Source organism: Acinetobacter pseudolwoffii (assembly GCF_002803605.1).
GTDB classification, from domain to species: domain Bacteria; phylum Pseudomonadota; class Gammaproteobacteria; order Pseudomonadales; family Moraxellaceae; genus Acinetobacter; species Acinetobacter pseudolwoffii.
Genome location: NZ_PHRG01000001.1, coordinates 288,357 through 403,699, shown reverse-complemented (window position 1 = coordinate 403,699; position 115,343 = coordinate 288,357). Strand labels below are relative to the sequence as shown.

At 42.9% G+C, this 115,343-nt stretch carries 100 protein-coding genes, 6 tRNA genes, 1 other RNA gene and 1 pseudogene (2 of these 108 cut by a window edge); 74 read left to right on the top strand and 34 right to left on the bottom strand.

Features of this window, described 5'->3' with window-relative positions:
• Nucleotides 1-222 carry the 3' portion of a DUF4870 family protein gene (locus tag CWI32_RS01885; protein WP_005095179.1) on the top strand. It extends 174 nt beyond the left edge of the window, so only the last 222 of its 396 coding nucleotides appear in the window; its start codon lies beyond the left edge, outside the window; the stop codon is at nt 220-222.
• Nucleotides 223-579: 357 nt separating this feature from the next.
• On the opposite strand, the gene CWI32_RS01880 is transcribed toward CWI32_RS01885, so the two are convergent.
• A complete protein-coding gene (locus CWI32_RS01880) occupies nt 580-939 on the bottom strand; it encodes a COG3415 family protein (protein WP_005095181.1) in 360 nt (119 codons plus the stop codon).
• A 96-nt stretch (nt 940-1,035) separates the two neighbouring features.
• Between CWI32_RS01880 and CWI32_RS01875 the strand changes: the two genes are divergently transcribed.
• Nucleotides 1,036-2,367: an APC family permease gene (locus CWI32_RS01875; RefSeq protein ID WP_100534506.1), complete on the top strand. Its 1,332-nt coding sequence runs from the start codon at nt 1,036-1,038 to the stop codon at nt 2,365-2,367.
• A 40-nt stretch (nt 2,368-2,407) separates the two neighbouring features.
• Nucleotides 2,408-3,814 carry an NAD(P)/FAD-dependent oxidoreductase gene (locus tag CWI32_RS01870; protein ID WP_100534505.1) on the top strand — a complete coding sequence of 469 codons (1,407 nt, stop codon included), beginning with the start codon at nt 2,408-2,410 and terminating at the stop codon, nt 3,812-3,814.
• A 68-nt stretch (nt 3,815-3,882) separates the two neighbouring features.
• Here the strand turns inward: CWI32_RS01870 and CWI32_RS01865 are convergent, their stop codons facing one another.
• The 6 genes from CWI32_RS01865 to hisB all read right to left on the bottom strand — a co-directional run bounded on the left by CWI32_RS01865 (nt 3,883) and on the right by hisB (nt 9,212).
• Nucleotides 3,883-4,803: a DMT family transporter gene (locus CWI32_RS01865; RefSeq protein ID WP_100534504.1), complete on the bottom strand. Its 921-nt coding sequence runs from the start codon at nt 4,801-4,803 to the stop codon at nt 3,883-3,885.
• A 65-nt stretch (nt 4,804-4,868) separates the two neighbouring features.
• Nucleotides 4,869-5,603: a 1-(5-phosphoribosyl)-5-[(5-phosphoribosylamino)methylideneamino]imidazole-4-carboxamide isomerase gene (hisA, locus tag CWI32_RS01860; RefSeq protein ID WP_074383906.1), complete on the bottom strand. Its 735-nt coding sequence runs from the start codon at nt 5,601-5,603 to the stop codon at nt 4,869-4,871.
• A gap of 199 nt (nt 5,604-5,802) precedes the next feature.
• The gene (locus CWI32_RS01855) at nt 5,803-6,573 is read right to left on the bottom strand and encodes a hypothetical protein (protein ID WP_100534503.1); all 771 of its coding nucleotides are present in this window, start codon (nt 6,571-6,573) and stop codon (nt 5,803-5,805) included.
• Nucleotides 6,574-6,979: 406 nt separating this feature from the next.
• The gene (locus CWI32_RS01850; RefSeq protein WP_100534502.1) at nt 6,980-7,642 is read right to left on the bottom strand and encodes a 3'-5' exonuclease; all 663 of its coding nucleotides are present in this window, start codon (nt 7,640-7,642) and stop codon (nt 6,980-6,982) included.
• A 359-nt stretch (nt 7,643-8,001) separates the two neighbouring features.
• Complete coding sequence (gene hisH / locus CWI32_RS01845) at nt 8,002-8,619, bottom strand: imidazole glycerol phosphate synthase subunit HisH (RefSeq protein ID WP_100534501.1); 618 nt, start codon at nt 8,617-8,619, stop codon at nt 8,002-8,004.
• Complete coding sequence (hisB, locus tag CWI32_RS01840; RefSeq protein ID WP_005095198.1) at nt 8,619-9,212, bottom strand: imidazoleglycerol-phosphate dehydratase HisB; 594 nt, start codon at nt 9,210-9,212, stop codon at nt 8,619-8,621. Before hisB ends, hisH begins: the two co-directional genes overlap by 1 nt.
• 96 nt (nt 9,213-9,308) lie before the next feature.
• On the opposite strand from hisB, the gene CWI32_RS01835 reads away from it, so the two are divergent.
• From CWI32_RS01835 to tehB, 7 genes are all read left to right on the top strand, one after another.
• Nucleotides 9,309-9,686 (top strand): GNAT family N-acetyltransferase, encoded by a 378-nt coding sequence (locus tag CWI32_RS01835; protein ID WP_005095200.1) that lies wholly within the window; start codon nt 9,309-9,311, stop codon nt 9,684-9,686.
• Between the two features lie 201 nt (nt 9,687-9,887).
• Nucleotides 9,888-9,963: transfer RNA gene (locus CWI32_RS01830), tRNA-Phe, on the top strand.
• A gap of 136 nt (nt 9,964-10,099) precedes the next feature.
• Nucleotides 10,100-10,175: transfer RNA gene (locus CWI32_RS01825), tRNA-Phe, on the top strand.
• A 234-nt stretch (nt 10,176-10,409) separates the two neighbouring features.
• The gene (locus CWI32_RS01820; RefSeq protein ID WP_100534500.1) at nt 10,410-10,913 is read left to right on the top strand and encodes a hypothetical protein; all 504 of its coding nucleotides are present in this window, start codon (nt 10,410-10,412) and stop codon (nt 10,911-10,913) included.
• 198 nt (nt 10,914-11,111) lie between these two features.
• On the top strand, nt 11,112-11,861 hold the full coding sequence (locus tag CWI32_RS01815) for a hypothetical protein (protein ID WP_100534499.1): 750 nt from the start codon (nt 11,112-11,114) through the stop codon (nt 11,859-11,861).
• A gap of 110 nt (nt 11,862-11,971) precedes the next feature.
• A complete protein-coding gene (locus tag CWI32_RS01810; protein ID WP_005095207.1) occupies nt 11,972-12,244 on the top strand; it encodes a hypothetical protein in 273 nt (90 codons plus the stop codon).
• 214 nt (nt 12,245-12,458) lie between these two features.
• A complete protein-coding gene (tehB, locus tag CWI32_RS01805) occupies nt 12,459-13,325 on the top strand; it encodes an SAM-dependent methyltransferase TehB (RefSeq protein ID WP_100534498.1) in 867 nt (288 codons plus the stop codon).
• Between the two features lie 96 nt (nt 13,326-13,421).
• Here the strand turns inward: tehB and CWI32_RS01800 are convergent, their stop codons facing one another.
• From CWI32_RS01800 to fadB, 4 genes and pseudogenes are all read right to left on the bottom strand, one after another.
• Nucleotides 13,422-13,847: a hypothetical protein gene (locus CWI32_RS01800; protein WP_005095211.1), complete on the bottom strand. Its 426-nt coding sequence runs from the start codon at nt 13,845-13,847 to the stop codon at nt 13,422-13,424.
• 150 nt (nt 13,848-13,997) lie between these two features.
• Nucleotides 13,998-14,597 (bottom strand): annotated as a pseudogene (locus tag CWI32_RS01795) (ImmA/IrrE family metallo-endopeptidase); the annotation flags it as partial.
• A gap of 59 nt (nt 14,598-14,656) precedes the next feature.
• Nucleotides 14,657-15,829, bottom strand: a complete 1,173-nt coding sequence (gene fadA / locus CWI32_RS01790; RefSeq protein WP_005095215.1) for an acetyl-CoA C-acyltransferase FadA — start codon at nt 15,827-15,829, stop codon at nt 14,657-14,659.
• 12 nt (nt 15,830-15,841) lie between these two features.
• Nucleotides 15,842-17,992, bottom strand: coding sequence for a fatty acid oxidation complex subunit alpha FadB (fadB, locus tag CWI32_RS01785; protein ID WP_100329467.1), 2,151 nt, complete (start codon nt 17,990-17,992; stop codon nt 15,842-15,844).
• Between the two features lie 583 nt (nt 17,993-18,575).
• On the opposite strand from fadB, the gene CWI32_RS01780 reads away from it, so the two are divergent.
• Nucleotides 18,576-19,004 (top strand): PH domain-containing protein, encoded by a 429-nt coding sequence (locus tag CWI32_RS01780; RefSeq protein ID WP_100534748.1) that lies wholly within the window; start codon nt 18,576-18,578, stop codon nt 19,002-19,004.
• A 1-nt stretch (nt 19,005) separates the two neighbouring features.
• Here the strand turns inward: CWI32_RS01780 and CWI32_RS01775 are convergent, their stop codons facing one another.
• Nucleotides 19,006-20,067 (bottom strand): AAA family ATPase, encoded by a 1,062-nt coding sequence (locus CWI32_RS01775; protein WP_100534497.1) that lies wholly within the window; start codon nt 20,065-20,067, stop codon nt 19,006-19,008.
• Nucleotides 20,068-20,291: 224 nt separating this feature from the next.
• On the opposite strand from CWI32_RS01775, the gene uvrC reads away from it, so the two are divergent.
• From uvrC to pgsA, 3 genes are all read left to right on the top strand, one after another.
• Entirely contained in the window at nt 20,292-22,091 is a 1,800-nt protein-coding gene (gene uvrC, locus CWI32_RS01770; RefSeq protein WP_005173083.1) for an excinuclease ABC subunit UvrC, read from the top strand.
• A gap of 115 nt (nt 22,092-22,206) precedes the next feature.
• Nucleotides 22,207-23,001 carry a thioesterase family protein gene (locus CWI32_RS01765; protein ID WP_005095227.1) on the top strand — a complete coding sequence of 265 codons (795 nt, stop codon included), beginning with the start codon at nt 22,207-22,209 and terminating at the stop codon, nt 22,999-23,001.
• A gap of 107 nt (nt 23,002-23,108) precedes the next feature.
• The gene (gene pgsA, locus CWI32_RS01760) at nt 23,109-23,696 is read left to right on the top strand and encodes a CDP-diacylglycerol--glycerol-3-phosphate 3-phosphatidyltransferase (RefSeq protein ID WP_005095228.1); all 588 of its coding nucleotides are present in this window, start codon (nt 23,109-23,111) and stop codon (nt 23,694-23,696) included.
• A 599-nt stretch (nt 23,697-24,295) separates the two neighbouring features.
• Here pgsA and CWI32_RS01750 read toward each other — a convergent pair.
• Together CWI32_RS01750 and argH are read right to left on the bottom strand one after the other, a co-directional pair.
• Nucleotides 24,296-24,565 carry an oxidative damage protection protein gene (locus tag CWI32_RS01750; RefSeq protein WP_005095230.1) on the bottom strand — a complete coding sequence of 90 codons (270 nt, stop codon included), beginning with the start codon at nt 24,563-24,565 and terminating at the stop codon, nt 24,296-24,298.
• Nucleotides 24,566-24,594: 29 nt separating this feature from the next.
• Entirely contained in the window at nt 24,595-26,025 is a 1,431-nt protein-coding gene (gene argH, locus CWI32_RS01745; RefSeq protein ID WP_171304321.1) for an argininosuccinate lyase, read from the bottom strand.
• Here argH and CWI32_RS01740 point away from each other — a divergent pair.
• The 21 genes from CWI32_RS01740 to rimI all read left to right on the top strand — a co-directional run bounded on the left by CWI32_RS01740 (nt 26,016) and on the right by rimI (nt 43,383).
• Nucleotides 26,016-27,170 (top strand): sensor histidine kinase, encoded by a 1,155-nt coding sequence (locus CWI32_RS01740; protein WP_100534494.1) that lies wholly within the window; start codon nt 26,016-26,018, stop codon nt 27,168-27,170. The two genes, argH and CWI32_RS01740, sit on opposite strands and share 10 nt — an antisense overlap.
• Before the next feature lie 69 nt (nt 27,171-27,239).
• The gene (locus CWI32_RS01735) at nt 27,240-27,980 is read left to right on the top strand and encodes a LytR/AlgR family response regulator transcription factor (protein ID WP_004278633.1); all 741 of its coding nucleotides are present in this window, start codon (nt 27,240-27,242) and stop codon (nt 27,978-27,980) included.
• A 108-nt stretch (nt 27,981-28,088) separates the two neighbouring features.
• A complete protein-coding gene (gene hemC, locus CWI32_RS01730; RefSeq protein ID WP_100534493.1) occupies nt 28,089-29,012 on the top strand; it encodes a hydroxymethylbilane synthase in 924 nt (307 codons plus the stop codon).
• Entirely contained in the window at nt 29,012-29,794 is a 783-nt protein-coding gene (locus CWI32_RS01725; RefSeq protein ID WP_100534492.1) for a uroporphyrinogen-III synthase, read from the top strand. Before hemC ends, CWI32_RS01725 begins: the two co-directional genes overlap by 1 nt.
• On the top strand, nt 29,791-30,627 hold the full coding sequence (locus tag CWI32_RS01720; RefSeq protein ID WP_100534491.1) for a hypothetical protein: 837 nt from the start codon (nt 29,791-29,793) through the stop codon (nt 30,625-30,627). Before CWI32_RS01725 ends, CWI32_RS01720 begins: the two co-directional genes overlap by 4 nt.
• A gap of 6 nt (nt 30,628-30,633) precedes the next feature.
• The gene (locus CWI32_RS01715) at nt 30,634-31,827 is read left to right on the top strand and encodes a heme biosynthesis protein HemY (protein ID WP_100534490.1); all 1,194 of its coding nucleotides are present in this window, start codon (nt 30,634-30,636) and stop codon (nt 31,825-31,827) included.
• Nucleotides 31,828-31,835: 8 nt separating this feature from the next.
• On the top strand, nt 31,836-32,264 hold the full coding sequence (locus CWI32_RS01710; RefSeq protein ID WP_100534489.1) for an acyl-CoA thioesterase: 429 nt from the start codon (nt 31,836-31,838) through the stop codon (nt 32,262-32,264).
• Between the two features lie 142 nt (nt 32,265-32,406).
• Nucleotides 32,407-32,733: an H-NS histone family protein gene (locus CWI32_RS01705; protein ID WP_167381258.1), complete on the top strand. Its 327-nt coding sequence runs from the start codon at nt 32,407-32,409 to the stop codon at nt 32,731-32,733.
• A 181-nt stretch (nt 32,734-32,914) separates the two neighbouring features.
• Nucleotides 32,915-33,658 carry a type II secretion system protein N gene (gspN, locus tag CWI32_RS01700; protein ID WP_005095254.1) on the top strand — a complete coding sequence of 248 codons (744 nt, stop codon included), beginning with the start codon at nt 32,915-32,917 and terminating at the stop codon, nt 33,656-33,658.
• Nucleotides 33,658-34,521, top strand: a complete 864-nt coding sequence (locus CWI32_RS01695) for a type II secretion system protein N (protein ID WP_005095256.1) — start codon at nt 33,658-33,660, stop codon at nt 34,519-34,521. Before gspN ends, CWI32_RS01695 begins: the two co-directional genes overlap by 1 nt.
• Nucleotides 34,522-34,559: 38 nt before the next feature.
• The gene (gene gspD, locus CWI32_RS01690; protein ID WP_100534488.1) at nt 34,560-36,812 is read left to right on the top strand and encodes a type II secretion system secretin GspD; all 2,253 of its coding nucleotides are present in this window, start codon (nt 34,560-34,562) and stop codon (nt 36,810-36,812) included.
• 62 nt (nt 36,813-36,874) lie between these two features.
• On the top strand, nt 36,875-37,534 hold the full coding sequence (locus CWI32_RS01685; protein ID WP_100534487.1) for an FHA domain-containing protein: 660 nt from the start codon (nt 36,875-36,877) through the stop codon (nt 37,532-37,534).
• A gap of 78 nt (nt 37,535-37,612) precedes the next feature.
• Nucleotides 37,613-38,281 (top strand): phosphoglycolate phosphatase, encoded by a 669-nt coding sequence (gene gph, locus CWI32_RS01680; RefSeq protein ID WP_100329455.1) that lies wholly within the window; start codon nt 37,613-37,615, stop codon nt 38,279-38,281.
• Between the two features lie 108 nt (nt 38,282-38,389).
• Complete coding sequence (trpE, locus tag CWI32_RS01675) at nt 38,390-39,883, top strand: anthranilate synthase component I (protein ID WP_100534486.1); 1,494 nt, start codon at nt 38,390-38,392, stop codon at nt 39,881-39,883.
• Between the two features lie 98 nt (nt 39,884-39,981).
• Nucleotides 39,982-40,057: transfer RNA gene (locus CWI32_RS01670), tRNA-Thr, on the top strand.
• Nucleotides 40,058-40,111: 54 nt separating this feature from the next.
• A tRNA-Tyr gene (locus CWI32_RS01665) sits at nt 40,112-40,195 on the top strand.
• 38 nt (nt 40,196-40,233) lie between these two features.
• Nucleotides 40,234-40,309: transfer RNA gene (locus CWI32_RS01660), tRNA-Gly, on the top strand.
• Between the two features lie 17 nt (nt 40,310-40,326).
• Nucleotides 40,327-40,401: transfer RNA gene (locus tag CWI32_RS01655), tRNA-Thr, on the top strand.
• 150 nt (nt 40,402-40,551) lie between these two features.
• Nucleotides 40,552-41,742 (top strand): elongation factor Tu, encoded by a 1,191-nt coding sequence (gene tuf / locus CWI32_RS01650; RefSeq protein ID WP_005095265.1) that lies wholly within the window; start codon nt 40,552-40,554, stop codon nt 41,740-41,742.
• A 195-nt stretch (nt 41,743-41,937) separates the two neighbouring features.
• Nucleotides 41,938-42,822, top strand: a complete 885-nt coding sequence (locus tag CWI32_RS01645) for a metal-dependent hydrolase (RefSeq protein ID WP_100534485.1) — start codon at nt 41,938-41,940, stop codon at nt 42,820-42,822.
• Nucleotides 42,823-42,924: 102 nt separating this feature from the next.
• Nucleotides 42,925-43,383, top strand: coding sequence for a ribosomal protein S18-alanine N-acetyltransferase (rimI, locus tag CWI32_RS01640; RefSeq protein WP_100534484.1), 459 nt, complete (start codon nt 42,925-42,927; stop codon nt 43,381-43,383).
• A 12-nt stretch (nt 43,384-43,395) separates the two neighbouring features.
• Here rimI and CWI32_RS01635 read toward each other — a convergent pair whose 3' ends face one another.
• The 3 genes from CWI32_RS01635 to trxB form a co-directional block, all read right to left on the bottom strand.
• Nucleotides 43,396-44,211 carry an arginyltransferase gene (locus CWI32_RS01635; protein WP_100534483.1) on the bottom strand — a complete coding sequence of 272 codons (816 nt, stop codon included), beginning with the start codon at nt 44,209-44,211 and terminating at the stop codon, nt 43,396-43,398.
• Between the two features lie 21 nt (nt 44,212-44,232).
• Nucleotides 44,233-44,964: a leucyl/phenylalanyl-tRNA--protein transferase gene (aat, locus tag CWI32_RS01630; protein ID WP_100534482.1), complete on the bottom strand. Its 732-nt coding sequence runs from the start codon at nt 44,962-44,964 to the stop codon at nt 44,233-44,235.
• A 92-nt stretch (nt 44,965-45,056) separates the two neighbouring features.
• Nucleotides 45,057-46,019 (bottom strand): thioredoxin-disulfide reductase, encoded by a 963-nt coding sequence (trxB, locus tag CWI32_RS01625; protein ID WP_005172342.1) that lies wholly within the window; start codon nt 46,017-46,019, stop codon nt 45,057-45,059.
• A 250-nt stretch (nt 46,020-46,269) separates the two neighbouring features.
• On the opposite strand from trxB, the gene CWI32_RS01620 reads away from it, so the two are divergent.
• Complete coding sequence (locus tag CWI32_RS01620) at nt 46,270-49,329, top strand: DNA translocase FtsK (RefSeq protein ID WP_100534481.1); 3,060 nt, start codon at nt 46,270-46,272, stop codon at nt 49,327-49,329.
• A 64-nt stretch (nt 49,330-49,393) separates the two neighbouring features.
• Here the strand turns inward: CWI32_RS01620 and CWI32_RS01615 are convergent, their stop codons facing one another.
• From CWI32_RS01615 to yihG, 6 genes are all read right to left on the bottom strand, one after another.
• A complete protein-coding gene (locus tag CWI32_RS01615; protein ID WP_005096030.1) occupies nt 49,394-49,681 on the bottom strand; it encodes a PA4642 family protein in 288 nt (95 codons plus the stop codon).
• 329 nt (nt 49,682-50,010) lie between these two features.
• On the bottom strand, nt 50,011-50,283 hold the full coding sequence (gene minE / locus CWI32_RS01610; protein WP_005096032.1) for a cell division topological specificity factor MinE: 273 nt from the start codon (nt 50,281-50,283) through the stop codon (nt 50,011-50,013).
• Nucleotides 50,284-50,285: 2 nt separating this feature from the next.
• Nucleotides 50,286-51,098 carry a septum site-determining protein MinD gene (minD, locus tag CWI32_RS01605; protein WP_005096033.1) on the bottom strand — a complete coding sequence of 271 codons (813 nt, stop codon included), beginning with the start codon at nt 51,096-51,098 and terminating at the stop codon, nt 50,286-50,288.
• Between the two features lie 66 nt (nt 51,099-51,164).
• A complete protein-coding gene (gene minC / locus CWI32_RS01600; RefSeq protein WP_005096035.1) occupies nt 51,165-51,875 on the bottom strand; it encodes a septum site-determining protein MinC in 711 nt (236 codons plus the stop codon).
• Between the two features lie 159 nt (nt 51,876-52,034).
• Nucleotides 52,035-53,099: a hypothetical protein gene (locus CWI32_RS01595; protein ID WP_005172337.1), complete on the bottom strand. Its 1,065-nt coding sequence runs from the start codon at nt 53,097-53,099 to the stop codon at nt 52,035-52,037.
• 18 nt (nt 53,100-53,117) lie between these two features.
• The gene (yihG, locus tag CWI32_RS01590) at nt 53,118-54,044 is read right to left on the bottom strand and encodes a 1-acylglycerol-3-phosphate O-acyltransferase, YihG family (RefSeq protein WP_100534480.1); all 927 of its coding nucleotides are present in this window, start codon (nt 54,042-54,044) and stop codon (nt 53,118-53,120) included.
• Nucleotides 54,045-54,297: 253 nt separating this feature from the next.
• Between yihG and CWI32_RS01585 the strand changes: the two genes are divergently transcribed.
• The 9 genes from CWI32_RS01585 to CWI32_RS01545 all read left to right on the top strand — a co-directional run bounded on the left by CWI32_RS01585 (nt 54,298) and on the right by CWI32_RS01545 (nt 63,618).
• Nucleotides 54,298-54,951: a YiaD family glycine zipper/OmpA-like lipoprotein gene (locus CWI32_RS01585; protein WP_005096041.1), complete on the top strand. Its 654-nt coding sequence runs from the start codon at nt 54,298-54,300 to the stop codon at nt 54,949-54,951.
• A 137-nt stretch (nt 54,952-55,088) separates the two neighbouring features.
• Nucleotides 55,089-57,128, top strand: a complete 2,040-nt coding sequence (locus tag CWI32_RS01580) for a UvrD-helicase domain-containing protein (protein ID WP_005096042.1) — start codon at nt 55,089-55,091, stop codon at nt 57,126-57,128.
• Between the two features lie 47 nt (nt 57,129-57,175).
• A complete protein-coding gene (gene dut, locus CWI32_RS01575; RefSeq protein ID WP_005172331.1) occupies nt 57,176-57,628 on the top strand; it encodes a dUTP diphosphatase in 453 nt (150 codons plus the stop codon).
• 380 nt (nt 57,629-58,008) lie between these two features.
• Nucleotides 58,009-59,427: a phosphomannomutase/phosphoglucomutase gene (locus CWI32_RS01570; RefSeq protein ID WP_074384136.1), complete on the top strand. Its 1,419-nt coding sequence runs from the start codon at nt 58,009-58,011 to the stop codon at nt 59,425-59,427.
• 10 nt (nt 59,428-59,437) lie between these two features.
• Nucleotides 59,438-60,346 (top strand): acetylglutamate kinase, encoded by a 909-nt coding sequence (argB, locus tag CWI32_RS01565; RefSeq protein WP_005096046.1) that lies wholly within the window; start codon nt 59,438-59,440, stop codon nt 60,344-60,346.
• Nucleotides 60,347-60,477: 131 nt separating this feature from the next.
• A complete protein-coding gene (locus CWI32_RS01560; RefSeq protein WP_005096047.1) occupies nt 60,478-61,326 on the top strand; it encodes a class II glutamine amidotransferase in 849 nt (282 codons plus the stop codon).
• Between the two features lie 281 nt (nt 61,327-61,607).
• Nucleotides 61,608-62,063 carry a bacteriohemerythrin gene (locus CWI32_RS01555; RefSeq protein ID WP_005096048.1) on the top strand — a complete coding sequence of 152 codons (456 nt, stop codon included), beginning with the start codon at nt 61,608-61,610 and terminating at the stop codon, nt 62,061-62,063.
• A gap of 143 nt (nt 62,064-62,206) precedes the next feature.
• Nucleotides 62,207-63,286 (top strand): hypothetical protein, encoded by a 1,080-nt coding sequence (locus CWI32_RS01550; RefSeq protein ID WP_005096049.1) that lies wholly within the window; start codon nt 62,207-62,209, stop codon nt 63,284-63,286.
• A complete protein-coding gene (locus CWI32_RS01545; RefSeq protein ID WP_100328916.1) occupies nt 63,286-63,618 on the top strand; it encodes an RnfH family protein in 333 nt (110 codons plus the stop codon). The genes CWI32_RS01550 and CWI32_RS01545 overlap by 1 nt, the downstream gene beginning before the upstream one ends.
• A 100-nt stretch (nt 63,619-63,718) precedes the next feature.
• Here CWI32_RS01545 and CWI32_RS01540 read toward each other — a convergent pair whose 3' ends face one another.
• Nucleotides 63,719-64,117, bottom strand: a complete 399-nt coding sequence (locus CWI32_RS01540) for an outer membrane protein assembly factor BamE (protein ID WP_004279275.1) — start codon at nt 64,115-64,117, stop codon at nt 63,719-63,721.
• 112 nt (nt 64,118-64,229) lie between these two features.
• Between CWI32_RS01540 and fur the strand changes: the two genes are divergently transcribed.
• Complete coding sequence (gene fur, locus CWI32_RS01535; protein ID WP_005096051.1) at nt 64,230-64,667, top strand: ferric iron uptake transcriptional regulator; 438 nt, start codon at nt 64,230-64,232, stop codon at nt 64,665-64,667.
• 70 nt (nt 64,668-64,737) lie between these two features.
• Here the strand turns inward: fur and CWI32_RS01530 are convergent, their stop codons facing one another.
• Together CWI32_RS01530 and CWI32_RS01525 are read right to left on the bottom strand one after the other, a co-directional pair.
• The gene (locus CWI32_RS01530) at nt 64,738-65,859 is read right to left on the bottom strand and encodes a PilT/PilU family type 4a pilus ATPase (RefSeq protein WP_005096052.1); all 1,122 of its coding nucleotides are present in this window, start codon (nt 65,857-65,859) and stop codon (nt 64,738-64,740) included.
• A 30-nt stretch (nt 65,860-65,889) separates the two neighbouring features.
• A complete protein-coding gene (locus CWI32_RS01525) occupies nt 65,890-66,927 on the bottom strand; it encodes a type IV pilus twitching motility protein PilT (RefSeq protein WP_004279279.1) in 1,038 nt (345 codons plus the stop codon).
• A 123-nt stretch (nt 66,928-67,050) separates the two neighbouring features.
• On the opposite strand from CWI32_RS01525, the gene CWI32_RS01520 reads away from it, so the two are divergent.
• Nucleotides 67,051-67,740: a YggS family pyridoxal phosphate-dependent enzyme gene (locus tag CWI32_RS01520; RefSeq protein ID WP_100534479.1), complete on the top strand. Its 690-nt coding sequence runs from the start codon at nt 67,051-67,053 to the stop codon at nt 67,738-67,740.
• 31 nt (nt 67,741-67,771) lie between these two features.
• On the opposite strand, the gene CWI32_RS01515 is transcribed toward CWI32_RS01520, so the two are convergent.
• The 3 genes from CWI32_RS01515 to CWI32_RS01505 are packed head-to-tail and all read right to left on the bottom strand — an operon-like array spanning nt 67,772 to nt 73,743.
• Nucleotides 67,772-68,878 carry an acyltransferase family protein gene (locus tag CWI32_RS01515; RefSeq protein WP_100534747.1) on the bottom strand — a complete coding sequence of 369 codons (1,107 nt, stop codon included), beginning with the start codon at nt 68,876-68,878 and terminating at the stop codon, nt 67,772-67,774.
• 5 nt (nt 68,879-68,883) lie between these two features.
• Nucleotides 68,884-72,480, bottom strand: coding sequence for an AAA family ATPase (locus tag CWI32_RS01510; RefSeq protein WP_100534478.1), 3,597 nt, complete (start codon nt 72,478-72,480; stop codon nt 68,884-68,886).
• Between the two features lie 9 nt (nt 72,481-72,489).
• A complete protein-coding gene (locus CWI32_RS01505; protein WP_100534477.1) occupies nt 72,490-73,743 on the bottom strand; it encodes an exonuclease SbcCD subunit D in 1,254 nt (417 codons plus the stop codon).
• Between the two features lie 469 nt (nt 73,744-74,212).
• On the opposite strand from CWI32_RS01505, the gene CWI32_RS01500 reads away from it, so the two are divergent.
• Together CWI32_RS01500 and CWI32_RS01495 are read left to right on the top strand one after the other, a co-directional pair.
• Entirely contained in the window at nt 74,213-74,674 is a 462-nt protein-coding gene (locus CWI32_RS01500; protein WP_100534476.1) for an ABZJ_00895 family protein, read from the top strand.
• Between the two features lie 153 nt (nt 74,675-74,827).
• Nucleotides 74,828-75,733: a TIGR01777 family oxidoreductase gene (locus CWI32_RS01495; RefSeq protein ID WP_100534475.1), complete on the top strand. Its 906-nt coding sequence runs from the start codon at nt 74,828-74,830 to the stop codon at nt 75,731-75,733.
• Here the strand turns inward: CWI32_RS01495 and thiO are convergent.
• Together thiO and hemB are read right to left on the bottom strand one after the other, a co-directional pair.
• The gene (thiO, locus tag CWI32_RS01490; RefSeq protein WP_100534474.1) at nt 75,722-76,849 is read right to left on the bottom strand and encodes a glycine oxidase ThiO; all 1,128 of its coding nucleotides are present in this window, start codon (nt 76,847-76,849) and stop codon (nt 75,722-75,724) included. The genes CWI32_RS01495 and thiO overlap by 12 nt on opposite strands.
• A gap of 15 nt (nt 76,850-76,864) precedes the next feature.
• Nucleotides 76,865-77,878: a porphobilinogen synthase gene (hemB, locus tag CWI32_RS01485; protein WP_005096061.1), complete on the bottom strand. Its 1,014-nt coding sequence runs from the start codon at nt 77,876-77,878 to the stop codon at nt 76,865-76,867.
• Nucleotides 77,879-77,983: 105 nt separating this feature from the next.
• Here hemB and CWI32_RS01480 point away from each other — a divergent pair, with 105 nt between their 5' ends.
• On the top strand, nt 77,984-78,481 hold the full coding sequence (locus tag CWI32_RS01480; protein ID WP_100328911.1) for a thioesterase family protein: 498 nt from the start codon (nt 77,984-77,986) through the stop codon (nt 78,479-78,481).
• A 73-nt stretch (nt 78,482-78,554) separates the two neighbouring features.
• Here the strand turns inward: CWI32_RS01480 and glpK are convergent, their stop codons facing one another.
• Nucleotides 78,555-80,039 carry a glycerol kinase GlpK gene (gene glpK / locus CWI32_RS01475; protein ID WP_100534473.1) on the bottom strand — a complete coding sequence of 495 codons (1,485 nt, stop codon included), beginning with the start codon at nt 80,037-80,039 and terminating at the stop codon, nt 78,555-78,557.
• 130 nt (nt 80,040-80,169) lie between these two features.
• Between glpK and ssrA the strand changes: the two genes are divergently transcribed.
• The 20 genes from ssrA to CWI32_RS01375 all read left to right on the top strand — a co-directional run bounded on the left by ssrA (nt 80,170) and on the right by CWI32_RS01375 (nt 107,416).
• Nucleotides 80,170-80,528: a transfer-messenger RNA gene (gene ssrA, locus CWI32_RS01470) on the top strand.
• A gap of 183 nt (nt 80,529-80,711) precedes the next feature.
• A complete protein-coding gene (locus CWI32_RS01465) occupies nt 80,712-81,863 on the top strand; it encodes a tyrosine-type recombinase/integrase (RefSeq protein WP_100534746.1) in 1,152 nt (383 codons plus the stop codon).
• Nucleotides 81,864-82,318: 455 nt separating this feature from the next.
• Nucleotides 82,319-85,120 (top strand): hypothetical protein, encoded by a 2,802-nt coding sequence (locus tag CWI32_RS01460; protein WP_100534472.1) that lies wholly within the window; start codon nt 82,319-82,321, stop codon nt 85,118-85,120.
• Nucleotides 85,121-85,403: 283 nt separating this feature from the next.
• Entirely contained in the window at nt 85,404-86,321 is a 918-nt protein-coding gene (locus CWI32_RS01455; protein WP_100534471.1) for an inovirus-type Gp2 protein, read from the top strand.
• A 66-nt stretch (nt 86,322-86,387) separates the two neighbouring features.
• Nucleotides 86,388-86,660, top strand: coding sequence for a hypothetical protein (locus tag CWI32_RS01450; protein ID WP_100534745.1), 273 nt, complete (start codon nt 86,388-86,390; stop codon nt 86,658-86,660).
• Between the two features lie 20 nt (nt 86,661-86,680).
• Nucleotides 86,681-87,715 carry a DUF932 domain-containing protein gene (locus CWI32_RS01445; protein WP_100534470.1) on the top strand — a complete coding sequence of 345 codons (1,035 nt, stop codon included), beginning with the start codon at nt 86,681-86,683 and terminating at the stop codon, nt 87,713-87,715.
• A gap of 148 nt (nt 87,716-87,863) precedes the next feature.
• Nucleotides 87,864-88,928 carry a YqaJ viral recombinase family nuclease gene (locus CWI32_RS01440; protein WP_100534469.1) on the top strand — a complete coding sequence of 355 codons (1,065 nt, stop codon included), beginning with the start codon at nt 87,864-87,866 and terminating at the stop codon, nt 88,926-88,928.
• A 278-nt stretch (nt 88,929-89,206) separates the two neighbouring features.
• The gene (locus tag CWI32_RS01435; protein ID WP_100534468.1) at nt 89,207-90,106 is read left to right on the top strand and encodes a recombination directionality factor; all 900 of its coding nucleotides are present in this window, start codon (nt 89,207-89,209) and stop codon (nt 90,104-90,106) included.
• A gap of 96 nt (nt 90,107-90,202) precedes the next feature.
• A complete protein-coding gene (locus tag CWI32_RS01430; RefSeq protein ID WP_100534467.1) occupies nt 90,203-90,433 on the top strand; it encodes a helix-turn-helix transcriptional regulator in 231 nt (76 codons plus the stop codon).
• Nucleotides 90,434-90,505: 72 nt separating this feature from the next.
• On the top strand, nt 90,506-91,090 hold the full coding sequence (locus tag CWI32_RS01425) for a class I SAM-dependent methyltransferase (RefSeq protein ID WP_100534466.1): 585 nt from the start codon (nt 90,506-90,508) through the stop codon (nt 91,088-91,090).
• Nucleotides 91,083-92,090: an HNH endonuclease gene (locus CWI32_RS01420; protein WP_100534465.1), complete on the top strand. Its 1,008-nt coding sequence runs from the start codon at nt 91,083-91,085 to the stop codon at nt 92,088-92,090. Before CWI32_RS01425 ends, CWI32_RS01420 begins: the two co-directional genes overlap by 8 nt.
• Nucleotides 92,091-92,106: 16 nt before the next feature.
• On the top strand, nt 92,107-93,120 hold the full coding sequence (locus CWI32_RS01415; RefSeq protein WP_100534464.1) for a competence protein CoiA family protein: 1,014 nt from the start codon (nt 92,107-92,109) through the stop codon (nt 93,118-93,120).
• Nucleotides 93,121-93,222: 102 nt separating this feature from the next.
• Nucleotides 93,223-95,676, top strand: a complete 2,454-nt coding sequence (locus CWI32_RS01410) for a type I restriction-modification system subunit M (RefSeq protein WP_100534463.1) — start codon at nt 93,223-93,225, stop codon at nt 95,674-95,676.
• Nucleotides 95,676-97,016, top strand: a complete 1,341-nt coding sequence (locus CWI32_RS01405) for a restriction endonuclease subunit S (protein WP_100534462.1) — start codon at nt 95,676-95,678, stop codon at nt 97,014-97,016. The genes CWI32_RS01410 and CWI32_RS01405 overlap by 1 nt, the downstream gene beginning before the upstream one ends.
• A 31-nt stretch (nt 97,017-97,047) precedes the next feature.
• Nucleotides 97,048-98,904 (top strand): DUF262 domain-containing protein, encoded by a 1,857-nt coding sequence (locus tag CWI32_RS01400; protein WP_100534461.1) that lies wholly within the window; start codon nt 97,048-97,050, stop codon nt 98,902-98,904.
• Nucleotides 98,905-98,927: 23 nt separating this feature from the next.
• Complete coding sequence (locus CWI32_RS01395) at nt 98,928-102,020, top strand: type I restriction endonuclease subunit R (protein WP_100534460.1); 3,093 nt, start codon at nt 98,928-98,930, stop codon at nt 102,018-102,020.
• Complete coding sequence (locus CWI32_RS01390) at nt 102,017-102,721, top strand: M48 family metallopeptidase (RefSeq protein ID WP_100534459.1); 705 nt, start codon at nt 102,017-102,019, stop codon at nt 102,719-102,721. Before CWI32_RS01395 ends, CWI32_RS01390 begins: the two co-directional genes overlap by 4 nt.
• A gap of 556 nt (nt 102,722-103,277) precedes the next feature.
• Nucleotides 103,278-104,672 (top strand): GntP family permease, encoded by a 1,395-nt coding sequence (locus CWI32_RS01385; protein ID WP_005400066.1) that lies wholly within the window; start codon nt 103,278-103,280, stop codon nt 104,670-104,672.
• Between the two features lie 37 nt (nt 104,673-104,709).
• Nucleotides 104,710-105,867: an iron-containing alcohol dehydrogenase gene (locus CWI32_RS01380; protein WP_005400065.1), complete on the top strand. Its 1,158-nt coding sequence runs from the start codon at nt 104,710-104,712 to the stop codon at nt 105,865-105,867.
• Nucleotides 105,868-105,919: 52 nt separating this feature from the next.
• The gene (locus tag CWI32_RS01375) at nt 105,920-107,416 is read left to right on the top strand and encodes a CoA-acylating methylmalonate-semialdehyde dehydrogenase (RefSeq protein WP_005400064.1); all 1,497 of its coding nucleotides are present in this window, start codon (nt 105,920-105,922) and stop codon (nt 107,414-107,416) included.
• A gap of 44 nt (nt 107,417-107,460) precedes the next feature.
• Here the strand turns inward: CWI32_RS01375 and CWI32_RS01370 are convergent, their stop codons facing one another.
• Together CWI32_RS01370 and CWI32_RS01365 are read right to left on the bottom strand one after the other, a co-directional pair.
• Nucleotides 107,461-108,213 carry an IclR family transcriptional regulator gene (locus CWI32_RS01370; RefSeq protein WP_100534458.1) on the bottom strand — a complete coding sequence of 251 codons (753 nt, stop codon included), beginning with the start codon at nt 108,211-108,213 and terminating at the stop codon, nt 107,461-107,463.
• A 174-nt stretch (nt 108,214-108,387) separates the two neighbouring features.
• The gene (locus tag CWI32_RS01365; RefSeq protein ID WP_100534457.1) at nt 108,388-109,119 is read right to left on the bottom strand and encodes a Fic family protein; all 732 of its coding nucleotides are present in this window, start codon (nt 109,117-109,119) and stop codon (nt 108,388-108,390) included.
• A gap of 387 nt (nt 109,120-109,506) precedes the next feature.
• On the opposite strand from CWI32_RS01365, the gene CWI32_RS01360 reads away from it, so the two are divergent.
• The 4 genes in view from CWI32_RS01360 to CWI32_RS01345 are tightly spaced (at most 48 nt apart) and all read left to right on the top strand, a layout consistent with a single transcriptional unit that may run on beyond the window.
• Nucleotides 109,507-109,923 carry a cation efflux protein, CzcI-like gene (locus tag CWI32_RS01360; protein ID WP_227591103.1) on the top strand — a complete coding sequence of 139 codons (417 nt, stop codon included), beginning with the start codon at nt 109,507-109,509 and terminating at the stop codon, nt 109,921-109,923.
• A gap of 48 nt (nt 109,924-109,971) precedes the next feature.
• Nucleotides 109,972-111,297 carry a TolC family protein gene (locus tag CWI32_RS01355; protein WP_005096108.1) on the top strand — a complete coding sequence of 442 codons (1,326 nt, stop codon included), beginning with the start codon at nt 109,972-109,974 and terminating at the stop codon, nt 111,295-111,297.
• 1 nt (nt 111,298) lies between these two features.
• Nucleotides 111,299-112,525, top strand: coding sequence for an efflux RND transporter periplasmic adaptor subunit (locus tag CWI32_RS01350; protein WP_005096109.1), 1,227 nt, complete (start codon nt 111,299-111,301; stop codon nt 112,523-112,525).
• Nucleotides 112,515-115,343, top strand: the 5' portion of a protein-coding gene (locus CWI32_RS01345; RefSeq protein WP_100534456.1) for an efflux RND transporter permease subunit. 336 nt of this gene lie beyond the right edge of the window; the window shows 2,829 of its 3,165 coding nt (coding positions 1-2,829); it begins with the start codon at nt 112,515-112,517; the stop codon falls past the right edge of the window. Before CWI32_RS01350 ends, CWI32_RS01345 begins: the two co-directional genes overlap by 11 nt.

Below are 115,343 nucleotides of genomic sequence, written 5' to 3'. Positions count from 1 at the left end.
ATCCGCAGTTTCTGGTGGTATCTGGTCTGGAATATCATTGCCTTTATTCCATTTTTGTTTCTGTTCTTTACTGGCGAAGATCCGAACCTGTTTGCAGGCGTGGCATTTGGTGCATCCGCTTTCTGTTTGTTGGTGGTCTTTCTGGCCTGGATCTGGATTGTGTATCGGGCGATTCGTGGCATCATGCGCTTGAATGACAATCGACCGATGTATAAATCCTAAATTTTATTGTAGAAAAAGCAGCCAAAGTGCTGCTTTTTTTATGCCTCATGTAATAGAACGGATTCCGGCTGTCCGCATAGGCTGAAAAAAATTACCAACTCGCACCACTTTTATTCAAGCTTGCTCTATTTTAGTGAGCAATTCTTATCATCATTGAACATAATGACGAACATTGCTAAATATTTTTAATTTTATAAATTTACATTTTTAATATTTAGACTTTACTTTTTTGTTTCATAAATTTACTTTTTTAATAAATATAGTTTACGTTTTTAATAAAGAAAACTTACATTAATGTACATTTATTTTTTTAAATTTAACAGGTCGAATTATTTTATTGTCGGGCTCATTTTTAATTTAAGAATAAAAGCGACCACGACGGCGACGCATGCCTAAAACATGAATAGCACGCACCAGAACCGCATAAGAAACTGCATAACCAAAGCGCTGTTCAAATATTGGAACCAAATCACTAATATTTTGAAATTTTAAAGATCTTACAAACACTTGAAATTCATTCCAATCTTTAATATGGCCCGGTGCGCCGCGATTTTTTACAGGTTTCTGGACCAAGTCGCCAGTTTCTTCTTCAAGGCGGATCCATGCATCCAGAGTCACCCGAGAGATGCCAAATTCTTTACAGACAGCCACCTTGTAATCGGTCTTTTTATACATCTGAATGGCTGCAATTCGAGTTTCTAAATTGTACTTTGGCATTTTCTATCCTCACTCAATTTATTTATATTTTTATTATATGGCATAGTCATTGCAATTGAACAAATAACGAAAATAAATAATGTTCAGGTGACATCAATGGAAAAAGCACAAGTTGCTTTCAAAAAAATGTCTTTGTGGCAGGTCGTGATCATTGGTGTGGCATATATGACCCCGATGGTTGTTTTTGATACCTTTGGGATTGTTTCCGGCATCACTGAGGGACGTGTTCCACTCGCGTATATCCTTGCCTTAGGTGCCATGCTGTTAACGGCATTCAGCTATGCGCGATTTAGTCGCCAGACAGAAAAACCGGGCTCGGCTTATACTTATACGGCGGAATCTTGCGGGCCGAAAGCCGGTTTCTTTGTTGGCTGGTGTGCCTTAATGGATTATATATTGCTGCCGCTCGTGAATGCTTTACTGGCCGGGATCTATTTGGAAGCTCTGATTCCAGGCGTGCCATATTGGGTGTGGGTCTGTATCTTTACCGGTTTGGTGACCCTGATTAACTGTTTCCGCATTAATATCTTGGCGAACTTAAGCCTGGTTTTTGTGGTGGCTCCCTTGATTTTAATGCTGCTGTTTATCTATCTGGTGATCAAGGGTATTGGTACGGAGCAAGGTTATCATCACGTCCTGACCATGACGCCATTATTGAACGGCGATAGCAGTATATTGCCGTTAATTACCGAGGCATCAATTTTATGTTTCTCGTTTCTGGGCTTTGATGCCGTGACGACGATGTCACACGAAACTAGAGACCCGAAAAAAAATATTCCACGTGCTGTAATGCTGACCACGTTGACAGGCGGGGTGATTTTCTTCTCGGCATCGTGGTTTATCCAGTTGTATTTCCCCAGCAATGTCCGCTTTAACAACCCCGATGAAGCATTGCCTGAAATTGTGATGTATGTCGGTGGGGCACTGTTTCAGGCGGTGTTCCTCTGCGCGCAAATCATGAATACCTTTGCTTCAGGTTTGGCGACTCATGCCAGTGCCTCGCGTTTAATCCATATCATGGGACGTGACGGAATTTTCCATAAAGGCACATTCGGTCAAGTGCATAACAAGTTGGGTACACCACTTTATGCCGTGCTGTTCATTGGCTTAACTTCACTCCTCGCCATCAGCCTTGATCTTGCGACAGTGGTGAGTATGGTGAGTTTTGGTGCCCTGATTGCCTTTACTGCAGTGAATTTCTCGGTATTTGTAAAATTCTTTGTTCAGGACAAACAGCGTCAAGGCTTAAAAAATATCTTCCTTAACTTGGTTTTGCCCCTGTTTTCGGTGGGCGTGATGTTGGGTTTATGGATCAACCTGGAAATGTCAGCCTTGATCTGTGGCTGTATTTGGCTCGCAGTAGGTGTGCTGCTCTATATGTATAAGCGTTTGCGTAAACAGAATATTGTGATTAGTAGTGCTTACTAAGATCGAATCAATTGTATTGAAGTAATAGTGAGAAGATGAAATGAATAAGCCAAAATTTATTGAAGATGTCGAGTTTAAAGCCAGTATTAATACACAGAGTGGCAAAGAGTGGAACTGGATTAATCCCAAACATGGCAATTTTGAACATCCTGCCAATTACTATGAAAGCTCACTCGAAACTGGGCATGCGTTTCCAGGTTTAAATGCCGATCTTGAATGTGATGTGGTGGTGATTGGTGGTGGGCTACTTGGAGCATCGACAGCACTCCATCTGTCTGAACATGGCATAGATACCATTTTGGTAGAAAAAAATCGCATTGGTGGCGCTGCTTCAGGACGTAATGGTGGACAGCTCACACCAGGGCTAGCGCGTTGGGAAGCGTCAGAAATGATTGAGCATTTCAGCTATGCAGATGCGAAAAAACTCTGGCACTTTAGCTCTACTGAAGCGATGTCTTTAATCGATGACATTGCAGCAAAATACCAACTTGAGCTACAGCGTAAACGTGGACATATTACCGCAGCAGTGCATGAAGGGCACTTGGTTGGTTTAACTCAAGGGGCAGATGCACGTAAATTTTTAGGTGAAGACCACACCAAAATTGTCGGTGAGCATGAGCTGAAACAGCATATTGCTTCAGAGAATTATTGTGGTGGTCTAATTGACTCGCTGGGGGGACATATCCATCCACTCGCACTGAACCGTGGACTGGTTTATGGCTTCTGCCAAAACGGTGGAGAGGTGTTTGAACAAACTGAAGTGGTGTCAGTAGAAGAGCGTGAAGATGGGATTTATGTCACGACCATAAGTGGCGTAATAAAAGCGCGTAAGAGTGTGGTCATGGGCGTACATCATGCTTCGTTTAAACTGCTGCAAAAGAACAATCGAACCACAATTCCATTTTATACTTATGTATGTACCACCGCGCCTTTAGAAGTAAATTTAAAAGAGCTATTGCCAACCGATGCGCCTGTCTACGACACCCAGTTCCAGATTGATTATTACCGGGGTGTGTCTCAAAACCGAATTTTATTTGGTGGGGAAGGGACAGGTTCGTGTTGGAGTTCTGAAAAAACCCATCAGTATTTGTTAGGTCGAATTCAGCATGTATTCCCACAATTAAAACAGGTTGAGCTGGATTTTGTCTGGAGTGGAACCACGGATCTGACCATGAATGGTGCAGCCGACAGCCGTAAATTTGGCCATAAATTCCCGATTTATGCCGTGCAAGGCTGGAGTGGGCATGGTGTGGCGCAAACGGTGCGTATCGGTAAAGCGATTGCAGATGATTTCTGTGGCAAGGCAGATGATTTCAATATGCTGACCACTATTCAGCATCAGGATATGTTGTTTGGTCGCACACTTGCCCCTGTGGTGATTCCAATTGCCAAAACTGCCTATGGACTGGGAGCACTGGTAAATCCGGGCAAGATGGTGTCTTTCTAAAATTAAATACAAATATAAAAAAGTCCCCTTTCTTAAAAGGGGACTTTAGGGGAATTAAAAATAGGAAATTAAGTGATTTGTTCTTTTACTTTCCGCTTTAAAAACTTCGGTTTCCATTCACTGGCAATTACGCCCAGTACCACCATCAATCCGCCCAACAGTGCCAGTGCAGGTAGGCGTTCTCCTGCAAGTCGGCCAAAAAGTGCTGCCCATACCGGTTCACCGGCATAGATAATCGCTGCCTGTGATGCATCTACCCTACGTTGTGCCCAGTTCATGACCAGTTGAATCATCGCACTGGCAATGCCTAAACCGACTAAAATGCCTGCCAGATGCCAGTGAAATTCAGGTAGCTGAGATTCACCTAAAACAGGTGCAATCATAAAGCAGAACAAGGACGCAAAAATCAGTTGTAGCACTGTGACCCGGCGTACATTCACCTGCTCAGCAAAATAACTGATCAAAATAATCTCCAGGGCAATGGCAATGGAGCCAAGTAAAGTCAAAGTTTGTCCAAAACTGAGCTGAATTGCTGCAAAGCCATTACCAGTCAAAAACAGCAGCCCGATAAAGGCAAACAATGCCCCGATCCAGGTCATCACCTGTGGTTTTTGACCAAACAGCAGCCAGAGCAGGATTGGTACCAGTGGAACATACAAGGCGGTTAAAAAAGCAGACTCGCTGCTGCTAATCGTTTGCAATCCCACGGTTTGGGTGCCGTAACCGATGGCGATCATGAGCCCAATCACCGCGCCGGCAATAATCTCCTTGAGGGTCATACCTTTTAAAGATTTTAATGAGATCAGGGTCACGGCAATGGCGGCTGCAGCAAAACGCAGCCCAACAAACATAATCGGACTGCTAAAATTCAGCCCGTATTGTACAGTAATAAAACTGCCGCCCCAGATCAGGGTAATCAGAATTAAAGCAAGCTGCGGAAGTTTGGCTGCCAGAGCGGGAGAGCGAAAGCTGGAAATGAGGGTCGGCATGTCAGGAGATCGGAAAATAACAAATAAAAAAAGAGGTCCGAAGACCTCTTGTGCAGCAGGCTTAATTATAGCGCTTGTTGTTCATCTAACAATAACTGCGCTTCACGCAGGCTTAATGTACCTTCGTAAATGGCACGACCAGTAATAGCACCTAGAATGCCCGGCTGATCTTTCAGGTTACGGACGTCATCCATATTGGTTACGCCGCCTGAAGCAATCACAGGTAAACCTGAATATTGTGCCAGATTTACGGTTTGCTCAATATTCACACCCTGCATCATGCCATCACGGGCAATATCAGTATAGACAATGCTGGATACGCCCGCATCGGCAAAACGCTTGGCCAGATCTGTCGCTTTGACATCCGTCACATTGGCCCAGCCATCGGTTGCCACCATGCCATTCATGGCATCAATGCCGACAATGATATGACCCGCGAATTTTTTGCATGCTTCTTCCACAAATTCAGGATCCTGAACTGCTTTGGTACCAATAATCACAAAAGATACGCCTGCTTGCAGATAATGCTCGATGGTTTCCATCGAACGGATACCGCCACCAATCTGGATCGGTAAATCTGGCTGCGCTCTGGCAATGGCTTCAACCACTGGCTTATGGATAGGCGTACCTGCGAAAGCACCGTTTAAATCCACTAAATGCAAGCGGCGAGCGCCTTCATTTACCCAATGCTGTGCTGTTGCGACCGGATCGTCAGAAAATACGGTATCGTCTTCCATACGACCTTGTTTTAAACGGACACATTTGCCATCTTTCAGGTCAATTGCAGGGATGATCAGCATGCTTTCGCTCCTTGCTTAATCTTTAGAATGAATTTGAGTGAGTTCATCTTAGCAAATAAAGTCGAAATTTCTAACTCTTAAACAGTATCAATAAAGAAAACCTGTCCGAAGACAGGTCGCAGTCAGGTAATTTATTTTTATCCTTTTAATGATTCAGCGACTGCGCATACGATCTGCTTTATTTTCACTGTCACACTGATTAGACATAGCTATAAGTTTGAGACAGATGGTCTAGTGAATTGACTTGGCCCAGCTGCGCTCCCAACTCATAAAGTCCCTGATTGACTGTACTGACAGTTTCACCCACTAAACCGACCACCGTACCTGCAACTGGCAGGCTGGTCGCGACGTCCGTGACCGGAACCAGGTCATTGAGCAGGGCATCCAGTGTGCCCGATACATCCTGAATTACGCCGCCGACACTGGCGACCGGATTTTCTAGGGTATTGTTAATCAGCTCGAGTGGATTGATTGCTGCCACATATTGTCCGGTTTCATCAACCAGACCACTTAGATTGCTGCCAGTCTGCCCAACCGCGGTCACCACATCACCCAGGATCGGTAAGTTAGCCAATGGAGCAGTCAATGAAGCCGTAGCGGCAAGCACACTGTCCAGAATGTCAGATACACCCCCTAGACCCTGACCCAGCAGATCAGTCGTACCATTCAAGGCAGTATTAACACCGCCTGCTAAGTCTCCTACAATCCACTGGTCCGAGATGGCATGTACACCTGCGCTGACGCCACTGACCAGACCAGTGCTGACATTCAGGATGGTCGATAGCAGATCTCCGGCAACGGGCAGTGCACCGAGCTGAGCGCTAAGAGGCGCAGTCAGATCCGATACGGTTGATACCACTTCATCTACCACGGTGATCACCGTTTTAGTCAGCACACCCAGTGCTGTCGTAATCCCTTGCAGTGCCAGACTCAGCACGCCACTGATTTTTTCACTCAATAAACTGAACATGTGTATTAACCCTCGAGAACATGTACATCCTGATCGGATGATGAATAAGATGGCTCATGTTTTAGCAAATTTTTTAATAAAAAACAGAGCGGAGAAACTGCAAATAGATCATGAAAAATAAAGAAATTATAAAAAGTTGAATATATTCAAATTGCTAAGTTTGAAAATTGTTATTGTTTTAAAATGTAAATAAAATCAGTAAATTAATTTGAATTTTATGGTGCTTTTTGAAGTTTTATGCTTCAAGATTGGGCATGATTCTATCTGAAGTTAAGTTCCAAGTTAAAGAGACGCTGAAAGTTGCTAAATTCACTTGGGATGGGCATTTAAGCAGTCTTAATATTGCCAACTTTTGGGGCAGAATCTTATTTACACAAAGTTACATTGTTGCAGTGTGCTGAAGACATTAAAGCCTTGATGAAGGGCGTAGACGTAATTTCAGTGATGTATTCGGAATCTCTTTGGGGAGTAGATTTCGGCGCAGCAATTCTTCAAATACCAACACTGGCGCATAGGCATCTGCAGCTGCATAGTCAATCTGGGCTGCACTTAAGTTTTTACTGGCCCAATTGGAAGTGCTAATCCGTTTCGATTTAGGGAAATTTAGTCCAAATAACAGGGCGATGGCATTTTTCAGTCCGACCGGATTTTTTAGCCCCAAATAACCGAAGCATTTCGACAGCTCAATCACGCTATTCAGTTCTATGCCTCGTTTACGAAACAAATGCGCATCATTTTTCAGGCCAAAACCAACCTTGATCTGATCACGATTGGCAAAAATTGGTACAAGAAAAGCCCAGATGGCCGGGTTCATTTGAAATAAATAGGCTTTGTTTAGAGTGGCCAGCTGAATCAGATGTGGCCCGGTAGAGATTTCACCGACTTTAAAGGTCGGTTTAGATTCAGAATCAAAGCCAAATAATGCGCAGCTTTTCAGCTCCTGTTCAACAGCCAGACATTGTTCCAGACTATGAATAAGTTGAATCTGCGGCATGGGAAGATTTTGAAATACAGGAAAGGCCTGAATCTGTTCTTTGCTCGGCAGTATTGTCGGCTGGAGCGCTTCCATAATTATCAATAGTTCACTGGGCTTGGGCACTCAGCTTAATTACTTTTCTACGTTTAAGCAAAAATAAAGCCTAGATTGACCAGCGGAATGAGGATCAGGAGCCACAAGGTCATCAGCATGTTCCAGCCAGATAAGACAGGCGGTCAAAACATCCATTTGTGTTTAAGGCTGATTCACGAGTGTGAGAGTATTGATACATTATTTTATTCCCATATGCTTTAATTATTATTTAAATATAAGGGCTTGCCTAAGCAGCATAACAATTCTTTTGACTAAAAAATAGTCATTATTCTGGTGGTGGATTAATCTGAACGAATAAAAAAGCCCGCAATCTGCGAGCTTTTTAAGTGAAAGGAAAGTCAGATTTTCCAGTCCACAAAGTTTTTCAGTAATTGCAAACCTGCGGTATGGCTCTTTTCCGGATGGAACTGGGTCGCGAACAGGTTTTCTTGATGAATCGCGGTACAGAACTCGATGCCATAGGTACAGCTGGCAGCCACCAGATCTGAATCTTGTGGCTCGACATAGTAGCTATGTACAAAGTAGAACCGCGCATCCTGTTCAATATTGTTCCACATCGGATGGTCTGGATTGGCCTGATGTACTTGATTCCAGCCCATATGTGGCACTTTTAGACCGGCCATTTCCGGGAAATGCTTGACCGCACCTTTGAAAATACCCAGCGCATTTGTGCCACCATTCTCTTCAGAATGCTGCATCAAGGCCTGCATCCCGACACAGATTGCCAGTACCGGTTTGTTAAACACTGCATTGCGTACCACTTCATCGATACCTGCTTCATGCATACCTTGCATACAGTCACGCATGGCGCCTACACCCGGAAAGACAATTTTGTCTGCTTGAGCAATCAGTTTAGGATCATTGGTCACATCAACCGTGGCGCCGACATGTTCGAGTGCTTTTGCCGCAGAGTGCAAATTTCCCATGCCATAATCAAGAAGGGCAATACGGGTCATTACAGCGTTCCTTTGGTTGAAGCGACCGTGTTCGCAGCACGCGGATCCACTTCACAGGCCATACGCAGCGCACGCGCAAAAGCTTTAAATACGCTTTCGATCTGGTGATGGCTGTTTTTGCCTTTCAGGTTGTCGATATGCACGGTCATCAATGAATGATTGACAAAGCCCTGGAAGAATTCAGAGAATAAATCCACATCAAAACGGCCGATCATGGCACGGGTAAATGGAATATCCATAAACAGGCCTGGACGACCAGACAGATCCACCACAACACGGCTTAAAGATTCATCGAGTGGTGCATAAAAGTGACCGTAGCGTTTCAGGCCTTTTTTATCGCCCAGCGCTTGTGCAAAAGCCTGACCCAAGGTAATACCACAGTCTTCTACGGTATGATGGTCATCAATTTCCAGATCGCCTTCACAATGAATATCAATATCAAACAAACCATGACGCTTGATTTGATCAATCATATGGTCTAAAAATGGAATACCCGTGTTTAAGGTGCCTTGACCAGTACCGTCGAGATTCAAACGAACTCGAATTTTGGTTTCGTTGGTATTTCTTACCACTTCACTGATACGATCTGTCATAGACACGTTCCTCAAATACGTCAAAATGATTGATGTAGAAAATATTTTCGCCGTGACGACGTCACCGCATATTAGATTGCTCAGGAGGGTTTATCAATGCCTATTACCGTACATGCTTATACTTCTTTAGAAAATGATGAAGTGCGCAGCCAGCTTGAGCGACTGTATGACACTAGCCCTGAATTTAGCGATGGGGCAGATGCCATGGAACAACTAGAGCAAAACCTTACACAGTATACCTCAGTTTATAGTGCAGAATTTAATACCAAGATTATCGGGGCAATCTGGTGCACCGGACAGGGAGAAAGCCGGATTCTGGAAAATATCGTGGTGCATCCGGCCAACCGCGGGCGTGGCGTTGCAGAAAGGCTGGTCAGTGAAGTCTGCCGCATGGAAGAAGAAAAAGGGGTCAAGAATTTTGTGCCGGGGTGTGGTGCCATCCATCGTTGTCTGGCCAATCTGGAAAAAATCTAAAAATAGATCAAGCAGTCGCAGCCTTCGGGCTGCTTTTTTGTAAATAAGACCGCAGATTTGTTTTATTAGTGAAGTCTTTGGTAAAAACTGTTTAATTTATGACTCAAATTGATGCGATTTGATGGAAAAGTAAACATTTGATGAAAATTATTCTCTGCGCTCTTGACGATTTAAAGCTGAAACTGTTTAATACGCGACATCGGCGTGATAGCTCAGTAGGTAGAGCAACGGATTGAAAATCCGTGTGTCCCCAGTTCGATCCTGGGTCTCGCCACCATATTTTAAAACATTTTAAAGTTTTCAATCCCTGATCCCATCAGGGATTTTTTTTAGACCAAAATTCAGTCATTCAATTATTTTTTTTATAATTTTGATTGACTAATGCAGCCAGATACGGCTTAATACACCGCATCGGCGTGATAGCTCAGTAGGTAGAGCAACGGATTGAAAATCCGTGTGTCCCCAGTTCGATCCTGGGTCTCGCCACCATATTCAAAAAATCCTCAAACCATGTTTGGGGATTTTTTTTGTCTGTAATGTTTGCCTAAAACAAAATCAGATCAGAATTAAATCTATATTTTCTTATTGTTCCTGCCGTATTTTTTTCTATTTTTTATCCTGTTTATTCATTATTGACCGTTTATCAAACTTAACAATAGGCGCTTGTATTACTTGTAAGCTTTCAATCTGAAGCTTTCCTATTGTCCAAATGAGGGCTAAATCATGAATCTCCTAAAGCCGAGCATACTGGGCCTGATCACGGCCTGTGCTGCCTTTACACTGCCGATATCCAGCCATGCTGCACCTGCCACTGTGTCTGATCCGGTGGTATTGCCGACACTCACTGTCATGGCCGAACCGGAACTGCGCGCCGTGACTGAAAAAATGATGCCTTATCAGGAACAGAACAGCCAACTTAAGGCCCTACAAATGCGTCTGATGAAAATCGAACGTGATATTCAGGCCTATAGCGTAGATGGCGACATTGCTGCGAATATTGATGTAATGCGGTCGCCGGTCGCCCCTGATCTGGATAGTCTGCCTGTGGTATTTCGTGAATATGTACTGGCAATAGCACAGGGCTTACAGTCTTCAGACCCAAGAAATGGTGTGTATGTCTTGCTGCAACCCTTTGGTATTAACCGGGATGCCACCAACGTGCAAATCGTACGTGAACAATTTGACCCAAATCGACTCAGCCTGAGCTTGCCATTTGATTCCAGATAATCGTTGTTGACAGCCTGAAGGCTTGGGTCTGCAGGATCAGCCAGCAGAAGATTTTGGATTAAATTACTTTCCGGGCACGATGATTCTTGCCTGAGCATGCCATATGAGCGGTCAAACCAAATCTCTTGAATTGGGTCTAAAAAATAAGCATAGTGTGTATTATCAATAAGATCTGACCGACAGAGCTGGAGCGTGTACATGCCGCGTGTTTTTATGATATTAGCCGCTGTTACGCTGGCAATTTTTATTGGACTGTTTTATCAAAATTCTGTCCAGCAAAAACATCAGGCCGAGTTGCTCGAGTATGAAACCGTGCTGGAAGAAAAAACCCAGAGCATTGTAAGGCAAGCACAGGACTGGTCTAAACCGATTCAGCTTGAGCTTGAGGATGATCGTCTGGATGGGGACTATGCCATCATGGCCGAATTTATGCTGGGTCAACTACGGGACAGTGCCGAGGAGCGCAATCAGTATCTACGCGACCTGAAAGCGGCCAACTGGCAGAATTTTCTGGATATTGACCGTCTGGCCAAGGATCAGGCACAAGACTATAAAGAAACCGAAGCCATGCTCAAGCAAGTGCATCAAATTGTGAACAGCTATCAGCAGCAAATTCAGCAGCGTGATGCCGAGCTGATCAATAAGGCACAGCAACTGGATATTAAAAACCGTTATCGCCAGCAGCTGATCGCGAACCTGCAAGCCGATCAACAGCAAAGTAATGCTCATGCGATCTTTGAGATTGAGAAACAAAGTCTGGCCAAGGCAGATGCCTTATTTGCCGTATTGAAAAAGCATAAATGGCAAAAGAAAAATAAAACTTTCATGTTTTATGAAGATAAAGCAGTGAAAGAGTTTAATGCGCTGTATAAAGAAATATTAAATCTGAATAAACAGATGCAACAGATTGCGACAGCAAACCAGAAAGCGGTTGAAAACAAGTTATAACCCTGTAGGCGATTACAGGATTGCCACATGACTGTCATCTGCTGTTCAAACTCAGTGCTTAAATTGAATGTGTCGCACAGATCACGACATAACATTTAAGCAGGTGAGTCATGCAAACAATTCAGGTTTTTGCTGATATTCAGCAGGTGTACGGTGAGTTTGTCGCAAATAAAATATGTCCAAAACTACAAAGTCTGAATAATGAGGGCAGGAGCCGATTTTTCTTGAATCAATATTTCAAGCTGATCGAGGACTGGCACTATACCGAACAGATTGTGATTCAGTTTAATCAGCAGTATTTCAGTCTGGATCTGGAAGGCGCGCCGGATTTTATGGATCAGGAAAATTATATGCGCTGGCTACAATCAGAACTACTGCATTAATCCAGTCACCCTATTCATTCTCTGGCTAAACTCAAGCTGTCGATCGAGGCCGCTTTTTTATTTTTCCAGATTTGGTCTGCATCTTGCTGCTGTATTGGCACAGCGTAAATAAGCGCTGATTCCAATTCCGGCCTGAACCAGCTATGCTGAAATGAATAAAACCGTCGCTATAAGCATGACAGGCGGCGCATGCATGAGATGGAGGGCGATATTGATGCAAGAACTGATTTGTTATAAGCAACTTCCGGTCTGGACAGAAAAGAGTATTCCTCAGGGCTTCAAGAATCAGCACAATACCAAAGCAGGGACTTGGGCCAAACTGACGCTACTTAAAGGCGAGCTGCGTTTTGCCATGCTGGAAGCATCCGGTGTGGTGCAATCTGAACATGTATTTACACCAGAACAGCAACCGCCATTTATTGAACCTGAGGCTTGGCACAAGATTGTTTCTGCCAGCGAGGATGTCGAATGCCAGCTGCGTTTTTATTGCCGGCCTGAAGATTACTTCATCAAAAAATATCAGTTGAATCCTACCCATTCTGAAGTACTGGCTGCCATGCCCTATTTAAAGGGTGGCCGTGCGCTGGATGTCGGTTGCGGTACAGGACGTAATGCGCTGTATTTAAGTCAGAATGGTTTTAATGTCGATGCTTGGGATGTCAATGAAAACAGTTTGCAGACCTTAAGACAGATTGTGCAGACGGAGCACATTGACCACTTGCAGATCCAGCGCCGTGATCTCAACACAGATACCAGTATTACAGGCCAGTATGACTTCATTTGCTGCACCGTGGTGATGATGTTCCTCGAGGCCAAAACCATTGCACCCTTGATTGCGCAGATGCAGCAGGCCACCGTGCCGGGTGGTTATAACCTGATTGTCTGTGCGATGGATACGCCAGAGATTCCGGTACAGCCCGATTTTCCATTTAGCTTTAAGCCGGGCGAGTTACGGGCTTATTATGAGGACTGGAAGATTGTGAAATACAATGAAAATATTGGTGAGCTGCATCGGGTGGATGCACAAGGCCAACGGATTAAACAGCATTTTGCGACCATGTTAGCGCAAAAGGTCGAATAAGTGCTTTAAGCTGCTGTTAAACTCTTGAATTAAAATGAGAGTGTTCAAAACAAAAAAAGATGTCGTAATGACATCTTTTTTATGCTTTTAAAAAGCTTAAGCCGCTTTTTTAAACCAAGAGAACCAGCCTTTTTTCTCAGCTTTTACTTCTGCTTGAGCAGCTTCGGCTTTCTCAGTAGTCGCGTCTTTTACTTCAGCAGCAGTTTCAACAGTTGCGTCTTTTGCTTCTGCTACTTCTGTTTTTGCAGCTTCAACTTGTTGTTCTGCGGTTGCTTGTGCAGTTTCTACTTGAGCAGTTGTTTCAGCTTTTACTGTTTCAACTTTCGCTTCAGTTACTTGTTTTACATCTGTAGCAGTGGCTTGAGCAGCTTCAACTTTTGCTTGCACAGGCGCAACCGCTTCTGTAGCAACAGTTTGAACTGTAGTGGTTGTAGCAGCAGGTGCTACTTGAGCTTCAGTTGCCATTGCAGATGCAGAAGTTGCTACGATTGCAGTCGCAAGCATTGTTTTAAGCATGTTCATATAAACCCCTTAAGGAAGTAGGAAAAAAGAGGCTTGATCATACACAGATAAAATTTAAGCGATTCATAATTAAGATTTTAATGGTGGAAAAATAAACCAATTTTACAAAGGGATAACATTCTAGTTTAAATAAAAAAGCTCCGAAGAGCTTTAACTAATGACATAAAGCTTTGGTCGAGGTTTAGATTCTTCATATTTAATTAAAGAATCAAATGTTAGTTCATTAAAGTCTTTTTCAGATATACGAATTTCATCGAGCATTTTCTGCTTACTAAATTTTGGATCTGAAGCTAATGTTAAAATTAATTTAGGAAGCATTACGCTTTCATCACGGTGAGTTTCGTTAGGCTCATTAATGTGATAACCTAAGGTACTAATTTTCATAGAGTTACTTCGATAAAACCAATCTGTTATACGTTGCAATTTATGCGATTTATAATTTATAGCCTTTAAACATGTTCGCCATACTTTCTTATAGTCGATCATATTTTCAATCGTTAAATAAGAAGGAACTGTACTTAAAAAACCTTCAGTAGGCATTAAAAATTCTGAAGCAAACTTATCTGCTTCAGTTTCTAAAATGCGATTGTCTACTTCATTGCGGACATATTTATTATGTGTGTGCATAACGGTGTGGCCTAATTCATGCGCACAATCGAATCTTACCCGTTCGGCAGATTTTGTATCATTCAAAAAAATAAACGGTGAGCCTGATTCATCATCAAAAAAAGAAAGGGCATCAATTTCTTTTTTTTGTATAAAAAAACCCCGCACTAAGCGGGGTTTATTTTTATCTGAGTATTTAAGAATTAAACACGTTCGATAATTGTCGCAATACCTTGACCCAAACCAATACACATGGTCGCAAGACCAATTTGCGTATCTTGCTGTTCCATCACGTTAAGCAAAGACGTGGTAATACGCGCACCAGAACAACCGAGTGGGTGACCCAACGCAATCGCACCACCGTTATGGTTTACGATGTCCTGTTTGTCATAAATGCCTAAGCCTTTAAGAACAGACAGACCTTGTGCAGCAAAGGCTTCGTTCAATTCAAAAGTCTGAATATCAGAAATGGCAAGGCCAGCACGTTTCAAGGCTTTTTGCGTTGCCGGAACCGGGCCATAACCCATGATCGCAGCATCACAACCTGCAACTGCCATAGAGCGGATCACGGCACGTGGCTTAAGACCTAAGGCTTGTGCACGCTCATAAGACATGAGCAACATTGCAGAAGCACCATCAGACAAGGCTGAAGAGGTTGCCGCAGTCACTGTACCGCCTTTCGGATCGAACACTGGACGTAAAGCACGGAATGATTCGATGTTGGCATCCGGACGGATCACTTCATCGATATCACATAGAACTTTATAACCATCAGCGTTGTGACCTTCAATGCCCACAATCTCGTTCTGGAACAGACCATTTTCAGTCGCAGCCCAGGCACGACGATGTGATTCCACACCAAAGGCATCCTGTTCCTCACGGCTAATGCCATTCATACGACCCAGCATTTCAGCGGTTAAGCCCATCATGTTCGATGCTTTGGCATAATGCTTAGACGCTTCCGGGTTCAGGTCGATACCATGCATCATGCCCACATGGCCCATGTGCTCTACACCACCAATGATGAAGATATCACCCTGATTGGTGGCAATTTGCGCAGCCGCAGTATGAATCGCCTGCATAGACGAACCACACAAACGGTTCACGGTTTGACCTGCCACAGTTTTCGGCAAGTCTGCCAGTAATGCGATATTACGGGCAATGTTCATCCCTTGTTCCAGAGTCTGGTTGACACAGCCCCAGATCACGTCTTCAACTTCATTCGGGTCGAATTCGTTACGTACCATCAGGGCACGGACAAGTTCAGCAGACAGGCTGTCCGCACGTACATTGCGGAACATACCGTTTTTGGTTTTACCCATTGCTGAACGTACGCCATCGACGATGACAACGTCACGTGGATTTAAAGTAGCCATTCACGTTGCTCCTTAACCGTAGAATTTTTTGTTGTTAGCAGCCATTTCACGCAACATTTCTGGCGCTTCATAAGCTTTACCAAGGTGCGCATACTTATTGCAAAGCGCAACATACTCAGCTACACCGGTTTGATCGATGTAACGGCATGGACCACCACGGAATGGAGGGAAACCGACACCCATGATCATTGCCATATCTGCTTCAGAAGCAGTCGCGACAATGTTGTCTTCCAGGCAACGAACCGTTTCGTTACAGAAAGCCAGCATCATACGGTCAATGATTTCCTGAGCGTCAAATTCACGTTTTTCCACAGTTGCAACAGAGGCCACAAGCTCATATGCAGTTGGATCAACCACTTTGGCTTTTTTGCCTTTACGGTCAAGTTCATACTTGTAGAAACCCACGTCGTTCTTTTGACCCAGACGTTTGTTCTCATACATGGTTTGAATCGAACCTTTGAAGTCCGGTTTCATACGATCCGGGAAGCCTTCAGCCATCACTTCTGCACCATGCACGCCAGTATCAATACCGACAACGTCCATCAGGTAAGCAGGGCCCATCGGCCAGCCGAATTTTTCCATCACTTTATCGATTTGCTGGAAATCAGCACCATCTTTAAGCAATAGGTCAAATGCACCGAAGTAAGGGAACAATACGCGGTTGACCAGGAAGCCCGGGCAGTCATTCACCACGATTGGTGTTTTACCCATTTTCTGAGCAAGTACCACAGTCGTTGCAATGGCTTCGTCAGAGGTCTTCGCGCCACGGATCACTTCAACCAAAGGCATCATATGTACCGGGTTAAAGAAGTGCATCCCCACGAAGTTCTCAGGACGTTGCAGGCTTTCAGCCAGACGCGTGATCGAAATCGTAGACGTATTTGAAGCAATGATGGTGTTCTCACGTACTGATTTTTCAGTATCAGCAAGTACAGCAGCTTTGATTTTAGGGTTTTCAGTTACCGCTTCAATCACGATATCCACTTCTTTAAACTCTTCCAGGCTTAAAGTCGGACGGATACGTGCAAGCGTTTCACCCATTTTCGCTGGTGTCATTTTTTTGCGTTCAACCTGTTTGGTCAACAGTTTGTTCGCTTCAGACATACCCAATGCAAGCTGTGGATTACCAATATCTTTCATGATGATTGGTGTGCCTTTGCTCGCCGCCTGATAAGCAATACCACCACCCATGATCCCAGCGCCAAGTACCGCCGCCTGGTTCACCGGATGCGCACCTTTTTCATAGCGCTTCGAGGTTTTTTTCACGATCTGGTCGTTCAGGAACAAACCGATCAATGCACCTGCTTGTGGCGTAACTGCAGCTTTGGCAAAGCCTTCAGCTTCAACTTTTAACGCGTCATCACGATGCAAGCTTGCACCGGCCTGTAATGAATCAAGCAGTAATTTTGGCGCCGGATATTGAGTCGGATTGGCCTTGGCCAGAACCATGCCTTTCGATGAATTAAACGCCATCATCTGTTCGATCGGGCTGAGTTTAACCGGATCCAGTTTTTCCTGACGCTTGGTTCTCCAGTCTAAACGGCCATGAATCGCCTGTTTGACCAGATCAAGTGCAGCATCTTTAAGTTTTTCAGCAGCAACCACCGCATCTACAGCACCGTCTTTTAGTGCAGCAGCAGGCTTTTTCGGGTTGGCCATGGCCATCCATTCTACAGCATTGTCGATACCGATCAGACGGCTTAAACGCACTGTACCACCGAAGCCCGGGAAAATGCCCAGCTTGATTTCAGGCAGACCGACTTGCGCCTGTTCTGACATGACACGGTAGTCACACACCAGACACATTTCAAAACCACCACCCAGTGCCATACCATTAATGGCAGCCACTTTAGGAATGTCGAGATCTTCGAAGCTGTTGAAAATTTCATGTACCGGCATCGCCCAGTCAACAATTGCTTGTTCACCCTGAGCAAAGTTATCGCCGAATTCAGTGATATCGGCACCGACAATAAATGTAGATTTGCCTGAAGTGACAATCAGACCTTGAATATCGGCATGGGAGACGGCTTCAATAGCAGCCTTGAAATCTTCAATCGTTGCACGGTTGAATTTGTTAACAGACTCACCTTGTAAGTCAAAGCGGAATTCTGCAATCCCGTCCTCTAGCATTTGGACGGTAATGGCATTGCCAGCGTGGATCATGCCCTGATCTCCTTTATTTTGGAGGACTTCTAAGTTGATGTTGTGAAGCAAATGCGCATATCCCGCGCACTTTTAGACTTCGCTAATCTTACGATAACTATATCCAAAAAGAACATAACAAGTTGTATCAAGCCGTGACGCAAGGGTCATCAATTTTTGCCGAATCGATTCCATCTGCGCTGTATTTTTGTTGCCGTTTTTAACCACAGCCTGAACTAAAGATTCTGTTTCAATTCATTATTTTTTATCGATTAGCCTGATTGATATGGAGCAGGGTGGACAATATTCAAGGGCAGGCTTTGCTGCTATTTGGTCAATTCAGTCAATTATCGGCCTGTGGAACAAGGAAAATCAGGGCTGAATCTCGCTCAGTACATGGCGTGCAGGCATGTATAGATATTTTCGGATCAGCCGCAATAAAACTGCAGTTGATTGTTTTAGTCGAGGGTTTTCTGAGGATTTCAGCCCCAGCATGCCTATGTTGATGCTAGGCCTGAAATAACAGTGCTTCTGTTGAATATGACCTCTGTCATCTGGCACAGAATTGTTTATGATGATCAGGCACATAGATATGGGGATCTCGATGCAGGTATTTCGTTCCAAAAAAGACTGGTGGCTGGTCGCTTTTCTGATCTGTATGAGTGGCCTGTTACTGCAACTGCTGCTGACCATGCAGGCCAAAGGTACCCTGCAGCAATATCCACTGCACACCGCCATCTACATTCTGACCATTATTATTCTGTGGTGGCCGCTGTGGAGTACGCGCTATGTGCTGGAAAATGGAGTGCTGAGTATTAAAAGCCTGTGGTTGAGCTGGCAGATTCCGTTGAGCGCCATCCAGTCCATCCAGCCGACAGATCACTCTATCATTGCACCGGCCTTGTCCTTAAAGCGTCTGCGGATTGACTATAGGGAAGACGGCGTGCAGAAATTTGTATTGGTTTCACCTACAGATCCGACCGCTTTTAGACAGGCAATTCAAGCAAATAAAACGGATAGTGAGTCTGCATGATTTAAGCTTTTGCTTGCTCAGGCAGAACCACAAATTGTCCATCGACACAGTCCAGATGCAGACTGAACTGCTCGGGCTGGCTTAAAAAATACAGCGCCAGAACCGGTTCCAGTTCGGTACGCAGCTTGCGGCCCAAATGCCGGGCGCCGTAACGAATATCATAGCCCTGATAGAAATAGGCTTTGGCTGCATCCGATAAATGTACTTGTCGGTTTTGATGTTGCAGGCGTTTATTGAGTTTTTCCAGTTCAATTTCGACCAGACGTGGCAGGGCATCATGCTGTACCGCCTGATAATGCAGGCTGCGGTCAATCCGGTTTAGAAATTCAGGATCGAATTTACGCTGCATGACTTTTTCAATAATGCGCTGGGTGGGTACATGTTTCAGGCACAGTGCCTGTATTTGCTGTGGCAGGTAGCTGAGTTTTTCCAGATATTGCTGTGCCGCCTGTGCGCCGACATTACTGGTCATAAAGATCATGCAGTTACGGAAATCAATAGTTTTGGTTCCAGCTGTCAGGGTCAATCTGCCAGTATCCAGCACATTCATCAAACCACGAATCACCTCGTTACTGGCTTTTTCCAGCTCATCAAACAGCATGATGCCGGGACGGGTATGACTGCCGGCAATCGCCGTTTCATCAAACAGACTGTGACCTTCTTTAGAACCGACATAACCTGGCGGCGCACCGGTGAGTGCCGCGGCATAATGTTCCTGTGCCAGAGTGTTCATGTCAATCCGGCAGAAAGCATCCGGACGACCATAAATCGCTTCGGCAATCAGACGCACAGTTTCAGTTTTACCCACGCCGGTTGGGCCGAGCATCAAGGTGACCGAGAGTGGACGCTCCGGACTGGAGAAATCGGCCTTGACCACATGCAGCATTTTTTCAATTTCATTCAGTGCGGCATCCTGTCCAATCATCCGTTCACGCAGCAATTGCATCACGTGATTCGGCTCGAAATGAAAACGCGGTTTGCCAATCCGGCGATCACGCTCAGAGGGGTGATGGGTGGAGCTGGATGGTTGAACAATATGGATGCCCGATTGCTGCATGGTCATGCGAATCATCTCAAAACTAGACCCTTCGAGCATAGCAAAGTTAAAGGTTGAAATTTAGAGCTTTTAGCAATCAGATCATGCGCAGAAAGCTATAGATTGCAAAGATGGCTGAGCTATAGTTTTAAATTGGGTGTCAAGTTGAGGGGAATTTTGTGTTTTCGCTTGAAAATAACCGAATAATCATCACATATATCTGCAGATTGCATGTAAAAAATAGGCTTTAGGTGAACGAAAACGCACGTCCTCATATCGAGAAAATTCTGGCCAATATGACCAGCCTGCCCGGGGTCTACCGGATGTATGGCAAAGACGGCGAACTGTTGTATGTGGGGAAAGCCAAAAATCTAAAAAACCGGGTCTCCAGCTATTTTGTCAAAACGCTGGATCATCCCAAAACCCAGGCCTTGGTGGCGCGGATTTATGATATTCAGACCTTGGTGGTGCGCTCTGAAACCGAAGCCTTGTTGCTGGAACAGAACCTGATCAAGCTGCATCATCCGCCGTATAACATCATGCTGCGCGATGATAAATCTTATGTCTATATCTTTGTTTCCGCAGATAAACCTTATCCACGACTGGCCAGTGGGCGCGGCAAGGGCAAGCATCAGGTCGGCAAGTTTTTTGGGCCTTATCCGAGTGCCTATACCGCCCGGGATACCTTGGTGGTGCTGCAAAAACTGTTTAATGTGCGTTCCTGTGAAAACAGCTTTTTTGCCAACCGAACCCGTCCTTGTCTGCAATACCAGATCAAGCGCTGTTCTGCGCCCTGTGTCGGATTTATCTCTCCGGAAGACTACAAAGCAGATGTGGATAACTCGATTCGCTTTTTGCAGGGCGATACCAAGGAGCTGAATCAGGAACTGATCGCAAAAATGGAAGCGGCAGCCGAAGCGCTGGAATTTGAAAAAGCCGTGTTCTATCGCGATCGGATGGCACTGTTAAGAGATGTGCAGTCACAGCAGGCGATTTATAAGCTCAAAGGCGAAGCCGATATCCTGTCGATTGCTTATCAGGCCGGGGTGACCTGTGTGCAGATCATGCATGTGCGCAACGGTAAAATGCTCGGCGGAAAGAGCTATTTCCCGGATATGCTCAGTGATGATCTGGGGCAGATGCTTGCCGATTTTATTGCCAATTTCTATTTTCAGGTGGCGGATGAAATTCCGGCCGAGCTGATTGTCAATGTCGAAGTGGCCGATCGCAAGGAACTGGAAGCTGCCTTGTCGCAGCATTTTGACAAGAAAATCCAGATCAAGTCCAAGGTACGAGAAACCCGCGCGGAATGGCTGGAACTGGCACAAATGAATGTACAGCATGCGATTCAGGGCAAGCTGGCCAATCATTTTGAGCTGAATGACCGTTTCCATCAGCTGGAACAGGTGGTCGGCCGCCCGGTGGACCGGATCGAATGTTTTGATATTTCGCATACCATGGGTGAAGACACTATCGCGTCTTGTGTGGTATTTGATAGTGGTGGGGTACGTAAACGTGATTATCGTCAGTTTTCCATCCATGACATTCAGGCGGGCGATGACTATGCCGCCATGCGTCAGGCTTTGACCCGTCGTTATAAAAAAGCCATGCTGCCAGATTTACTCCTGATTGATGGTGGGAAAGGGCAACTGCATATGGCGATGGAAGTGATGCAGGAACTAGGGCTGGAGGCCTTTATGGTCGGTGTGTCCAAAGGCGAGGGGCGTAAACCCGGTCTGGAAACCCTGCACTTTACCGATGGTCGCAAGATTCAGTTGCCAGAAGATCATAAGGCACTCCATTTGATTCAGCAGGTGCGGGATGAAGCGCATCGCTTTGCGATTACCAAGCACCGCGCCAAACGCGATAAAAAACGCGGTTCATCGGTACTAGAAGTCATTCCGGGCCTTGGGCCAAAACGCCGTCGTGACCTGTTGACCCATTTTGGCGGGATTCAGGGGGTACTGAAAGCCTCAGAAAGAGATCTGCAACTGGTGCCGGGATTGGGTTCAGTCATGGCACGGATGATCTATAAAGTGCTGCATGAATAATTATCAAGCCCAATGCAAGGGCAAAAGAGCACATTGACGCACGGGTCATTGATCATTCACAGCAGAGCAAGCTTGACTCAATATACTGAGGATCAAGACTCACTGAGGGATCAACATGTCTTTGCAGGCGCTTTATGCACAAATTTCCGAACAGGAATGGGTGGAATTTCCATCAGGGTGGTTACAGGGGCGCACCCTGTATGGTGGTCTGGCTGCAGCAATGATGATGCAAAAAGCGGTTATTCAGATCAATGATCCGGCCAAACATCTGCTCAGTTGCAGCGTCACCTTTGTTGGGCCGATCCAACAGGCGAAAGTGCGACTGAGTGCTGAAATTTTGCGGGAAGGTAAGTCGGTCACCACCATCGAAGTACGTCTATGGCAAGACGAGGTAGTACAAAGTATTCTGATTGCCAGTTTTGGTATCTCGCGTGACTCGGAAATTCAGGTGCAGCAAGAAGAACAGGCACCTGACTATGCTGCACCAGAGCAGCTGTTGCAGATTCCTGCGGGTTATGGCCTGCCAGAATGTTATGACCATTTTGAAATCGCCTGGGCGGACGTCAATCTGCCTTGTAGTGCCAGCTCACGTCCGGACTTTGGCGGCTGGTGCCGTTTTCATCCTGAAAAGCATAGCAATCGTGAATTCCTGATCGCTGACCTGATGGCAATTTTCGACATCTGGCCACCTGGTGTACTGCCGATGTTTAAAAGTATGGCACCCGCGAGTAGTCTGACCTGGAGCGTGACCTATGTGCATCCGCTTCAGCATCAACTGCATGATTGGTTTAAATATAAAGTATTTACGGATCATGCTGCGGATGGTTATGCAACCGAGCATGCCTATCTCTGGGATGCAGAAAATCGCCTGATTGCGATGGCAAGACAAACAGTGACGGTGTTTGCCTAGTGACACTGACAGCCAATTCGTATAAAGTGAAGCCTATTAATGATGGATCAAACCTCTAAAAAAGTGTGCATTTTTATCGTACATGAGGGGAACAATTGGCGGTGTCTATGACTACAGGTCGTATCCTGAATATTCCAAATATCTTGACCTTGGCGCGTATCGCTCTTATTCCGGTATTTTTATTGGTGGCTTACTGGCCGCCTGCAATGGGCTTTGAAGCCAACCATTCCGACATGACACGGCATATTATTTTGACCACGATTTTTGTAGTGGCTGCAGTGACGGACTGGTTTGATGGCTATCTGGCTCGAACTTTAAACCAGACCTCTGCTTTTGGCCGTTTTCTCGATCCGGTCGCAGATAAATTGATGGTCGCAGCTGCGCTGATTGTATTGGTGCAATGGCAACCTTCGATGTCGATGGCTTTTGCTGCGATTGTGATTATTTCACGTGAAATTACTGTTTCAGCATTACGTGAATGGATGGCAGAACTGGGTGCACGAACCAATGTTGCAGTATCAACCGTGGGTAAATACAAAACGGCTTTTCAGATGATTGCGATTACCGTGTTTTTGCTGAACTGGCCACCACTGGAAATGCTGGCCTATGCCTTATTGTACACAGCAGTCATCCTGACTTTATGGTCGATGTTTATTTATCTGAAAGCGGCTTGGCCCTATTTGAAACAGCCTTAAGCAAAATTAAAAAATAAGCTCCTTGAAAGGGGCTTTTTTTATGCTCCGAAATTATCAAAGTTTGATAAATCACAGGCAAAAAAATACCCAGCCTTTGGGGGAAGAACTGGGATGAAATCGGGGTATTTGTTGCTTATTGTTATAGTTATTCAAAGATATCTCATCTTCTTAGAGCTCATTATAAAGAGACCATTTTACAAAATCATATGACTTCTTGTAGCAGATTGTTGTGTTTTGTGATCAGTCTGTATGTAAGATTTACAATCTATAATTTTGATACAAATATGAATGTTTTTCAGCAGGATAGTGGCTGACTATTGGCGGGGGATAGGCTAGGTAAAAATGCTTTTTAATCCTTCAGCTTTTGTCTAAAAAGTACAGAATACCGGCCGCCGCCCAATCAAAACCCTGAATTCAAGACATCAATAACTTAGCTTGCTGCTATTACTCTGTTCTTGAAATTTGAAAGCGCTATTGGAAAGAAAGATTTATAATTTCAGAAATGAAAAAGAGCCTCAAAAGAGACTCTTTTAGATTAAAGCCTACGCGCAGCATAGCTGCTTGTCTTGCGTTCGGGTGGAGCAGCGCTCCACTAATCCTCACTCAGGCTTTAGCCCTTCAGCTTTTTCCAAAGTTTCGTCATTGCTAAAGAACTTTTCACGTTGTTCTTCTAGAAACTTTTTCGCGTCCGGTTCAAATACGTTTAAACGCTTTTCATTAATCAGCGTAGTCTGGTGTTTGAGCCATTCCTGCCAAGCCTGTTTAGACACATGGTCAAACAGTTCCTGACCCTTGGGACCTGGGAAGGGTGCAAAGTCCAGGCCTTCCATTTCTTGTTGATACTTACGGCAAAATACTTGTCGAGACATATCAATACTCCGAATTTAAGCTAAAAAAGTTAAGCGTAAAGATTTTCTAAGCGAGTATAAGCACGGGCAATAGCAGCTTCGACTTGCGCAGGTGCAGTTCCACCAATATGGTTACGTGCATTCACAGATGCTTCAAGTGTTAAGGCTTTTTCAAATACATCGGCCTGAATCAGGTCAGAGAACTGTTGAAGTTGCTCAAGTGTCAGCTCAGACAAATCTTTCGACTCTGCAACACCCAGTGCTACAGCTTTGCCGACAATTTCGTGCGCATCACGGAATGCCACGCCATTTTTCACCAGGTAATCTGCCAGATCAGTCGCAGTAGAGAAACCACGTAGCGCTGCTTCGCGCATTTCAGCAATGTTTGGAACCAGTGCAGGAATCATGTCGGCAAATGCCATCAATGAGCCACGTACCGTATCGATCGCATCAAACAAGGGTTCTTTGTCTTCCTGATTGTCTTTGTTGTACGCCAGCGGCTGGCCTTTCATCAGGGTCAGCAGGCTCATCAGGTCGCCATAGACACGGCCGGTTTTACCACGTACCAGTTCAGGCACATCCGGGTTTTTCTTCTGTGGCATGATTGAAGAGCCTGTACAGAAACGATCTGGAATATTCACGAATTTGAACTGCGCTGAAGTCCATAGAATCAGTTCTTCAGACATACGAGACAAGTGCATCATAATTAACGATGCAGCGGCATTAAATTCAATTGCAAAATCACGATCCGATACTGCGTCTAAAGAGTTTTCAGCAACGGCTTCAAAACCTAACAGCTCAGCGGTGTAAGCACGCTCAATCGGGTAGGTGGTTCCTGCAAGTGCAGCAGAACCCAGTGGCATACGGTTGACACGTTTACGGCAATCAATCAGACGCTCAGAGTCGCGTACCAGCATTTCAAACCAGGCCATTAAGTGGTGACCAAAAGTCACCGGCTGAGCGGTTTGTAAATGGGTGAAGCCCGGCATGATGGTATCGGTGTTTTTAGCCGCCAGGCTTAAAATACCTTTTTGTAATTTTTCGAGTAATTTTAAAATCGCATCAATTTCATCACGTACATAAAGACGAATGTCAGTTGCGACCTGATCATTACGGCTACGGCCAGTGTGTAATTTTTTGCCTGTGATGCCAATACGCTGAGTCAGGCGTGACTCAATGTTCATGTGTACATCTTCCAGGTCAATGCGCCATTCAAAGTTGCCTGCTTCAATATCGGCTTGAATCGCAGTCAGACCTTCGATAATGTCATCGCGTTCTTGAGCGGTCAGTACGCCCACTTTGGCCAGCATGGTTGCATGGGCAATCGAGCCTGCAATATCTTGTTTATAAAAACGTTGGTCAAATTGAACAGATGCTGTAAATTCAGCAACAAAAGCATCAGTCGCTTCAGAGAAACGACCGCCCCACATACCCGAAGTCTGGGCTTGTGATGGATTAGAGGAATTAGAAGATGTGGTCATGTCGGCTCAATCAGATTAAAAGCAGTAGAACTAAAAAGAGTATAACAAATTCAAAGCCCGTTGCCGAAGTCACATCTGCTCAATCTTTCACATCGATGAACCAGCACATGCAAAATTCCTATTTTTTTAGCCAGATTGGTAATTTACGTTATTTGCTGGAACTGTTTGTGGGTGGCAATGTGCTGGCCATGATTCTGGCGCTTGCAGAAGCGCAATCCTGGCAGGCTTTAAATGGCATGCATCTGTTGCAATATATCTTGTATATCAACTGGGTACTGTTATGTTTTGCTGCACTGGTGGAACTATTTCATCAGGCCTTTCAGCGTATGGGGATTAAGCTGGCCCTGATTTCCGGATTTTTGCTGTTACAGGCAATTGTACTGATCACCACGATCAGCCTGAATGTTTTGATACATTTCGGGCAGAATTTTAATTTTCAGAATTTAAATCTGGCGATTGCTCTGGATCAGGTCGGGCTGCATTTGAGTCTGGGAATTTTATTGGGAACTTTCTGTTTTCGTTATCTGTACTTGCGTGAGCAATGGGAGCAACAACAAAATAGTGAGCTGAATGCCCGGATTCAGGCCATGCAAGCGCGGATTCAACCGCATTTTCTGTTTAATAGCATGAATAGTGTGATCAGCCTGATCAGTATTGATCCGGATAAAGCCGAGCACATGTTGCTGAATTTATCACGGCTGTTTCGTGCCAGTTTTCAGGAATTAAAACTGGTCAGCCTGCAGGAAGAGATTGATCTGTGCCAGCGTTATCTGGAGATTGAACAGATCCGTTTGGGGGAGCGCTTGCAGGTCGAATGGAAGTTAGAAAACAAAGACTTATACTCGCAAGTTCAAATTCCATTATTAACTTTACAACCCTTGTTAGAAAATAGTATTTTCCATGGAGTTGAAAAAATTCTCACAAAGAGTACCATAAGCATATTGGTTGAAATATTGCAAAATCAAATTAATATCATCATAACGAACCCTTATACGCAGGATAATAAAACTTTAAAAAAGGGACATGGTATTGCAATAGAAAATGTCAGACAGCGTCTGCAAGCTTATTATGGACCCAGTGTGACTTTTCAAACCTTTGCCGGCGAAGGGATGTTTACGACGGTAGTGCGATATCGCTATAAATAAAAATAAATCAAAGCAATCACAGTTGGCTTTATCATTGATTTGATCATGTTAACTGGGAAAGGAGGATAAATGGACATCCTGATTTGTGATGATGAGCCTTTGGCCGTCGAGCGTTTATCACGTTTGGTCTCTCAACTGGGGCATGATGTGGTGGCGACAGCAAGCCATGGCCGTCAGGCTATTGATCTGGCTCACCAATACGAACCCGATGTCATTCTATTAGATATTCAAATGCCCGAAATGAATGGACTGGCTTGTGCGCAACATCTGCGTCAGCTGGATCCAATGCCGGCCATTGTCTTTTGTACGGCCTATGACCAACATGCGCTGGATGCATTTAAATCAAATGCCGAAGGCTATTTGCTTAAACCGGTGATGCAACAGGAATTGGCACAGGTTTTAGAGCACTTAACTAAACTTACCCAAGCTCAAATGAGCCAACTAAAACAAAAAGAAAATATGGACGAAATCAATATCAGCCGCCAGCAGATTGCGGCAAAGACCTATCGTGGTGTCGAATTGGTGCCAGTTGAAAATATCTATTATTTTCTGGCGGATCAGAAATATGTCACTGTACGTCATAAAAACGGCAGTGTACTGATTGATGAAACCTTAAAGGAGTTAGAGCAGGAGTTTGGGAACCAGTTTATCCGCATTCACCGTAATGCCTTGATCTCGGTGCATTATCTGGATGGTCTGGAAGTGGTGAGTTCGGGTCAGTATCAAGTCCGTTGTCGTGAGCTGGACGACCGTTTGGCGGTCAGTCGGCGACATTTACCGTTTCTACGCGACCGGATTCAAAAGCTTTAACAGGAGATGAATGAGAGCATTCAGTTGAAACTTGTATAAATTCACTTGCATTTTCAAGTGAGCAGGTTAAGTTTAGACTATTGTTCTCATTGACTGTTATTGAAATTTATGAAGACCCTAAAAATTGCAACTCGACAAAGTCCACTTGCGCTTTGGCAAGCGGAACATATCCGTGCACGCCTACAGGATTTGCATGCTGGTTTGCAGGTCGAGTTAGTCACTTTTGTTACACAGGGCGATAAAATTCTAGATACACCACTGGCTAAAATTGGTGGAAAAGGACTGTTTGTAAAAGAATTAGAAGCTGCCTTACTGGATGGCCGTGCGGATCTGGCCGTCCATTCGATGAAAGATGTGCCGATGGCCTTGCCGGAAGGTCTCAGCCTAGCGGTGATCTGTGAACGTGAAGATCCACTGGATGCTTTTGTATCGAATACTTATGCCAGCTTTGAAGAATTACCACAAGGTGCCAAAGTCGGAACCTCAAGCTTGCGCCGTAAAACCCAGATTTTAAAACAGCGTCCGGATCTCGACATCATTGATTTGCGCGGTAACGTGGGGACACGTTTATCCAAGCTGGATGCAGGTCAGTATGATGCGATTATTCTGGCCAGTGCCGGTTTAAAACGTTTGGGTCTGGCAGAACGTATTCGTCATACGCTAAGCCCTGACATCAGTTTGCCAGCCGTGGGGCAGGGTGCACTGGGCCTGGAATGCCGTAGTGATGATCAGGCGGTGCTGGACCTGATTCAGCCACTTCTGCATGCAGATACGGATGCCTGCGTGCGCGCCGAACGCGCCTTCAATGCTTATCTGGAAGGGGGGTGTCAGGTGCCGATTGCCGGCTATGCCACGCTCAAAGAGGGAGTGATTTCCATTGAGGGCCGTGTGGGCAGTGTCGATGGAGCAGTTCTGCTTCGTTCACAGCAGACTGGAAATGCTGCAGATGCTGAGCAATTGGGCGTAAAACTGGCAAAAGATTTGCTTGATCAAGGTGCTGGCGAGTTGCTCAAAGCACTGTATTCCCACTAATGTTATTGATTAATACTCGCCCCAGTAATCGTGCTGCGGGCTTGACTCAGCAGTTACAGGCAGAGCAAGTTTCTGTTTTAGAATTGCCCCTGCTTGAACTGCATGCCGAGCCTTATTCGGATGAACTGTCAAGTTTGTATCAGCAGTTGGAGCAGGTACAGATTATTGTGGTGGTCAGTCCGACTGCTGCTCAAATTGGAATGCAATATTTGCAACAGGCGGGAATTTCACTCTCGTCTTTGGCACAGGTGCATTGGGTGGCAGTGGGTAAAGCCACTGAGCAGGCCTTGGCGAGCTATGGCATTCATAGCCATGTGCCTGAGGTTGAAACCTCGGAAGGCATGCTGCAATTGCCGGTGCTGAAGCAACTGGATACTGGTGCAAGTGTGGCATTTTGGCGTGGAGAAGGTGGTCGTCAATTTATGATGGATCACTTGCGTGCCAGCAATATTAAAGTTTTAAACTTTATTTTGTACCGGCGGCAATGTCCTGAAACGGCGGCAAAAATTCTGGCAGAGAACCTGGGATTGCTTGAGGCACAGCAGCATTTTGCAGTGCTGATCACCAGTGAAGCGAGCTGGTTAAACTGGCTGGCACTCATGCAGGGTGGTTATACCGGTTTAATACAGCAAGCCTGTTATCTGGTTTTGGGGCCGCGTTTGGCTACTATTCTTGGGGAATATCAACAGCAGCATCAGGCAAGTTTTCAATTCGTACAGATCGATGATTTAGACACCAATACGATCTTGCCGAAAATGGGGCTGATACTAGGGAACGCATGAAGAAACTATTCATTGTATTGTTCATTTTCATGATGGCGTGGCTGGTCAAGCTCAGCTATGACCTTTATGTTCTCAATGCAGCGCAGACTGGACTTCATCAAGGTGTTAAACAGTTGCAGCAGCAAAATGCCAATCTCAATGATCAGTTTGTGGCATTAAAACGCCAGTTTACCGCCCAGCAGCAAAATGCAGGCACTCCCTCAGCTCAGGCAGCAGCTGCAGTGCTAACTGCTGACATGCAGAATGATATTGCTCTCGTACAACAGCAGCTGGATCTGATTGAATTTGCACTGCAACAGCAACAATATGCCACCGCCATTGAAAAACTAAACCACCTGCAGAATGAGTTGGATGAGTATGTTTTGGCGCCTGCCTTGGTCAGTAGTCTGCAGCAAGTAATTGCGAAAGATCAGGACATGCTGAAAAAATTCGTCAATAGTCGCTTGGTGCAGCAAAATAAATTAAAAGAAGTATTGATGCAGATGGATGCTGAAATTGAAAAAGAAATTCAGGCTCCGCATCTTCAAAGTTTGGAAACTCAACGCTCTTTCTGGCAGCGCTGGATTCAGATCGAAGCTGCAGAGCAGCCGAGTACCGTATTAATGCAACGGCATCTGGTATTGAAAGAAGCTCAGTTGCGCTTGCTCATTGCACAAAATACGTTGCAGCAAGATCAATCTGTCGCCTTTCAGCAAGCGTTGAATGCGGTGATTGATGTCTTGGAACAATTGCCGGATGCACGTAGTCAGCACTGGATTCAGCAGTTGCATCAAATCAAGGTCACACCGGTCACTCCGACGCCTTTATTAAATACACGCACCTTAGTTGGCTAATTGCTTATGAAACAGATTTTGCTGGCCTATTTATTTATCTGCCTACTGGGTATAGCGGGGCTGAGCATCCTGAGTTATGGGCATGGGGCCGGCTATGTCTATTTATATTGGCGTGAGTGGCAGTTACAAACTAGCCTGTGGTTTTTGGTGGCCTCACTGGTCACGTTCAGTTTTCTGATTCATTGCCTCTGGTACGCGATCAAACAGTATCGCAGCCGTGAACAGCGTAAAAATGAAACCGTATTTAGTTTTGCCCATTTACATCCTTATGAACAACTGGCTGTGATCTGGTTATTAAATGCGGCTCAGGATCAACGGGATTTTATTCAGCAGTCTTTTAGCAAGTCGGGCTTACTTAAACATATTATTGATGCACGATTATCTTGGGGGCAACAGCAATATACAGATGCCTTGACTGCTTTAAATCAGTCTAACCCGATGGCATTTGAGTTGGCAGAATTGCAGCGAATTGAAATTTATTTATCGCAACAGCACGGTGAGCAAGCACTGACTCATTTAGAATTTTTAAATCAGCATGAATTATCACCATGGTTAATACAGGTGAAACTAGCCTATGAACAGCGACTCACCACATTATGGGGCGTATTTGCCATACAGTTTCCCTGGTTATATTTACGCTCGACTAAATATGGACATTTAGAACAAGAAGTAAAAAAAATATGGCTTGAACAATTATTATTGGCCTATGATCAAGCCACACAAGATGATTTAATTTATTTACAACAGCGTTATTTAGATTTAAAAAAGCAAGTATTTGATCGTGACTATACAGTCAAGTTATTATGGTTGAAATTATTATTCAGAATACCTGAAATGAGTGCCGAACATGAAACAATGGCAATTCATTTATTAGAGCAACAATTTAATCAGGATGTATTTTATTTGTGGTTTCAACAGCAATTGTTACGGCAGAACCCGGATTATGATCATATTGCACAGCAGATTTCGCATTGGGAAACCAAGTATCCGGCATTACCGATTTTGAGTTTTGCAAAATGGCATGTGTTACAGGCCACCGGTTATACAGAGGAAGCCCAGCATTTGCTTGACTTATATCCTGATGATATTCGTATGAGTTATTTGAGAATTAAAGCGGCCTTACAAGACCGTGAAGACTTGCTCCAGCAGTTAAATGCAGTATTTGAATCCAATGTAAACTTTATCGAAATTAAAATTTGAGAATCATCATGTCAGAATTACAAAAATATCCAGTGGTTTATGCACAGAGCGTGGCATGGGGAGACATGGATGCATTGGGCCATGTGAATAATGCCATGTATTATCGTTACATAGAAAATGCACGTCTGGCTTATCTGAATGCATTGGATTTACTGAATGAATCGGTCTCTACGGTGGTCTCTTCAAATCAGTGCCGTTATTTAAAACCGGTGGTTTTTCCAGATCATTTAAAAATTGCAGCACGTATTGAAGAGATTCGAAATAGTGCATTCCGCATGCATTATTTATTATGGAGTGAAAAACAGCAAAGTATAGTAGCAACTTCTGAAGCGGTTATTATTTGTATTGATCAAAAAACCCTGCAGAAAACTCAAATTCCAGAACATATCCGAAAGAAAATCGAAGCACTTGAATTAACAGCCGGACATGAAATCTAAAAAATGAATTGATTATTTAATTTTGTCATTATTTTTAAACTTTATTGTTATTGATTTAAATATTTATATTGAATGTTTTATTTAATATAAATATGATGGGGTATTATTTAACAAAACAACTAATATTATTTAATCGGAGAGCATTATGCCAGATATTACTCATTTATCAGTAGAAGAGTTAAAGCGTTTACAAGCCGAAGCAGAATCACTGATTGCTTCAAAAAAAGACCAAGAGATCGAAGATGCTTATCAGCAAATCTTGGCCGTTGCTGACAAAGTAGGTATGACGGTTGAACAGTTACTTGAATTTGGCGCGTCTAAACGCAAGAAATCATCACGTAAATCGGTAGAGCCACGTTATCGTAGCAAAAGCAACCCAGATGATACCTGGACGGGTCGTGGCAAGCAGCCGCGCTGGTTGGTGGCAGAGCTGGACAAAGGTGCCAAGCTTGAAGATTTCTTGATCTAAGCCTCGATTTGATCTCGTCATTAGGCTGTCATACAGACAGTCTAAGATTGCTGAACCAAGCATGATTGCTTGGTTTTTTTATATCTATGAATTGGCGTTGGGAAAAAAGTGTGCATAATGTGTCTGTATAAGGAAAACATTATAAATGGGGATTTAGACTTGAGATATTGGTCGTGGTGGGATGAGCAATAAACCTAAAACTTTAAGATGGTTCATCCTTGCTCTTGTGGCGTTTTTTGTCTTTGTGATCCTGCAAGTGCCAGCTGCCTGGTTGATTTCAAAATTTTATAAAAATAATCAGGCCTTGCACAATGTAAACGGGAATATCTGGCAGGGCAGTGCTGACTGGAAAAAAGGTAATTTGCGGGGCAGCCTGAACTGGAAAGTACGGCCATTGGACTTGCTGTTGCTGCGAGTTGGGGCAGATGTTGAATTGCATAGCGGCAATACTCAGCTTTCAGGGGTCATGGGCTATGGGCTGAATAAAGCCTTGATCGTCAAAAATCTTGAGGGTCAGCTCGCGCCGGAAACCTTAAAAAAAGTGGCAGACTGGCAATGGCCAGCGACTGCTATTCAGTTTAAAGAGGTGGATTTTAAATATAAACAGGAACAAGGCTTCAGTCAGGTGACCGGGCAAATGCAATGGGCGGGTGGTGAGCTGATTTATAGCTTTGCCCAGCGTCAGGAACGTATGAATGTACCGGCCATGACCGGACAACTGGCAGATGAGAGCGGACAGCTCTTACTCGACGTTCGGGATAACCGAGAGCAACGTATGCTGAATATCAAGCTTGATCCCAGTCTGATGCTCGATATCCAGCTTACCCAGCGCTTTTTAATGAATGCACCCTCCTATGAAGGTAAAGCTGGCCTGGATACTTATGTGATTAGTACCCGCCAACCCCTAATGGGAGGCTTGAACTAATGGCCATTTCTCTTGGCGATCTAAAAAATATCGATCTGAAACAGGCCAATCGTGTTGCGCCTGTCGTGTTGCTGTTGTTGATTCTATATTTATGCTGGAAACTGGCGGCCATGTTCTGGTTGCTGATTGCGCCACCTCAAGCTATGCAGCTGGATCGGGTAGAACTGGGTTCACAACAGGCGCAAATCCCCAATATCAGTGCATTTTCGCTGTTTCAGGAAAGTGGACAAACAGCAGCAGGAGCAGAAGCTGCCAATATTCTTTTGCAAGGCGTGGTGGTTGCCAGTCCAAGCTATAACTCTTCTGCGGTGCTGAAAGTCAATGATCAGGTGGATCGTTATCGCGTTGGAGAAATGCTGGGCAACAGTGGTTTTGAGCTGGCTGAGGTCTATTGGGATCGGGTCATTCTGCGCAGAGCAACCGGTGCCACTCAGGAAGTGTTATTCAAGGGTCTGGAAAATGGCTTGAATCAGCCGATCGTGCCGGAAACTCCAGCATCTAATACGATGTCTGCTCCATCTTCGGCTATGAATAGCGCAGCTGAAGCACAAAATCTGCCTTCAGCTCAAAATGAAATCGGTCGGGCAATCCAGCAGATGCAGGAAAACAAGGATCAGTATTTACATAATATGGGGGTCAGCGCGTCGGATGGGGGCTTTGAAATCACTTCCCGGACGCCGGCTGCACTGCGTAATCGACTCGGTTTAAGACCGGGAGACCGGATTTTATCTTTAAACGGTCAGACGCTGTCGCAGGGGCAAACCGAGGCGCAATTACTGGAACAGGCTCGACGTGAAGGTCAGGTCAAACTCGAAATAAAACGTGGTGATCAGACGATGACCATACAACAAGATTTGAAGTGATGTGTCATCACGCATAGGGTTAGGAAACACAAAAGTTTATGGCTTTATTTAATAATAATCGATCAGCATGGGCATGCTGTGTGGCCGCCCCGCTCGTAGCAATGATCAGTACGGCGGGTTATGCGCAAACCTGGAAAATCAACCTGCGGGATGCTGACCTCACCGCATTCATTAATGAAGTGGCTGACATTACCGGCAAGAACTTCGCAGTCGATCCGCGGGTGCGTGGTAATGTTACCGTTATTTCCAATAAAGCACTGAATAAAAATGAAGTCTATGACCTGTTTTTAGGTGTGCTCAATGTCAATGGTGTGGTGGCGATTCCTTCGGGCAATACCATCAAGCTGGTACCGGACAGCAATGTCAAAAGCTCGGGCATTCCCTATGATGCCAGAAGCCGTGCCAGTGGTGACCAGATCGTGACTCGGGTATTGTGGCTGGAAAATACCAATCCGAATGATCTGATTCCAGCACTGCGCCCTTTGATGCCGCAATTTGCCCATCTGGCAGCAGTGCCGGGCACCAATGCACTGATCGTGTCGGATCGGGCCAATAATATTTATCAGCTGGAAACCATCATTCGTAATCTGGATGGCACCGGTCAAAATGATATGGAAGCGGTCAGTCTGCAATCGAGTCAGGCCGAGGAAATGATCGAGCTGATCGAGTCCATGACAGCCACGGGTGCAGCCAAAGATGTGCGTGGTTCGCGGGTACGTGTCATCGCAGATACCCGCACCAATCGGATTATCATTAAAGGTGATCCGACGACGCGTAAGCGGCTGCGTCAAATGATTGAAACCCTGGATGTGCCGGCGGCAGACCGTCTGGGCGGCTTGAAAGTCTTTCGTTTGAAATATGCCAGTGCCAAGAATCTGGCAGAGATCTTGCAGGGACTGGTGACAGGGCAGGCGGTGAACAGTAGTTCAAATTCCACTGGTACGTCTTCGGGTTCATCTTCCCTGAGTTCGAATAACAGTTTAAGCAATAACAACAGTAGCAACACCAGCGGAAATAATACTTCCTCCGCTATTCAGTTGAATACCGGCATGAACGCCGAGCAGGGTGGAATTAGCAGCTTTAGCGCAAACGGGGTGAGTATTATTGCCGATGCCACGCAAAACTCTTTGGTGGTTAAGGCCGATCCACAATTGATGCGGGAAATCGAATCAGCAATTAATCAGCTGGATATTCGCCGTCAACAGGTACTGATTGAAGCTGCCATTATCGAAGTAGAAGGTACAGATGCCGATCAGCTTGGGGTGCAATGGGCCTTGGGAGATATCAGTAGCGGTATCGGGCTGATTAACTTTGATAATTTTGGTACCAGCCTAAAAAATGTGGCAGCCGGTTATCTCACCGGCGGTGGTGCAGGTGCTGCAAGTACCGTGGGAGCTGGGACTTCGTTGGTGCTCGGCGATTATCGTGAAGGCAGTGATGGTTCACGCCGTCTGTATGGTGCGCTGATTCAGGCCTTAAAAGAAAGCACCAAGTCCAATCTGTTGTCTACGCCATCCATTGTGACTATGGACAACGAAGAAGCCTATATTGTGGTCGGTGAAAACGTACCCTTTGTGACAGGTTCGGTTTCAACTGGCGCTGCTGGGGTGGCCAATCCCTATACCACGATTGAACGTAAAGATGTCGGGGTCACTTTAAAAGTGGTGCCGCATATTGGTGAAGATGGTACGGTGCGTCTGGAAGTGGAGCAGGAAGTATCGGCTGTTAATCGGGATCGTGGACAAGCGCAGGATCTGGTAACCAGCAAGCGTGCGATTAAAACTTCGATTCTGGCCGAAAATGGGCAAACCATTGTGCTGGGTGGTCTGATTTCGGATAACACCAGTTATGGCCGTCAGGCAGTTCCGGGTCTGGGCGCAATCCCTGGTCTTGGGCGTTTATTCCGTTCTGAAGGTAAATCTAATCAGAAACGTAATCTGCTGATCTTCATCCATCCAACGATTGTGGGGGATAAAAATGAAGTCAGTAAACTGACCCAGCAACGTTATAGCCAACTGTATAGTCTGCAACTGGCCCTGGATGCTGATGGTAATTTTGCCAAGCTGCCGGAACAGGTCGGTGATGTCTATCAACAGCGTATTCCGGTTTCGAAAACACCTTTACAAAATTCGTCTTATCAAACTGTGCCGACGGCTCCAGTGCCGACTCAGCCAGCTGCTGTGGTAGTCACGCCTGTCGCGATTGAGCCTGTGTTGCAGTCACAACCCGAACAACACATCGAAAAGCGTAAAAATACCGTGACCACCACAACACTTAGACCGAAAAGCTAAGTGATGTAGCATGAACAAACAGCATGTTATGATAATGTCAAAGAGAAAAGAGAAGTAAATTCATGACTTGGAAAATACACGCGATTACAGGCGACTTGACAGGGCAAGAGATTAGCATTGACCGTGATATGCTGGTGGGACGTCATCAGGCTGCAGACATTGTGTTGCAGGCCGCAGAGATCTCGCGCAAACATGCTGCTTTCTTGCTCAAAGATGATGCGCTCTGGGTACAGGACTTAGGATCATCGAATGGCACTTTCGTCAATGATGTGCAGATTGCGCAGGAAACATTATTAAAACAGGATGATATCGTTCAGTTTGCCAGTCTGAAATTTTCCGTGCTGGCGCCTGCGGCTGCGGTAGAGGTTCCAGCAGAAATAGAAGTCACAGCAGAAAAAGTCGTGGCACAGGTAGAAGTGACTGAACCAACGCCGGCACAACAAATGAATGAACAGGGTATACCGGAACTGAAACAGCGAGATGCCTCAGTCCAGCTGACTCGAGATGGCATGCCAACCCATGTCGGGATTCCAAAACCAGCGCCGATTCCTGAAGGCGTCGATCTTGCTGCAGTGAAACCAGAACCTACGCCAATGCCGGTTGAGCAGCCTGTGTCACGGGTAGAGCAGGAAAAAGAAACCCAGAAAAATGTGTCTGTTGGTTTGATTTCAGTGATTGTATTGATTATTTTGGCAATTATGGCTTGGGTAATGTTTAAATAAGCCGATGATTGGTTACAATCAAGGCATGCACAGCGCATGCCTTTTTTGTGGCTGCGAATAATATAAAAGAGGGTCGGGATGTCTATTGCACAATTAGAACAGCGTGAACTGATCTTGTTTGATCTGGATGGTACTTTGGTTGATTCGGCGCATGACCTGTATCGTGCCATGAATATGAGCCTGAATGTGTTGCAATTGCCTTTGGTCACGGAAGAGCAGGTTCGTACCTGGGTGGGCAAGGGCACCTCGATATTTTGTGAAAGTGTATTGCTACATCTGGTCGGTGAAGTTACACCCGCACAGCATCAGGAGCTGCTGAATACTTTTCTGGATATTTATAATGTTGATCCTTGTGTCGACACGGTTCCATTTCCCGGAATTCTGAAGTTTCTCGACTGGGCCAAAGCGCAGGGCAAAACCCTGATCTGCGTCACCAATAAGCCGGAGCTTCCTGCTTGTGCTATTTTAGAGACATTGGATATGGCACATTATTTTGCCGAGACCATTGGTGGCGACCGTTTTAGCGAGCGTAAACCGCATCCGCGTCAATTATTACACTGTGTCGAACAGTATGGTGTAACGAAAGAACAGGTGTTACTGATCGGGGATTCTTCCAATGATGTGGAGGCTGCACGTCGCGCCGGGATTGATTGTATTGTGGTGAGCTACGGCTATAATCACGGTGAAAATATAGCAGACTGTCATCCTCAAGAAATTGTAGATGATCTACGTGAATTGCTTGCTTAATTAGGGTGTTAGGAAAATAAAATGAATAGTGATCAGGTTTTTCGATGGCGTCGCTCAGTTCAAGTCTATTTATACACTGAGTAAACCCAATTTAAAGAGAAAAACCGCATGACCACACAAGCACAATTCCAGCAACTTGCTGCACAAGGCTATAACCTGATTCCAGTGTACCGTCAGCGTCTGGCCGATACGGATACCCCACTTTCTATTTTCGCGCGTCTTAAGCAGCATCAGCAGGCTTATCTGTTTGAATCTGTCGAAGGTGGAGAAAACTGGGCACGCTATTCGATTATTGGGCTGGGCGAATCTACGGTATTTTCCTGTAATGCCGGTGAACTGACGGTACAGCATGCGGACGGCTCGCTTGAAAAGCAGCACTGTGCAGATCCTTTTCACTATATTCGTGACTTTCAGGCTCAGTTTAAAGTGCCGACCCAACAGGACTTGCCTGCATTGCCAAGCTTCACTGGCGGTCTGGTGGGCTACTTTGGTTATGATGCTGTACGTTATATTGAACCCAAACTCAAAAATGTGCCTGAAGCAGATCCGGTTGGCTTGCCTGATATCTGGATGATGTTGTCTAAAACCGTCATTGTCTTTGACAATTTAAAAGATACCTTATTTCTGATTGTGCATGCCGATGCAGCTGACCCGATTGCTTATGAAAAAGCACATGAACAATTAAATGAATTAGAAAATATTCTGGCAACACCGATTAGCCTGAAAGCTGAAAAACATAGTCCACCACATTTTGAATCCCTCACCGGACATGACAACTTTATTGCCTCGGTTGAAAAGGTCAAAGAATATATTCGTGCCGGCGATGTGATGCAGGTGGTGCCAGGGCATCGCATGGTGTCAGATTTCGATGGTGATCCTTTGCAGGTCTATCGTGCGCTACGTCATCTGAATCCTTCGCCGTATCTGTTTCTGGTACAAGGGCAAACCTTGGAAAACAATACACCGTTCCATATTGTCGGTTCTTCACCAGAAATTTTATCGCGTCTGGAAAATGGCATTGCCACAGTGCGTCCTTTAGCAGGCACACGACCACGTGGCAAAACCAAGGAAGAAGATCTGGCCCTTGAGCAAGACTTGCTCTCTGATGAAAAAGAAATTGCCGAACATGTCATGCTGATTGACTTGGGGCGCAATGATGTGGGACGCATCGCAAAAATTGGTAAAGTTCAAGTGACTGATCAAATGGTGATCGAACGTTATTCGCATGTGATGCATATTGTCTCTAATGTGCAGGGTGAAGTGCGTGATGATGTCGATGCCCTGGATGTTTTTAAGGCAACTTTCCCCGCAGGCACACTTTCAGGTGCGCCAAAAATCCGTGCCATGGAAATTATTGACGAAGTTGAGCCGGTAAAACGCGGAATTTTTGGTGGTGCTGTCGGTTATTTAGGCTGGCATGGCGAAATGGACATGTCGATTGCGATTCGTACCTGTGTCATTCGCGAAAATAAGGTCTATGTTCAGGCCGGAGCAGGACTGGTTGCCGACTCAAATCCCGAATCTGAATGGAATGAAACCCAAATAAAAGCTCGCGCAGTGATCAAAGCGGTTGAATTATCATCAAATGGTTTGATTTTATGAGTTTTTGAGGTTTTTTTTGAAAAAAACACTTGCATGGTTTGTGAGTTTTGCTAAACTGCACACCGTTCCGATACGAAACGTACGAAACACTAAGAAACGCCGGCATAGCTCAGTTGGTAGAGCAACTGACTTGTAATCAGTAGGTCCACAGTTCGAATCCGTGTGCCGGCACCATCTTAGAGAGTTTCAAAGGTTGAGTAAAGAACAGCACTGATGTAAGTGTAAAATGGTGAGGTTCCCGAGCGGTCAAAGGGGGCGGACTGTAACTCCGCTACGAAAGTTTCGAAGGTTCGAATCCTTCCCTCACCACCAATTTTAATACTTCAATAAGTGGTTTGTACCAACATCGTGCGGGAGTAGCTCAGTTGGTAGAGCGGTAGCCTTCCAAGCTGCATGTCGCGAGTTCGACCCTCGTCTCCCGCTCCATTGAAGTGCTAATATTTGCTCTTATAGCTCAGTGGTAGAGCACTCCCTTGGTAAGGGAGAGGTCTCGAGTTCAAATCTCGATAAGAGCTCCAGATTACAGTTTAGCAATTTTTATTGCACAATATTCCAGAAGCAGGCTATTTAGTCTGCTTTTCAAGTATTTGGTATTTGGTTTTTTAAAACGACATGTCGGAACTGGGTTTTACTCAGAATTGTGTTCGACGTAAACGAGGAGTATTAACATGGCTAAGGCTAAGTTTGAACGTAATAAGCCACACGTTAACGTGGGCACAATTGGTCACGTCGACCATGGTAAAACAACTTTAACAGCTGCGATTGCAACTGTATGTGCGAAAAAATTCGGTGGCGAAGCGCGTGATTACGCTGCAATCGACTCTGCACCAGAAGAAAAAGCACGTGGTATTACAATTAATACTTCACACGTAGAATACGATTCTCCAACTCGTCACTACGCTCACGTAGACTGCCCGGGCCACGCCGATTATGTTAAAAACATGATTACTGGTGCTGCTCAGATGGACGGCGCGATCCTTGTATGTGCTGCGACTGATGGTCCTATGCCACAGACTCGTGAACACATCCTGCTTTCTCGTCAGGTAGGTGTACCTTACATCGTTGTATTCTTGAATAAATGCGACCTTGTAGACGACGAAGAGCTTCTTGAACTGGTTGAAATGGAAGTTCGTGAACTTCTTTCTACTTATGACTTCCCGGGCGATGACACTCCAGTGATCCGCGGTTCTGCACTTGCTGCACTTAACGGTGAAGCTGGTCAGTATGGCGAAGATGCTGTTGTTGCACTGGTTGAAGCACTTGACTCTTACATTCCAGAGCCAGAACGTGCTATCGACCTTCCATTCCTTATGCCAATTGAAGACGTATTCTCGATCTCTGGTCGTGGTACAGTAGTAACTGGCCGTGTAGAGACTGGTATCGTTAAAGTAGGCGAATCAGTTGAAATCGTTGGTATCCGTGATACTCAAGTAACTACAGTTACTGGCGTTGAAATGTTCCGTAAATTGCTTGACGAAGGTCGTGCAGGCGAGAACTGTGGTGTTCTTCTACGTGGTACTAAGCGTGAAGACGTACAACGTGGTCAAGTATTGACTAAACCAGGTGCGATCAAGCCACACACTAAATTCGATGCGGAAGTATACGTACTTTCTAAAGAAGAAGGTGGTCGTCACACTCCATTCCTTAACGGTTACCGTCCACAGTTCTACTTCCGTACTACGGACGTAACTGGTGCGATCGCGCTTAAAGAAGGCGTGGAAATGGTTATGCCTGGTGACAACGTTGAGATGTCAGTAGAGCTAATCCACCCAATCGCAATGGACCCAGGTCTACGTTTTGCGATCCGTGAAGGCGGTCGTACAGTGGGTGCTGGTGTAGTTGCTAAAGTAACTGCATAATCGCTGATTGTGTAAAAAAACGCCTCTTTGAGGCGTTTTTTTTGTCTGGATTTTTGTCAGACAATCACTCATGAGTGTCCTTAACTGATAGTGCGATGACCTAAACTGCACTTATTTATACGATAAAAATCAATAAAACTAGGCTCAATAAAACAAATAATAGATTCAGGCAGCTGTGCTTGAAAGGAGCCTACAATGAACGTAAAAGTAAAAATTTCAGAGCGTGCTGGTGCAAGCTTTCCTGTTCGTCGTATGAATTTTGATTTCGATCATGTCCCGGAATACTGGATGCATGGATCAGCCGGTTTAACGCATTTTATGACCGCTTTATCTGCACTGTTTCCGGCAGGTGAAAAGTTCTTTATCGATAGCGTTCGGGCCGTACGTCAGCATTCAGCGATCAAAGATAATGCAGAATTGCAAAAAGAAATTTCTGCCTTTATTGGTCAAGAAGCTATGCACACGCATGAACATGTCGGTTTTAATGCCTCCGCACAGCGCTATGGACATGATGTCGAGACACTGGATCATTATACCGATCAGGTGATTCAGACCACGCGTAAAGTCATGGCCAAACTGCTGAAGCCAGTTGGCATTAGCCAAGAAATGGTGGATTTGACTGCAACCACAGCACTGGAACATTTTACCGCGACCATCGCAACGCAGTTGTTAAGTAACGCTCATATCCAGGAACTGATGACTGATAAAACCATGAAAAATATGTGGATGTGGCATGCGATTGAAGAAAATGAACATAAAGCGGTGGCCTATGATGTGTTTGAAGCTGTCTTTGGTAACGGTTTAAAAGCCTATGCGCTACGGACCTCATCTTTGGTCATTTCGATGGCAACCTTAGCTGTTGTACAAAGCTATTTTCTGGCACGTTTACTCAAGCAGGACAATCAATTGAATTTGGAATCGCTGAAATCGATATATACCTACGCGTATAGCCCATCAAAAGGGGTAATTACGGGCATGGGTCGTGAAATGTTAATGTACTTTAAACCTGGCTTTCATCCAAATGCTCATGATACACATGGCCTGTTAACAGTCTGGAAAGCCAAACTCGGACTTGAATAGGACTGAAAATTAAAGAGTGATTGAAATTGCTCTTTTTTTTACTCGATTTTTTGGATGAAGTTTCTATAATGCGGAAGTTAATTCTATATAAGATGAACGAAGATGATTCGTTTAATGCAAGCAGCGGATGTAGCAGCCGTTGCAAAGATTGAAAAATCTGCTCAATCACATCCCTGGACTTTAAAACAGTTTGAAGATGCGGTGACTGCTTATCAAAGTACCGTGATCGAGCAGCAAGGGCAGGTGCTGGGATTTTGTATTTTACAACCGGTGCTGGATGAAGCCAATTTACTGCTTATGGCAATTGATCCGGCTCAGCAAGGTCAGGGCTTGGGTTATCAATTATTGGATGCCTCAGTCGCCATGCTGAAAAATAATCCGGTGCAGATTTTCCTGGAAGTGCGCGAAACTAATATTGCTGCTATCAAGCTTTATGAGAAGTCAGGCTTTCATCAGATTGATCTGCGCAAGAACTATTATCCAAATGCCAACGGAACACGCGAACATGCCATCATTATGGTCAAGGCATGTACGGATGACTTTGCTAGCCTGTTCAAATAGAAACTGACGACCTTATTTAATAATCTGGTGATTCCATCCGCTGGGTAAGGTCGTCATCAATGAGTTTCCCAGGTGCTGAATCTCCAGCTCACTCAGCGCACGGTTTAAACGTCGCCATTGGCCATCAATCAAGAGTTCTAGAGGCAGATACTGAGATTTATAATTCATCTTGTTGGAGTGTGGCACCCAATAACCGAGGTAGATGAATTGCAAGCCAAGTTTTTGCGCATGTTCAATCTGCTTCAAGATTGCAAATGCACCGAGAGAGCGGCGATTTTCATCCGGATCGAAGAAGGTATATACAGCCGAGATGCCATCATCTAGCAAGTCGCAGGTGGAAACACTGATCAAGCGATCATCCAGCCATAATTCTAAAAAGAAGCTATCCGTACAACTTTGCAATAAAAACTTTTCGAACTGATCGCGACTCGGGGGGAACATGTCCCCATCTGCGTGGCGTTCATTGATATAGCGTTCATACAGCGCATAATGCGTATCACCGGCCTGCTCTGGACTGGTAATTTTCACCCGAAGATCCTGATTGCGTTTCCAGGCTTTTTTTTGTGAACTGTTCATGGAAAATTCAGCCACTGGCACGCGTGAAGATAAGCATTGACGACACAGATGACATTCCGGACGATAAACAAAATCGCCACTGCGCCGGAAACCGGTGCGCGACAGTTCTGACAGGGTCAGTACATCAATGCGATGCGCAGGATCCAGAAAAACCATACGTGCCGACTTATTGGGCAAGTAGCTGCAATCGTGCGGCGGCGTAATATAATACTGTAAATCGTTCAGTAGGGCCTTGGGCTGATAAGAGTTCATAACAACTACCCTCTGTTATTTTCATTCACTTAAGCGCGCGTTTTGCGCTATTGTTTTACTTGAAAATACACCTTCCTGATACTTTTTCCAATCGATAGCAGGCTTTTTTACAATATCTTGTAAAGAATTAAGATAGGCTTGGCGAGAAAGTGTACAGGCACCCAGGCTTAACAGGTGATCGTTCACCAGTTGGCAGTCAATCCAGGGCAGCTTATTTTCCTGCCCAATCAGCATTAAAGTATAAAAAGCCATTTTAGAAACATCGGTCTGCGTACTAAACATGGACTCACCAAAACAACCCTGTCCAATCGTTACACCATAAAGCCCACCTACAATGCGATTTTCATCCCAGATCTCAATACTATAGCCATATCCGGCATCGAACATGTCGCAGTATCCTGCGATAATATCTTCACTGATCCAGGTATCTTCTGCATAAGCACGCGGCAATGAGCAGGAACGAATCACCCTTTCAAAAGCATGATTGACCGTGATTTGATAATCCCATTTTTTCATATTGCGGATCAGGGATTTACTTGGATGATAATCATGGGGCCGAATAATGCAGCGCGGTTCCGGACTCCACCAGCAAATAGGTTCTCCCTCAGAAAACCAGGGAAATAAGCCATGGGTATAGGCTTCAAAAAGTGTGGAAGGGGAGAGGTCAGCACCAATACAAATCAGTCCTTCGCCTTCAGGGTCAACCTGCATCGGGTCAGGGAAGATAAATTGTGAGGGAGAAAGTAGATGCATGGCAAACCTGAAATAAAACTATAGATGAATCATAAGCTAATTCTAGCAATAAAAAAGCCGCCCATAATGGACGGCATTTTTATTCTTGCTGCTTAGTCTAGTTTGCCCATCGCATCAAGATATTTTTCTGCATCGAGTGCAGCCATACAGCCTGAACCCGCAGAAGTAATGGCCTGACGGTAAATGCTGTCAGCAATATCGCCCGCAGCAAATACGCCCGGTACCGAAGTTTGGGTTGCATTACCCGCAGTACCACTTTGCACCTGAATATAACCGTCGCGCAGCTGCAACTGACCGTCAAACATTGAACTGTTTGGCTTATGGCCAATGGCAACAAACATACCCGTTACATCGACGTTTTGAGTAGAGTCATCCTGGGTCGACTTGATACGTACTGAGGTCACACCAGATTGTGCATCCCCTAAAACTTCATCGACCTGATGGTTCCAGATAATGCTGATCTTGCCTTCTTTTTCTTTAGCAAATAAATGATCTTGCAAGATTTTTTCAGAACGTAATGAATCACGGCGATGAACCAGAGTCACATGCGAAGCGATATTGGATAAGTATAAGGCTTCTTCAACAGCGGTGTTACCACCACCCACAACCATGACTTTCTGGTTTTTGTAGAAGAAACCATCACAAGTGGCGCAAGCGCTGACGCCTTGACCCATAAAGGCAGCTTCAGATTCAAGACCTAAATATTGAGCTGTTGCACCGGTACAGATGATTAAAGCATCACAGGTAAATTCGTCCATATCGCCTTTCAATACGAAAGGGCGCTGGTTTAGATCTACTTCATTGATATGGTCATACACGATTTCAGTGCCAAAGCGCTCTGCATGCGCCTGCATACGCTCCATCAATGCTGGACCGGTTAAGCCTTCAGGATCACCGGGCCAGTTATCCACGTCCGTGGTCGTGGTCAATTGGCCGCCCAGTTGCAAACCGGCAATGAGGGTTGGTTTTAGGTTTGCACGCGCTGCATAGACTGCTGCGCTGTAGCCTGCGGGGCCAGAACCTAAAATAATCAGTCGTGAGTGACGTGCGCTCATCAGCTGTATCCTTTTTTATTTAGAAATTTATTGAATTATACGTGAAACTGTATAACAGTGGGGTGAGATTAAAGTCGATATTATTGATCATTGAAATCGATTTGGGCTATATATAATAAGTACACAGTGTGCTTGCACAATAGTGCATCTTTTTTCACAGAACAGGTGCATAATATGCCTTTTATTGCGTCGCTTTTTTCAAGCATTGAAGCAAAAGAATATTCATGAAGAATTGGTTACAGGACAGTATATGACAGCGGTGTCGAGTGCCTATGCACAGCGCTTAGTAATGACATTATTTTTAGTCTCATTTGGGATTTATCTGTTTCTTGCAACAGTGACCTATACGCCATTTGATCCGGGATGGATGCATATCTCCAGTGATACGCAGACCGTTTCGAATGCCAGTGGGGTTGCGGGTGCCTGGATTGCAGACCTTTTGTTTGGCTTTCTCGGTTGGGCAAGCCTGCTGATTCCTGTCTATCTGTTTATGGAAGCGGTTCAGGTCTGGTGGCCACGTAGCTTCCTGAACCGGCCATTCCGCTATGCTGCGCAATTCTTCCTGTTATTGACCACGTCAGCACTGCTGTTTTTATTCTGGCAAGTGCCTGCCGATACGCTGGATAACTCTTCCGGCGGTATTATTGGCTATGAATTAGGCCAGAGTTTAGAACAGTTGCTGACGGTATATGGTGCTGCATTCTTCCTGTTGGTATTTTGGGTGATGTTATTTACACTGGCCTTTGGGGTGAAGTGGAACAAGACCTGGAGCAGTCTCAAAGCAACACCGGCTTATTTACAGAATCTGTTCTATCGCAATATCCCTGAAGGTATGTCCGATTTTGACCGGACTGCGCCTGTGGTTAAAAAAGAGCCAGTGAATGCTGCGAAGAAAATGGTCGCAGTAACCCCTGCACCTGAGCATGAACTGGTAGACATCGATCCGGTAGTGCGTGATCAGGTTGCTGAACGCTTATTTGATGATTTTGCTGATAAAGAATCGCAGCAGCCACAGTTACATGACGATATTCCTGAGGCTGTACAGCAGGCTCCTGAGCCAGTCGAGACATTGAAGCAAGCACCGCAAGTGCCGCAACAGCCAGACCGCGTCGTGGCAACAGGCGAAGTATGGCGTGCCTTACATTCCAGTGAAGATCAGCGCCATAAACAGGATATTGATGCATTACTTAAAGCTGCCGAAGAAGAGCAGCATAGTGCTCCAGCCTCACACTTGGCGGTTTCTCAAGCTGTGCCGTCTCAACATGTTCAAGCCAGAACAGCGCCTGCTACGCATACTGGGCTGGACTGGGATGATGATGAAATCTTTGATGAACTTCTGGCTGCCGTTCCACAAGGGAAAACGGCGACAGATGTGCATAGTCCATTTAATGCTGCGCCTGCTGCAAACCCCCAGAGCTTTGCCGAAGAAGTTACAAGCGCGGCGCCGGTTCTGGCATCTGTCGCAACAGCACATGCAGTCAAAAATAGTGCATTGCAAGCCGATCTGGATGACTTGGGTGATTTGCTGATTGAAGAAGATGAGCCAAGACCAAGCCAACCGGTACGCAGCTCTAACTATGCGCAATCTTCTGCTTTTGTACAGGCCCCGATTCAGCATCAAGTTATAGCACAACCGGTATCTGATTCTTCTGCAACTCATGCCGCAGTACGCGAGGCTTTATCTAAAGAAGAATTTGTAGAAGCCTGGCAAGAAACGGCTGGAAAACCACAAGATGAAGACGAGTTTGATTTTGATGCACCTTTAACTGATGCTTCAGGCCGTCCGATGTCACGTGCGATGCAGGTGGCTGAGCGCCGTAAAGATTTATCGCCTCTTCCGGGTCTGGACCTGCTGGATGAAGTCGATCCGAATAAAAAAGTGAATTTCACTGAAGAACAATTGTCGCGTTTATCTGAACTGCTTGAAATCAAGCTGCAGGAATTCAATGTCAAAGCCAAGGTGGTTGAAGCACAGCCGGGCCCAGTGGTGACACGTTTTGAACTGGATCTGGCGCCGGGTGTGAAGGCCTCTAAAGTCACTAATATTTCCCGAGATTTGGCACGCTCGATGTCGATGGCATCGGTACGTGTGGTTGAAGTGATTCCCGGTAAACCGTATATCGGGATTGAAGTGCCAAATAGCAGCCGTGAAATGGTACGTTTGATCGAGCTTCTGACCATTCCAGCCTTCACTGATCCGAACAGCATTCTTTCGATGGCAATGGGTAAGGATATTTCCGGTAATCCGGTAATTGCTGACTTGGGCAAGGCACCGCATATGCTGGTGGCGGGTACCACGGGTTCAGGTAAGTCGGTGGCAGTCAACTCGATGATTCTATCGATGTTGCTCAAATACAGCCCTGAACAGTTGCGTTTGATTCTGATCGATCCAAAGCAGCTGGAACTGGCCAACTATAATGATATTCCGCATTTATTGACGCCAGTCGTCACCGATATGAAAGATGCAGTCAACGCATTAAATTGGTGTGTCAATGAAATGGAACGTCGCTATAAACTGATGTCTTTCCTGAAAATTCGTAAACTCAGTGACTATAACCGCAAGGTCGAAGAAGCGATTGCCAATGGTGAAGACCTGATCGATCCAACCTGGAAGGCCAGCGATTCAGTGGTGGGTGAGCGTGCACCGCGTTTAACGCCGTTGCCTTCGATTGTGATTGTCGCGGATGAATTTGCTGACATGATCATGCAGGTCGGTAAAAAAGCTGAAGAAATGATTACGCGTCTGGCACAAAAATCCCGTGCGGCCGGTATTCACTTGCTGCTTGCCACTCAGCGTCCATCGGTGGATGTGATCACCGGTTTAATCAAAGCCAATATTCCGACCCGTGTAGCACTGCGTGTCAACTCAAAAATTGACTCACGTACTATTCTGGATGCAGGCGGTGCAGAAGACTTGCTCGGTCATGGTGATATGCTCTTCCTAGGGCCTGGTAAAATTGAGCCTGAGCGTGTGCATGGTGCCTTTATTGCCGATGATGAAGTGAACCGGATTTGTGATGCATGGCGTGAACGTGGTGCGCCCAATTATGTCGATGAAATCCTGACGCCGTATGATGAGGAACCATCAAATCGCGGTTTTGAAGAGGGTGGAGAGAGTGGCCCAGATCGAGATGCACTGTATGATCAGTGCGTAGCATTTGTACTCGAAACCCGTAAGGCTTCAACGTCTTCGCTACAGCGTAAATTTAGTCTGGGGTATAACCGTGCTGCGCGGATCATTGACCAGATGGAAGAGAATGGTATTGTCAGTGGCATGGGGGCTAATGGTAAACGCGAGATTCTGGTTTAAGTTTCTCTATGCTGAACCATAAAAAAGCCTGCAATTGCAGGCTTTTTTAATACGGTAGCTAAAATCAGGCAAACTTCGCCAATACTGCCAAGAACTCGGCACTTTGACGCGGGAAGGTGGCAATCACGTCATGAATGCGTTGTCCTTCAGGATTGGTTGCATTGACATCACGGCCATCAGCGACAAATTTCGTCAACAGGCGTTCATAATCAAATGGACGCATATGCTTGAAAGCATGATAAAGCACATGAAAGTCAGCATTTACACCTGCAGGAGGAAGCTGATTCAGGTAGGCAAATACACGCTCATCTGACCATTCTTCGTTAAAGGTCGCTGGTTGAGATAATGCCATCGCAATTTCCTTAATCTAATGTAGTTTTTTCGGCATGAAAAAAGGCAAAATTTGTATGAGCAAGAGACAGTGTCTTTTGAGCTGACTCTGTCTACTAGAAACATTGTTTCTAGTCTTGGGATTGAGTAAATCCTTAAAAGCCGTGCTTTAATTTACTGATCCAGACCACTCAAAGCCTAGCTTCTCGACTTGCGACTGGGTAAAGCAGTATTTACGACCAGCCCACTCGAAGCCTAGCTTCTCGTCTTGCGGCCGGGTAAAGCCGTGCTTTACTAATCCGGCCTCATATTTTGCCTTGAATCAATTTGCTTGACCAATCAAAAATCAGATTATCGTTCTTCAGGTAAATTGATATTCATCTCAAGCATTTCAATATTGGCTTCAGAACGTACCGACATTTGAATATGCTGCTCATCGACACCACGTACATAGCGATTGACCACTTGCATGATTTCAGTCTTCATCTGGTCAATTTTGTCCTGGCTCAAGCGACGACCCAAGCCTTGTTCGGAAGCAACGATAACCTTCAAACGGTCTTTAGCAGTCCGTGCGCTTGATGGTTTATCCTCGCCACTAAAAAGTTTACTCCAGAATCCTGCCATGTCTACGCTCCAAATAGTCGTGCTAACCAGCCCTTAGGTTTTACCTCGATATGACGGTAAGGACGTTCTTCGCCAAGGAAACGTGCCACGAGGTCATCATAAGCCTGACCTGCTGCAGCCTCAGTAAAAAGAATCACCGGCTTACCTTCGTTCGATGCCTGTAAAACACTTGGACACTCAGGAATAACGCCCAAGGTCGGTACACGTAAAATATCTTTAGAAATATCGTCAATCGTCAGCATTTCCTGTTTATCGGCACGTTCCGGGTTGAAACGGGTAATACACAGATGCTTACGAATGCGACCTTCGTTTTGTTCTACTTTTTTAGTTTTACTGTCAAGCATGCCAATGATACGGTCAGAGTCACGTACTGATGAAATCTCAGGATTGGTGACAATGATGGCTTCATCAGCATGGTACATGGCCAAAATAGCACCACGTTCAATACCGGCAGGTGAATCACAGATAATGTAATCAAATTCCTGCGAAAGTTCATCCATTACACGAGCAACACCTTCATCTGTTAAGGCATCTTTATCACGTGTTTGTGATGCAGGCAAAATATATAAATTTTCAATATCTTTATCGCGAATCAGTGCTTGCTGTAATCGTGCTTCGTTATTTAAAACATTCACAAAATCATAAACTACACGGCGTTCACAGCCCATAATCAAATCAAGGTTACGTAAACCTACATCGAAATCGATCACAACAGTTTTGTGACCGCGTAGGGCTAAACCTGTTGCAAAAGATGCACTTGTTGTAGTTTTACCTACACCACCTTTGCCTGACGTTACGACAACAATTTTCGCCACCGAATCCACTCCTGTTATGGTTCAAATCCCCTGTTTAAAATGGGGTTTTTGGTATTTATTTATACATTAAAATTGTAGAGCTTCAAATACAAGCTCTTGTTGATCATTCAAGTAAATATGCACTGATTTCTTAACGACATGCGGGGGAATATCATCCGCTACGCAATAGGTTCCCGCAATCGAGATCAGTTCTGCTTCAAGGCTGTGACAGAAAATACGGGCTGCCGTATTCCCCCCGACACCTGCAATGACACGACCACGTGCGCTGCCATACACATGGATATTGCCTGAAGCAATCAGTTCTGAACCACTGTTGATGCCGGCATTGATAATAATGTCGCCATTATGCTGCACAATACATTGGCCCGTCCGCAGAATTTCATCATGATATGAGGTCACATGCGCAACGATCGGGGCAGCAGCTGCCTGATCATCACTTGTCGCTGCTTCTGGCTTAACTTCTACCACCTGTTCTTTCGTGGCTTTCACTTCTTCTAACTGGCGATCGGGTGGCAGAACCGGGAACTGAATGGAACGCGCCTGATCACCCAGTAAACCCTCAGTCACGGCCATTGGCTGTACATCTAAGTCGATTAACAGCTGAATCAGGGCAATCAGTTCCTGTTCAACTGAACTTTCAATGACGGCCAAAGTGCCAGATGGGAATGCAGCTTGTAATTTTGGGCTAAGTTGCTGGCGGATGGCATCATGATCATTGGTATCTAAGCTAATGCGTATTGCATTGACCATTCTGCCTTTTATCCGTATATCAGCCATAATTCTTCCTTAAATACTTCTGACTTGCTGGTTTTATGTCGAAGCAATGTTGTAAATAGTGCAAATCCTAGAACAAATTGGCGTAATTCTCTAGCGATCTCAGTTATTTTTTTATGCCAACAGAACCGGATGATTTTATCTGGTTCTGCACTTTAAATGTTATCTATCTATTGAGCGCTGATTTTGCTCATGTTCTTCTAAAATCTGTTGCCACTGTTTGACTTTCACCTGTTTTTGGATCGCTTCAAGTGTTTCAAAAACAGCCGATTCGACCAACTTATCAATATGTGGATTATGTTCAATCTGAATCTGGCTGATTTTATCTGAAATTAGGGTAAAAGTCGGATTTTCTTTTTGGCCGGTATGAGTAAAGGGATCAATCAGACCTTGGGTGATATTTTCCCCTAGACGTTGGCCAATACTTTGAATTTGTTGTTCAATCCGGCTACCGACAAGTGGAATTAATCGCAATAACTGGGTCAGTTCCGGGGTGTCTTCAATGGCTTGATTGACTACTTGCCCGACATTTTTAGCAATCATGGAACGTTGTGCCTGCAACTCTTTACCCAAAGATTCCTGCAAGATGTCTGCCAAGGCAACTGCCAGTAATTTACGATGATGTTCTACCAAATCATCAATCAATTTTTTATGTGATGTACTGGTGCTGAGTTCACGCTTAATACCGTCCAGTACAGTCAGCACCACACGGCTAGAAAGCTCCTCCATGAGCATGTTGTAATAAAAATTGCCTTGACGATACCAGCGCTCGGGAATGACTTTATAACCGTGACTATGCAAGTTATAGCCAATCGCGACCGCACGTAACAGACGCAGAAAGCGCAGTTGTGGAATAATGGAGAGAATTTCATACCAATGTACGAATGGAAAAAACCACCAGCGCCGATGATGGCGCTGAACAATGGCAATGCCCCAACGTGCCAGTAATTCACAGATCAGGAAGGTGGTAAACCAGCCCTCAGTAATGACGACCCAAGGGCGTAAATCACTTTTATAAAACTGCAAGATTTCCGGTAAACGAATGAAGTCAAACAACCATTGACCAAAATCGCTCATTAAAATGGCGTTGGCACTGAGACAAAATAGATTAATGATGATTAAGACCATCATAAAAATGTCGTAAATCAGCGCAACTTTCCAGCCCCAGGTGCCTTTACGAATAAACTTAAATGAGCTAGAGGTGATGTCGGGGTTGTCGTTCTTCATAGTTACTCAGGCAAAAAATCAGACAGCGCTTTGGTCAAAGTTCTGCTGCATTTGCGCTATTAGTTGATCTTTTTCAGTCCAGATTTGATCAATCCATTTCTGGAAACGTGCACGGTATTCAGCATCATCTTCATAATTGCCGCCGAGTACCCAGTCAGGAATCTCAATTTTTCTTAAATTTACCGCAATTCGTGGCACTTCACCTAACCAAAATTCACCATAACCCGGAATACCGTCCGGATAAACGATGGTCATATCGACCAGCGCATCAATTTTATCGCCGAGAATACTCAGCGCCAAAGCCAGACCACCGGCCTTAGGTTTAAGTAAGTATTTGTAAGGAGACTGCTGCTGATCATGTTTGTCTTGGGTAAAACGCGTGCCTTCCAGATAATTTAACAGGGTAAAGGGCTGACTGATCAGCTGCTCACAGGATTTACGTGCTTCTTCCATATCGCGGTATTTTAGCGCAGGATTTTTAGCAATCTGTTCCTTGCTATGCCGTTTCATCATCGGAAAACCTAAGATTTTAAAGGCTTGACCGACAAAAGGAATAAAAATAAGTTCCCATTTTGTAAAAAAACGCGTCAGCGGCATACGGGTCAAGCCGAAGTACTGATTGACGGTGGTATCGACCCAGCTTTGATGATTACAGGTCATCAAATAACGGCCCTGCATATTTAAATCAAGTGATTCATCTACTGTTATTTGCCATTCGGTATTGTTGAGCACATTGTCAATCAGCCAGTTATTGACGCCTAACCAGCTGTTGGTAATCTTGATATTGGTTTCATCAACTTTTGCAAATTTTTTAAAAAACTTGGTAAAACCCAGCGCCAGAACCGGAGGGCCATGAAAAAAAGTACTGCCTGTCATCACTGAGGTGACAGCCAAGCCACGTGTAAGTTTTTTTAAAGTTGCTTGTTTATTGCTATTCGATGACATATCAAAACAGTCCCCAGAGATTAATCGCTTAAATTTTTTCATATTTTGAATAATATAATGAGAGTGAGGCAAATAAAAAAGCCTAAAGGCCTAACTATGAAGATATTGTGATGAAGTCCATTGTTTTAGTTACATATAAACATTACAAAATATTGAGAAACGATTTATTATTAACAAAAATTCAATGGTTATCCCGTTCAATTTAAATCATTATTTCGCTTATACAACAAAGCATACAATAAGGAGTCATGCGATGCGTGCACTAGTAATTTCAGCAGCTGTAGCAGGGGCCGTAGCACTTACAGGTTGTCAATCAACTGGTAATAACCTCGGTGGTGTGGAATATGATAAAGCTGCTTTAGGTACTTTAATTGGTGCTGCAGCAGGTTACGGTGTTTCTAAGAGTAATGCGAATACCAGCCGTCAAAACAACCGTGCAGCAGCGATTGGTGCTGTTGTTGGTGGTGCAGCAGGTGTTTATCTTGATAACAAAGAGAAAAAATTACGTCAAGCAACAGCCGGAACTGGCGTAGATGTTAACCGTAATGCAGATGGTTCGATTAACCTTGTAATGCCAGGTAGTATTACATTTGATACCAACAAATCGAACATCAAACCAAACTTCTATGGCACTTTGAATAAAGTGGCTCAAGTATTAACCGAAGATAACAACAGCGGTATTTTGGTCACTGGCTATACAGACAGTACCGGTAATGACTCAATCAACATCCCGTTGTCTCAAGCACGTGCTAACTCTGTAGCAACTTATTTATCAGGTCAAGGTGTTTCACGTACACGTATTAATGCTCAAGGTTTAGGTTCAGCCAACCCGATCGCAGACAATACAACTGCGGCGGGTAAAGAACAAAACCGTCGTGTAGAAATCGCGGTATATGCTGTTCAATAATCTTTAAACGCATATAAAAAAACCACCTTCGGGTGGTTTTTTTATATCTGAACATTGACCTGATTAATCGTATTTTAAATTAGGCAACTGAGGCAGAGATGACTATAATCGGAGCCGAATCTAGAAGAGGAAGCCATATGTCACTCGCCAGTCAGTTAAATGACAAGCAACTTGAAGCCATGAAATACACTCAAGGACCCTTGTTAGTACTTGCAGGAGCGGGTTCAGGCAAGACTTCAGTGATCACGCGAAAAATCGCATATCTTGTCAAGCATTGCGGGATTCCTGCGCATCGTATTACTGCAATGACCTTTACCAACAAAGCGGCACGTGAGATGAAAGAGCGTGTCAGCAAATTGTTAACCCGTGAAGAAAGTAAAGGCGTTTCAGTTTCGACTTTCCATACCTTTGGCCTGAATATGCTGCGTCTGGAGCTGAAACATACCCCCCTTAAAAATAATTTTTCGATTCTGGATGCTGACGACTGCAAACGTATTCTGATGGATTTGATGCATCGTGACAATTTATCCGGTGCAGAAAGCAAAGAACTGATTGCCAAAGCCATGAAAATGATCTCGGACTGGAAAAATGATCTGATTCCACCCGAGCAGGCGCATACCACTTGTGAAACTGCCGAAGATGTCCAGTTTGCGCATTTATATCAGCTTTATGAACGTAATCTGCGTGCCTATAATGCCGTAGATTTTGATGACCTGATCGTGATGCCGACACGTCTGCTACAGGAAAATGCCGAAGTACGGGATAAATGGCAAAACCGGGTGCGTTATTTGCTGGTCGATGAATATCAGGACACCAACACTGCACAGTATATTCTGGTGAAATTGCTGGTTGGCGTAATGGGGCAGTTCACCGCCGTAGGCGACGATGACCAGTCCATCTATGCTTGGCGTGGCGCCAAACCGGAAAATATGGCCTTGCTGCAACAAGATTTCCCGAATTTAAAAGTGATTAAACTGGAACAGAACTATCGTTCGACCAGTCGTATTCTTAAAGCAGCCAACACCGTGATTGGCAATAACCCGCATATTTTTGATAAAAAACTCTGGTCAGACAAAGGCCATGGTGAAGTGATCCGGGTGATTACTTGCCGTAATGATGATGATGAAGCAGAACGCGTGGTCAAAGACCTGATCACGCATAAATTGATGAATGGGAAAAGCTGGAAAGATTATGCGGTATTATATCGCGGCAATTTTCAGGCGCGTATTTTAGAAACCCATCTCCGTCAGATGCAGATTCCGTATAAATTGTCTGGCGGTCAATCTTTTTTCGCGCGTGCCGAAATCAAGGACATGATGAGTTATTTACGCCTGATCATTAACCCTGAAGATGACAGCGCTTTCCTACGGATTATCAATACGCCAAAACGTGCCATTGGGCCGGTGACACTGGAAAAACTGGGTCTCTTTGCTCAGGAAAATAACCTGTCACTGCTGGCTGCGGCAGCGGATCAGCGTTTGACCATGGCGATTCCGAAAAAGGCCACCACACAGTTAGCAGAGTTTGCCGACTTCATTGAGGGCTTTACTCGCAATTTACTTGATGATGATGAACCGGTACCGATCATCCGTCAGATGATGATTGAAGCCGGTTATATCGATTACATCAAGGAAACTGCAGCCACGCCGGCACAGGAAAAAACCAAGCTCGACAATATTGAAGTGCTTTACAGCAGCATCCAAAGCCTGATTAACCGCGCTGAAGATGTCGATGAAAAAAATATTGAAAGCGTGATTCGTAAAATGGTGCTGCTGGATATGCTGGAGCAGCAACAGGAAGAAGAAGATACTGACAAAGTCAACTTGTTAACCTTACATGCTTCTAAAGGGCTTGAGTTCCCTTATGTCTATCTGATTGGGCTGGAAGAAGAAATTCTGCCGCATAAGAACTCGATTGCTGCAGAGACAGTTGAAGAGGAACGTCGCCTGATGTATGTCGGGATTACTCGTGCACGTCAGGGTCTGACCATTACCTTGGCCGAACAGCGCAAGGCCGGCGGACAGATGAAGCAAATGACTCCAAGCCGTTTTCTGGATGAATTACCGGAAGATGAACTGGAATGGTTAGGTCGCAAGAAAAAGCTGGCGGGTAATATCGATCCGAAATTACAGGCGCAGCATTATCTGGATAATTTGCGCAATCTTATCAAACGATAAACTTCAACGCTTATACATATTTTAAATGCAACAACAGGAATGAACACATGAAAGTTCAGGTGAAAGTCCTTGACTCGCGTCTCGGTCAGGAATGGCCATTACCGACTTATGCCACCACAGGTTCAGCAGGATTGGACTTGCGTGCCTGCGTCCATGAAACGACAGTGATTGAACCGGGTCAAACCGTTTTAGTGAAAACAGGCTTGGCGATTTATATCGAAGATCCTGCTTTTGCAGGTCTGATCTTGCCACGTTCAGGTTTAGGTCATAAGCACGGGATTGTGCTGGGTAATCTGGTAGGTCTTATCGATTCAGATTATCAGGGTGAATTGATGGTATCGGTCTGGAACCGGAGTCAGACTGCTTTCAGTCTGGAGCCGGGTGAACGTTTGGCGCAATATGTGCTGGTGCCGGTAGTACAAGCTGAATTTGATCTGGTCAGTGAATTTGAAGCCACTGAGCGTGGTGCTGGTGGCTTTGGCCATACCGGTAAAAACTAAAGAGAAGATGACCTGCAAACAATGAATGGATGTAGGTCATTTCTTAAATACAACAAAGTAAATCCTAAACATAATGTGACGCTTAAAATGGAGTTAAAAATAAAAATTTATTTTCTATATAAATAGAGTTATTCAAAATTGAAATTTATATCTTTATTTTAATTTTAGCCGGGGAAATTAAAAATAAATATAATTAAATAAGGACTATTTCATCACAGAAATTTTCTGATTATTCAGTTAACGGTAATATTTTTATAATTGATTGTTACATTGAAATGGTTTAAAAGTAGTGGGTCTTAAAACAAAAACAAATGTTTAAAGTCATGATGATGAAATAAGTCATTTTATATCTCCTTATATTTAGTGAAAAGAACAGTTTTATGGGATCTATGAATCATCTATTCCCTATGCACATTTTTCGAGCCTATGACATACGCGGTAAAGTCAGTGTACTGGGTGCTGGGATTATCGATGCAATTGCTCACGGTTTAGCACAGCAATATCAGGCTGCGCGACAGACACGTGTCGCAATTGGCTATGATGCACGGCTTAGCAGTCCGGCTTTTGCAGAAACCATTCGCCGTATTTTTCAAGCTTATTCGATTGAAGCCACCATTGTCGGTTGTTGTTCCAGTCCGATGCTGTATTTCACCGCACGGCAATTTGATGGCAATGGCATCATGGTCACGGCCAGTCACAATCCCAAAGAAGATAATGGTATTAAATGGATTGTCTCTGGTGAGCCGCCTTGCCCAGAGATGATCCAGCAGGTGGCTCATCTGGCCAAACCACATTATAGCAATCAGCAGCTTTGCCTAGACGAACAGACTCATCAAGTTATTCCAGAATTTTGTCTAAAATATCAGCATGGTATATTAAAAGATATCCAGTTGAAGCGCTCATTTAAAGTGGTTCTGGATGGTCTGAATGGTTCAGCCGGGCGCTGTGCCAATCTGGTGCTTCAAAAAATGGGTTGTGCGGTGATGGCTTTGCGTTGTGATGCCAATGGGCATTTTCCAGACCATGCACCAGATCCTTCGCAAGACAAACATCTGGAGACTTTACGCCAAAGCATCATGCAACAGCAGGCTGATCTGGGCATTGCCCTGGATGGCGATGGCGATCGCGTGGTCTTGATTGATGCACAGGGCCAGATTATCACGGCGGATCAGTTACTGTGCCTGTTTGCCGAAATTTGCCTCACTGACTCAGCACCACGCAAGTTTGTTTATGATGTCAAATGTTCAACCCTGGTGCGAGACACCGTGCAACGTTTGGGCGGTGAGCCGGTGATGATTCGTACCGGAAGCTCATTTCTGAGAACTTATCTGGCACAATCTCAGCAGCAGGCGATTTTTGGTGGAGAATATGCCGGGCATTATGTCTTTAATGATGGCCGTGGCTGGGGCTATGATGATGGACTCTATGCAGCGCTCAGAGTCATGGAATATCTGGATCAAACTGGTCAAAGTCTTGCACAAGCTTTAGCGGCTTATCCGAAACGGCATGGGACCGAAGATCTTTATATTGCAACGCATCATGTGCATCCGGTTGAACTTTTAGACTTTGTTGAACAGCAATCTGAAAGAATTCGTGCGCAAATCAGTAAAATTGATGGGATACGTCTTGATTTTGAGGATGGTTTTGGCATCATTCGAGCATCCAATACAGGTGAGTATTTCACAGTGCGCTTTGATGCCAATGATGCTCAGGGCCTGAATGAAATTCGTCAGCTGTTTGTAGCCATGTTGCGTGACCGTTATCCACAGATCGCTCAAGATATTTTAGATGCTCAATAAGGAGAGGCGAATGCCAAATCAACAAACAGGCATCGACAAAGCACAGATTTTGACAGAAGCTTTGCCGTATATTCAACGCTTTGCGGGTAAAACCCTGGTAGTAAAATACGGCGGTAATGCGATGACCGATCCTGAGCTGGAAAGTTCATTTGCACGTGATATCGTATTATTAAAAACGGTTGGTATTAATCCGATTGTGGTGCATGGTGGAGGGCCACAAGTCGATTCCATGCTGAAACAGTTGGGCCGTGAATCAGACCGTATCGACGGGATGCGCGTGACTGATCCTGCCACGATGGAAGTCGTGGAAATGGTACTTGGCGGTAGTGTCAATAAATCGATTGTGAACCTGATCAACCAGCATGGTGGTCGTGCCATTGGCTTGACCGGTAAAGACGGCAACCTGATTCGTGCACAAAAACTGCTGATGGAAAAAGTGGCTGAAGATGGTTCGGTTCAGCAAATTGATTTGGGTCTGGTCGGTGAAGTCGTTGGCGTAAAAACCGATGTGCTGGAAATGTTCACCAACAGCGATTTCATTCCCGTGATTGCACCGCTGGGCGTGGATGAAGAAGGCAATACCTATAACATCAATGCAGACTTGGTGGCAGGTAAAGTCGCAGAAGCCCTAGGTGCAGAGAAGCTGATTCTGCTGACCAATATTACAGGTGTTCTGGATGAAAATAAAAACCTGCTGACGGGTTTAAGCACTCAGGAAGTTGACCGTCTGATTGAAACAGGCGTGATCTATGGTGGCATGATTCCTAAAGTCGGCTGTGCACTGGATGCGGTCAAAGGTGGCGTAGTGAGCGCGCATATTGTAGATGGTCGTGTGCCACATGCCAGCTTATTGGAAATTTTTACCGATCATGGCGTTGGTACACTGATTACCAACCGTGCCCATCCACCTCGTCCATAAGTTGTTTTTTGCGGAAAAGAGCCTCAATTGAGGCTCTTTTTTATCTCTATTTATAACTGATAGCTATTTGAAATGACTCGGGTAGTCATGCACAATAAGCATCTAAGAAAATAGAAAGCTGAAACCAGACCATGTGCCAACTGCTTGGAATGAATTGTGCCACCCCGACGGATATTACCTTTTCATTTCGTGGGTTTTCCCAGCGGGCCGGAATTACCTCGGATCATGCCGACGGTTTTGGGATTGCTTTTTTTGAGGATAAAGCCTGTCGCCTATTTGTCGATAACCAGTCTGCGGTTGAATCTCCGATTGCCGAGCTGGTGCGTAACTATCCGATCAAATCCCGTAATGTGATTGCGCATATCCGTAAAGCCACCCAAGGCAAAATCAATCTGGAAAATTCGCATCCATTTAGCCGCGAACTGTGGGGCCGGCAGTGGATTTTTGCCCATAATGGCGATTTGCATGAGTATTTTCCAGTGCTGAGTGGCCGTTTTACCCCAGTCGGCAATACTGATAGTGAGCGCGCTTTTTGCTATTTGCTCGATCAGCTGGTCAAACGCTTTGGTTATGATGAACCGAGTCTGGATCAGGTCTTTGAACTGCTTGCTGAGGTTTCACCTGCGATTGCAGAGCACGGCACTTTTAATTTCTGCCTTTCCAATGGGCAGGCGCTGTTTAGCTATGCCATTACCAAATTGCACTGGCTGGTGCGTGAATACCCATTTAGACCGGCACAGCTGATTGATATTGATGTCGAGGTGGACTTTAGTCAGGTCACTACGCCGAAGGACAGGGTTGCGGTTATTACCACCGAGCCATTGACACAAAATGAGGAATGGACCGCTTTTCAGCCGGGTGAAATGATTCTGTTTAAAGAGGGTGCCAAGTTCCGTTCGCAACTGACTCGGGTAGATCGGTTGGAACGGGAACGTCTAGATCCGTCCTTAAAACGTGTGACCAAAGCAGATTTATATTAAAAATAGATTTTTTTATTTTAAAGATGGGATTTAATTCCTATTTTTTAATATCTTTTTTATTTAAATTAAAGAGAAACCATATTATTAGAAATAGTAGATTGATTAAAAAATATCTGATTCTTATACTCGGGTTTAAAATATATTCCTAATGAAAACAGTTAATTGCAAGGTTTCTCTTAAATTAAGCCGAAAGCCGACTAATTTACTTCATTTTTATTCAAATCAATACGTTATATGATGATTTTTATGTGATAAGTCCTTAATATTTATAGGTGGTCGTAATGAAAATGAAATGGGTTCCAGACTATAATACTGGTATCGATGTGATTGACGATCAGCACAAACGAATTCTCGATTATATCAATGAAATTGATGAGATCAATGTAAATACCGACCGTGCCCGTATTAAACAGATCCTCGAAAATATTATCGATTATACCCAGTCGCATTTTACTTTTGAAGAATCTCTTCAGGAAGAAGCGGGTTATAAATACCGAGTTCCACATAAACGTGTACATGACCTGTTTATCAAGAAAATCGAGTCTTATCGTGATCGTTTTGAACTGGGGCAGTCGATTGAATCAGAACTGCATGAAGTATTATCTAAATGGTTAATCAACCATATTCAGCACGATGACGCTGATTATGTCGGCGCAGTGAAAGAAAATATGATGGGCATTATCAAAGAAAAAGAACAGAAAAAAGGTAAAAACTGGTTCGCTCGTTTCTTCTCATAATAAAAGACGTAACGAGATAACAAGAATTACAATTTAATAATAAATTTTGCGCAGCAAATCACTGTCATGGTGGTTTGCTTTTTGTTTTTGATTTTCACCGCTTCACAAGGCAAAATAGCGCTAGATTTTTATAGGAATGCATCATGCAGGACAATGCTATGTCAAAATGGTTATCACCGCTGATGGCTTTCTGTTTATCGTTTATTATCATCGCGACGCTCGCACCGATAACGGGTATACAGATTGATCGTCAGCTGGATTTCTGGATGCTCTGGTTAGCCACTATGCTGATTCTGGCGCTTCCCATCTGCTACTTGGAAATTGCTTTGGCCAAGCGCTCTAAAACAACGGCATTACAGGCACTGTCAACGCTGACCCGTGAAGCAGATGCCTCACAAAAATGGCGTATAGTCGGCTGGCTCAGTGTGATCTTTATTCCTTTTCTGGCCGGTGCCATGCTGAACAATGCCAGCAATGTTCTGGCGCTTGCTGCTCTTGATCTTGCACCGAATCTTTTGTTTATAGGTCTGGTAATTGCCGCTCTGGTCTTGTCACTGCTGCCGCGTCAAATTTTGTTAGTCATTACGGCGATTGGCGTACTGGCATCTCTGATCTTGGCAAATGTGATGGGAACTGCGCTACCTGCATGGCAAGTCACGCCAGTTGAATTCTCGGAATGGGGCAATGCCACCGTATTGGCACTGGTTGCAAGTGGCCTAGGCATGGGCTTGTACTGGCAGTCTAGCCTGAGTGCTGTACAACAGCAGGATGTCGCCAGCAAGACGGTCTTGCCGATCTGGATCGCACAATTGCTTGCTGTGATTGTATTTGCCTTCTTTGCTGTACAAGCACAAATCCCTGCATTTACGTTGGTGGCCGCGATTGTAGCGACTGCTGCATTCATCCTGCAGATGGCACGAGAGCAGTTACAGCAACGTCAGCTTCACCCTGCGATTCAATGGGCGATTATGGCTGTCGTCACCCTGATCTGGGCCATTCCAAATGTGACACCAATGTTCAACGTAGTCTTACTGCTTTGGGGCTTATTGATTTGTTTGATTTACGCGCTCTTTGCGGGCTGGATCATGAAGATCAGCCATTTACGTAAATCAATGAATTTTAGCTCTGAAGGGTTCTATAACCTGTGGCGTATTGCTGTCCGTGTGGTATTGCCTGTTTCGATTATCGTGGCGATGGTCGCTGTTCTAGGACAACTGTTCTGATGAATAATGCACTGATCTGGGTGGCCTATGCGACTCCGGAGCAACAGTTTCATCTGGCTGTACCATTTCAGCCCGGCATGACAGCATTGGATGCCATCCAGCAAAGTGGCATAGTAGAGCAGGTTACCCTACCTGAACCTTTGTCTTTGGGTATCTTCGGTGTATGCTTGCAAGATCATCAGCAGCCACTGGCAGCAGGTGATCGAGTCGAAATTTACCGAGCACTGACTATCAATCCTAAAGATATCCGACGTAAACGTGCCGAGAAAAATCCGGTGGGTCGTTATGCCAGAGGCAATCTTTTAAGAAAGCTGAAACCATCTTCCGAATAGAAAGCGGCTTGAATGAGCATTAGTTCCAATGATCTGCTCAATCAATCGACTTAATCAAAAAAGCCCCTGATGATTCAGGGGCTTTTTCATGAGAAAGCGACTATAGTGGAGGCGCATTTAAAATTGCTTCTTTTGAACCTGGTAAGCCGGGTTGAGATTCTGGAATGGTTTCCAGACCTTCAACACGTTCCACGATACCAGACTGGTTAAAGTAAATTTTCAAATGCTGGCCTTGGGCTGCCGGGATCTTGGCTTTTTTAGCGTAGGTTCCTGGGGTATAGTTATAGATGTAGTCCCAGCGTAAAGGATTCAGCGGATCGCTTACCGTTGGACTGCCCAGTAAGAAACGCACCTGTTGATGACTCATTCCCACTTGAATTTTAGCGGCTTGAGCTTGGGTTAAAGGGGTTCCTTGTGGAATATCTACTTTATAAACACCTAATGTCGAACAGCCGACGAGCAAGGAAGTGACGAATAACGTCAACATGATTTTTTGCATTTTGCTAAACTATCCCAAATTAATTATGATGCATTTGATCCAAGGATAGATCATACTGCATCTAAAGTTTGTTGCATATTCCAACTTTGATTTTGTTGAGAGACCTTTTTACATGACTATTTCAAACCAAGATTTACGAAAAGCTGGACTGAAAGTTACCCTTCCACGAATTAAAATATTAGAATTACTAGAAAATTCAAGACAACATCATTTAAGTGCGGAAGATATTTACAAGACTTTACTCGATCAGGGTGAAGATGTAGGTTTAGCAACTGTGTATCGTGTGTTAACACAGTTTGAAGCCGCGGGTATTATTGAGCGTCATAATTTTGAAAACAATCATTCCGTTTTCGAGATCATGCAGGAAGATCACCACGATCACCTGGTTTGTTTGAATTGCAGCAAAGTCGTTGAATTCATCAATGATACGATTGAAAAAGAGCAGCATGATGTTGCTGAAAAATTTGGTTTTGAATTAACCGGTCACTCTCTGAATCTGTATGGTTACTGCGATGCGCCGGCCTGTCAGGAAGTGTTTCGTAAAAAATAATTTGCGCTCCGGTTGAAACAAAAAAAACAGGCTTCGATTGAAGCCTGTTTTTTTTATGTGTTCAATCTGATCAGGACTGGCCATCAAAGGTGATATTGGAATGTGCACGTAATAAATGACTGCCGCCTTCTTCTGCCAGTTTGATTTGCAGACGTAAGTCATTGGGTGAATCCGCATGTTTCAGCGCATCTTTATAGCTGATCTGCTTGGCCTTATACAGGTCATACAGTGCCTGGTCGAAGGTTTGCATGCCCAGTTCACGGGAACGCTTCATCAGGTCCTTGATCTCATGCACATCACCTTTACGGATCAGGTCAGCAATCAGGGGGGAGTTAATCAGAATCTCAATCGCGGCACGACGACCATTGCCATCGATGGTTGGGATCAGTTGCTGTGCCACAATGGCTTTCATGTTCAGTGACAAGTCCATGAACAGCTGGTTATGCCGGTCTGCTTCAAAGAAATGAATGATCCGGTCAATGGCCTGGTTGGCGTTGTTGGCATGCAGGGTCGCAAAGACCAGATGACCAGTTTCGGCAAAGGCAATCGCATAATCCATGGTTTCACGCGAACGAATCTCACCAATCAGAATCACGTCCGGCGCCTGACGTAAGGTATTTTTCAGGGCAATTTCAAAGGAATCGGTATCAATCCCGACTTCACGCTGGGTGATGATACAGCCTTTATGCTGGTGAATGAATTCAATCGGATCTTCAATGGTAATGATATGACCTTTGGAATTTTCATTGCGATAACCGACCAGCGAGGCCAGCGAAGTTGATTTACCGGTACCGGTTGCCCCGACAAAAATAATGATGCCGCGTTTGGTCATCGCCAGTTCTTTTAGAATCGGCGGTAATTTGAGTTCATCCATGGTCGGAATCACGGTTTCAATCCGACGCAAAACCATACCCGGCTGATCACGCTGCTGAAAGGCACTGACACGGAAGCGGGCACTTTTATCCGGTGTACTGATGGCAAAGTTACATTCACGCGTGTCTGCAAATTCTTTACGCTGCTTGTCGCTCATGATGGAGTGAAGCAGTTGCCCCACTGCCGCGCCGGGTAATTTTATCGAACCAATCGGTAAAATCTGCCCATTAATTTTGATTGAAGGTTCGACATCGGCTGTAATGAACAGATCCGATGCTTTTTTCTCCACCATATAATCGAGTAAGCCGTTAAAATCCATGTATAAAAACCCCAATACAATTAATTTTTCTTATAAGAATGCTTCTGGCTGTTTGGCTGCAGTACGTGCCACTTGCGGGCTGATGAGACCTTTAGATACCAGGGTTTTCAGGGTCTGATCCAGTGTGGTCATGCCATAGTTGGCACCGGTCTGAATCGCAGAATACATTTGTGCGACTTTATTTTCACGAATCAGGTTACGGATTGCAGGAATACCAATCATGATCTCATGTGCCGCAACACGTCCGCCGCCATTTTTCTTCAGCAAGGCCTGTGAAACCACAGCCTGCAATGATTCCGATAACATGGCACGAACCATATCTTTTTCTTCGGCAGGGAATACGTCAATCACACGGTCAATGGTTTTGGCCGCAGAGGTGGTATGCAGGGTGCCAAACACCAGGTGACCAGTTTCTGCCGCAGTTAAGGCCAGACGGATGGTTTCAAGGTCACGCATCTCACCGACCAGAATAATGTCCGGGTCTTCACGCAGTGCCGAACGCAGTGCTTCATTAAAACCATGGGTATCACGATGCACTTCACGTTGGTTAATTAGACATTTCTTAGACTGATGCACAAATTCGATCGGATCTTCGACGGTCAGAATATGGTCATAGCGGTTGTCATTAATATAATCCAGCATCGCCGCCAATGTGGTTGATTTACCCGAACCGGTTGGACCTGTGACCAGTACCAGACCACGTGGATATTCACAGATATCCTTAAAAATCTGTCCCATGCCCAGATCTTCAAGGGTCAGGACTTTAGAGGGAATGGTACGGAATACCGCACCGGCACCGCGGTTCTGGTTAAATGCGTTGACACGGAAACGGGCCACGCCAGGCACTTCAAAAGAGAAGTCAGTTTCCAGATTTTCTTCAAAATCACGGCGCTGTTTATCGTTCATGATGTCATAAACGAGTTTATGCACTTCTTTGTGTTCTAATGCTGGCAGGTTGATGCGACGAACTTCCCCATCGACACGAATCATTGGCGGTAAGCCCGCAGACAAGTGTAAATCCGACGCACCATTTTTAGCAGAAAATGCCAACAATTCTGTGATATCCATAAGGTCCCCGAGTTCATTAAAATGTTAATTATTTTGATAGAATAATAAGGCTTTCCCACAGCTTAACCAACACTTAGTTCATGGGCAAGGGAAAAAAAGATGAATGAAATGAGAACCCCATCAATGAATATGTTGCAACAGTCACGAAATCAGGTCTTAGTGCAAATTGAAACTGCCTGTGTTCAGGCCGGCCGCGAAGCAGATGCGGTGCAACTGCTTGCCGTTTCCAAGACCCAGCCAAGTAGCGTCCTGGCAGATATGTATCAGGCAGGGCAACGTGCTTTTGGTGAAAATTATTTGCAGGAAGCACTGGAAAAAATCACGGCACTGAAAGAGCTGGACATTGAATGGCATTTTATTGGTCATGTGCAGCGCAACAAAACCAAGGCTCTGGCAGAAAATTTTGCCTGGGTGCATGGGGTAGATCGTCTGATTATTGCCGAGCGTTTATCGAATCAGCGTGGAGATAATCAGCCTGCGCTGAATATCTGTATTCAGGTCAATATTGATGCTCAGGATACCAAAGATGGCTGTCAGCCGGCAGAAGTTTCAGATTTGGTGGCACAAATCAGCCAACTGCCGAATTTGCATTTACGTGGTTTGATGGTGATTCCAGCACCGAATAATTCTCAAGCCTTTGCTGATGCCAAAGTTTTATTTGATGCAGTCAAAGTTCAGCATGCACATCTTGAAGATTGGGATACTTTAAGTATGGGCATGTCTGGGGATATGACCGAAGCGATTGCTGCGGGTTCTACCATGGTTCGTGTTGGCACAGCCCTATTTGGTGCACGGCCTAAAAAAGATATATAAACTACTAATGTCAGTTTTTTGCAGCAAAGCGTTATCGCAGGGTATTGGATAACGCTTTTTTTCTGGCTGGTTCGAGCCATTTGGCCATGAGCCAGGCAAAGACAATTAAGCCGCCCATACTGCCGAGCAAGGCTAAAACCGCTCCCCCAAGACCATAAGCCAAGGTTGCCGGAATACAGCCCAAAATAAATAAAAGTAATGGGAAATGGGTGACATACAAGGTATAGGAAAAGTCTGCGGATTGTACCCAGACCGGATAATAGTAGCTGCGTTGATGCTGGAGTTGTACCAGCCAGCAGCTAAATGCTAGGCCGATACAGAAATTAAAGAGAGTAAAATTTGCAGCGCGATATTGTCGGGCTTGATCGACGATATGAAACTGGTAAGCATCAATGCAGGCGATTAGAAATGCCAAGCCAAATAACCCCAGTTTAAGCACTTGTAACCGGTTTAGAAAATGTCGCTGGATATGACGAAATGAACAGGCAAAGGCCATCAGCCAGACCAGAAAATAAATAAAAAACTGAATATTCAGGATGGATAAAACGATTAAAACACTAAAAAAGCCGATTTTGGCTATTTCTGAATCTTTGAAAAAAGGCAGAAATCCGGCCAAGACATAGAACCAGACTTCATAACTCAGGCTCCAGAGCGGGGCATTGGCTGAAACTGTAGGCGTGATGAAGCCATTCAAAAACAGCAGAGCGCCAATAAAATCACCTGAATCGAGACCATAGTCAGTCCGGATCATCATGCCAAAACTGTTTTGAAAGGCATGGCTTTGAGTGGCAAAGAGTAGTGGTACCAACAGATACAACAACAGGCTCAGAGCCATGGCAAACAGAAAGGGTGGCAAAATCCTGCGATAACGCTGTTGGGTATAACGGCGCAGATTGAGCTGACCATGCTGATGAATATTGTGCTGGATCGAATAGCCAATCAGATAACCACTCAGAACAAAGAAAATCATGACCGCGGCCTGACCAAGCAGGCGCACCCATGAATACAGGCTGAGGTCAAAAGGGGCGATAAAGGCCTGAAAGCAATGCGTGAACAGTACAACAATGGCACTGATGCCCCGTAGGCTCTCGAGCTGTAAGCTGAAATAGGGCGAGAGCTTGTCTGGGGCAGGGTGCATCATTGTCAACCTATAATCTGAATGGTACTGGCGCCAGCACCGACTGGCTTGACCTGAATCTGTACTGGAATCCGTTCATGCATTTCCTGGATATGCGAGATCAGCACCACTTTACGGCCTTGGCTTTGCAGTTGATCGAGTGCATTCATCACCATGTGTAATGAAGAGGCATCCAAGGTTCCAAAACCTTCATCAATAAATAGCGATTCAATTTTCATTGAGCCTGAAGCCATATTGGCAATGGCCAACGACAAGGCAAGGGCGGTCAAGAATGACTCACCACCAGAAAGCGATGAAACAGAACGGGTTTCACCATCCATATCATGGTCAATAATGGCAAGACTGAGTGAGTTGTCTAAACGTTTTAAGGTGTAACGCTGAGACAGCATCGCAAGTTGCTGATTGGCAAATTCAAGCAAAATATCAAGGTTGTATTGCTGTGCATAATCACGGAATTTTTTACCTGTGGCATCACCCATTAAACTGGAAATTTTATTCCAGCGATGTTCTTCAGTTTGAATTTGGATAATTTGATCCGCAAATTGTTTTTGCTTGTCTAGGTTTGAGTAATGCACATCTAACTTGGCTTTGAGTTGGTCACGCTGTTCTTGTCGCTCGGCTAAGGCATTCAGGTTGAGTGCAATAGCACTTTCAATTTGTAAAACTTGTATTTCAGGTTGAGTTTTTAAATGTTGAGTGAGCAACTGTTGGGTGGTGTTGAGTGCAGACGTCGCATCGACTAAAGCATGTTCGATGTCTTGAATATATTGACGTAGATTTTGAGTTTCTTCCGTTGAAATAAGGCTGAATTCTGAAATTAAAGCATGATTAAAATCTAAATGTTGATTTAACCAATGTTCGATTTCCAAAGCGCAAGCATGATGCTGGGCTTCAAATTGAGCCAACTGAATTTTGAGTTGATCAAGCTGACGGTGTTGGTGATCAAATTGTTGCCGAGCTGTTTCGAAACTTTGTTGTATTTGCTGATGTTGCAGCTGTAAGTTTTTACGCTGTTCATCGTGTTGATTCAGCCATTCATGCGGTTTATCGACCGAAGTTTGTGTCATCTCAAAAATAAGCTGAACGGCAAGTTCCTTGTTCTGTTGTCCTTGACGCTCAAATTCAACTTTATCTTTTTCAGCGAGTTCAATCTGATTGTTTTTGGCTTGAATCTCGTTATTTTTTTGAGCGAGGAGTTGAGCTTTCTCATTCAGTTGCTGATTTAAAGTCTCAAGATTCTGCAACAGCTGCTGACGCTCATGCAATTGTTGCGCAATATGTTGTGCAACAGTTAGGGTTTGCTTTTGCCAAGCATCTCGTTGATCAGCAGTGAGCAGGTCTAGCAGGTATTGAATATTCTGTTCAGCTTGTTGAACGATCGACAGTTGTTGTGAGATCTGCTGAATATTGTGGGTTAAATTCCGTTGGGTTTTTTCAGCCTCCTCCAGTTGTTTGATATTTTCCTCTAGCGTGATTTTTTCTTGTTGCAGGGTTTGATTGACTTGAAGCAGTTGCTGTTCAATCTGTTCAGACTGTTGGGTTAAGTCTATTTGAATTTGAGCATTTTTGAAGCTTTGATAAAGCGCCTGTTCATGCTGTTGATGTTGAATATTTAAATCGTCGAGACGTTTTTGCTGTTCGCTCAAAGACGCTGTTTGCTGTGTGTGTAATTGCTGAATCTTTTGCCAGGCATTAAAACTGTCTTGTTCGATTTGAATTGCTTGCTGCTCTTGTTGCTCTTGCAAATTGACGAGTTCACTCGATAGTGCAGAAAGATCAGTTTTAAATGGATGATGGACACTGCCACAGACTAAGCAGGCTTCTCCATCCACCAATTGCTCGCGTAATTTCTCAATATTTTCAGCATGCAATAAACGCTGTTGTTGCAGCATGCGTTGTAAGTTTTCACGTTCAAGTTTATGGGTTTGGTATTGCTGTTCTTGCACATCAACTTGGATTTTACTTTGGGCACTCTGCTGTGCGAGCGCATTGCACGTTGTTTGTAGTTGATGCTGTTCAGAGCGTTGTTGTAGCCATTGTTTAAATTGATTTTGAATTAAGCCAAATTGATGTTGTTGCTCCAGTTTTTTTGCATGATTGTGGCGAAGTTCTGATAGCTGGTGATCAATTTTTTGGTCATCACCAAACTGCTGTTGTAGTGATTCCAATTGCTGTTGTTTCTGACTTAAATCGGTTCTAGCAGAAACAATATCGCCATATTGTTGTTCAAAACTTTGGTAATACTGAATAAATCGTTGTAACTGTGCGAGATGCGCGGAAAGTCCATCATCTAAACTGCTCAGTTGCATCGTTTGATTCAACTGTTCGGTCTGTTTTTGCTGATCTGACTTGAATTGCGCTGATTCGTTGTGTAACTGAGTTTGTACCAGGATTAAGGGCTGTAACTCTTTTTGAAACTGGTCCAATACAGATTTTGCTTTAACAAACTGTTTGCCAATGAATTCACGTTCTTGAATACAGTGACGGACTTGATTAATACGGTGTTGATGGGTGTGTTCAAAATGCTGTAACGCTTTGAGTTGTTCATCAATCTGTTTAAATGCAGTCTGTTCTTGCTCAAAAACTTGCTGAATGCTATGAAACTGTAATTCAGCACTTTGAATTTGGGGTTTTAACCGAGCTAATTCTGTTTGTGTTTTTTCTTGCTGGATCATACTTGGACGGATGGATGCAAAAACTTCGAGTTGTTTTAGACGGCCACGTTCCGTATTCAGTAAATCAAATTTTTGTTGTTGTTCCGCATGCTGAAGCTGTCGTTGCTGCACATCATGTTCTAACTTCTGCTTTTGCTCAAACCATTGCTGGTTTTTTTCGAGTGCTGATTTTTCTTGTTCTAATTTTTTGTATTCGGTACAGATTAGCTGGAATTGATCACTGATCGTCGCTAAATCTTCTTCTGATAAAATTTCAATATCACCGAGTCTGACTTCTAAAGCTTTACGCTGATTGGCTATCTGCTTGGTTTTTTCATATGCCAATTGACCAATTTTGCCAAAAATACTGGAGTTTGTTAGATATTCCAGTAGTTCACCACGTTCATTATCTCTTGATTTTAAAAATGCAGTAACTTCAGACTGAGCCAATAAAACGGCACGGGTAAATTGTTCAAAACTCAACTGAGTAATTTGCAAAATTTTAGCTTCGACTGCTTTGGCTTTATCGGCCAGAATATTGCCATCACTGAGACATTTCAGGGAACGTTGCACACTTTGCAATTTACCTGTCGGATTTTCACGTGCACGTTTAATTTCCCAACGTGCCAAATATACTTTTTGATCCTGAGCAACAAAACTGAGTTCTGCAAAACCATGTCCTGTGCCACGGCGCAAAACAGTTAAGGGGGAATTGGTGAGAAGTTCAGAACCATCGATATCTGTCAGTTTACCATCGCTATCTTTTAAACGAGGCACACGATTGAACAGCGCCAAACACATGGCATCCAGAATTGTGGACTTTCCTGCGCCAGTTTTACCGACAATGGCAATTAAACCTGCGCTGGCAAGTGGATTACTTTCAAAATCAATAAAATGTTCGCCTGCAAGCGATGCCAAGTTTTTTATACGAATAGATAAAATTTTCATGGCATATCCTTATGCTGTTTCATCAGCATCAATACTGGTTTCCGCCTCAGCAACCAGGCTGAGGAAATCTTTGAGCACCGAGTCATCAGCGCTGTAACCCTGTTTGACCCAAAGCTGTTCAAATAGTTTTTTTGGCGTCGGCGGTTCTAAATGGATTTTTTGAGTTTGTGCATCATCAAGATTAAAGGCTTGATATTGACGGGATATGCGCACCAAGCGATAGCGATTCGGTGGAAGTGCATCTTCAAAGCATTGTCTTAAATTGGGTGGGGGAGGTGTTGCAGTATGATATTCAATATCGACATATTCACGTTGATCAATTGCTGCAATTTCTCCATGTTCAAGGGTACGAATCTGCTCAAAGATTTCATTGAGTTCACCACGTAGTCGATGCAGGCGTACACTGCGTGGAATCAGCAAAGCTTCAAATTGGAAACGTGCATCATCTTCTAATTGAGGATCAATTCTGACTTCAACCACTTGATGCTTATAGTTAATCTCGCTAAATGACAATGGGATAGGCGAACCACTATAGCGGATATGTTCCTGACCGACTTTCTGCGGTTTATGCAAATGCCCCAATGCAACATAATCAATCACATCATCAAATAATGCCGTTGATAAAGCTTCCTCATTGCCGACAATAATCGGGCGTTCAGAATCCGAAGTTTCGCTGCCTTGCATATGTGCATGCGACATTAAAATCAGTGCCTGATGGGGCTGTTTGCGTGCCTTGGCTTCAGCGATCAGTTGTTGATGCAGATAGCTAATCGCGTTTTGACTGTTAGTAGTATGTTCATTTAGTCCGGTAATTTCGGCGCTACGCAAATAGGGCAGGGTCAGACACCAGGCAATGATGTTTTGTTGCTGGTCATAAATCGGAATCAGCAAACGATCCAGGTTCAGGGTGTTTTCAGCAGTTCGGCCCACAATCCCGACCGCTTTGGCATTGTATTTAGCCAATAAAGGTTCAACCTGTTCAATTCGATAACCCGAGTCATGATTTCCTGCGATCATCAAGGTCTGCATATGCGGTGCGAGTTCATGGGCATCGGCCAGAAATTGATACAGTTGCTTTTGCGCACTCGAGGCCGGATTAATCACATCAAAAATATCACCAGCAATTAATAGGGCTTGTGGCTGCTTGGTTTTAATTTGCTCTAGCAACCAGTTTAAAAATTGAGTATGTTCAAATTCACGGTCATGGTTATGGAAAAATTGTCCCAGATGCCAATCGGAAGTGTGAAGAAAATGAACTGCCATGTAGATGAACCCTGAAATGTCTGCCTTGCTACTATAGGAAAAAGCTGAGGGGAAAATCTACTTAAAAAAGATATTTCAGCGAATTGTTGCTGATGTCAGGCTGAATTTATTTTAATCAGTAGGCAAAATGGCAGGATAGTCATGTCTAAATCACCCAGTCTTGAACAGTCATGCAATTCATCAGGCTGAAAAATCGGAATTTTAAAAAATAAAAACCGACGATTCGAGTGATGTGAAATCGTCGGTCAAATTTGTGTTACATGAAGATTTTGGCTGCTATTCAAAATTTCCCTGTACACTGGACTTATTGCTTTAGCTCTAAAGGTCAGCAAAAATTCGTGGATGCCAGTCCAAATTTTTGTACCTTGTACTCTATATAACGTCACCTTGTAGTGGATGGTTGACAATAAAATGAAAAAAAACCTGATTTTTTTTATACTAGCTTATTGAAGATCACTGAGTCATACATATGTTGCCGCTAAGTCGTTATTTTATCTGGTTTTTCTTTATCTGTTTTATTTTTACCTGTATTTGCGGTGTACTGGCAGCCTTGCTGCCGATGGGCATGGGCGCAGTTTTGACGATTGTTCCCTATCTGGTGGCCATGATTTGGGTGCTATTTAAATTTTTAAAACAGCAAAAACGTGCGCCGACTCAAGCAGAGCGTAAAAAATTTACCCTGGGTTTTAGCCTGATTTACTGGGGCTATAATTTATTATTTCTCTTGCTCGGTATTGTGATCGCCACCCGTTCCAATCCGAATGCCTGGCAGGACTTCTTGCTGTATCTACAGCAGCCACAGTTTATGAGCATTGTGCTGATCATGTTCCTGATGATCGCAATTCCACTATATCTGCTGACGTACTGGTTTTATGGCAAGCAGGCACAGCGTATGGCAGATCAAATGTTTGGCAATTCGCCGCAGGCCTGATAGGTAGGTGGCTTTATGACGATTGATCTTGATAGATTGATCGCATCAGGCTGGATACAAATTCACCACGACAAAGATATTCCTGCTTTAAAAAAGCTGAAGATGAGTGGCGTATAATTTAAACCAAGAAAATAATAAGGCGAAGAATGACGAATGTATAAACCTGTAGTGCTGGTGACGGGAGCGAGTGGTTTTATTGGCAGTCATCTGGTGCGTTTTTTATTGGAACGTGATTATCGGGTGATTGGGCTGACCCGCCGCAAGAATCAATCTGAACCGCATCCAGATTTTCACTGGATTAACCAGCTGGATGAATTAAAACAGCCTCAGATTGATTATGTGATTAATCTGGCTGGCGAAAGCATCGGTCAGGGACGCTGGACGGCAGCGCGTAAAAAGAAATTGCTGGATAGCCGTTTAGACACCACCAAACAGTTATTTGACTATTTAGAAAAATACCAGATCAAACCGAAACGGATTATTTCAACCTCAGCCGTTGGTTATTATGGTATTGACCCGAGCGAGCGCTGGGAGCAGGTCTGTACGGAACAAAGCCCGCCACAAGATATTTTTATGTCTGAGCTCTGTGCGAAGTGGGAACAACTGGCTTTGTCCTATAGCAGTCAGGACACCAAAATTGTTCGCTTTGCTGTGGTCTTCGGCAAAGGTGGTGGAATTCTGCCGCAGATGTTATTGCCGATTAAACTGAATCTGTTCGGGCGGATTGGTCATGGGCGTCAGCCAGTCACTTGGGTGCATTTAGAAGATGTATTGCGTGCGATTGAATTCTTGATGCTTGAAACGACGACCGGGCAGATTTTTAATGTGGTTGCTCCGGAAAAAGTCAGTCAGGCACAGTTTGCCCGGACTGCTGCACAGCTACTGAAACGCAAACCTTTACTGCCACTGCCAGCATGCAGTTTGAAAATGATGCTGGGAGAACAATCGCAACTGGTTTTAAACGGTCAGTATGTACAGCCTCAAGCTTTACAGGATGCGGGCTTTCAGTTTGATTATCCAACCTTGAAAGAAGCGCTGCATAATATCCTAAAGCACTAAGCGACCTGGCTCCAATAGATGGGCCGGAGCATAGGGCTGTGGATCTACAATGGTCGGTGTTTGTGCAAGCATCAATTGAGCCAGTAATTTGCCTGAGGCTGGGGCCATGCATAAGCCATTGCGGAAATGGCCAAAATTGGCCCAGGCATTTTGCAATTCGGGGATTTTGCCAATATAGGGAATACCATCGGGTGAGCTGGGTCTTAATCCGGCCCATTGCTTGACCAGCGGAAAATCCGCCAGTTCCGGCACCATCTCCAGACAAGCCTGTAGAATATCTTGCCGGATTTCAGCAGAAGGCGAGGTGTCAAAACCGACCTGACGCATACTGGAACCACATACAACATGTCCGTCGCGCCGTGGAATCAGATACATGACCTTGTTCATGCACATGCTCGGTAGCCAGTTTTCTGGGGTTTTAAACAGCAGCATTTGTCCTTGCACCGGTTGCACCGGAATTTCACAGCCAAGCTGTTCTGACCAGCCTGCAGACCATGCGCCTGTGGCGATTACAAACTGATCTGCCTGAAAGTGTTGACCACTTTCACTGGACACACTCGTTACCCAGCCTTGCTGAATATTGAGCTGAGTGATTTTACAGTGCTCTTGCCAGGTGACATGCGGATGCTGTTTTAAATAGCTGATGACCGACTGTAATAGTCGCGGATTGCGGATATTGGCCAGTTCCGGAAAGTAAATCGCCTGTTTGAACTTGCGCTGATCAATTCGGGGATTGATTTGTTGTAGCTGAGTCTGATCAAGCAATTCGGCCTGTTGCTGAGGGTCCTGATATTTTTCCGCATAGCGCAAGCCAAGCTCAAAATCATCTTCATCAAAAATCAGCATGCCTGTTTCATGAATCTGGAAATCGATACCGGTCACTGGCTGCAGTTTTTGATTCCAGTCCTGATAGAGCGGTTTGGCATGCCGAGCCAACGTATTGACTGCAGCGGGGTAGCGCCAGGGATACATCGGAGAAAGAATCCCGCCTCCGGCCCAAGACGCAGCCTGCCCGGCAACTTGCTGATCAAAAATCGTGACAGAACATCCCTGTTCAAGCAGTTCCAGCGCCGACATCAACCCGGTGATGCCAGCGCCGATAATGGCGATATGCATTGCGCCGAAATCCTTTTACTTCATGTCTTTCAGTTTAAGCGCAGCTTCTTCGGCAAAGTAAGTCCAGATGCCATCGGCACCGGCGCGGCGGCAGCTCATCAGTGATTCAATAATCACGCTGTCAGATAACCAGCCATTTTGAATGGCAGCGGCCAGCATCGCATATTCACCACTGACCTGATAGACAAAGGTTGGTACACCAAAAGTGTCTTTAACTTCACGGACGATATCAAGATAAGGCATGCCCGGTTTGACAATCACCATGTCTGCGCCTTCCTGAAGATCCAGCGCAATTTCATGCAGTGCTTCGGCACGGTTACCGACATCCATCTGGTAATTGTATTTATTGCCGCCTTTTAAATTGCTGGCAGAACCGACTGCATCACGGAATGGACCATAGAAGCTGGATGCATATTTGGCTGAATAAGCCATGATGGAGGTATAGATATGCCCATTTTGTTCAAAGGCCTGACGAATTGCACCGATCCGGCCATCCATCATGTCACTTGGAGCAAATACGTCTGCACCGGCTTCAGCATGGCTTAAGCCCTGTTTAATCAGACATTCGACCGTTTCATCATTTAAGACATAACCGGTCTCATCAATAATGCCGTCCTGACCATGCGTGGTATATGGGTCGAGTGCACCATCAGTAATCAGCACCATTTCTGGCAGTTCTTTTTTTAATAAACGCAAAGTGCGTTGGACCAGACCATCTTCGCGCCAAGCCGCTTCGGCGGTCAGGCTTTTATCTTCTTGTGGTGTGACTGGAAACAGTGCCAGTTTATTGACGCCCAGTTCCAGCAGACGCTCTGATTTTTTTAACAGCAAGTCTGCTGACAGGCGCTGGATATTCGGCATACTGGGAATATCTTGGCTCTGATTTTGTCCCGGCAGTACAAATACTGGATAAATCAGGTGATCTGCACTGAGATGCGTTTCACGTACCATAGAACGTAAATGCTCATTTTTACGAATACGACGCATGCGAGTTGCAGGAAACGCGGGACGATTGAACGTATAGGTCATAAAAATCTCAGCAATCAGTATTAAACTAGGCACCTATTGTAGCCCTAACTGAAATTTTTGGGCATAAATTAGCGGTTTTTTATTGCGGTGGATTTGAGCAGAGTGATGACTAAGACAGAGAAAAGCTGGACAGGTAATATACACTTGGGGGCAAAGGTGGATATTGATGTGGTCTTAAATCAGTTGGTACATGCTTTTAATAGCTCTCCTTTTTTTAAGCATAATGGCATGAGCATGCGGGTGGTGGAAGGCCAGATCGAAGCCTATGTCGAAATGCAGGATTTTATGATTGGTAATGTCGCGTTTCAAATTTTGCATGGCGGTCTTGCGGCCACGGTACTCGATAGTGTCGGTGGAATTGTAGCGATGGGGGAGTTATATAAAAAAGCCGAACCTGAAACCATTGCCGACACCATTAAAAAAGTCTCGCGTTTGGCGACAGTGGATATGCGGGTGGATTATCTGGCACCCGGGCGCGGTAAATATTTTATCGCGCGGGCAGAAACCTTACGTTTGGGGCGTAAGGGCTGCACCATGCGTATGACCATGGTCAATGATGAAGATAAGCCAATTGCTACAGCGATTGCATCTTATGCTTATTGAGGGTAAGAGATAGAAAATAAAAAGCACTGTTTAACAGTGCTTTTTTAGCTTTCGACCTTCAGATTGATACAGGTTATAGATCTGATTTGGCCCGATTTAAGGCCTTCTGCCATTTGGCTAAATGAGCTTCACGCTCATCATTTTGCATTTTTGGTTCAAAGGCACGTTCAAGTTGCCAAGACTGCGAAATTTCCTCCAGACTGGAAAATATTCCGGATTTTAATCCGGCCATGGCGGCTGCCCCCCAAGCGGTAGACTCCAGCATTTTCGGACGCAGCACCGGCACATTGAGAATATCTGCCTGAAACTGCATCAGCATGTCATTGCTACTGGCACCGCCATCGACCCGTAATTCTTTTAAAGGGTGGGCAATATCGGATTGCATTGCACTGAGGACATCCGATACCTGAAAAGCGATTGATTCTAAGGCTGCTCGGGCGATATGCGCTTGAGTCGTACCACGAGACATGCCACAGAGCAGGGCACGCGCTTCACTGTCCCAATGCGGTGCGCCAAGTCCGGTAAAGGCCGGAACCAAAACCACGCCGTCGGTATCCTCAACTTTACAGGCCAGTTTTTCGATATCATTGCTTTTTTGAATAATCCCGAGACCATCACGTAGCCATTGCACTACCGCACCTGCCATAAAGACGCTGCCTTCCAGTGCATAGGTAGTTTGACCCTGCGCTTGCCAGGCAAGGGTAGAAAGCAGTTTATTCTGACTGAGCTGGATGTCTTGACCGGTATTGAACAGCATAAAACAGCCGGTGCCATAGGTATTTTTTGCGCTCCCCACTTCAAAACAGGATTGACCAAACAGTGCAGATTGCTGATCACCTAGAATACCGGTAATGGGGATATTGGCACCGAGTAAACCTGAAGCGGTGTCAGCGATATAACTATCCGAGGAAATAATTTTTGGTAAGACCGAAGCAGGAATATGAAACAGCTCCAACAGTTCTTCGTCCCAAGTTTGTTGATGCAGATTCATCAGCATGGTACGGGAAGCATTGCTGGCTTCAATCACATGTTCTGCGCCTTGAGTCAGGTTCCAGATCAGCCAGCTATCGATAGTACCAAAAGCGACATGACCCTGTTCAGCCAGTTCACGTACGCCTTCTACATGCTCCAGAAACCAGACCAATTTTCCTGCACTAAAATAAGGATCAATCCGTAGACCGGTTTTCTGCTGAATTTTGCACATCCAGCCCTGTTCAATCAGCTGGTTACACCAGTCAGAAGTTCGACGGTCTTGCCAGACGATGGCCGGCGCGAGCGGTTTACCATTTCTTCGATCCCAAACCACCGTGGTTTCGCGCTGATTGGTCAGACCAATGGCTTTGATATCTTTGGCGAGAATACGCGCCGTAGCAAGCGCTTGCTGTACCACCGCAATCTGCGTGCTCCAGATTTCCTGAGCATCCTGTTCGACCCAACCTGAATGTGGCGTCTGAATATGGGTTTCACGTTGAGCCGTTGCCTGAATTTGTCCATGTTCATTAAAAATAATAGCCCGACTCGATGTGGTTCCTTGATCTAGGGCCAGTAAATAGCTCATAATTTTTCTGTTATTCGGCTTGAAAAGTAAAATATTAGCGCAATAATGTAATTAAGCGCATCAAGTTGTGTAAATGTTTAGAAAATGCATCGTAATTTTTGACATCTATGCTATGATTGCCTTGTACTTTGGGGGTGTTTCTGGCTTCGACGCTGGTGATGAAACTCATAGATGCATGCCGAGAGCGCATTTTCTCTCGTAAATCAAATTTGCATTTTTTAGTCGCAAACGACGAATCATACGCTCTAGCTGCCTAAGGGCAGCTTGTCCGCCTCTCCGAATACTTGTGGTTAGAGAGTCCGACTGAAGCGCACGCACACAAGTCCGTATAAAGCCAAGCCTCGGGGCTTTGTACTAAACTAAGAGGATCGCGATTTGTATCCTGTTCGTCGGGTCACAAAGAGTTAAAACAATAGACGATATCTAAGCATGTAGTATTCTCGAGCGTAATGCTGGCGGACGCGGGTTCAACTCCCGCCACCTCCACCAAAATTCTTTCCGAAGTAATCCATCGGAATCTAAAAAAGCCTTTAAACTCAATGTTTAAAGGCTTTTTTATTGGCTGTATTGTCCGACCCTGTCCTAAGCTGTTTGACCCTATTTTTGCTTTATGAGGGTCAAAATTGGGACAATTTGACCCACTAAATAAGTTTAATTATGTGGGACAAAGATATGTCGCTTACTGATGTGCTGTGTAAAAAAGCATTACCGCAGGAAAAACAGTACCGCCTTTCTGATATTAATGGTCTGTCTTTACGAATCGATCCGAATGGCAAAAAATATTGGTCTATCAGATACACGGAAAATGGACAAAGGAAGTCCAAAGCATTAGGTATCTATCCTGAGCTAAGTTTAAAGCGTGCAAGGGAGATCGCGCTTGATCTGAGATATAAACTCAAAAATACAACTGAGGTCGAGCAGGAGCAGCCTTATTTTAAGGAAGTCGCAGAGGATTGGTTCAATAATCAAAAAGAAACCTGGTCATCCAAACATATTAGTAATGTTCGAGCTTCCTTGGATGAGCTTTATATTGCTCTTGCTAATAAGCGTATTAATCAAATTCAGGCACCTGAGATTCTGCAGATCATTAAAAAGATTGAAGCTAGAGGCTCGCTTGAAATTGCAAAACGAACCTTATCTCGTTGCGGTATGGTCATGAAGTATGCAATTGTACATGGTTATCGTTATGATAATCCGGCAGGTGATCTGGTTTGTGCTCTCAAGAACAAAAGAGTCAAAAACCTGGCTTCGCTTACTGCCTCTGAAATGCCTGAATTTTTAAGAAAGGTAAGAGCATACCCAAGTGATGCTCAAACACATCATGCCATTATTCTGATCATGCTGACAGGCGTTCGGGTTAGTGAATTGCTGCAAGCACGCTGGGAAGAATTTGATCTGGAAGGGCGTAAGTGGGATATCCCTGAAGAGCGGATGAAGAACCGTCTTCCACATCGTGTACCGTTGACGGACATGATGATTGCCGAGCTTCAGTCTTTGAGACTTACCCATAATCAGGAACTGCTATTTCCACATCGTTTAAATAACAAAGAACCTATGCGTAGCGAGTCTATTTTGGCCGTGATCAAGCGTTCGGGCTATGCAGGTCGGATGACCACACATGGTTTTAGATCTCTATTCAGTACTGTCGTAAATGAATCGAATCTGTTTAATCCAGATGCCATTGAGCGCCAGCTTGCTCATGTGCCTCAAAATAGAATTCGCTCGGCCTATAATCGAGCACAGTACTGGGATGAGAGAGTAAGGTTGATGGCGTGGTATGGGGAGCAAGTGAAAGAGTGGGTGGCTCAAACAGCTGAGTTTTGACGTTGCTTACACCTAATAGATTCTTAGATTTATCCTGGTCAAATTTACTCTGAAAGAGCTTAATTGAAGTAAGTAAATTACTTTGAAGACGTGCGTATGCACGTCTTTTTTTTGCCTACTTTTTTAAAAATCTGACATGTCTAAATGAAATTTTAATTGAATTCTGTAGCGTGGGGGGAGCTGTTTAGGAGGGTATTTTAAGAATGAGGAACTCTTTTTTTATCGAATTTTTTATTCAACCAAAGAGATAGAGCTAATTATTTAAAGAAATAATAGAATTAAAATAAAAGGATAAGATATAAAAATATAAGAGATAGAAAAGCATATTTATTTTATGTAGTTAACTAAAATAAGGGTTTTTAAATTATAAAACATGTATTATTTAGAAAATTACAGATCTATTTTATCTATATTTATAACTTTTTAACATCATTCTACGCAAGGGATTAAGTCAGATGATAAAGGACTGGGCAGGCAACGATGATGAATTTTTTAAAAACCTGTTTGCCTACTTAAAGGAGAAATTCTCTACTGAGTTGCCTTCACTGCAGTACATGCAAACAAATACAAAGGTGAGTATTTATCATGAGACCATTGTTGCTTTAGAAGATGTGCATACTGTTTTAAGAAAGATAGAAAATGACTCGTTTTACAAACGGGCTGATTATGAAAAAGCACTAAAGGGGGATGAAAAGAAAGTTCAGGAGATTATCGATTTTTATAAGAAGTTAGCTTTTCTGAATAAAGCAGAATCATCTTTTGCATTTAATGGATTCAATGACCACTATCATTGGGATTCTTTCATCCTTAAGTATTCAGCCTTTGTAAGGCAGAGTGAGTGCAAACTTTATGATGAATTTAAGTCTGCCAGTACATGGGATAAAAAAAGTTTTAGCCCAGACAAAATATTTGGATTTGTGGCTGCTTATAAAAAATTTGCACTGGAATATGAACATACATCTGAATCAATCTTGGAAGATATCTCGAAGCAAAATGAACTCTATAAAATATTGATAGAAAACTATAATGAGTTATTGAGCCAAAATATAAAAATAGGTGTCAGTGTCTTTGATGTTGTTTTGCCGAGCAGGCTCAAGAAAAGAGAAGATGGAAATGGCTATATGTCAACAGATTACCTGCAAGATTTTATTAATCATTTGGAGTTAGTATTCTCAAAAGATAACGGCATATTGATGACGATAAATCATGCGCATATCGTCAGCACTAACAAATTCATCCTATCTTTTTTGCTGATTTATAAGACGAAAAACTATGCTAATCCTCAGGAGGTGTTCGATTATTACAATCGAAAAGTCTCGGATATTGTGGGTCATATTGATAGACCTAATATAACGCTCATTAACCGGCATGAGATGATTAAAAAGGTCTATCCAGATGATCACTTTATAGGAGAGTTGAAGTCACAAAAACAAAAAATAGCGTTTCGCGAAAAGTTTTTGAGATATTTTTTATCTAGTATTTTTTTATTGCAAGCTGATAAGGGAACTGAACTTGAATACCAAGAAAGAAGGTATTCCATTTTTCTTAATGATTTTAGGTACTACAAGGATAAAATTTATCTAGATCCTGCAAGATCAAAGCCTAAAAAGATCTTTGAACCGGCTGGCTATGTTAAGAAGAAAAAATATGATCTGAAAGAGTTGGTTGATGATAATGCTAGTAAAAGATTGAATAAATACTTTACGTTAAAAGGTCTGTCTACCACGGCGATTGAACGAATAAAGTTAATCGAATATCTATATAAACAGCAGGCGATTACTATCATGGTTCGTCCTAGTGTTTTGGATGAGTTGGTAAAGATTGAATGCTTCCTTACTCGATTGATGTATTCTCGTGATTACCATGGATTTACAAGTGAGCAAATCAGAAGAAATTTTGAAGAATCTCGTAAGCTTGCACAGTTACCTCTACTCTTGCAACAGTTAGCCTTACTTTCCTATAGGGGTTGTCTAAAGGAAGGATATGGTGCGCTGATAAATTTGAGAACGGATGCGATTTTTTTTATTGATAAATTCAAAAGCTACTTCCCTAGAGGCCTTTTAATTGAAGATACTAATTCTATAGAAAAGCAACTGCTACTCTATAAAAATGAGGTTCTTAAGCCAACCTTCAAAAAAGAAAAGCAAGCGTGGCGCGATCTTGCAAAAAAAGAAAATTTAATTAACACGTTTCTTCTGCAAGTATTTGATAAAGATTTGAAAGATGTGATAGCTTTCCGGTTTATTTTCGAGGTTGGGGCGTTAAAAAGTAAAGCTGAAGCTAAGCTGTTTGACGAAATGTTTCGCGACTATATTGATAACTTAAAACGTCGTTCTACTGCTGGAGTCTATCTACTTAAACATATAGGTGTTTATATTCCATATGGTCAGTCACATTTTATTGATGCAACTTTACTATTCCAACAAAGTGACGATACTAATCCTAATGATATAAGTGACGCTGTTACGAAGTATTGGAAGAATTATGTTGACAATAAAGATGATCAAATTGAAAAGTATTATAAAAAAGACACAGCTAATAAGACTAACCAATTTGATTTTTTTAGGAATAAAAACCTAAGAGCAAGGGCAGTTTGTGTGATCAAGACAGAACAGTCCCTGAATCAAAGATATGTTGAAATATTTAATAATGATCGGAAAACAAGACGATTATTTATTGAAAGGGTGTCAAAATTCTATGCTTACTGTCCTCTGATTTTAGTTGATGAGCAAGATCTTTTATCCTTTCCAAGGAAGTCTGGTTTTTTAATTTTAGGCAGAAACCGTAAAACCTATGCGAAGAAAGTAGAGGATGCAGCTGAAAATACAAATGGCAATGGTGATGAACAATCTAAAGAAGCAGTAACACCTGATCCTAAAAGCTTACAGGCTACTCACATGCTGAATACAGATCAGAGGGTGGTCTCAATTGAATCTGATGATAATACTTTGCTAGAGGATGAAAATGTCGAAGCCGAGCTATCAATAGGTGGAGGGGTGGAAGAACAGGATACTATTGTAGATGATTCTGATGGAGTATTGATACCAGATAAAAGTGAAACCCTTGTAGAGTCAAGCTCTCAGGCTCTCTCTCCTGTAGTGGGGAATTCAGATAATATACAAACAGTGCAAACAGCTACTTCAAATAAAGCACAGTATTTAGTTATGGATCCTAGGAAAAAGCCTAGTTTTGTAAAGCCAAGTGCTGACCAAATTGTAGCTGAAGCAAGAGCGAAAGAAAAAAATAAGGATGTTTAACTTACGCTTCACTTTTCTCTATAAAAAAGGGGGACTCGTAAGATTTTCCTTCTTTGCTATAGAAGTAGAGATTTTCTTTTTAGTCATGCACTTGCTGGCTTATTCAATATGAGAATAGCTGGGATATATATTTAATATTATTAAATACTTAAACAACTTAATAACCTTCATCATCCCCAAATGATGAAGGTGTTTTATTGAGAGAAAAATAACCCACCCGCTTCAAAGTTAAAAAATACAGATCAGTCACTCCTATGGAATTAACCACCATAGGACGACAACGATGAATGAAGCACAAACTTTACTGGCAATTGAAAACCTGATGAAGAAAGTGATGAAAAAAACATATCACTGGCAAGATCTCGAATCTGAGTTGGATGGATTAAGCAAAGATGTCGAATTAATTTCTGACTCAAACAGAATGTACAGACCTTTGATTCAAGCTTACTTTGATTTATTACCTAAACGAATCAAACGTAGCGATGAAGAAATATTCTATCGTCGTGCTGCATTTCAAAGGTTCCAGTCTGAACTTAGAGAGCATCATGAAGAGTTCATTAATGAATTTTGTGAAAATAATAAGGAAAATAAAAAAAGTTTGTTTAAGTACTTTGATGGGCTGGTTGACGACCATTGCAAATTATTGCTTGTACGGGTGGATTTATTTTATCGCACTGGGCGTGACCCAAGTATTGAACGCTTTGCTCAAGATATCAAAAGAATGATTAAGCGGGTTCAAGACAAGGATACGATTTTTAAAGATCAGGTCGGTTATGCCTATCGACTGGAACAAGGAGGAAAGAGTAAGGGGTATCACTGTCATCTCTTGGTGATCTATAACGGCTCATTGCGATATGGTGATAGTTATCTAGGAATGCGTATAGGTGAGATCTGGAAGGAAAAAATTACGGGAGATGATGGTCTGTTTTTCAATTGTAACCAGTCTGATTACAGGCAGTATCATCAGCAGAAAGACCAGTGGGGTCTTGGTTTGCTGGAAAGGTCCGATCTAGCTAAAAGAAGTAAGGCCCAAAAGATGCTCGCTTACTTAGCTGATCCTGAAAAGGATGATCAATATATCCGAGGACCCTTATTGGGTATGCGACAGTTTAGAAAGGGGCAATTAAAGAAAGATCAGCGTAAGCGTAAGAATCGTCGATCCCAAAAAATCATAGATATACATCATCTACATGAACAGTGAATGTTTATTTACACATTCAAAGGCTTATCAGACGGTAAGCCTTTTTTCATTTTAGAGGTATATCTTATGAATATTACATGTCCTTATTGCCATTCCGAAAACGTTAGCCGTGTGATTGACCAGCAGTCCTCCAGTCAGGGCAGCCTGTCTTCCATGACTTGTGCCGGTATTGGTGCCAGCATCTCTAAAAGCCTACCCATGCCGATCTCTCCGTGGATGGGTGGAATTGCAGGGGCAGTCGTCGGTGGATTGATTGATAGTTTCATCCAGCCCTCCCGACCAGTAGCGACACCCGTTCGTTACTTCCACTGTCACCATTGCCAACGCAATTTTGATTAACCCACTTTAGGAGAAAGGATATGGCGCATCAAGTCGAACAAATGGCTTATGTCGGTGATACACCTTGGCATGGCTTGGGTAATCAACTGACACAGAATCAGCCGATTGAAGTTTGGGCACAGCAGGCAGGGATGGATTGGCGGATTGAATCCTCCGATGTTAGCTACATGGCCCAGAATGAACGCGGGCAGAGCATCATCATGCCTTATGAAGAACAGCGAGTGCTGTATCGTTCCGATACTCATGCTCCCTTGTCTGTGGTCAGTCAGCGGTATCAGGAAGTCCAGCCTATGGAAATTTTGGAGTTCTATCGGGATCTAACTGAGCAATCTGGCTTTGAGCTGGAAACCGCGGGTGTACTTAAAGGGGGTAAGAAGTTTTGGGCATTAGCACGTACCGGGCAATCTACGGCACTGAAGGGCAAGGATGTCAGTAATGGTTATATCTTATTGGCAACCGCATGTGACGGTACGTTGGCCACCACAGCACAGTTCACCAATATCCGTGTGGTCTGCAATAACACGCTTGCGATTGCCTTACGCGGACAGAGCAGCAGTGCAGGTGTGGTGAAAGTCCCACACAGTACTAAGTTTGATGCGGACAAGGTCAAACAGCAATTGGGCATTTCAGTTCGTGCATGGGATGAACATATGTATGAGATGAAACAACTGACTCAACGTAAAGTCACTCAAGGCGAAGCGGCTGCCTATTTTGATGCCGTGTTTAACAACACTAGCCTAAGCATTGCAGATCAGGAGGAAAACATCATTCAGTTTTATCGCAATATGGCTACTCCAAATCCAGCCAAAGAAAAGTCTGAACCGAATGGACGCGCTATGACTAAAGTCATGGACATGTTTAATGGACAAGGTCGTGGTGCAGAACTCAGCTCAGCCAAAGATACTGCTTATGGTCTACTGTGCAGTATTACAGAGTTTGCCGATCATGAACGTCGTGCCATGAGTACCGATCATCGTCTCGATTCAGCCTGGTTTGGTGCTGGTGCTGCGTTAAAGCAGCGGGGGCTGGAACAGGCCTTTCGTTTGGTGGCTTAAATACCATTTGAACTCATACTCTCAGAATACTGGTCAAGGATCATCGTGATCCTGCTTCAGTGAACATACTCCCTTTTGCCACATCTCAAGATGTGGCTTTTTTTATGCCGAAAATTTTACAGACCTCACTATTTATAAGGATCAAAGCATGAATCAGATTGCACCGATAAATCCCCCTCAACGAACTCATTTCCCAATTCCGAATGAGATGAATGAATCAAATACCGCAGCTAAACGAACAGCGACAGCCAAACGTTTAGCTAATACCAAAAATATGGATTATCAAGAATGGCTAGAAGTGCGTAAGCAAGGCATTGGCAGTAGTGATGCCGCAACCGCATGTGGATTGAATCCCTACATGTCGATGCTGGAACTATGGATGATCAAAACTGGACGTGCGCAGCAGAATGTTGATGATGACAGCTCAGGCGTTGCACCGTTGTACTGGGGCAAACAGTTAGAGCCATTGGTGGCTGAGTACTACAGTCTGCACACTAATAATAAAGTGAGACGAGTGAATGCCGTGCTTCAGCATCCCGACCCAGACAAAGCCTTTATGTTGGCAAATCTGGATTATGCGGTGGTGGGTAGCGATGACGTCCAGATCCTGGAATGCAAAACAGCTGGGGAACATGGTGCCAGGCTATGGCGAGATGGTGTGCCTTTATACGTGTTGTGTCAGGTGCAACACCAACTTGCGGTAACAGGCAAACAGGCTGCACATGTCTGTGTTCTGATCTGTGGGCATGAAACCAAAATCTTCAAAGTGACACGTTCTGAATCAGTGATTCAACACATCATTCAGGCAGAGCGTTATTTCTGGGAGTGTGTAGAAACGGATACTCCGCCATCAGTCGATGCCAGTGAATCCGCAGCCAAAGCCATTCTGCAACTCTATCCAGCGCATGTACCCTTGACTGTTGAAGATCTCTCGCAAAATGAAAATGCCAATTTGATGTTCGATCAGCTCATCAAAATGAAGCAAGAGATTCAGCATAAGCAGGAACGCTTTGACCAGCTGAAGCATCACATCCAGATGTTGATGAAAGATGCTGAACGAGCCACCTTTGCCAATGGCTCTGTGGTCTGGAAGAAAGCCAAAGACTCTATCAGCCTGAATACCAAGGCATTGCTTCAGCACCAGCCTGAACTCATTGAGCTTTACCCCCTTCAAAAGCCGGGCAGTCGTCGTTTCAATATCTATACCGACTAAGCCTATTTCAGCCCATTCAAATAGCGAGGCGCAAAAACCGCTCCCCGCCCTCCATTCGCTAGGAATAGAGGGCAAACGGTCGCGGCTTTTGTTGCTAGCAACGTTATTCATTCATTTTTAGTTGATTCAATTATTTCGAAACATGCTTCTTACATATCTACGGCTGGTCTGCTAGCAATAATCTATTTCTGTTGATTGGATTTATTGAGTGTCTTTGAAACACGTCTCTTACATAGCAGCGGCAAATCTGTAAGAAAATAAATTTAAGGATATTTTCCATGATTAAAGGTTTAGCGATTACACCACCAGCTCTAGGGCGTATCAGTATTGGTCGGGTAGTAGAAAAGAATGGCAAACGCCTACCGGAAAAAGATGATCAGTTCACCATTACTTCCCAGATCCAAAGCAAAGAGGGATGGGTCAAACATCCATTAGATGAACAGCTTCGAGCCAGTACGCCGAATCAAAAGCTACGCTCAGTCCCCGTCAGAATGATCTTTAATGATCCTGATTTGAACTTACGCGCTGAATACACCTTATTTGACCGACAGACAGGACGGCCAGTCTGTGTCGGCAATGGAGAAACTTGCCAGCGTTTAACTAATCAAGGGGTCGAGCAACATCCCTGTCCATCACCTGATCTATGTCCTCTGGCTCAAGGAGGGAACTGCAAACCTTATGGACGTTTACATGTGAACCTGGATGACTCGGATGAGTTTGGCACCTTCATCTTTAGAACCACGGGCTTTAACAGTATTCGGACTTTGGCTGCACGGCTGAGTTATTACCACGCAGCTTCAGGAGGCTTACTCTCTTGCCTGCCTTTGCAACTGACTTTAAGAGGAAAAAGCACCACACAAAGCTATCGTCAGCCGGTGTATTACGTGGATCTAACTTTAAGGGAAGGGATTAACTTGAATGATGCGATTGCTCAAGCCAGGCAAATTGATGAGCAGAGTAAACAAGCTGGGTTTTATCAGGAGGCTTTGGACTTTACGGCAAGGAAGGGTTTTGCCAATGCGCGATTTGAAACAGATATAGAGGAAGGGTTGGATGTGCTGGAGGAATACTATCCTGAACAAGAACAGAACCGGGCAGTGGAGCAACAAGTTTCGCCTGAAGGGTTTGTACAGGATATTCAGCAGGGATTGCAGCAAAGTGTAAGAGCTGTGAATTAGGCCAAGGTTGTGAAGTATTCAAATTAGTTTTTTACAGAACGTCCTGATTGTTTGAGCGGTAGACAGCTCGCTTAAACAATCTAAGGAGAATCAGTCATGAATACATTTATTGGTCAAACATTTCAAATGAATCAGCTTATCAATATCAAACAAGTTGTATTGTTTACAGGAGTAGGACGTTCAACTATCTATGAAATGATGGATGAAAATTCACCTTATTACGATGCCACATTCCCAAGGAAAGTTAAAATTACTCAAAATCGTATCGGCTGGTCAGCTTATGAGATCCATCAATGGATTGAAAGTAAGTTGGCGAGTCGAGAATAAGGGATGCTCTTAGCTCCCTTATTTTTTTGTTTTCTTGTACACTAAAAATGTCTTTTAGCCTAAGTGTCCGTAATGAAAACAATAGACTACTATAATAAGCATGCAGAAGAATTTACAGCTTCAACGGTTGAAATTGATATGGAAAGCCTATATCCGCCATTTTTAGCTGAGTTGCCCGAGGGTGCTCGGATTCTTGACGTTGGCTGTGGTTCAGGACGAGATACTCTGGCTTTTAAAAATAAAGGCTATCACATTGATGCAATCGACTACTCAGAAGAACTTATCAAAAAGGCAACGGAGCTGACGGGCATTCAAGTCAAGTATCAAAGCTTTTATGAGCTGAGTGAAGTGGCTGTTTATGATGGGATTTGGGCATGTGCCTCATTATTGCACTGTCAGCGTCATCGATTAGCTGAAGTACTGCAAAGATTGCTTCGAGCATTAAAGCCTGGTGGCGTAATCTATATGTCATTTAAATATGGGGATTCAGACCGAGAGAAAGATAGTCGAGAATTTACCGATTTGAATGAACAGCAAGCACAGGAACTATTAGCTCAATTTGATCAGGTCAGCTTGGTTCAACAATGGATTACGGTTGATAAGAGACCTGATCGAGAGGAAGAGTGGTTAAACTTGCTTTGGAAGAAAAATGATTAATTGCAGTCCGACAGCTCAAGAGCAACTTAAATTCCTTAAAAATATCCAACTGATTTTGCAGTCAGGTAGTTTTAGCAGTACCTATAAGTTCGCATTGCTCATTAGCCTGAGTCGATTAGCCATTGAAAAGGGTGAGGATAGTGGCGAGCAATTGGTGCTTGAGTACAGTGACATTGCTGAGAAGTTTATCGAACTGTATTGGAAACAGGCTGTGCCATATACTTTCAATGACGAAGGGCAGCTTATTTTAAATCAGAACAACGGTAAGCAAGCAGCGATTGTAAATCGAATCATTGAGCTAAGGCAGATTTATTCATCTCTTGGATTATTAAGACGAGATTCAGCTGTTTGGTCGAAGTTAGTTAAAGATGTGGCTCGCACTGTAAAAGAGATGCCAGTCCGTTACCTGCAAAACATGAATGGTCAAAATTTTGAGTTTTTATATCAGCTTGATCAATGTGGAAAGCAATTGATCCTTCTGCCTCAAGTCATGTTTTGCTTACGGCAGTTCAGTGAGATTGTTGAAGAACTTTGCCAGAAACGCTGGATTGACTATATCCGTAAGAACAGTACCAATGCGCCTGTTTTGAATCAGTTACCCAACCTTGAGCAATTCATGTTTGAGCCGAATCGAAATCAATTGAATGCTGTGGCGAATGTACTGGTTGAGCTACAAGACTGTAAATGCTTTTACTGTAATAAGCCGATGCGAAAAGGTAAGTATACAGTCGATCATTTTATCCCTTGGTCGATGTATCCATCAGATACAGGGCATAACTTTGTGTTGGCGGATTCCAGTTGTAATTCTAAGAAAAGTAATCTACTTGCATGTGATGAGTTTTTGCATAAGTGGTACGAGCGAAATGAAGATCAAGATTTGATTATTGTGGATAGAATTTCTGTATTGGGATTTCTGACAGATAAAGAGCGGTCGCATAAGGTGGCGGAGTGGGCTTATAGTCAAGGGAAAGAAAATAATTATTTATTGTGGATGGGTTGAATTTATAGGGGGAGAAATGGCACGTTATCAATATGCAAAAAATGAGAATGGCGAAATCGTTAAGGCGGTTGATCTAGTCGGACAAGAAGTAAAGGCTGAATATACTTGTCTTGGTTGTGACAATCTATTAATTGCTAAGGTAAATGGAAAAATCAAGAAGCCCCATTTTGCCCATAAAAATGTACTAGAGTGTAATGGTGAAACTTACTTACACCGATTGGGTAAACGTGCTTTTTTTGAAACTTATCAAAAATGTTTAGTTGAAAATGAACCGTTTTACATTACCTTCCATGTGCCCAAGAAGTGCCAAAAATTTAAAAGAACAATTCGAAAGCACTGTGATCTAGGTTATACGGAGAAACGATTTGATCTAACGAGTTATTTTTCACAAATACAAGTCGAAAAGAAGCATGATCAGTTTATTCCTGATCTTTTGTTGACTCGTCAAACCAATAGTGAGGACAGCATTTATATTGAAATTGCTGTGACTCATTTTCTGAGTGAAAAAAAGGAAAGCTCAGGTAAACGGATTATTGAACTACCATTAGATTGCGAAGAGGATGTTGAAAAAATCTATAAGGCCGATTTACAACAAAATGATGCTCTCTTTATTGGATTCAATCAGGAAAGTGCACCTATAGTTGATTCTGACTGTAAATGTATGCACAAAAGGTATTTCTTATTTATTGTTTGGGATTCTGGCAAAGCTTGGTTAGGCTTGGAATATCTGTCAGATATTAAAGCTAAATTAGCCAAGTACCAAAGTAAAATCGAATATAGCAATATTATTGAAACTGATCTGCAATTTGAAAATTCAAATGTACTGATGGGATATGCCCATGGGGATATGTTCATTTCTCAGTTAAAACTTGCGGTTGAAAAGAAAGTACCCGTGAAGAGCTGCTTTTTATGCAAATATAGCGGAGATAATTATAATTATACCGAGGGATTGCCCATTTACTGTAAAGCTAAAAAAATCGCATGTAATTCAAATCAGGCAGCGGAATGTGATTGGTATCGCTTAGCCTGAAATAATTTAACTTCATTCTGAAAGCTCATAAATTGATCGAATGTTTTCAATTTATTTCGCTATGATTCAACTCAATATTTAAACGAATTTATTTGGTCAGTCATGGCGATTAAAAAAACAGAACTATATTCTTCTCTTTGGGCAAGTTGTGATGAATTACGTGGTGGTATGGATGCGAGTCAATATAAAGACTATGTGCTTACCATGCTGTTCTTAAAGTATATTTCAGATCGTTTTAGCAATGATGACTTTGCCATTATTGAGATCCCCGAAGATGCAACATTCGATAAAATTAGTGCGCTTAAAGGGAATAAAGAAATTGGTGATAAGCTCAATATCATTATTCGAAAAATTGCCGAAGCCAATAACCTGCGTGGTGTAATCGACGTTGCTGACTTCAATGATGAAGACAAGCTAGGCAAAGGCAAAGATATGATTGACCGATTGACCAAGTTAATCGGTCTTTTCGAAGGCTTAAACTTAGCTGATAACCGTGCAGACGGGGATGACTTACTTGGTGATGCGTATGAGTATTTGATGCGCCACTTTGCCACGGAGTCGGGTAAATCAAAAGGACAATTCTATACACCAGCCGAAGTTTCTCGCGTAGTTGCAAAAATCGTGGGGATTAAAAAAGACACACCTAAAAATGCCACGGTTTACGATCCAACCTGTGGTTCAGGCTCATTATTATTAAAAGCATCTGATGAAGCTGAAAGAGGCTTAACCATCTACGGTCAAGAGATGGATAATGCAACATCTGCATTAGCCCGTATGAACATGATTCTACATGGTGATGTGGGTGAAGGTGCCAAAATTACCCAAGGCAATACTTTATCTTCACCTGAATATAAAGATGAAGCTGGTCAGCTGATGAACTTTGATTTTGCTGTTGCCAACCCTCCATTTTCTAGTAAGAACTGGACTAATGGTTTAACACCAAACAGTGACGAATTTGATCGCTTTATATGGGGTGTTCCACCAGAAAAAAATGGTGACTTTGCCTTTTTATTACACATTCTAAAAAGCTTAAAAAGCACAGGTAAAGCCGCTGTTATTTTGCCACATGGTGTTTTATTCCGTGGTAATGCCGAAGCACGTATTCGTGAAAACCTGATTAAGCAAGGCTATATCAAAGGCATTATTGGTTTACCTGCTAACTTGTTCTATGGCACAGGTATTCCTGCTTCAATTATTGTGATTGATAAAGCTGCTGCTAAACCTATTCAGTTTAATGAAGAAGGTGAAGTGACTGAAGGTCAAAGCATCTTCATGATTGATGCAAGTAAAGGCTTTATCAAAGACGGCAACAAGAACCGCTTGCGCCATCAAGATATTCACAAAATTGTAGATGTGTTCAATAAAGAACTTATTATTGAAGGCTACAGCCGTAAAGTTGATATTCATGCCATTGTTGCCAATGAATATAACTTAAATATTCCTCGCTATATTGATTCGAGTGAAGCAGAAGATTTACATGATTTAAGTGCGCATCTTAAAGGTGGTATTCCAAAGCGAGATATTGATGCACTACAACACTATTGGAACGTTTTGCCGAATGTGCGTGCTAGCTTGTTTGAAAAAGATCGTGAAGGTTATGGTCGCTGTTTAGTCGTTGCTAATGAAGTAAAGAAAACCATTCTAGAGCATGCTGAATTTAAAACCTTTGCAGTTGAAAGTTTAAAGCCATTTACAGCGTGGTTTGAACGTAGTGCATTTAAGGCGATTGAAAAAGATCAAAAGCCAAAAGACATCATGCTACGTGTCAGTGAAGATTTGTTGCAAAGTTATGCAGATGTGAAGCTATTGTCTAAATATGACATCTACCAAATCTTTATGGAATATTGGGATGAAGTACTACAGGACGATGTTTCTGTCATTACCCAAGATGATTGGGCAGGTGCAAAGCTTATTCGTAATTTAACTGCTGAAAAGGATAGCAAGTTAAAAGAAGTGCCTGATTTAGTGATTGGGAAAATTAAGTATAAAGCTGAAGTGATTCCACCGCATTTGATTGTGGCAAAGTATTTTGCAACTGAACAAGCAACCCTAGATGCAAAACAAGCAGAGCTAGATATTGCAACGCAAGAGTTGGAAAGCTTTATTGAAGAGCATACAGCCGATGAAGGTTTATTGCTTGAAGCTTTGAATGATAAAGACAAAGTGACTTTGGCAACCGTTAAAGCTCGCTCGAAACTTGCGGTTGATATTGAAGAAAAGCAAATATTGAAAAATGCTCAAAAGTTGTTTGAAGCAGAAGTAGCTTTAAAGAAAAAAGTCAAAGAGTTGCAAGAAGCATTAGACCTTAAAGTATTTACCAAGTACCCGACTTTAACTGATGATGAAGTAAAAGATTTGGTGGTACAAGATAAGTGGTTTGCCACTTTAAATAGCAGTATTGAAGCTGAGATTGAGCGTGTGACGCAGCAACTGGCAAATCGTGTAAAAGAGTTGAATGAGCGTTATGCAGAGCCTTTACCGCAAATTACCCAAAATGTTGAAGCTTTAAGTTTAAAAGTGGCTGAGCATTTAAAAGCAATGGGTTTGGAGTGGTAATGATGACTCAAAGCAATTTGACCTTTACAGAAAATCATGAAATTCCTGAAGGTTATAAAAAGACTGAAGTAGGGATAATTCCTAATGATTGGACTGTAGAAAGTCTTCAAAATTTATGTCGCAGTTCTATCACATACGGCATAGTTCAATGTGGACCACATATTCCAAATGGTATTCCATATATCCGTGTATCTGATATGAATTCATCGGAACTTAATGTAGATGAAATGCTAAGAACTTCTCCAGAAATAGCTTCATCATTTGGAAGGTCCAAAGTTGAAGAGGGAGATATTGTCTATGCTTTACGAGGGAAATTAGGTGAAGTAAAAATGGTTGGCACTGTGGTCTCTGGTGCGAATCTCACACAGGGTACAGCTAGGATTGCCCCAAAAAATAATATAGACAATCGTTATTTATTATGGACTTTACGTAGCCCTCAGGCGTTAAAGCAAGCTGTAAAAGAAGCTAAAGGAAGTACATTTGTAGAAATTACTTTAGGTAATTTAAAAGGCATTAGTGTGCCATTACCTTCTTCAAGAGAAGAACAACAAAAAATTGCCACAGCTTTATCCGATACCGACGCTTTAATTTCTGAACTTGAAAAACTCATTGAGAAAAAGCAAGCGATTAAAACAGCCACCATGCAACAGCTTTTAACAGGTAAAACTCGTTTGCCAGAATTTGCGTTGCGTGAAGATGGTACGCCTAAGGGTTATAAAGATAGTGAGTTAGGTCAGATTCCTGAGGATTGGGAGATTTATCCTTTAAGAAGTTTATTAAAATCTCAGCCCAAATATGGAATAAATGCAGCGGCAACTGCACTATTGGGTAATTTACCAACATATATTCGTATTACAGATATTAATGAGGACGGGAAATTTAGCCCAACAGAGAAGGTGGGTGTAAATAGTCCTTTATCTGAAAATTATATTTTAGAAAGAGGCGATATTGTTTTAGCCCGTACAGGTGCCAGTGTTGGAAAGTCTTACTTGTATGATGAAGATGATGGCGAATTAATTTATGCAGGATTCTTAATCAAGATTTCTCCTGCTTCAAATTTATTATGCTCTAAGTACTTATCATTATATTTTCAAACTAAAGAATATTGGGATTGGATTGCAACTAACTCTATGAGAAGTGGACAGCCTGGAATAAATGGTAATCAATATGCAAATTTGAAAATTGCATTACCAGCAATCAATGAGCAATTAAAAATCAGTAGGATTTTTATAGATATTGATAAAGAGTTAGAGAAATTAAAAATAAAGTTGAATAAGGTGAGTTTACTTAAACAAGGCATGATGCAAGAGCTTTTAACAGGTAAAACTCGCTTGGTTTAAGGTTACGGTTAAAAAATATTTGGGGGTAAATATGAAAATTGAAGCACAAGTAAAATCGATTGAAAAATTAAAGGACTATTTCTTTCTCGTACCTGACTATCAACGTGAATACGTATGGAAAGCAGATGATCAGGTCGAGCAGTTTTTAACAGATATTGATAATGAATACGATGAAAATGCAGATCAACAAGAAAGCTATTTTATTGGTTCAATTATCATTGTTAAAAACAAAAATAAGTACGATGTGATTGACGGTCAGCAACGTCTGACCACCATTACATTAACCTTGTGCGCAATTCGAGATTTACTCTCAACTCAAGAATCAACCTTAAATGATATACAAAAGGAGCATTTAAGTACCGTCAAGAAGCTATTGTATAGTTTTGATTCAGACACCGAACAACTTCTAGTTAGATTAGAATTACAGTATGAGGAAAGTAAAGATTTTCTCGATAAATTAATTAAAAAAGAAATATATACAGGTGAAGACACTGCATCAATTCAAAAGATGCGTGCAGCGTATAATCAAATTTATAGTTATCTGCAAAATTTTTTGCAAAAAGGGGTAAGTAACCTAACTAAGTTTGCAAAGTATTTTTATAATAAAATTGAGTTAGTGCTTATCGAATCTGAAGATATCGGTAGCGCACTCAAAATCTTTGAAACCATTAACCAGCGTGGTGCAAGCTTAAATGCGATGGACTTGGTCAAAAACTTATTGTTTAGACAAGCCAATGAAAGTCAGTTTAGTACCATTAAGGAAACATGGAAAAAAATTAATGAAGCGTTATTACGTTGTGGAGAAGATGAAAATCCACTACGTTTCCTACGTTACTTTATGATGGCACGTTACCACAACGGTATTTTACGTGAAGATGATATCTACAACTGGATTATCACAAAATCAGGTAAAGCGATCCTGAAGTACGAAACTCATCCGATTGAGTTGGTTAAAGAAATAGAATTTATGGCACAACGCTATGCAGATTTAGTCAATGCAACTAAACGCTTGAGCGATGGTAGTAACTATCCACATGTGACACATATTGGTTTTATTAATAAATATAAAGCTCGACAACATTTGGTCATGCTCTTGGCTTTGTCAAAAAATGCGGATAAAGCAGCTATTGATTATTTAGCTCAGCAAATTGAAAGTTTCTACTTTGTCACCAATACAGTGGGCATCTTAGGTAAAAGTAATGAGCACTCATTTGCCAATTGGGTGGTCTCGTTCCGTGGAAAAACGACAATAGAAGAGATTCAACAGGCTGTCGAAAAAACAATTGTGCCGTATGTGTTAGAACGCTTAGATAACTTAAAATTCAAATTCTTAAATATCCGTCACGATGGTTATAACCCACAATATCGTCAGCGTTTTATCTTAGGTCAATTAGAAAATCAGGCACGTACACAAGCTGGTCTAACGGAGTTTAATTTTAAACAAATTGGTCAATTAGAAATTGAGCACATTTTCCCACAAACACCAAAAGATGAGGTGTTGCCAGAAGAATTTTTGGATAAAGCGGAATATAACAACACCATCTATAAGTTGGGCAACGTTACTTTATTGGAAAGCGTAATCAATCAGGCAATCAATAAAATGAATGACCTCACAACCAATTGGTTTGAGCAGAAGCAGCAAGAATATGCAAAATCTAACCTATTGACCGTGAACTTACTCGATCACAAATATAACATTGGTAAACAGACAGCTATTACCCGTTTCAAAGACGATAAAAACTACATTTTTGAAAATTGGTCAAAACAAGCCATTATTGACCGTCAAAAAATTATGCTGGATCTGGCACTTGATGTATGGCGTTTTAATGGTCAGCGCCTTGATCAATATCAATTTCCAATTGAACAGAAAGATACCGCAAACGCATAAGTATTAAAGATTAGGGTAAAGGAATGAGTGAAGTCGGACAGCGTGAGCGAGTCACACAAGACCGTGTCGTTCAATTATTTAAAAATGATTTGGGTTATCGTTATTTAGGAAACTTACATGACCTAAATAATAAAAATATTCGTGAGCAAGATTTAAAAGCATGGCTGAAAAAACGTGGTATCAGTGATGTGCTTATTCAAAAAGCATTTCGCCAATTAGATATAGCCTCAGCATTGGGTGAAGGTAGAAAGCTCTACTATGCTAATAAAGATGTTTATGAATTATTGCGCTACGGTGTTAAAGACAAAGAAGGGCAAGGTGAGCAGAAACAGACGGTATGGCTGATTGATTGGCAAAACCCAGAAGAAAATGATTTTGCTATTGCTGAAGAAGTGTCTGTACAGGGCGAATATAAAAAACGTCCCGATGTCGTGTTATACGTTAATGGCATTGCTTTAGGTGTGATTGAGCTTAAACGCTCTACAGTAGGGTTAACCGAGGGCATTCGACAAAATCTAGACAATCAAGATAAGAAATTCATTCGTGATTTCTTTACTACCATGCAATTGGTCATGGCGGGGAGTGATTCCCAAGGTCTACGTTATGGCACAATCGAAACGCCTGAAAAATATTATCTTGAATGGAAAGAGGAAGTCGAGAATCCATATGCGCCCAAATTGGATTTACATCTGAGTTTGATGTGCAATAAAAAACGGTTTTTACAGATAATTCATGATTTTATTGTATTTGATTCAGGTGTTAAAAAGACCTGTCGCCATAATCAGTTCTTTGGTATTGAAGCAGCAAAACAACGTATTGCTCAACGAGAAGGCGGTATTATCTGGCATACTCAAGGTTCTGGCAAAAGTCTCACCATGGTATGGTTAGCCAAATGGATTCGAGAAAACGTTATTAATAGCCGTGTTCTCATTGTCACAGACCGTACTGAACTTGATGAGCAAATTGAGAAAGTATTTAGTGGTGTTGAAGAAACGATCTATCGGACACGTAGTGGCGCAGATCTGATTCATACCCTCAACACAATTAACCCGTCACTTATTTGTTCATTAGTACATAAGTTTGGCAGGCATGTTGAAGATGAAGAAGGTGATGGGGAGTCATCGGCTGAATTTATTGAAGAAATGAAAAAAGCATTGCCTCATAATTTTAAAGCGAAGGGTGATCTTTTTGTTTTTGTCGATGAGTGTCACAGAACACAGTCTGGCAAACTCCACGAAGCAATGAAGCAGATATTACCTGAAGCCATGTTTATTGGTTTTACAGGTACACCATTGATGAAAAAGGATAAGAAAAAATCTATTGAAGTCTTTGGTTCTTATATCCATACCTATAAATTCAATGAAGCAGTAGAGGATGGTGTTGTCCTGGATATTCGCTATGAAGCAAGAGATATAGATCAGCGAGTAAAATCACCGAAAAAAGTAGATGAATGGTTCGAAGCCAAAACTCGAAAACTCTCTGCTTTAGGAAAAACTCTTCTTAAACAGAAGTGGGGCACTATGCAAAAAGTGCTCTCAAGTCGTTCAAGACAAGAGCAAATCGTTGCTGATATTTTAATGGATATGGATACTCGACCACGCCTAATGGATGGTCGAGGTAATGCGATGCTTGTGTGTTCAAGTGTCTATCAAGCATGTACAGCCTACAAATTATTTAATGACACTGATTTAAAAGGCAAAGTTGCAATTGTCACAAGCTATCAACCTACGGCAGCCAGTATCAAAGGTGAGGAATCAGGTGCAGGTTCAACTGAAAAACTTGCTAAGTATGATATCTACCGTCAGATGTTAGCTGATTATTTTGAAAAGCCAGTAGATCAAGTTGGTGGTTTGGTTGAAGAGTTTGAAAAACAAGTAAAAGAAAAATTTATTAAAGAACCAGGTCAAATGCGACTGCTGATTGTGGTTGATAAATTATTAACTGGCTTTGATGCACCATCTGCAACTTATCTCTATATTGATAAAACGATGGCAGACCATAACTTGTTTCAAGCGATTTGTCGTGTCAATCGTCTAGATTCTGACGATAAGGAATATGGCTATATTGTTGATTATAAAGATCTATTTAATTCAATTGACAAGACTATTAAAGATTATACATCGGAAGCTTTAGATGGTTATGACAAAGAAGATGTTGATGGGTTGTTGAAAGATCGTATTCAGGCTGCAAGACTCGATTTAGATACTGCTTTAGAGATGGTCAAGGCACTTTGTGAGCCTGTACCTGCACCAAGACTGAGTCAAAATTATCAGCATTATTTCTGTGGAGAGTCTGGTTTAAACTCTGAAGAAATTAAAGAGAAAGAGGCACTGCGTTTAAGTTTATATAGATCGATTAATAAGCTTTTACGTAGCTATGCCAATATCGCAAGCGAGCTGACTGATGCTGGATATACAGGGCAGGAAATTCAATCTATAGAGAAAGATGTGAAGTTCTTTGAAAACCTAAGTAAGGAAATCAAAGCTCATAGTGGTGATGCTGTCGACATGAAAGTATATGAGCCGGCAATGCGTCAATTGCTTGACATGTACATTGAAGCTGAAAGTAGTGAAGAAGTTGTTAAATTTGAAGAGTTCGGCTTAATTGATTTGGTTCTTCGAGGTGATGAGGTGTTTAAGGGGGTACCAGAGAGTATTCGTAGAAATCCAGAATCTATGGCGGAAGCAATTGAAAACAACGTTAGAAAAAAAATCGTAGAGGAAAATCCAGTCAATCCGGCCTACTATGATCAGATGTCGGTTCTGCTCGACGAAATTATTGAATTAAGACGAAAGAAAGCGATTGAATATAAAGAGTATTTAGAAAAGATTCGCGATGTTGCTAGTAAAGTCACTCGACCAACGGGTAGAACTAACTATCCAGAAGAGATTAATACAGCAGGTAAGCAAGCCCTGTATGATAACTTTGGCAAAGATATTGAGCTGACCATCAAGCTTGATCAAGCCATTCAATCTAATAAGTTGGCAGCCTGGGTCGGAGATCATGCAAAAGAAAGAATTTTACTTAGGGAGCTAAGTCATGCTTTGGAAACTAGAGATAGAGATGTTCTAATAGCATACATAGAGTTGGCTAAACTACATCAGGAATATCATTGAGCGAAACGCTGAAAATTGGTTCTATTGATATAGAAATTCATCGTAAAGATGTAAAAAATCTAAATATCACAGTACATCCTCCATTGGGGGATGTACGTGTTTCTGCACCTTTAAGTATGTCTGAAACAGCAGTGCGAATGGCAATCATTGGGCGATTAACTTGGATCAAAAAGCAACAGGCAGATTTTAATGAGCAAAGAAGACAATCTAAGCGTGAAATGATGAGTGGTGAGAGTCACTACTTATGGGGTAAACATTATCGTCTGAATGTAATAGAGCGTCATGGAAAGCATGTCATTAAGAAGCATGGTCACTGGTTGGATCTTTATGTAAGCCCTAACTCGACCGTAGAAAATCGTCGTAAAGTCATTGAAGAGTTTTACCGTAGCGAGCTAAAGATAGCTTTAGATGAATTGTTAGTTGAATGGCAAAAAAGACTACAAGTTAAAATGAATGCTTATGGCATACGTAAAATGAAAACAAAATGGGGGAGTTGTAATACTGATGCGGCTCGGACTTTATTTAATCTTGAATTAGCAAAAAAGCCTTATGAATGTTTGGAATATATTGTGGTACATGAGCTCGTGCATTTATTAGTTCGTACCCATAATGATGAGTTTAAAGCTTTAATGGATTTGCATGTGCCAGATTGGAAACAAAGAAAAGCGCTGTTAAAGGATCAGCCACTTACTGATTTTTAGCTTTAGTTCATGATTAACTAAGGTCTGTACTTTTCTATATGCAAGTACTGCAATTGGGTAATGGTTGGGTAAACGTAACAAATTTATTATAAGAATATCAGGGGGAAATTGACCTAGTTCAACTGCCACCATCTCAATCTAAAAAAAATTTAGACGATTTCCAAAGCCCCATATTTAATACAATTTGATAAGATTTAAACCCTTCCAGAACAGCCTTGGCAACCAACTGACTAAAATGTTGAGTCTTCTATAAGCTACTTATTGATTAAAAATATCGTAGTAAGCCAAATGATTTTTAACCAAAACTATCTTGAATATTAAAAAAATTAGTTAAGTCATGAATTAATTAATAATTTATAAGTTTATGAAATTATTATTATTTTAATATGTAGAGCATGCAAATATCCTTCTTAAGAACTCTCAGAATCATTAATTTATACAACTAAGGTCTAGAATTTAAATTTTATATTGACTTGGTTTAGATTAAATTATATACATTAATAATGATACGAAACGTATCATTATACGAAGAATATAAGAATGGGATGTATAAAAAATGGTAGGACTAATTGGAATAGTCTTGTCCCTAATACTGCTGATGTATCTGGCATATAAAGGATTTAGCGTAATTGTTCTGGCTCCACTGCTTGCACTGTTTGCTGTTGCTTGGAGTGGATTGAGTAATGAATTACTTGGATTTTATTCTCAAATTTTTATGACCGGCTTAGGCGGGTACATAATTAAATATTTCCCACTTTTTTTGCTAGGTGCAATATTTGGGAAGCTAATGGATGACTCTGGCTCTGCACGAACTATTGCCAATTTTTTCGTCGAAAAATTAGGGCATAAAAGAGCTATGCTTTCGATTGTGCTCTCATGTGCAATTTTAACTTATGGTGGTGTATCACTATTTGTTGTTGGTTTTGCAGTTTTCCCGATAGCATCAGCACTATTCAAAAAACTTGGAATTCCGAAAAGATTAATTCCAGCTGCAATTATGTTGGGTGCTTTAACTTTTACAATGACAGCATTACCCGGAACGCCTGCAATTCAAAATGCAATTCCAATGCCGTTTTTTAATACTGATTTATACGCTGCACCTGGCTTAGGAGTTTTATCCTCTATCTTTATTATAATTACAGGAATGTGGTGGTTAAATAAGCGTATTGCCAAAGCAGATTCTCTAAAAGAAGGTTATGGCAATCATGTTGAAATCCATAGCAATGACGGTGCATTGACCACTTCGGGTCCAAGCCTTACCATTGCTTTTGCTCCCATTTTAGTAGTAATAATTACTAACTTGGTTCTTACTAAAATAATCTTACCTTCACTCGATACAGCATATTTAGCAACTGATAAATTCGGTAATGTTTCATTAAACTCAGTTGTAGGGCTTTGGGCAATTATTTGTGCTCTGGTCTTAGCATGTTTAACTATCATTATTTTAAATTGGAAAGCGATCGTAAATATTAAAGACTCAATACAACAAGGGGTCTCATCTTCGTTCTTACCTATTTTTAATACAGCATCAGAAGTTGGTTATGGTTCAGTTATAGCATCATTGGCTGGCTTCATTATTCTACGTGATTTCTTAGTTGGTATTGCACCAGACAATCCTCTTATCTCTGAAGCTATTGTTATTAATGTACTGGCTGGGATTACAGGCTCAGCATCAGGCGGCTTAAGTATTGCTTTAAATACTATGGGGGAAACCTATAAAAATTTAGCAATAGATAATGGTATTTCATTAGAACTTATGCACAGAGTAGCCTCTATGGCGTCTGGTGCCTTAGATTCGCTTCCCCATAATGGTGCAGTAATTACCATTATCACATTATGTGGATTAACGCATAAACAATCTTATTACGACATGTTTATTGTCGCTGTTGTAATTCCACTCATTGCTTTAGCAGGGGTAATTACCCTCGGAACTATGTTCGGATCATTCTAGAAAGTTAATTACTTCAATAATTTATGGTGAATTTAAAATGTCTCATTCAATTAACCTTCCACGAATTATGCAAGTCGGGAAAAATGCTAGAAGTCATCTTCCTGAGATTTTGAATAGCTTAGGAGCGAAAAGACCATTAATCATCACTGATAAAATGATGGTTTCACTGGGATATATTGATCAGATTCAAAATTTACTTAAGGCAGAAAACATCGAGAGTGACTATTTTGATGAAACGATTCCTGAGCCGACTTCAGCTTCAATTGAAGCTGGAGTGAATCATGTCAAAACGCACCAATATGATGCCATTATTGCTGTAGGTGGCGGAAGCCCTATCGACAGTGCTAAGGCTATCAGTATTTTAAGTAAGTTTGGGGGAGAGATAAGAGATTATAAATTTCCCAGACAGGTCAACGAGATCGGACTGCCAATTATTGCAATCCCAACTACAGCGGGAACAGGTTCTGAATGTACTCGTTTTACAATCATTACTGATGATAAGACCAGTGAAAAAATGCTTTGTGCTGGGCTTGGATTCTTACCCATTGCAGCAATTATCGACTATGAGTTAACGATGTCTTTACCTGCTAGAACTACGGCAGATACTGGGATTGATGCACTAACACATGCAATTGAAGCATATGTTAGTAAAAAAGCAAGTCCATATAGTGATGCCCAAGCAATTGCAGCGATGAAACTAATCGGACCTAACTTACAAATTGCTTATCATGAGCCGGGTAATGAATCTGCACGTGAAAAGATGATGCTTGGTTCCACATTTGCAGGCATTGCATTTTCAAATGCTTCTGTTGCATTGGTTCATGGGATGAGTCGACCGATCGGTGCTTTTTTCCATGTACCTCATGGCCTATCGAATGCAATGTTACTTCCTATGATTACTGAGTTTTCAATACAAGCTGCACCTGAACGTTATGCAGACTGTGCAAAAGCAATGGGTGTTGCACATATTGATGATTCCCATGAAGTCGCAAATCAAAAGCTAGTACAAGCATTGGCTGAAATTAATAAAGATTTAAAAGTTCCAACTCTGGCTGAGTTCGGGGTGGATAGAAAATATTTTGATGAAGTTGTACAAACAATGGCTGAGCAGGCAATAGCATCTGGCTCTCCATCTAATAACCCAATAACTCCTACAATTGCTGAAATGATTTCGCTCTATAAGCAATTGTGGTAATGCATTTTTCAATTAGCTTTAATTATTTTTTATATAAAGAGGACAGATTCACATGGAATTGATCGGACATTTTATTAACGGCGTATTGAATACCAATCATACAAGAACGCAGCCTGTTTACAATCCATCAACAGGTGAACAAAGTAAAGAAGTAGGGCTAGCCGGTAAAGCAACCGTTGAAGAAGCTATTTCTGCTGCCGAAGCTGCTTTTCCTGAATGGCGTAATACTCCTGTCATTAAACGCGCCCGCGTCATGTTTAAATTCAAAGAACTTCTTGAGGACAATGCTGAAAAAATTTGCAAACTTATTGGCGAAGAACACGGAAAAATTGTGCATGATGCTGCCGGTGAATTACAGCGTGGTATTGAAAATGTTGAGTATGCTTGCAGTGCCCCTGAATTTTTAAAAGGTGAATTCAGTAAAAACGTAGGTCCAAGTATCGATTCATGGAGTGAGTTCCAGCCTTTAGGTGTCGTTGCAGGTATTACTCCATTTAATTTCCCAGTCATGGTTCCACTTTGGATGTTCCCGATGGCAATTGTTTGTGGAAATACTTTTGTTCTTAAACCATCTGAGCGTGATCCATCATCAACTTTGTATATTGCACAATTACTGAAAGAAGCTGGTCTACCTGATGGCGTACTAAATGTTGTAAATGGAGATAAAGAGGCTGTTGATACCTTACTTTTAGATTCTCGAGTACAGGCTATAAGCTTCGTTGGCTCGACACCGATAGCTGAATATATTTATAAGACAGCAACTGCTACTGGGAAAAGATGCCAAGCACTTGGCGGTGCAAAAAACCATGCGATTGTTATGCCTGATGCTGATATTGATAATGTAGTAAGCTCTTTATTAGGTGCTGCTTTTGGTTCATCAGGTGAGCGTTGTATGGCTCTTTCAGTCGCTGTTGCCGTAGGTGATGATGTTGCTGATTTGATGATTTCTAAGCTCTCTGAAGCTATGGCATCGTTAAAATATGGGGCATATTCAGAAAAAGAAAATGATTTCGGTCCTGTGATTACAGCCCAGCATAAAGCTAAAGTTGTGGGTTATATCAACAGTGCAGAAGAGCAAGGTGCAACGATTGTTGTTGATGGTCGAGATGCAGCTCCAGTTGGTTACGAAAAGGGATTCTATGTGGGAGCCACGCTAATCGATCAAGTGACTCCTGAAATGACTAGTTATAAAGAAGAAATTTTCGGTCCTGTACTACAGGTTATACGTGTAAAAACCATGCAAGAAGCTATGAATCTGATTGATGATCATGAATACGGCAATGGTACTTGTATTTATACACGTGATGGGGAAGCAGCTCGTTACTTCAGTGACAATATTAAGGTCGGAATGGTAGGAATTAATATCCCATTGCCAGTCCCTGTGGCTTATCATAGTTTTGGTGGCTGGAAGCGCTCATTATTTGGTGATTTAAATGCTTATGGTCCAGATGGTGCACGTTTTTACACCCGTCGTAAAACGATTACACAACGTTGGCCAACCGCTAATGTTCGTGAGGGTGCTCAATTCTCAATGCCAACGCTGAACTAATGTTTTTATGCTGAACAAAAAGCAAGTCATCATGACTTGCTTTTTTAATCAATATTAATCAATTTACTTAAATCGTTCGCAGCCTGACGTAGTACCGATTCAAAACTTAATAAATCATCAAGAGATTTTCGTATCGTTGGGGCATGGACATATAAGCATGCAATGATTGTATCTCCCTTGTGGATGGGAACAGAGCATGCGACCATTCCTGAAATAAACTCTTCATTATCAGTTCCAAGTTTATTTAAGAAAATATGATTCAAATTTTCTTCAAGCATCACAGGATCAGTAATAGTATTTTTAGTAAGCTGTGTAATAGGAAGGTGTTCTATTATATTTTTTCTTCGACTTTCCGGTTGAAAACTTAAAAAAAGTTTTCCACTAGATGTACACCATAATGGTACGGTAGATCCAATAGGTAAGTACACTTGTAATGGCCAATTTGCTTGTACTCGATCTGTATAAAGCATTTGATTATTATTAAGGATGGCAATTCCACAAGTTTCATTAGTTTGATCTGATAGTTTTTGCAGAATTGCTAGTCTTTCTATTTTTTTAGGTTCTTGCTCCCAAGCGCTCATTAGCAACTTGTAAGTCCTATCACCTACAATATAACCACCGTAAATATCTAATTTAATGAATTTTTCTTGCTCCAAAGTTTGAAGTAAACGATGGATACTTGGTTTTGGAATATCTAGCTCAATAGAAAGGTCCAAAGGTGTGGGAGGATGCTTTGCGGTTGAGATAGCCTCAATAATATCTAAAACTCTGGTAATTGATGAGCCTTTCTTATTCATATCGAAAACCTAGTATAATCAAGTGCATATGCAGGAAAAACCTAAAATAATTAGTTCTACGAAAATTAGAGATAAAGTATAAGTTTCTTTACTAGAAGAATTTTAAGTCCATAGTCATCATTAAGTCATGAGAGTTATAATATTATTATCATTAAATAAATAGCTATAGAATAACTATATTCCTAAAACCACCTGATAAGGTTTAAACCCTTCTAATACAGCATCCGAAACCAATTGAATAAAAGCTTCAGTTTTTCCGTAAGCCATCCACTGATCAAGAGCTTCATAATAAGCCAAACGATTTTCAACTGTGATGACACAAGGTGGATAACCAGCTTTAATCAATTCGAGGTTCATCAATAGACGTGATGTACGGCCATTGCCATCAATGAATGGATGGATACCTGCAAAATCAGCATGTACTTTGGCTGCACGTTCAATTGGATGCAGCTTATGTGCTTCACTATTATACCAGTCTACGAATTGAGCCATCTTGTCATTTAATAACGTGTAATCAGGCGGGGTAGACGTCGCACCTGATATCAGGACATTTTGCTGACGATAACGTCCAGCATTATCATCATCAATATTCTTTAAGATAAGCTGATGGATATTACGAATTTGCCATTCAGAAAAAGGCTCCTCTTTCCGAATGATATCTTCAACATAGTAAATTGCATTTCTATGGTTGATCGCTTCGAAGTGTTCTCTTAATGCCTTTCCACCAACAGTAATACCTTCGAGTACTACTTTTGTTTCTAGCAGGGTGAGGGTATTACCTTCAATTGCATTGGAATGATAGGTCCAGCGGACAATAAGATCTTCTTGTAAATTTTTGACAATTGACGGAGAGAGAGGGCGATGTTGATCTAATTTTTTCTTTAAATCATCAATAGTTTCAAACATAACCTTATCCCTGAATTTGTCTTAGTCGATCATACATGAAAAAAGAAAGATCAGAAATGTAGTGATATATCATTACATTTTGTATTGATTGTAAATGGTTACATGTGTCTAGAATTTTGGTGGCTATTCAAAAATATGTAGCTAATAAAAAACTGCCATCATACCGAAGTTTTCATATGGGATTACTTTGTATGATTTCGTCGTACCTTGAAGTTCTTGTGTCTATCTATTGTTATTCTTACTTGAAATTGATGTGAGCTTATAGAGACAAGGTAAATTTGCAAAAGTGCCGGCTATTCAGTGTTCATTGAATGTTTAATTTAATTTATTAAGCTTGACCTTGGAGTAGCTCTAAGCCTTATACTTGGTACAAATTTTTCGATTGTTATGATGATGCGTTCTACTACATGGATTACAGTCTTGGTTGGATTGTTCATGTTCCAAAGCTTTTGGAATGTGGCGGCGGCCTTTTGTGTCCATGAACAACAGCCTCAATCACAGCAGAGTTATCATTTTGGTCATCACCAAAATACCTTGTGTGCCAGCGATAGTCGTCAACACGATCATAATGGACAGTCAGAAAACATAAAAACATTCAGTAGCGATTTAGAAATCGGTGAAGATCATCAAGATCATCTACCATCGATGACGCATTTGATTGTACAAAATGAAAAAGTAGATGTGTTTCATCCAAGCTCTGAAGTTAAAGTGAATCCACAATTTCATTGGAAAAACAGCTATCAGGCTCCTGACCTGTTTCAACAAAGCCCACCTCCCGAATTTTCCCCGCTCATGGTGGGGTAGCCTAAAACATTCCCACCACTTTTATTATTTAAATAAGTGGGAAAAATCATGTCTTCACAATCAATTATACTCTTGCGTCATAGCTTGGTTGCTTGTATATGTGCAGCGGCTATGCAATATAGCTATGCTGAAAACGTTACCAGCTTTGAATCCGCTTTAGCAAAAGTACAAAGTTACCAGACTCAAGACAAGCTGTGGCAACAAGTTCAGCAAATATCTGAATTGAATATTCAGCAAAGTCGGTTATGGCAGAATCCAAGTATAAGTTTAGAACAGTCTGGCTTTGGCTCAGGTCAAGAACAGGAATTCAATGTTGGCGTTAGTCAACCTCTAGATCTATTTGGTCAGCGTAAGCTGAACCGGGTGATTGCCAATACCTCGAATCAACAAATCCAATTGCAACAGCAATTATGGAAGGCACAAAGCCAACTGATTGTTAAATTTGCATGGTCGCAATTTGCACTTGCTGAGGTTGAGCAGTCTGCTTATTCAGTACAGTTAAAAACAAGTAAAGCCAATCTGGACAGTGCCCAGAAACGCTATCAGGCAGGCAGTATTGCCCTGGTTGATTTTGAGCGTACCCAAATTGAAGCGCTAGAAATCCAACGACTTTATCAGCAAGCGATGCTGAATAAACAAGCTGCCGGTCGTCAGCTGTCTAATTTGTGGGGGGGAGAAACATCTTCACATCTTCAATTGAATAAAACCGCTATCCCTTGGCCAGAGCAAAGTCTCCAAACTGTGCAACGGTATATTGCTGAAGGGTGGCTAGAAAAATTCTATGCCTTGAACATTCAGCAATCGGATCATCAAATTGAAAATTTAAGAATTCAGGCACGTCCCAATCCGACTTTAAATGTAGGCATGAAACGTAGCAAAACCCCTAATGAAAGCAACGATACGACTTTAGCAATCGGCGTGGCTATTCCACTGAATATTTTCAATCGCCAGCAATATGCGATCCCGATGGTCCAGCAACAGCAAATATTGCTGAACCAACAGCAGCAGCGTGAGCTGAAGCAACAAATACTCGATATTGCCAACAGCATGCAACAGCTCAAAGGTTTACGTAGCCAGTTCGATGCCACAACAGCACAAGTTACTTTGGCGACCAAAGTTCAGAGCCGTACTTTACAAGGGTTTCAGGCAGGGAAACTGTCCATTACCGACGTTCAGCAAGCAACCACCCAACTGCAGAATCTTCGATTGGGTCAATTACAAATTCTACGTCAAGCTTGGCAAACTGCCCTAGCAGCTGAGGCACTCAGTATTGGCACAAGTTATGAAGAAATTAGCCGTTCGGATGCCTATACACAACTGAATAAAAAGGCAGTCGAAGCATCGCAAAATTTAATCAATGGGGGAGCACGATAAAATGAACGCCAAGCAAAACGGAAAAATATCCCAGTCTCTCATGATTGTAGTTTTGATTCTGATTACGGTCTTGGTCAGTCTGGCTATTTGGTTAAGTTCAAAAAAAACTGAATCTGAGGGGCATGGTCATGATGAGGGAAATGCCGAACATTCTGATGAAGATAGTTCTGAAGAAGGACATGCTGAAGAAGGCGAAATACAACTGACCAGCCAACAAATGGTTGAACAAGGTTTAAAAGTTGCTGTTGCATCCACAGGATTGGTTGAAAAGCTGACAACCCTGCCAGGTAAATTGGTGGTGAATACCGATCAACAAGCGCATATATCGCCTAATTTTAGTGGTCATGTTGAGCAAGTTAATGTTGCTCTTGGTCAGTATGTGGAACGTGGTCAAACGCTTGCAGTACTTTCCATCCCTGAATTAATTGATCAACAAGCGAATTTGAGCATTGCGCAGTCAAGTTTGCGTTTGGCACAGCAAGAATACCAACGAGAACAACAGCTTTGGTCACAAGGTATTTCGGCAAAACAAGATTTGCAGCGTGCTGAAAATACCTATCGCCAAGCCCAAATTACAGTGCAATCTCAGCAAGCCCGTCTACACGCTCTAGGTTCAACTGGGCAAAATGGACGTTTTGTTATTCGCGCACCCATTCCAGGCATGATCAGTCAAAAAGACATTGTGGTAGGTGAAAATGTCCAACTGGCGGATCAGCTTTTTGTGATTGAAAATCTAAAAGACCTTTGGTTGGAATTTAATCTACCAAATACCTCAAATATTCATCTTCAAGCAGGGCAAATTTTAAACTTTAAAACCAATGGTTCTGATCAAAATTACCAAGCAAAAGTACAAACGCTGAATTCACAGGCAGATTTACAAACTGGACGTTTACAAGTGCGTGCCAAAGTCACCACACAAGCGGATGTACTGCGTCCAAATGTTTTGGTAAATGTTTTTGTGACTGATGCACAAGCAAAAACAGCGTTAAGAGTCCAGAAAAAAGCCTTACAGCAGGTTGAAGGAAAACCTGTGGTATTTGTGATTGAGTCTGAAGAAAAGGGACTGGTTCATCTTAAAGCACAGCTAATAGAAGTGGGCGTGAGCAGTCAGGATGGGCAATGGCTAGAAGTCATTTCTGGATTAACTGAAGGGCAGAAATACATTGCGGATGGCAGTTTTCTATTAAAGTCTGAATTAGAAAAAGATGAGGCCGGTCATGAGCATTAATCAAGATTTACCTCGTCCTGAAGGATTATTTGAGCGTATTATTCAGTTTGCAATTCAAAATGCTATTTGGGTGATGCTGTTTGTCTGCACATGGATTGCAGTGGGTATTTATAGTTATCAGAAGTTGCCGATTGATGCTGTTCCTGACATTACCAATACCCAAGTACAGATCAATACCCAAGCCAATGGTTTTACAGCACTTGAAGTAGAACAACGGATTACCTATCCGATTGAAAATGCCATGGCGGGTATTCCAGATTTGGAGCTAACACGTTCAATCTCCCGCTATGGATTATCCCAAGTCACTGTTGTATTTAAAGATGGAACTGATATCTATTGGGCACGTCAACAAATTAACCAGCGTGTACAAGAAGCGCAAGCTGATTTACCTGCACAAGTTTCACCCACAATGTCACCTGTATCTACTGGCTTAGGTGAAATTTATCAGTGGGTGCTTACAGCCGAACCGAATGCGAAAAAAGTAGATGGTTCTACTTATACAGCGATGGATTTAAGAGAAATTCAGGATTGGATTGTTCGACCGCAACTGCAACGAGTTAAAGGTGTTGCTGAGGTTAATAGTATTGGTGGCTATAATAAAACCTATCTCGTTTCGCCCGATCTTAGTCGCATGCAGCAGTTGAATATTGGTTTAGATCAATTACAGCAAGCATTGACACTGAATAATGAAAATCGTGGTGCAGGGTTCATTGAGGAAAATGGTCAGCAACTCACGGTTCGTGTGCCGGGTACCTTGAATAATATCAGTGATATTGAAAACACCATGATTGCAAGTCCGAACGGTAGTCCAATCCGTGTGGGTGATATTGCTCAAGTCTCCATTGGTCATGAATTAAGAACAGGTGGTGCAACCTATAACGGTGTGGAAACGGTACTTGGGATTGCCATGATGGCGATGGGCGAAAATAGCCGTACGGTATCAAAATCGGTAGATGCTAAGATCCAAGAGGTTCAGAAAAGCTTACCCAAAGGGGTTAAAATTGAAACTGTTTATGACCGCACCAGTTTGGTCGAAAAGGCGATTAAAACGGTACAAAAAAACCTGATTGAAGGCGCCATTTTGGTCATCGTCATTCTGTTTTTATTTCTCGGGAATATTCGTGCAGCCTTAATTACAGCCTGTGTGATCCCATTGTCGATGCTATTCACACTCACAGGCATGGCGCAAAAAAATATCAGTGCCAATCTCATGAGTTTAGGTGCTTTAGATTTTGGGATTATTGTCGATGGGGCGGTGGTGATTGTTGAAAACTGTATTCGTCGTTTGGCGCATACTCAGCAACAGTTAAAGCGACAATTAACTCAACAAGAGCGTTTTAAAGAGGTTTTTTTAGCCGCACGCCAAGCTCGACGTCCCTTGATTTTTGGGCAATTGATCATTTTAGTGGTGTATTTTCCGATTTTTGCTTTAAGTGGTGTGGAAGCAAAAATGTTCCATCCGATGGCATTGACAGTGGTACTCGCCCTTGTTGCAGCTATTATTTTATCGATCACATTTGTGCCTGCTGCGGTGGCATTGTGGGTCAAAGGCGATATTCAAGAAAAAGAAAGTCGTTGGATGTTATGGCTAAAAGCTAAATATCAGCAAACTCTTGATATTTCGTATCAATACAAAGCAGTTGTGCTGACTTTTGCACTGTGTTTATTAGTGATTACGGGATTTATCAGTACCAAACTCGGCAGTGAATTTGCACCACAGCTCAGTGAAGGAGACTTTGCGGTACAACAGTTGCGTTCACCAAGTACAGGCTTAGAAGAGTCTTTACGTATTCAGGAGAATACTGAAAAACTTCTTTTAAAGAGTTTCCCTGAAATTAAGGCAGTATTTGCCAGAACGGGTACAGCCGAGGTTGCAACAGATGTCATGCCACCCAATATTTCAGATGGCTATATCATGTTAAAGCCTCGTTCAGAATGGCCAAATCCTAAAGAAAGTTTAGATGAATTACGTGGCCGTATGGTGACGTATTTAGCCACGATTCCAGGCAATAATAGTGAATTTTCACAACCGATTGAACTCCGATTTAATGAATTGATCTCAGGTGTGCGTAGTGATGTTGGTGTGAAAATCTTCGGTGATGATATGGATGTCCTCAATACTGAGGCGACTAAAATCTCCAAAATCATTCAGCAAATATCGGGTAGCAGTGCCGTGAAAGTTGAGCAGACCTCAGGTTTGCCATTACTAAATGTCGAGGTAAATAAAACTTTGGCTGCACAATATGGTTTGAGTGTGCGTTCAATTCAAGACCTTGTGGCAACCAGTATTGGTGGTCAAAATGTGGGTGAAATCTTAGAAGGTGATCGACGTTTTGATTTTGAAATTAGATTAACTGATCAAGATCGAAATACATCAACAGTTGCTCAGTTGCCGATTCAGCTTCCTAGTGGAGGGCAAATTGTCTTAGCCGATGTTGCGACAGTCAGTCTAATCGAAGGTGTGAACCAAGTTAGCCGTGAAAATGGTAAACGTCGTATTATTGTGACAACGAATGTTGAAGGACGTGATCTGGGTTCTTTTGTTACTGAGCTCCAAAAACAGTTAAAAGACTATGATCTGCCAAGTGGGTATTGGATTGAATATGGGGGGCAATTTGAAAATTTAGCTTCAGCTCAATCACGTATGCAAATTGTGATTCCACTCGCTTTGCTGACTATTTTTATTTTGCTCATGGCGGTTTTCCATAACATGAAGGAAAGTCTACTTGTTTTCACAGGCGTACCATTCGCTTTAACGGGTGGTGTTTTATTCCTTTGGTTACGTGATATTCCATTATCGATGTCAGCGGGTATTGGC

Excerpts from the sequence above, each read along its gene's own strand:
- CWI32_RS01880 (WP_005095181.1), bottom strand. The coding sequence starts at position 939 with ATGCCAAAGTACAATTTAGAAACTCGAATTGCAGCCATTCAGATGTAT.
- CWI32_RS01875 (WP_100534506.1), top strand. The coding sequence starts at position 1,036 with ATGGAAAAAGCACAAGTTGCTTTCAAAAAAATGTCTTTGTGGCAGGTC.
- CWI32_RS01870 (WP_100534505.1), top strand. The coding sequence starts at position 2,408 with ATGAATAAGCCAAAATTTATTGAAGATGTCGAGTTTAAAGCCAGTATT.
- CWI32_RS01865 (WP_100534504.1), bottom strand. The coding sequence starts at position 4,803 with ATGCCGACCCTCATTTCCAGCTTTCGCTCTCCCGCTCTGGCAGCCAAA.
- hisA (WP_074383906.1), bottom strand. The coding sequence starts at position 5,603 with ATGCTGATCATCCCTGCAATTGACCTGAAAGATGGCAAATGTGTCCGT.
- CWI32_RS01855 (WP_100534503.1), bottom strand. The coding sequence starts at position 6,573 with ATGTTCAGTTTATTGAGTGAAAAAATCAGTGGCGTGCTGAGTCTGGCA.
- CWI32_RS01850 (WP_100534502.1), bottom strand. The coding sequence starts at position 7,642 with ATGGAAGCGCTCCAGCCGACAATACTGCCGAGCAAAGAACAGATTCAG.
- hisH (WP_100534501.1), bottom strand. The coding sequence starts at position 8,619 with ATGACCCGTATTGCCCTTCTTGATTATGGCATGGGAAATTTGCACTCT.
- hisB (WP_005095198.1), bottom strand. The coding sequence starts at position 9,212 with ATGACAGATCGTATCAGTGAAGTGGTAAGAAATACCAACGAAACCAAA.
- CWI32_RS01835 (WP_005095200.1), top strand. The coding sequence starts at position 9,309 with ATGCCTATTACCGTACATGCTTATACTTCTTTAGAAAATGATGAAGTG.
- CWI32_RS01820 (WP_100534500.1), top strand. The coding sequence starts at position 10,410 with ATGAATCTCCTAAAGCCGAGCATACTGGGCCTGATCACGGCCTGTGCT.
- CWI32_RS01815 (WP_100534499.1), top strand. The coding sequence starts at position 11,112 with ATGCCGCGTGTTTTTATGATATTAGCCGCTGTTACGCTGGCAATTTTT.
- CWI32_RS01810 (WP_005095207.1), top strand. The coding sequence starts at position 11,972 with ATGCAAACAATTCAGGTTTTTGCTGATATTCAGCAGGTGTACGGTGAG.
- tehB (WP_100534498.1), top strand. The coding sequence starts at position 12,459 with ATGCAAGAACTGATTTGTTATAAGCAACTTCCGGTCTGGACAGAAAAG.
- CWI32_RS01800 (WP_005095211.1), bottom strand. The coding sequence starts at position 13,847 with ATGAACATGCTTAAAACAATGCTTGCGACTGCAATCGTAGCAACTTCT.
- fadA (WP_005095215.1), bottom strand. The coding sequence starts at position 15,829 with ATGGCTACTTTAAATCCACGTGACGTTGTCATCGTCGATGGCGTACGT.
- fadB (WP_100329467.1), bottom strand. The coding sequence starts at position 17,992 with ATGATCCACGCTGGCAATGCCATTACCGTCCAAATGCTAGAGGACGGG.
- CWI32_RS01780 (WP_100534748.1), top strand. The coding sequence starts at position 18,576 with ATGCAGGTATTTCGTTCCAAAAAAGACTGGTGGCTGGTCGCTTTTCTG.
- CWI32_RS01775 (WP_100534497.1), bottom strand. The coding sequence starts at position 20,067 with ATGACCATGCAGCAATCGGGCATCCATATTGTTCAACCATCCAGCTCC.
- CWI32_RS01765 (WP_005095227.1), top strand. The coding sequence starts at position 22,207 with ATGTCTTTGCAGGCGCTTTATGCACAAATTTCCGAACAGGAATGGGTG.
- pgsA (WP_005095228.1), top strand. The coding sequence starts at position 23,109 with ATGACTACAGGTCGTATCCTGAATATTCCAAATATCTTGACCTTGGCG.
- CWI32_RS01750 (WP_005095230.1), bottom strand. The coding sequence starts at position 24,565 with ATGTCTCGACAAGTATTTTGCCGTAAGTATCAACAAGAAATGGAAGGC.
- CWI32_RS01740 (WP_100534494.1), top strand. The coding sequence starts at position 26,016 with ATGTGGTCATGTCGGCTCAATCAGATTAAAAGCAGTAGAACTAAAAAG.
- argH (WP_171304321.1), bottom strand. The coding sequence starts at position 26,025 with ATGACCACATCTTCTAATTCCTCTAATCCATCACAAGCCCAGACTTCG.
- CWI32_RS01735 (WP_004278633.1), top strand. The coding sequence starts at position 27,240 with ATGGACATCCTGATTTGTGATGATGAGCCTTTGGCCGTCGAGCGTTTA.
- hemC (WP_100534493.1), top strand. The coding sequence starts at position 28,089 with ATGAAGACCCTAAAAATTGCAACTCGACAAAGTCCACTTGCGCTTTGG.
- CWI32_RS01725 (WP_100534492.1), top strand. The coding sequence starts at position 29,012 with ATGTTATTGATTAATACTCGCCCCAGTAATCGTGCTGCGGGCTTGACT.
- CWI32_RS01720 (WP_100534491.1), top strand. The coding sequence starts at position 29,791 with ATGAAGAAACTATTCATTGTATTGTTCATTTTCATGATGGCGTGGCTG.
- CWI32_RS01715 (WP_100534490.1), top strand. The coding sequence starts at position 30,634 with ATGAAACAGATTTTGCTGGCCTATTTATTTATCTGCCTACTGGGTATA.
- CWI32_RS01710 (WP_100534489.1), top strand. The coding sequence starts at position 31,836 with ATGTCAGAATTACAAAAATATCCAGTGGTTTATGCACAGAGCGTGGCA.
- gspN (WP_005095254.1), top strand. The coding sequence starts at position 32,915 with ATGAGCAATAAACCTAAAACTTTAAGATGGTTCATCCTTGCTCTTGTG.
- CWI32_RS01695 (WP_005095256.1), top strand. The coding sequence starts at position 33,658 with ATGGCCATTTCTCTTGGCGATCTAAAAAATATCGATCTGAAACAGGCC.
- gspD (WP_100534488.1), top strand. The coding sequence starts at position 34,560 with ATGGCTTTATTTAATAATAATCGATCAGCATGGGCATGCTGTGTGGCC.
- CWI32_RS01685 (WP_100534487.1), top strand. The coding sequence starts at position 36,875 with ATGACTTGGAAAATACACGCGATTACAGGCGACTTGACAGGGCAAGAG.
- gph (WP_100329455.1), top strand. The coding sequence starts at position 37,613 with ATGTCTATTGCACAATTAGAACAGCGTGAACTGATCTTGTTTGATCTG.
- trpE (WP_100534486.1), top strand. The coding sequence starts at position 38,390 with ATGACCACACAAGCACAATTCCAGCAACTTGCTGCACAAGGCTATAAC.
- tuf (WP_005095265.1), top strand. The coding sequence starts at position 40,552 with ATGGCTAAGGCTAAGTTTGAACGTAATAAGCCACACGTTAACGTGGGC.
- CWI32_RS01645 (WP_100534485.1), top strand. The coding sequence starts at position 41,938 with ATGAACGTAAAAGTAAAAATTTCAGAGCGTGCTGGTGCAAGCTTTCCT.
- rimI (WP_100534484.1), top strand. The coding sequence starts at position 42,925 with ATGATTCGTTTAATGCAAGCAGCGGATGTAGCAGCCGTTGCAAAGATT.
- CWI32_RS01635 (WP_100534483.1), bottom strand. The coding sequence starts at position 44,211 with ATGAACTCTTATCAGCCCAAGGCCCTACTGAACGATTTACAGTATTAT.
- aat (WP_100534482.1), bottom strand. The coding sequence starts at position 44,964 with ATGCATCTACTTTCTCCCTCACAATTTATCTTCCCTGACCCGATGCAG.
- trxB (WP_005172342.1), bottom strand. The coding sequence starts at position 46,019 with ATGAGCGCACGTCACTCACGACTGATTATTTTAGGTTCTGGCCCCGCA.
- CWI32_RS01620 (WP_100534481.1), top strand. The coding sequence starts at position 46,270 with ATGACAGCGGTGTCGAGTGCCTATGCACAGCGCTTAGTAATGACATTA.
- CWI32_RS01615 (WP_005096030.1), bottom strand. The coding sequence starts at position 49,681 with ATGGCATTATCTCAACCAGCGACCTTTAACGAAGAATGGTCAGATGAG.
- minE (WP_005096032.1), bottom strand. The coding sequence starts at position 50,283 with ATGGCAGGATTCTGGAGTAAACTTTTTAGTGGCGAGGATAAACCATCA.
- minC (WP_005096035.1), bottom strand. The coding sequence starts at position 51,875 with ATGGCTGATATACGGATAAAAGGCAGAATGGTCAATGCAATACGCATT.
- CWI32_RS01595 (WP_005172337.1), bottom strand. The coding sequence starts at position 53,099 with ATGAAGAACGACAACCCCGACATCACCTCTAGCTCATTTAAGTTTATT.
- yihG (WP_100534480.1), bottom strand. The coding sequence starts at position 54,044 with ATGTCATCGAATAGCAATAAACAAGCAACTTTAAAAAAACTTACACGT.
- CWI32_RS01585 (WP_005096041.1), top strand. The coding sequence starts at position 54,298 with ATGCGTGCACTAGTAATTTCAGCAGCTGTAGCAGGGGCCGTAGCACTT.
- CWI32_RS01580 (WP_005096042.1), top strand. The coding sequence starts at position 55,089 with ATGTCACTCGCCAGTCAGTTAAATGACAAGCAACTTGAAGCCATGAAA.
- dut (WP_005172331.1), top strand. The coding sequence starts at position 57,176 with ATGAAAGTTCAGGTGAAAGTCCTTGACTCGCGTCTCGGTCAGGAATGG.
- CWI32_RS01570 (WP_074384136.1), top strand. The coding sequence starts at position 58,009 with ATGGGATCTATGAATCATCTATTCCCTATGCACATTTTTCGAGCCTAT.
- argB (WP_005096046.1), top strand. The coding sequence starts at position 59,438 with ATGCCAAATCAACAAACAGGCATCGACAAAGCACAGATTTTGACAGAA.
- CWI32_RS01560 (WP_005096047.1), top strand. The coding sequence starts at position 60,478 with ATGTGCCAACTGCTTGGAATGAATTGTGCCACCCCGACGGATATTACC.
- CWI32_RS01555 (WP_005096048.1), top strand. The coding sequence starts at position 61,608 with ATGAAAATGAAATGGGTTCCAGACTATAATACTGGTATCGATGTGATT.
- CWI32_RS01550 (WP_005096049.1), top strand. The coding sequence starts at position 62,207 with ATGCAGGACAATGCTATGTCAAAATGGTTATCACCGCTGATGGCTTTC.
- CWI32_RS01545 (WP_100328916.1), top strand. The coding sequence starts at position 63,286 with ATGAATAATGCACTGATCTGGGTGGCCTATGCGACTCCGGAGCAACAG.
- CWI32_RS01540 (WP_004279275.1), bottom strand. The coding sequence starts at position 64,117 with ATGCAAAAAATCATGTTGACGTTATTCGTCACTTCCTTGCTCGTCGGC.
- fur (WP_005096051.1), top strand. The coding sequence starts at position 64,230 with ATGACTATTTCAAACCAAGATTTACGAAAAGCTGGACTGAAAGTTACC.
- CWI32_RS01530 (WP_005096052.1), bottom strand. The coding sequence starts at position 65,859 with ATGGATTTTAACGGCTTACTCGATTATATGGTGGAGAAAAAAGCATCG.
- CWI32_RS01525 (WP_004279279.1), bottom strand. The coding sequence starts at position 66,927 with ATGGATATCACAGAATTGTTGGCATTTTCTGCTAAAAATGGTGCGTCG.
- CWI32_RS01520 (WP_100534479.1), top strand. The coding sequence starts at position 67,051 with ATGAATATGTTGCAACAGTCACGAAATCAGGTCTTAGTGCAAATTGAA.
- CWI32_RS01515 (WP_100534747.1), bottom strand. The coding sequence starts at position 68,878 with ATGCACCCTGCCCCAGACAAGCTCTCGCCCTATTTCAGCTTACAGCTC.
- CWI32_RS01510 (WP_100534478.1), bottom strand. The coding sequence starts at position 72,480 with ATGAAAATTTTATCTATTCGTATAAAAAACTTGGCATCGCTTGCAGGC.
- CWI32_RS01505 (WP_100534477.1), bottom strand. The coding sequence starts at position 73,743 with ATGGCAGTTCATTTTCTTCACACTTCCGATTGGCATCTGGGACAATTT.
- CWI32_RS01500 (WP_100534476.1), top strand. The coding sequence starts at position 74,213 with ATGTTGCCGCTAAGTCGTTATTTTATCTGGTTTTTCTTTATCTGTTTT.
- CWI32_RS01495 (WP_100534475.1), top strand. The coding sequence starts at position 74,828 with ATGTATAAACCTGTAGTGCTGGTGACGGGAGCGAGTGGTTTTATTGGC.
- thiO (WP_100534474.1), bottom strand. The coding sequence starts at position 76,849 with ATGCATATCGCCATTATCGGCGCTGGCATCACCGGGTTGATGTCGGCG.
- hemB (WP_005096061.1), bottom strand. The coding sequence starts at position 77,878 with ATGACCTATACGTTCAATCGTCCCGCGTTTCCTGCAACTCGCATGCGT.
- CWI32_RS01480 (WP_100328911.1), top strand. The coding sequence starts at position 77,984 with ATGACTAAGACAGAGAAAAGCTGGACAGGTAATATACACTTGGGGGCA.
- glpK (WP_100534473.1), bottom strand. The coding sequence starts at position 80,039 with ATGAGCTATTTACTGGCCCTAGATCAAGGAACCACATCGAGTCGGGCT.
- CWI32_RS01465 (WP_100534746.1), top strand. The coding sequence starts at position 80,712 with ATGTCGCTTACTGATGTGCTGTGTAAAAAAGCATTACCGCAGGAAAAA.
- CWI32_RS01460 (WP_100534472.1), top strand. The coding sequence starts at position 82,319 with ATGATAAAGGACTGGGCAGGCAACGATGATGAATTTTTTAAAAACCTG.
- CWI32_RS01455 (WP_100534471.1), top strand. The coding sequence starts at position 85,404 with ATGAATGAAGCACAAACTTTACTGGCAATTGAAAACCTGATGAAGAAA.
- CWI32_RS01450 (WP_100534745.1), top strand. The coding sequence starts at position 86,388 with ATGAATATTACATGTCCTTATTGCCATTCCGAAAACGTTAGCCGTGTG.
- CWI32_RS01445 (WP_100534470.1), top strand. The coding sequence starts at position 86,681 with ATGGCGCATCAAGTCGAACAAATGGCTTATGTCGGTGATACACCTTGG.
- CWI32_RS01440 (WP_100534469.1), top strand. The coding sequence starts at position 87,864 with ATGAATCAGATTGCACCGATAAATCCCCCTCAACGAACTCATTTCCCA.
- CWI32_RS01435 (WP_100534468.1), top strand. The coding sequence starts at position 89,207 with ATGATTAAAGGTTTAGCGATTACACCACCAGCTCTAGGGCGTATCAGT.
- CWI32_RS01430 (WP_100534467.1), top strand. The coding sequence starts at position 90,203 with ATGAATACATTTATTGGTCAAACATTTCAAATGAATCAGCTTATCAAT.
- CWI32_RS01425 (WP_100534466.1), top strand. The coding sequence starts at position 90,506 with ATGAAAACAATAGACTACTATAATAAGCATGCAGAAGAATTTACAGCT.
- CWI32_RS01420 (WP_100534465.1), top strand. The coding sequence starts at position 91,083 with ATGATTAATTGCAGTCCGACAGCTCAAGAGCAACTTAAATTCCTTAAA.
- CWI32_RS01415 (WP_100534464.1), top strand. The coding sequence starts at position 92,107 with ATGGCACGTTATCAATATGCAAAAAATGAGAATGGCGAAATCGTTAAG.
- CWI32_RS01410 (WP_100534463.1), top strand. The coding sequence starts at position 93,223 with ATGGCGATTAAAAAAACAGAACTATATTCTTCTCTTTGGGCAAGTTGT.
- CWI32_RS01405 (WP_100534462.1), top strand. The coding sequence starts at position 95,676 with ATGATGACTCAAAGCAATTTGACCTTTACAGAAAATCATGAAATTCCT.
- CWI32_RS01400 (WP_100534461.1), top strand. The coding sequence starts at position 97,048 with ATGAAAATTGAAGCACAAGTAAAATCGATTGAAAAATTAAAGGACTAT.
- CWI32_RS01395 (WP_100534460.1), top strand. The coding sequence starts at position 98,928 with ATGAGTGAAGTCGGACAGCGTGAGCGAGTCACACAAGACCGTGTCGTT.
- CWI32_RS01385 (WP_005400066.1), top strand. The coding sequence starts at position 103,278 with ATGGTAGGACTAATTGGAATAGTCTTGTCCCTAATACTGCTGATGTAT.
- CWI32_RS01380 (WP_005400065.1), top strand. The coding sequence starts at position 104,710 with ATGTCTCATTCAATTAACCTTCCACGAATTATGCAAGTCGGGAAAAAT.
- CWI32_RS01375 (WP_005400064.1), top strand. The coding sequence starts at position 105,920 with ATGGAATTGATCGGACATTTTATTAACGGCGTATTGAATACCAATCAT.
- CWI32_RS01370 (WP_100534458.1), bottom strand. The coding sequence starts at position 108,213 with ATGAATAAGAAAGGCTCATCAATTACCAGAGTTTTAGATATTATTGAG.
- CWI32_RS01365 (WP_100534457.1), bottom strand. The coding sequence starts at position 109,119 with ATGTTTGAAACTATTGATGATTTAAAGAAAAAATTAGATCAACATCGC.
- CWI32_RS01360 (WP_227591103.1), top strand. The coding sequence starts at position 109,507 with ATGATGATGCGTTCTACTACATGGATTACAGTCTTGGTTGGATTGTTC.
- CWI32_RS01355 (WP_005096108.1), top strand. The coding sequence starts at position 109,972 with ATGTCTTCACAATCAATTATACTCTTGCGTCATAGCTTGGTTGCTTGT.
- CWI32_RS01350 (WP_005096109.1), top strand. The coding sequence starts at position 111,299 with ATGAACGCCAAGCAAAACGGAAAAATATCCCAGTCTCTCATGATTGTA.